At 63.3% G+C, this 115343-nt stretch carries 101 protein-coding genes and 1 pseudogene (2 of these 102 only partly in view); 75 read left to right on the forward strand and 27 right to left on the reverse strand.

Features of this window, described 5'->3' with window-relative positions; genetic code table 11:
* The 4 genes in view from XH92_RS16125 to XH92_RS16140 are tightly spaced (at most 7 nt apart) and all read left to right on the forward strand, a layout consistent with a single transcriptional unit that may run on beyond the window.
* Positions 1-783, forward strand: the 3' portion of a protein-coding gene (locus XH92_RS16125) for a branched-chain amino acid ABC transporter permease (protein ID WP_194460062.1). Its footprint begins 102 nt before the window's first position; 783 of the gene's 885 nt are visible here — the last part of the coding sequence; its start codon lies off the left edge, out of view; its stop codon occupies positions 781-783.
* 7 nt (positions 784-790) lie between these two features.
* Positions 791-1777, forward strand: coding sequence for a branched-chain amino acid ABC transporter permease (locus XH92_RS16130; RefSeq protein WP_194460063.1), 987 nt, complete (start codon positions 791-793; stop codon positions 1775-1777).
* Positions 1774-2544: an ABC transporter ATP-binding protein gene (locus tag XH92_RS16135; protein WP_194460064.1), complete on the forward strand. Its 771-nt coding sequence runs from the start codon at positions 1774-1776 to the stop codon at positions 2542-2544. Before XH92_RS16130 ends, XH92_RS16135 begins: the two co-directional genes overlap by 4 nt.
* Positions 2545-2548: 4 nt before the next feature.
* The gene (locus XH92_RS16140) at positions 2549-3253 is read left to right on the forward strand and encodes an ABC transporter ATP-binding protein (RefSeq protein WP_194460065.1); all 705 of its coding nucleotides are present in this window, start codon (positions 2549-2551) and stop codon (positions 3251-3253) included.
* A gap of 40 nt (positions 3254-3293) precedes the next feature.
* Here XH92_RS16140 and XH92_RS16145 read toward each other — a convergent pair whose 3' ends face one another.
* Complete coding sequence (locus XH92_RS16145) at positions 3294-4445, reverse strand: zinc-binding dehydrogenase (RefSeq protein WP_194460066.1); 1152 nt, start codon at positions 4443-4445, stop codon at positions 3294-3296.
* 194 nt (positions 4446-4639) lie between these two features.
* Here XH92_RS16145 and XH92_RS16150 point away from each other — a divergent pair, with 194 nt between their 5' ends.
* From XH92_RS16150 to XH92_RS16180, 7 genes are all read left to right on the forward strand, one after another.
* Positions 4640-5647 (forward strand): ABC transporter substrate-binding protein, encoded by a 1008-nt coding sequence (locus tag XH92_RS16150; RefSeq protein WP_194460067.1) that lies wholly within the window; start codon positions 4640-4642, stop codon positions 5645-5647.
* Positions 5648-5685: 38 nt separating this feature from the next.
* Entirely contained in the window at positions 5686-6501 is an 816-nt protein-coding gene (locus XH92_RS16155) for an ABC transporter permease (RefSeq protein ID WP_194460068.1), read from the forward strand.
* A gap of 4 nt (positions 6502-6505) precedes the next feature.
* Positions 6506-7291, forward strand: a complete 786-nt coding sequence (locus tag XH92_RS16160; protein WP_194460069.1) for an ABC transporter permease — start codon at positions 6506-6508, stop codon at positions 7289-7291.
* Positions 7288-8346, forward strand: a complete 1059-nt coding sequence (locus XH92_RS16165) for an ABC transporter ATP-binding protein (protein ID WP_194460070.1) — start codon at positions 7288-7290, stop codon at positions 8344-8346. The genes XH92_RS16160 and XH92_RS16165 overlap by 4 nt, the downstream gene beginning before the upstream one ends.
* Before the next feature lie 9 nt (positions 8347-8355).
* Entirely contained in the window at positions 8356-9195 is an 840-nt protein-coding gene (locus XH92_RS16170) for a phosphodiesterase (protein ID WP_194460071.1), read from the forward strand.
* Between the two features lie 291 nt (positions 9196-9486).
* Positions 9487-10224 carry a Crp/Fnr family transcriptional regulator gene (locus tag XH92_RS16175; RefSeq protein WP_194460072.1) on the forward strand — a complete coding sequence of 246 codons (738 nt, stop codon included), beginning with the start codon at positions 9487-9489 and terminating at the stop codon, positions 10222-10224.
* Between the two features lie 137 nt (positions 10225-10361).
* Positions 10362-10625 carry a hypothetical protein gene (locus XH92_RS16180; RefSeq protein WP_194460073.1) on the forward strand — a complete coding sequence of 88 codons (264 nt, stop codon included), beginning with the start codon at positions 10362-10364 and terminating at the stop codon, positions 10623-10625.
* Between the two features lie 15 nt (positions 10626-10640).
* On the opposite strand, the gene XH92_RS16185 is transcribed toward XH92_RS16180, so the two are convergent.
* The 6 genes from XH92_RS16185 to XH92_RS16210 all read right to left on the reverse strand — a co-directional run bounded on the left by XH92_RS16185 (position 10641) and on the right by XH92_RS16210 (position 15725).
* Positions 10641-11375: an amidohydrolase family protein gene (locus tag XH92_RS16185; RefSeq protein WP_246788560.1), complete on the reverse strand. Its 735-nt coding sequence runs from the start codon at positions 11373-11375 to the stop codon at positions 10641-10643.
* The gene (locus XH92_RS43050; RefSeq protein ID WP_246788453.1) at positions 11297-11800 is read right to left on the reverse strand and encodes a twin-arginine translocation signal domain-containing protein; all 504 of its coding nucleotides are present in this window, start codon (positions 11798-11800) and stop codon (positions 11297-11299) included. The genes XH92_RS16185 and XH92_RS43050 overlap by 79 nt, the downstream gene beginning before the upstream one ends.
* A 255-nt stretch (positions 11801-12055) precedes the next feature.
* A complete protein-coding gene (locus XH92_RS16195; protein WP_194460075.1) occupies positions 12056-13351 on the reverse strand; it encodes a TRAP transporter large permease in 1296 nt (431 codons plus the stop codon).
* Between the two features lie 15 nt (positions 13352-13366).
* Complete coding sequence (locus XH92_RS16200; RefSeq protein WP_194460076.1) at positions 13367-13879, reverse strand: TRAP transporter small permease; 513 nt, start codon at positions 13877-13879, stop codon at positions 13367-13369.
* A 42-nt stretch (positions 13880-13921) separates the two neighbouring features.
* Complete coding sequence (locus tag XH92_RS16205; RefSeq protein ID WP_194460077.1) at positions 13922-14947, reverse strand: TRAP transporter substrate-binding protein; 1026 nt, start codon at positions 14945-14947, stop codon at positions 13922-13924.
* Positions 14948-14990: 43 nt separating this feature from the next.
* A complete protein-coding gene (locus XH92_RS16210; protein WP_194460078.1) occupies positions 14991-15725 on the reverse strand; it encodes a GntR family transcriptional regulator in 735 nt (244 codons plus the stop codon).
* A gap of 51 nt (positions 15726-15776) precedes the next feature.
* Between XH92_RS16210 and XH92_RS16215 the strand changes: the two are divergent.
* Positions 15777-16143: pseudogene (locus XH92_RS16215) on the forward strand (SDR family NAD(P)-dependent oxidoreductase); the annotation flags it as partial.
* On the opposite strand, the gene XH92_RS16220 reads toward XH92_RS16215, so the two are convergent.
* Together XH92_RS16220 and XH92_RS16225 are read right to left on the reverse strand one after the other, a co-directional pair.
* Positions 16140-16838, reverse strand: coding sequence for a substrate-binding domain-containing protein (locus tag XH92_RS16220; protein ID WP_194460079.1), 699 nt, complete (start codon positions 16836-16838; stop codon positions 16140-16142). The pseudogene XH92_RS16215 and the gene XH92_RS16220 overlap by 4 nt on opposite strands.
* 40 nt (positions 16839-16878) lie before the next feature.
* A complete protein-coding gene (locus XH92_RS16225) occupies positions 16879-17829 on the reverse strand; it encodes a tripartite tricarboxylate transporter substrate binding protein (RefSeq protein WP_371818080.1) in 951 nt (316 codons plus the stop codon).
* A 175-nt stretch (positions 17830-18004) separates the two neighbouring features.
* On the opposite strand from XH92_RS16225, the gene XH92_RS16230 reads away from it, so the two are divergent.
* From XH92_RS16230 to XH92_RS16240, 3 genes are all read left to right on the forward strand, one after another.
* Positions 18005-19075, forward strand: a complete 1071-nt coding sequence (locus XH92_RS16230) for an ABC transporter substrate-binding protein (protein ID WP_194460081.1) — start codon at positions 18005-18007, stop codon at positions 19073-19075.
* A gap of 123 nt (positions 19076-19198) precedes the next feature.
* Positions 19199-21295 carry a molybdopterin oxidoreductase family protein gene (locus tag XH92_RS16235; RefSeq protein WP_194460082.1) on the forward strand — a complete coding sequence of 699 codons (2097 nt, stop codon included), beginning with the start codon at positions 19199-19201 and terminating at the stop codon, positions 21293-21295.
* Between the two features lie 78 nt (positions 21296-21373).
* Positions 21374-22153 carry an enoyl-CoA hydratase/isomerase family protein gene (locus XH92_RS16240; RefSeq protein ID WP_194460083.1) on the forward strand — a complete coding sequence of 260 codons (780 nt, stop codon included), beginning with the start codon at positions 21374-21376 and terminating at the stop codon, positions 22151-22153.
* Positions 22154-22557: 404 nt separating this feature from the next.
* Here XH92_RS16240 and XH92_RS16245 read toward each other — a convergent pair whose 3' ends face one another.
* The 3 genes from XH92_RS16245 to XH92_RS16255 form a co-directional block, all read right to left on the reverse strand.
* Positions 22558-22986 (reverse strand): heme-binding protein, encoded by a 429-nt coding sequence (locus tag XH92_RS16245; RefSeq protein WP_194460084.1) that lies wholly within the window; start codon positions 22984-22986, stop codon positions 22558-22560.
* Positions 22979-25957 (reverse strand): FAD-binding and (Fe-S)-binding domain-containing protein, encoded by a 2979-nt coding sequence (locus tag XH92_RS16250; protein WP_194460085.1) that lies wholly within the window; start codon positions 25955-25957, stop codon positions 22979-22981. The genes XH92_RS16245 and XH92_RS16250 overlap by 8 nt, the downstream gene beginning before the upstream one ends.
* A 95-nt stretch (positions 25958-26052) precedes the next feature.
* Entirely contained in the window at positions 26053-26805 is a 753-nt protein-coding gene (locus XH92_RS16255) for a GntR family transcriptional regulator (RefSeq protein ID WP_194460086.1), read from the reverse strand.
* A 132-nt stretch (positions 26806-26937) separates the two neighbouring features.
* Here XH92_RS16255 and XH92_RS16260 point away from each other — a divergent pair, with 132 nt between their 5' ends.
* The 9 genes from XH92_RS16260 (at position 26938) to XH92_RS16300 (ending at position 37296) form a co-directional block, all read left to right on the forward strand.
* A complete protein-coding gene (locus XH92_RS16260) occupies positions 26938-28137 on the forward strand; it encodes an alanine--glyoxylate aminotransferase family protein (RefSeq protein ID WP_194460087.1) in 1200 nt (399 codons plus the stop codon).
* Between the two features lie 45 nt (positions 28138-28182).
* The gene (locus XH92_RS16265) at positions 28183-29466 is read left to right on the forward strand and encodes an MFS transporter (RefSeq protein ID WP_194460088.1); all 1284 of its coding nucleotides are present in this window, start codon (positions 28183-28185) and stop codon (positions 29464-29466) included.
* Positions 29467-29595: 129 nt separating this feature from the next.
* The gene (locus XH92_RS16270; RefSeq protein ID WP_194460089.1) at positions 29596-30792 is read left to right on the forward strand and encodes an alanine--glyoxylate aminotransferase family protein; all 1197 of its coding nucleotides are present in this window, start codon (positions 29596-29598) and stop codon (positions 30790-30792) included.
* 46 nt (positions 30793-30838) lie between these two features.
* Entirely contained in the window at positions 30839-31636 is a 798-nt protein-coding gene (locus tag XH92_RS16275) for an enoyl-CoA hydratase/isomerase family protein (RefSeq protein ID WP_194460090.1), read from the forward strand.
* A 397-nt stretch (positions 31637-32033) separates the two neighbouring features.
* A complete protein-coding gene (locus tag XH92_RS16280; protein ID WP_194460091.1) occupies positions 32034-33020 on the forward strand; it encodes a tripartite tricarboxylate transporter substrate binding protein in 987 nt (328 codons plus the stop codon).
* Positions 33021-33170: 150 nt separating this feature from the next.
* Positions 33171-34046, forward strand: coding sequence for an S-methyl-5'-thioadenosine phosphorylase (locus tag XH92_RS16285; RefSeq protein WP_194460092.1), 876 nt, complete (start codon positions 33171-33173; stop codon positions 34044-34046).
* Positions 34043-35143, forward strand: a complete 1101-nt coding sequence (gene mtnA, locus XH92_RS16290; protein ID WP_194460093.1) for an S-methyl-5-thioribose-1-phosphate isomerase — start codon at positions 34043-34045, stop codon at positions 35141-35143. Before XH92_RS16285 ends, mtnA begins: the two co-directional genes overlap by 4 nt.
* A gap of 76 nt (positions 35144-35219) precedes the next feature.
* Positions 35220-35762 (forward strand): tripartite tricarboxylate transporter TctB family protein, encoded by a 543-nt coding sequence (locus XH92_RS16295; RefSeq protein ID WP_194460094.1) that lies wholly within the window; start codon positions 35220-35222, stop codon positions 35760-35762.
* A gap of 22 nt (positions 35763-35784) precedes the next feature.
* Positions 35785-37296 carry a tripartite tricarboxylate transporter permease gene (locus XH92_RS16300; RefSeq protein ID WP_194460095.1) on the forward strand — a complete coding sequence of 504 codons (1512 nt, stop codon included), beginning with the start codon at positions 35785-35787 and terminating at the stop codon, positions 37294-37296.
* A 69-nt stretch (positions 37297-37365) separates the two neighbouring features.
* On the opposite strand, the gene XH92_RS16305 is transcribed toward XH92_RS16300, so the two are convergent.
* Positions 37366-38559, reverse strand: a complete 1194-nt coding sequence (locus XH92_RS16305) for a CaiB/BaiF CoA-transferase family protein (protein ID WP_194460096.1) — start codon at positions 38557-38559, stop codon at positions 37366-37368.
* A 306-nt stretch (positions 38560-38865) separates the two neighbouring features.
* Between XH92_RS16305 and XH92_RS16310 the strand changes: the two genes are divergently transcribed.
* The 8 genes from XH92_RS16310 (at position 38866) to XH92_RS16345 (ending at position 47854) form a co-directional block, all read left to right on the forward strand.
* The gene (locus XH92_RS16310; RefSeq protein ID WP_194460097.1) at positions 38866-40419 is read left to right on the forward strand and encodes a lipopolysaccharide biosynthesis protein; all 1554 of its coding nucleotides are present in this window, start codon (positions 38866-38868) and stop codon (positions 40417-40419) included.
* Between the two features lie 2 nt (positions 40420-40421).
* On the forward strand, positions 40422-42260 hold the full coding sequence (gene asnB / locus XH92_RS16315) for an asparagine synthase (glutamine-hydrolyzing) (protein ID WP_194460098.1): 1839 nt from the start codon (positions 40422-40424) through the stop codon (positions 42258-42260).
* A gap of 3 nt (positions 42261-42263) precedes the next feature.
* The gene (locus XH92_RS16320; protein ID WP_194460099.1) at positions 42264-43358 is read left to right on the forward strand and encodes a glycosyltransferase; all 1095 of its coding nucleotides are present in this window, start codon (positions 42264-42266) and stop codon (positions 43356-43358) included.
* A 150-nt stretch (positions 43359-43508) separates the two neighbouring features.
* Complete coding sequence (locus XH92_RS16325; protein WP_210345557.1) at positions 43509-44348, forward strand: methyltransferase domain-containing protein; 840 nt, start codon at positions 43509-43511, stop codon at positions 44346-44348.
* Positions 44345-44914, forward strand: coding sequence for a DapH/DapD/GlmU-related protein (locus tag XH92_RS16330; protein ID WP_194460101.1), 570 nt, complete (start codon positions 44345-44347; stop codon positions 44912-44914). The genes XH92_RS16325 and XH92_RS16330 overlap by 4 nt, the downstream gene beginning before the upstream one ends.
* Positions 44904-45755, forward strand: coding sequence for a class I SAM-dependent methyltransferase (locus XH92_RS16335; RefSeq protein ID WP_194460102.1), 852 nt, complete (start codon positions 44904-44906; stop codon positions 45753-45755). Before XH92_RS16330 ends, XH92_RS16335 begins: the two co-directional genes overlap by 11 nt.
* Positions 45756-45758: 3 nt before the next feature.
* Positions 45759-46691 carry an NAD(P)-dependent oxidoreductase gene (locus XH92_RS16340; protein ID WP_194460103.1) on the forward strand — a complete coding sequence of 311 codons (933 nt, stop codon included), beginning with the start codon at positions 45759-45761 and terminating at the stop codon, positions 46689-46691.
* Positions 46688-47854 (forward strand): glycosyltransferase family 1 protein, encoded by a 1167-nt coding sequence (locus XH92_RS16345; protein ID WP_194460104.1) that lies wholly within the window; start codon positions 46688-46690, stop codon positions 47852-47854. Before XH92_RS16340 ends, XH92_RS16345 begins: the two co-directional genes overlap by 4 nt.
* Before the next feature lie 101 nt (positions 47855-47955).
* Here the strand turns inward: XH92_RS16345 and XH92_RS16350 are convergent, their stop codons facing one another.
* Both XH92_RS16350 and XH92_RS16355 read right to left on the reverse strand, forming a co-directional pair.
* Positions 47956-49056, reverse strand: a complete 1101-nt coding sequence (locus XH92_RS16350; RefSeq protein ID WP_194460105.1) for a hypothetical protein — start codon at positions 49054-49056, stop codon at positions 47956-47958.
* 71 nt (positions 49057-49127) lie between these two features.
* Positions 49128-50432, reverse strand: a complete 1305-nt coding sequence (locus tag XH92_RS16355) for a glycosyltransferase (RefSeq protein WP_194460106.1) — start codon at positions 50430-50432, stop codon at positions 49128-49130.
* A 348-nt stretch (positions 50433-50780) separates the two neighbouring features.
* Between XH92_RS16355 and asnB (XH92_RS16360) the strand changes: the two genes are divergently transcribed.
* The 27 genes from asnB (XH92_RS16360) to XH92_RS16490 all read left to right on the forward strand — a co-directional run bounded on the left by asnB (XH92_RS16360) (position 50781) and on the right by XH92_RS16490 (position 85063).
* Positions 50781-52532: an asparagine synthase (glutamine-hydrolyzing) gene (gene asnB / locus XH92_RS16360; RefSeq protein WP_246788455.1), complete on the forward strand. Its 1752-nt coding sequence runs from the start codon at positions 50781-50783 to the stop codon at positions 52530-52532.
* A 28-nt stretch (positions 52533-52560) separates the two neighbouring features.
* Positions 52561-53826, forward strand: a complete 1266-nt coding sequence (locus XH92_RS16365; RefSeq protein ID WP_194460108.1) for a glycosyltransferase family 4 protein — start codon at positions 52561-52563, stop codon at positions 53824-53826.
* A gap of 137 nt (positions 53827-53963) precedes the next feature.
* Positions 53964-54602, forward strand: coding sequence for a winged helix-turn-helix transcriptional regulator (locus XH92_RS16370; protein ID WP_194460109.1), 639 nt, complete (start codon positions 53964-53966; stop codon positions 54600-54602).
* Positions 54602-55117, forward strand: a complete 516-nt coding sequence (locus tag XH92_RS16375; protein ID WP_246788456.1) for a transcription termination/antitermination protein NusG — start codon at positions 54602-54604, stop codon at positions 55115-55117. The genes XH92_RS16370 and XH92_RS16375 overlap by 1 nt, the downstream gene beginning before the upstream one ends.
* A 116-nt stretch (positions 55118-55233) precedes the next feature.
* Positions 55234-56172: a Gfo/Idh/MocA family protein gene (locus XH92_RS16380; RefSeq protein WP_194460110.1), complete on the forward strand. Its 939-nt coding sequence runs from the start codon at positions 55234-55236 to the stop codon at positions 56170-56172.
* Positions 56169-56762: an acyltransferase gene (locus tag XH92_RS16385; protein WP_194460111.1), complete on the forward strand. Its 594-nt coding sequence runs from the start codon at positions 56169-56171 to the stop codon at positions 56760-56762. The genes XH92_RS16380 and XH92_RS16385 overlap by 4 nt, the downstream gene beginning before the upstream one ends.
* Positions 56763-56767: 5 nt before the next feature.
* Positions 56768-57763, forward strand: a complete 996-nt coding sequence (locus tag XH92_RS16390; RefSeq protein WP_050403612.1) for an NAD-dependent epimerase/dehydratase family protein — start codon at positions 56768-56770, stop codon at positions 57761-57763.
* Between the two features lie 73 nt (positions 57764-57836).
* Positions 57837-59708 carry an asparagine synthase (glutamine-hydrolyzing) gene (asnB, locus tag XH92_RS16395; RefSeq protein ID WP_194460112.1) on the forward strand — a complete coding sequence of 624 codons (1872 nt, stop codon included), beginning with the start codon at positions 57837-57839 and terminating at the stop codon, positions 59706-59708.
* A gap of 147 nt (positions 59709-59855) precedes the next feature.
* The gene (locus tag XH92_RS16400; RefSeq protein WP_246788561.1) at positions 59856-60599 is read left to right on the forward strand and encodes an ABC transporter permease; all 744 of its coding nucleotides are present in this window, start codon (positions 59856-59858) and stop codon (positions 60597-60599) included.
* On the forward strand, positions 60583-61902 hold the full coding sequence (locus tag XH92_RS16405) for an ABC transporter ATP-binding protein (protein ID WP_194460114.1): 1320 nt from the start codon (positions 60583-60585) through the stop codon (positions 61900-61902). The genes XH92_RS16400 and XH92_RS16405 overlap by 17 nt, the downstream gene beginning before the upstream one ends.
* A 179-nt stretch (positions 61903-62081) precedes the next feature.
* Positions 62082-62732, forward strand: coding sequence for a class I SAM-dependent methyltransferase (locus XH92_RS16410; RefSeq protein ID WP_194460115.1), 651 nt, complete (start codon positions 62082-62084; stop codon positions 62730-62732).
* Positions 62729-65266 (forward strand): GNAT family N-acetyltransferase, encoded by a 2538-nt coding sequence (locus XH92_RS16415; protein ID WP_194460116.1) that lies wholly within the window; start codon positions 62729-62731, stop codon positions 65264-65266. The genes XH92_RS16410 and XH92_RS16415 overlap by 4 nt, the downstream gene beginning before the upstream one ends.
* A gap of 2 nt (positions 65267-65268) precedes the next feature.
* Positions 65269-65964, forward strand: coding sequence for a metallophosphoesterase (locus tag XH92_RS16420; RefSeq protein WP_194460117.1), 696 nt, complete (start codon positions 65269-65271; stop codon positions 65962-65964).
* Entirely contained in the window at positions 65961-67016 is a 1056-nt protein-coding gene (locus tag XH92_RS16425) for an ATP-grasp domain-containing protein (RefSeq protein WP_194460118.1), read from the forward strand. The genes XH92_RS16420 and XH92_RS16425 overlap by 4 nt, the downstream gene beginning before the upstream one ends.
* Positions 67017-68222 carry a bifunctional 2-polyprenyl-6-hydroxyphenol methylase/3-demethylubiquinol 3-O-methyltransferase UbiG gene (locus tag XH92_RS16430; protein ID WP_194460119.1) on the forward strand — a complete coding sequence of 402 codons (1206 nt, stop codon included), beginning with the start codon at positions 67017-67019 and terminating at the stop codon, positions 68220-68222.
* A 63-nt stretch (positions 68223-68285) separates the two neighbouring features.
* Positions 68286-69419 carry a DegT/DnrJ/EryC1/StrS aminotransferase family protein gene (locus XH92_RS16435; RefSeq protein ID WP_194460120.1) on the forward strand — a complete coding sequence of 378 codons (1134 nt, stop codon included), beginning with the start codon at positions 68286-68288 and terminating at the stop codon, positions 69417-69419.
* Positions 69420-69440: 21 nt separating this feature from the next.
* The gene (locus tag XH92_RS16440; RefSeq protein WP_194460121.1) at positions 69441-70901 is read left to right on the forward strand and encodes a glycosyltransferase; all 1461 of its coding nucleotides are present in this window, start codon (positions 69441-69443) and stop codon (positions 70899-70901) included.
* Between the two features lie 78 nt (positions 70902-70979).
* Complete coding sequence (locus XH92_RS16445; protein ID WP_194460122.1) at positions 70980-72926, forward strand: glycosyltransferase; 1947 nt, start codon at positions 70980-70982, stop codon at positions 72924-72926.
* Between the two features lie 49 nt (positions 72927-72975).
* Complete coding sequence (locus XH92_RS16450) at positions 72976-74391, forward strand: glycosyltransferase family 4 protein (RefSeq protein ID WP_194460123.1); 1416 nt, start codon at positions 72976-72978, stop codon at positions 74389-74391.
* 56 nt (positions 74392-74447) lie between these two features.
* Positions 74448-75842, forward strand: a complete 1395-nt coding sequence (locus XH92_RS16455) for a glycosyltransferase (RefSeq protein ID WP_194460124.1) — start codon at positions 74448-74450, stop codon at positions 75840-75842.
* Positions 75843-75867: 25 nt separating this feature from the next.
* Positions 75868-77415, forward strand: coding sequence for a glycosyltransferase family 4 protein (locus tag XH92_RS16460; RefSeq protein WP_194460125.1), 1548 nt, complete (start codon positions 75868-75870; stop codon positions 77413-77415).
* 45 nt (positions 77416-77460) lie between these two features.
* On the forward strand, positions 77461-78606 hold the full coding sequence (locus XH92_RS16465; protein WP_194460126.1) for a glycosyltransferase: 1146 nt from the start codon (positions 77461-77463) through the stop codon (positions 78604-78606).
* 6 nt (positions 78607-78612) lie between these two features.
* Positions 78613-80475: an asparagine synthase (glutamine-hydrolyzing) gene (gene asnB / locus XH92_RS16470; RefSeq protein ID WP_194460127.1), complete on the forward strand. Its 1863-nt coding sequence runs from the start codon at positions 78613-78615 to the stop codon at positions 80473-80475.
* Positions 80436-81623 (forward strand): bifunctional 2-polyprenyl-6-hydroxyphenol methylase/3-demethylubiquinol 3-O-methyltransferase UbiG, encoded by a 1188-nt coding sequence (locus XH92_RS16475; protein ID WP_210345558.1) that lies wholly within the window; start codon positions 80436-80438, stop codon positions 81621-81623. Before asnB (XH92_RS16470) ends, XH92_RS16475 begins: the two co-directional genes overlap by 40 nt.
* Positions 81624-81630: 7 nt before the next feature.
* A complete protein-coding gene (locus tag XH92_RS16480) occupies positions 81631-82542 on the forward strand; it encodes an NAD(P)-dependent oxidoreductase (protein WP_194460129.1) in 912 nt (303 codons plus the stop codon).
* A gap of 8 nt (positions 82543-82550) precedes the next feature.
* Positions 82551-83600, forward strand: a complete 1050-nt coding sequence (gene wecB / locus XH92_RS16485; RefSeq protein WP_194460130.1) for a non-hydrolyzing UDP-N-acetylglucosamine 2-epimerase — start codon at positions 82551-82553, stop codon at positions 83598-83600.
* A 158-nt stretch (positions 83601-83758) separates the two neighbouring features.
* Positions 83759-85063, forward strand: a complete 1305-nt coding sequence (locus tag XH92_RS16490; protein ID WP_194460131.1) for a nucleotide sugar dehydrogenase — start codon at positions 83759-83761, stop codon at positions 85061-85063.
* On the opposite strand, the gene XH92_RS16495 is transcribed toward XH92_RS16490, so the two are convergent.
* On the reverse strand, positions 85060-86421 hold the full coding sequence (locus tag XH92_RS16495; RefSeq protein WP_194460132.1) for a hypothetical protein: 1362 nt from the start codon (positions 86419-86421) through the stop codon (positions 85060-85062). The genes XH92_RS16490 and XH92_RS16495 overlap by 4 nt on opposite strands.
* Before the next feature lie 384 nt (positions 86422-86805).
* Here XH92_RS16495 and XH92_RS16500 point away from each other — a divergent pair, with 384 nt between their 5' ends.
* From XH92_RS16500 to XH92_RS16510, 3 genes are read left to right on the forward strand one after another with little or no spacing between them, the layout of a single operon-like run.
* Entirely contained in the window at positions 86806-87867 is a 1062-nt protein-coding gene (locus XH92_RS16500; protein WP_194460133.1) for a Gfo/Idh/MocA family protein, read from the forward strand.
* Positions 87864-88331: an acyltransferase gene (locus tag XH92_RS16505; RefSeq protein ID WP_194460134.1), complete on the forward strand. Its 468-nt coding sequence runs from the start codon at positions 87864-87866 to the stop codon at positions 88329-88331. The genes XH92_RS16500 and XH92_RS16505 overlap by 4 nt, the downstream gene beginning before the upstream one ends.
* A gap of 18 nt (positions 88332-88349) precedes the next feature.
* Positions 88350-89447, forward strand: a complete 1098-nt coding sequence (locus XH92_RS16510) for a DegT/DnrJ/EryC1/StrS aminotransferase family protein (RefSeq protein WP_194460135.1) — start codon at positions 88350-88352, stop codon at positions 89445-89447.
* Between the two features lie 32 nt (positions 89448-89479).
* On the opposite strand, the gene XH92_RS16515 is transcribed toward XH92_RS16510, so the two are convergent.
* Positions 89480-90010 (reverse strand): HAD family hydrolase, encoded by a 531-nt coding sequence (locus XH92_RS16515; RefSeq protein WP_194460136.1) that lies wholly within the window; start codon positions 90008-90010, stop codon positions 89480-89482.
* A 95-nt stretch (positions 90011-90105) separates the two neighbouring features.
* On the reverse strand, positions 90106-91329 hold the full coding sequence (locus XH92_RS16520) for a phenylacetate--CoA ligase family protein (RefSeq protein ID WP_194460137.1): 1224 nt from the start codon (positions 91327-91329) through the stop codon (positions 90106-90108).
* 95 nt (positions 91330-91424) lie between these two features.
* On the opposite strand from XH92_RS16520, the gene XH92_RS16525 reads away from it, so the two are divergent.
* Positions 91425-92573 carry an AGE family epimerase/isomerase gene (locus XH92_RS16525; RefSeq protein WP_194460138.1) on the forward strand — a complete coding sequence of 383 codons (1149 nt, stop codon included), beginning with the start codon at positions 91425-91427 and terminating at the stop codon, positions 92571-92573.
* A 64-nt stretch (positions 92574-92637) separates the two neighbouring features.
* Here the strand turns inward: XH92_RS16525 and XH92_RS16530 are convergent, their stop codons facing one another.
* The 4 genes from XH92_RS16530 to XH92_RS16545 all read right to left on the reverse strand — a co-directional run bounded on the left by XH92_RS16530 (position 92638) and on the right by XH92_RS16545 (position 97028).
* On the reverse strand, positions 92638-93477 hold the full coding sequence (locus XH92_RS16530) for an ABC transporter ATP-binding protein (RefSeq protein WP_194460139.1): 840 nt from the start codon (positions 93475-93477) through the stop codon (positions 92638-92640).
* A gap of 145 nt (positions 93478-93622) precedes the next feature.
* Positions 93623-94906, reverse strand: a complete 1284-nt coding sequence (locus tag XH92_RS16535) for an ABC transporter substrate-binding protein (RefSeq protein ID WP_194460140.1) — start codon at positions 94904-94906, stop codon at positions 93623-93625.
* Between the two features lie 50 nt (positions 94907-94956).
* Positions 94957-96030 (reverse strand): branched-chain amino acid ABC transporter permease, encoded by a 1074-nt coding sequence (locus tag XH92_RS16540; protein ID WP_194460141.1) that lies wholly within the window; start codon positions 96028-96030, stop codon positions 94957-94959.
* A 104-nt stretch (positions 96031-96134) separates the two neighbouring features.
* Positions 96135-97028, reverse strand: coding sequence for a branched-chain amino acid ABC transporter permease (locus tag XH92_RS16545; RefSeq protein ID WP_194460142.1), 894 nt, complete (start codon positions 97026-97028; stop codon positions 96135-96137).
* 83 nt (positions 97029-97111) lie between these two features.
* On the opposite strand from XH92_RS16545, the gene XH92_RS16550 reads away from it, so the two are divergent.
* On the forward strand, positions 97112-97477 hold the full coding sequence (locus XH92_RS16550; protein WP_194460143.1) for an endonuclease domain-containing protein: 366 nt from the start codon (positions 97112-97114) through the stop codon (positions 97475-97477).
* Between the two features lie 62 nt (positions 97478-97539).
* Here the strand turns inward: XH92_RS16550 and XH92_RS16555 are convergent, their stop codons facing one another.
* Both XH92_RS16555 and XH92_RS16560 read right to left on the reverse strand, forming a co-directional pair.
* Positions 97540-99468, reverse strand: coding sequence for a long-chain fatty acid--CoA ligase (locus XH92_RS16555; RefSeq protein ID WP_194460144.1), 1929 nt, complete (start codon positions 99466-99468; stop codon positions 97540-97542).
* The gene (locus XH92_RS16560; RefSeq protein ID WP_194460145.1) at positions 99465-100286 is read right to left on the reverse strand and encodes an ABC transporter ATP-binding protein; all 822 of its coding nucleotides are present in this window, start codon (positions 100284-100286) and stop codon (positions 99465-99467) included. Before XH92_RS16560 ends, XH92_RS16555 begins: the two co-directional genes overlap by 4 nt.
* Before the next feature lie 399 nt (positions 100287-100685).
* On the opposite strand from XH92_RS16560, the gene XH92_RS16565 reads away from it, so the two are divergent.
* The 3 genes from XH92_RS16565 (at position 100686) to XH92_RS16575 (ending at position 103524) form a co-directional block, all read left to right on the forward strand.
* A complete protein-coding gene (locus tag XH92_RS16565; RefSeq protein WP_092115508.1) occupies positions 100686-101360 on the forward strand; it encodes a Crp/Fnr family transcriptional regulator in 675 nt (224 codons plus the stop codon).
* Positions 101361-101501: 141 nt separating this feature from the next.
* Positions 101502-102587 (forward strand): GDP-mannose 4,6-dehydratase, encoded by a 1086-nt coding sequence (gmd, locus tag XH92_RS16570; protein ID WP_194460146.1) that lies wholly within the window; start codon positions 101502-101504, stop codon positions 102585-102587.
* Entirely contained in the window at positions 102568-103524 is a 957-nt protein-coding gene (locus tag XH92_RS16575; protein WP_305825872.1) for a GDP-L-fucose synthase, read from the forward strand. Before gmd ends, XH92_RS16575 begins: the two co-directional genes overlap by 20 nt.
* A 94-nt stretch (positions 103525-103618) precedes the next feature.
* On the opposite strand, the gene XH92_RS16580 is transcribed toward XH92_RS16575, so the two are convergent.
* Positions 103619-104461, reverse strand: coding sequence for a uroporphyrinogen-III synthase (locus XH92_RS16580; protein WP_194460147.1), 843 nt, complete (start codon positions 104459-104461; stop codon positions 103619-103621).
* 135 nt (positions 104462-104596) lie between these two features.
* On the opposite strand from XH92_RS16580, the gene purU reads away from it, so the two are divergent.
* Positions 104597-105460 (forward strand): formyltetrahydrofolate deformylase, encoded by an 864-nt coding sequence (gene purU / locus XH92_RS16585; protein WP_194460148.1) that lies wholly within the window; start codon positions 104597-104599, stop codon positions 105458-105460.
* Between the two features lie 95 nt (positions 105461-105555).
* On the opposite strand, the gene XH92_RS16590 is transcribed toward purU, so the two are convergent.
* Positions 105556-105846 carry a hypothetical protein gene (locus tag XH92_RS16590; RefSeq protein ID WP_194461294.1) on the reverse strand — a complete coding sequence of 97 codons (291 nt, stop codon included), beginning with the start codon at positions 105844-105846 and terminating at the stop codon, positions 105556-105558.
* 378 nt (positions 105847-106224) lie between these two features.
* On the opposite strand from XH92_RS16590, the gene XH92_RS16595 reads away from it, so the two are divergent.
* The 6 genes from XH92_RS16595 (at position 106225) to XH92_RS16620 (ending at position 112047) form a co-directional block, all read left to right on the forward strand.
* Positions 106225-107406, forward strand: coding sequence for an ABC transporter substrate-binding protein (locus XH92_RS16595; protein WP_194460149.1), 1182 nt, complete (start codon positions 106225-106227; stop codon positions 107404-107406).
* A gap of 136 nt (positions 107407-107542) precedes the next feature.
* A complete protein-coding gene (locus tag XH92_RS16600) occupies positions 107543-108412 on the forward strand; it encodes a branched-chain amino acid ABC transporter permease (protein WP_194460150.1) in 870 nt (289 codons plus the stop codon).
* Positions 108413-108419: 7 nt separating this feature from the next.
* On the forward strand, positions 108420-109451 hold the full coding sequence (locus tag XH92_RS16605) for a branched-chain amino acid ABC transporter permease (RefSeq protein ID WP_194460151.1): 1032 nt from the start codon (positions 108420-108422) through the stop codon (positions 109449-109451).
* Positions 109448-110200 carry an ABC transporter ATP-binding protein gene (locus tag XH92_RS16610; protein ID WP_194460152.1) on the forward strand — a complete coding sequence of 251 codons (753 nt, stop codon included), beginning with the start codon at positions 109448-109450 and terminating at the stop codon, positions 110198-110200. The genes XH92_RS16605 and XH92_RS16610 overlap by 4 nt, the downstream gene beginning before the upstream one ends.
* Positions 110193-110909, forward strand: coding sequence for an ABC transporter ATP-binding protein (locus XH92_RS16615; protein WP_194460153.1), 717 nt, complete (start codon positions 110193-110195; stop codon positions 110907-110909). Before XH92_RS16610 ends, XH92_RS16615 begins: the two co-directional genes overlap by 8 nt.
* A gap of 19 nt (positions 110910-110928) precedes the next feature.
* Positions 110929-112047: a cobalamin-independent methionine synthase II family protein gene (locus tag XH92_RS16620; protein WP_194460154.1), complete on the forward strand. Its 1119-nt coding sequence runs from the start codon at positions 110929-110931 to the stop codon at positions 112045-112047.
* Positions 112048-112150: 103 nt separating this feature from the next.
* Here XH92_RS16620 and XH92_RS16625 read toward each other — a convergent pair whose 3' ends face one another.
* Entirely contained in the window at positions 112151-113878 is a 1728-nt protein-coding gene (locus XH92_RS16625; RefSeq protein WP_194460155.1) for a caspase family protein, read from the reverse strand.
* Between the two features lie 198 nt (positions 113879-114076).
* On the opposite strand from XH92_RS16625, the gene XH92_RS16630 reads away from it, so the two are divergent.
* Positions 114077-115343 carry the 5' portion of a hypothetical protein gene (locus tag XH92_RS16630; RefSeq protein ID WP_194460156.1) on the forward strand. It continues 89 nt past the right edge of the window, so only the first 1267 of its 1356 coding nucleotides appear in the window; it begins with the start codon at positions 114077-114079; its stop codon lies beyond the right edge, outside the window.

Raw genomic sequence — 115343 nt, forward strand, 5'->3', positions numbered from 1 at the left:
GGCATGTTGACGGTCGTCAACTTCGCCCACGGCGCGTTCTACATGGTCGGCGCCTATGTCGGACTCTATCTGATCTCGATCGGGGGCAATTTCTGGATCTGCCTCGTGGCGGTGCCGATTGCAATCGGACTGTTTGGCCTCGCCGTCGAACGCGTGCTGATCCGGCCGCTTTACGGCCGCGGCATCGACTATCCGCTGCTGCTGACCTTCGGGCTGAGCTATGTGATGGTCGAATGCGTGCGCATTGCCTTCGGCAAGACCGGTTACCCCTTCGACACGCCAGAGGTTCTGCAGGGCGCCGTCGATATTGGTGTCGGCTATTTCCCGCTCTACCGCCTGTTCGTGATCGGCGCTACGGCTGTCGTTCTGCTGGCGCTCTGGCTGTTTCTGGAGAAGACCAGCTTCGGGTTGATTATCCGCGCCGGCGCGCGCGATCCGCAGATTGTCCGCGTTCTTGGGGTCGATGTCTCCAAGGTCTGGCTGATCGTGTTCGGGATCGGCACCGCCATTGCGGGTTTCGCCGGCCTGTTGGCTGCCCCGCTCCAGGGTGTCATCCCTGAGATGGGCGGCACGATTCTGGCCGAAGCCTTCGTGGTGACCGTTGTTGGAGGGATGGGGTCGATCGGCGGCGCGGTCCTGGCAGGCCTGCTGGTTGGTGTGGTGGTCAGCATGACCTCGCTGTTCGCGCCGGAGATGGCCAAGGTTTCGATCTTCGCGTTGATGGCGCTCGTTCTGATCGTTCGTCCACAAGGCTTCTTCGGCCGCGCCGGATTGATGAGCTGAGCGCGGCATGACCGAAACCACTCAATCGATCAAGCAGCCCAATGCCAGGACGGGTAGTTGGTACGAGTTCGCAACGCGGCACCGTGCCAGTATCGTCGCGGCGGTCATCCTGGTCTTCCCGCTGGTGATGCCGTTCACGGCCCTCGCAGTGAACATCCTGATCTATGGGCTATACGCCCTCGGCTTCAACCTCGTGTTTGGTTATCTGGGTCTCCTCTCGTTCGGTCATGCGGCGTTGCTCGGAACCGGTGCCTACCTTTGTGGTATCGCCATCGTGCACTTCGGCTGGCCGTGGTATGCGGCCATCGCCGCCGGGGTCGCCGGCGGATTGTTGATGGCGCTCTTGATCGGCGTGCTCGCGATCAGGACCCGAGGCATCTACTTCGCCATGGTCACGATGGCGCTGTCACAGTGTGTCTACTACCTTTTCTACCAGGCGGTTGACTTGACCGGCGGCGAGAACGGCCTTCGCGGCATCAACGTCCGCACCATCGATCTGTTCGGCCTGCGGATCGACTTCATCAATCCGATGATCCGGTACTACGTCATCGCGGCTTTTGTCATCGCCGCATTCTTTATGATGTCGCGCATTCTCGCGTCGCCCTTTGGTGCCGTCATCGAGGCTGTGCGGGAGAACGAGATGCGTGCCCGCGCGTCCGGTTATGACGTCACCAAGACCCGACTGCTGACCTTCGTTTTATCGGGCGGCTTCTGCGGCCTCGCGGGCGCCTTGCAGGCCTTGCATCTGTCGATCGTTCCGATCGAGATCCTGCATTATGAGACCTCGGGCCTGGTCGTGATGATCGCTCTTCTGGGCGGGATGGGGACGTTCTTCGGGCCGATGGTCGGCGCCGCGGTTTTCCTAGTCCTGGAGAATGTGGTTTCGGTGTGGACCGTTCACTGGCAGCTGATCGTTGGAGCCATCTTCATTGCATGCGTGTTGTTCTTCCCAGCCGGCATCTGGGGCACGCTGATCGCGCGGGGTAGACGATGAGCGCTGCGGCACGTCAGGCAGGAGACGTCATTCTGCGCACCAGGGGCGTCGGCAAGACGTTCGGAAAGTTTGTCGCCCTCAACAACATCTCGGCTGAGTTTGCCAGGGGAGCGATCACCTCCATTATTGGTCCGAATGGGGCAGGAAAGAGCACCTACTTCAACTTGCTGTGCGGCGCCTTTCCGCCGACGAAGGGCAGTGTTGAGTTTGAAGGCAAGGAGGTCGCCGGTCTGCCGCAACACCGCTTTGCGCATATGGGGATCGCAAAATCCTTTCAGATCACCAGCGTGTTTCCGCAGCTTACGACACGAGAGAACATCCGCGTTGGTGTGCAGGCGCTGGTGTCGCGATACGACATCTGGCGTCCCCGTGCGCGCCTGACCGAACTGACCGAGCGGGCGGACGAATTGCTGGCTCTCGTCGGGTTGTGGGAATCGCGGGAACGCGCGGCCAAGACGCTGGCCCATGGCGAGCAGCGGGCACTGGAGATCGGCATGGCGCTGGCCAGCCAGCCCCGCTTGCTGCTGCTGGACGAACCGACGGCCGGCATGAGCCCGGAAGAAACTCGGACCATGATGGATCTGATCGTGAAACTCGCCAAGGAGCGTACGGTCATTCTGGTCGAGCACAAGATGAAGCTGGTGCTGGGGATCAGCGATCGCATCCTGGTACTGCACCACGGAGAGCTGCTGGCCGAGGGAACGCCGCAAGAGGTTCGGCAGAACGAGGCGGTGAAGCGCGTCTATCTCGGCCAGCGGGAGCACTGACGCGATGCTGCAGATCAGCAAGCTCAATGCCTGGTATGGTGCAAGTCACGCATTGCAGGATATTAGTCTCGAGGTGACTCGGGGCGAGATCGTCTGTCTCATTGGCCGCAACGGGGCCGGCAAGACGACGACGCTCAAATCGATCATGGGCTTGATGGGGCGGACGCGCGGCTCGATCACCTTCAAGGGTGAAGAGTTGCTGCGCCAGCCGGCGCATGTGCGGTTTGCTTTGGGACTGGCCTACGTTCCAGAGGAGCGGCGGATTGTGCAGGGGCTCACCGTGCGAGAGAATCTGCGGCTCGGGCTGGTCGCATCGAAGGAGAAGAACCGTGAAGGCGAGCTAATCGACGAGATCGCTGCGATCTTCCCCCGACTGGCCGAGCGCATGGATCAAGAGGCGGTCACGATGTCCGGCGGCGAGCAGCAGATGCTGGCGATCGCGCGGGCAATGATCGCGAAGCCCGACCTGATCATGCTGGATGAGCCGTCGGAGGGCATCATGCCCGTCCTGGTCGACGAGATGTTCGAGTTGTTCCGCAACATGAAGGCGCAGGGAACGACGGTTCTGCTGGTCGAGCAGAACGTCGAACTCGCGCTCGGCATTGCCGATCGTGCCTACGTGCTGGACCAGGGGGCTGTCGTGCATCAGGCGTCCGCGCAGGCGCTGCTTGCCGACGACGAGATCAAGGAGCGCTACTGCTCAGTGTGAGCTGGCTCTCGGGTTCGTGCTTCTGTGACCCGAACCGGCTTCATTCCGCGGCGCTCGCGATCGCGTCGGCTTTCCGATTGCTGACGACGACCTTGATCGCGTCGTCCACGCGGTCCCGCGCGTATCTCAGCGCCATCGGCAGGTCGGCCAGCGGAAACGTATGCGTATGGATCCTGGTCGCGTCGAAACGCTTCGCGGCCATCAATTCCATCGCGCGGTGCGTTGCGCCGCGGCCTTCGCCCCGGATGCCGTAGGCGTAGATGTTGTTCCGGACGAGATGCGCGATATCCAGCGTCGCGGCCTCGTGCGGGAAGGCCGCTAGACAGATCTTGCCGCCGCGATTGGTCATGTGAATGGCCTGGTTGAGTGTCGCTTCGGTGCCGGCACATTCGACGACATAGTCCGCGCCGATCCCCCCTGTTAGTTGCTTCACGACATTGACGGCGTCTTCGTCGTTGATGTTGATGACGCGGTCGGCCCCCAATTCCCCGCCGATCGCCAGCCGCTTGTTGCGCGTACCGGTCAGGATAACCGGGCTTGCGCCGAGCGCCTTGGCCACCGCAACTGCGAGAAGACCGATCGGCCCCGGGCCGATCACCACGACGCTCTCGCCGGCCACCAATCCCCCCAATTCCGTCAAGCCATACATCGATGTCCCGGCAGTCACCACGAGCGTTGCTTCCGCGTCGCTCATGGTGTCGGGTACGCGCGCCAGCGTGTTGATGTGGTTGACCGCGTATTCGGCGAACCCGCCGTCGGTCGTAAAGCCGTTGGCGCGGTGACCCTTCTCGGGCTTTCCATAGTTGAGACAGGACGTGTACATGCCTTGGCGACAGCGTTTGCATTGGCCGCAGCCGGCGTGGATCTCGACGCTGACCCGCTCACCGATCCTGAACTCGTCGACATCAGGGCCAAGCGCGGCAACCGTGCCCATGTATTCGTGACCCGGCGTAAAGTTCTTGTTGAAGGGCGCGCCGCCCTGAATGCTTGCGGGCGGTCCGGCATGGATGATCTCGAGATCGGTGGCGCAGATCGCAACCGCGTCGATGCGCACCAGCACCTCGGCGCGCGACGGGGTCGGCGTCGGCTTCTCGCGCAGCAGGAGCTGGTCGGGGTCGCCAAGGACCCAGGCTTTCATCAGGTCGGGGACGGGAAGATCGGACGATGTCTTGACGCCGGGCGGTTGGTACATGGGCACTTCCTCTTTTGGCTGGCAGCCTAGCGCGAAACGGAGGTCTGCCGCGAGCATCCGATCGTTGGCATCCGGCCGCTGCATTTTGCTGCACGGCAGCAAGCGCGTCGCAAAACCTTCATGCGTGGTCTATACTTGGTCGCTCCGTTGATGTTGAAATCCGCATTGCATGCTCTCCCAGACCGGAGCCTCTCATGAAGACCGTCCGCCTTGTCCTCGCGTTGCTGGCGCTGACACTGATCGCGCCGTGGCAATCTGCCAGGGCGGCCGACGTGATCTGCTACAATTGCCCGCCGGAATGGGCAGATTGGGCCTCGATGCTGAAGGCGATCAAGGCGGACCTCAACTACGATATTCCGCATGACAACAAGAATTCCGGTCAGGCGCTGGCCCAGATCCTGGCCGAGAAGAGCAACCCGGTCGGCGACATCGGCTATTTCGGCGTCACTTTCGGCATGAAGGCCAAAGCCCAGGACGCGCTCGAGCCCTACAAGCCGGCGCACTGGGATCAGGTCCCCGCCGGTCTCAAGGATCCGGACGGCTATTGGACCACGATCCACTCCGGCACGCTCGGCCTGTTCGTGAACAAGGATGCGCTCGGCGGCAAGCCGGTGCCGGCCTGCTGGAAGGACCTCCTGAAGCCCGACTACAAGGGGATGGTCGGCTATCTCGACCCGTCGTCTGCGGCGGTCGGTTATGTCGGCGCGGTCGCCGTCAATCTGGCGCTGGGAGGCTCACCCATCAATTTCGATCCGGCGATCGCCTTCTTCAAGGAACTGCGCAAGAACGATCCGATCGTACCCAAACAGACGTCGTATGCCCGCGTGGTCTCCGGTGAGATGCCGATCCTGTTCGACTACGACTTCAACGCCTATCGCGCGAAATATTCGGAGAAGGGCAACTTCGAGTTTGTCATTCCCTGTGAGGGGTCGGTGGCGTTTCCCTATGTCGTCGGTCTGGTGAAGAACGCGCCCGACAAGGAGAAAGCCAAGAAGGTGATGGACTATCTCCTCTCCGACAAGGGGCAGGCGATCTGGACCAATGCCTATCTGCGCCCCTCGCGCCCGATCGAGCTGTCGGCTTCCGTGAAGGGCAAATTCCTCCCCGACAGCGACTATGCCCGCGCCAAGAGCGTGGATTGGGGCGAGATGGAAAACGTGCAAAAAGCCTTCGTCGACCGCTATCTCGCCGAAGTTCGCTGAGGCAATATGGTGCCCTTCGACGGGGCACCCTTCTTCCGATGCCGCAAAAATCCTTCGTTTGGCTCTGTCTGCTGCCGCTTTTGCTGGTGACGGCGGCGTTCTTTCTGTTGCCGATGGCCCGACTGGTGGTGGCGGGCGCCGAAGGGCCGCACGGGCTCGCCGGATATCTCGCCATCCTCACGGAAGGCCGCTATCGCGCGACGTTGATCAATACCGTGCTGCTGGCGGCGGCAACCACGGTCGTCACGCTGATCGTGGCGACGATCGCCGGAATGTTCCTGCAGCGGCACCGCTTTCCCGGGCGGGCCGTGCTGATCGCCATGCTGACGTTTCCGCTGGCCTTTCCCGGCGTGGTGGTCGGCTTCATGATCATTCTGCTGGCAGGCCGGCAAGGGCTGATCGGCGATCTCTCGAACCGGATATTCGGCGAGAAGTTCGTGTTCGCCTACTCGATCTACGGGCTCTTCCTCGGCTATCTCTATTTCTCGATCCCGCGCGTGATCCTGACCATCATGGCGGCCGTGCAGAAGCTCGACGTCGGGCTGGAAGAAGCTGCGCGTTCGCTTGGCGCCAGCCCGTGGGCGGTGCAGCGCGATGTCGTGCTGCCGGCACTGGCGCCGGCGTTCGTCGCGTCCGGCGCGATCGCCTTTGCGACCGCGATGGGTGCCTTCGGAACCGCGTTCACGCTGGCGACGAACATCGACGTGCTGCCGATGCTGATCTACACCGAGTTCACGCTGGCCGCCAATTTCGCGACCTCGGCAGCGCTGTCGGTGGGGCTTGGCCTGATCACCTGGCTCATCCTCGCGCTGGCCCGCACGTTCAGCGGCAGTGCGGTCGCGGCGGCTGGGTAAGGGCATGCGCGATCGCCTGATCTTCACCGGCCAATTCATTTTCACGCTGCTCGTTGCGGCATTCCTGGTGGTGCCCGCAGGGCTTTCGATCTCCGCCGGCGTCACCGTGAATTATTTCCGGGGCATCCAATCCGGCGTAACCTTGCAATGGGTCGCGCAGGTCTGGGAGCTCTATGCCGGCACTATCCTGCTCTCCTTCGTGATCGCCTTCGCGACACTTGCCGTCACGCTGCTCGCCGGCGTCCCCGCGGCCTATGCGCTGCATGCGCGGGGAGGCCGGCTGGCCCGCATCGTCGAGGAGATCATCACGCTGCCGCTGGCGATCCCGGGGCTTGCGATCGCGCTGGCATTGCTACTCACCTATGGCAGCTTTGGCGACTTCCGTCGTTCCTGGCTGTTCATCCTGGTCGGCCACGTCATCTTCACCATGCCGTTCATGGTGCGCTCGGTGATGGCGGTGTTTGCGACCGTGGACATCAAGACGCTCGACGAGGGCGCCGCGTCGCTGGGGGCGTCGCCATGGCGGCGCTTCTGCGATGTCATCGTGCCGAACGCGCTGCCGGGAATTCTGGCCGGCGCGCTGATGGTGGTCACGCTGTCGCTCGGTGAATTCAATCTGACCTGGATGCTGCATACGCCGCTGACGAAGACGCTGCCGATCGGACTTGCCGACAGCTACGCCTCGATGCGGCTCGAAGTGGCCTCGGCCTACACGCTGATCTTCTTCGTGATGATCATTCCGCTCCTGGTCGCGATGCAGCTGCTGGCCGACAGGGACAACAAGCGATGAACACGGCGGGGCACGGAGCGGCGGTGCGGATCGAGGCATGCGGCAAGACCTTTGCCGACGGCACGCGTGCGCTCGATCCCGCAACCCTCGACATCGCGCGCGGCGAGACGCTGGTGCTGCTCGGGCCGTCCGGGTGCGGCAAGACGACCATGCTGCGCATCATCGCGGGCCTCGAACTGCCGGACGCGGGCGGCAAGGTGCTGTTCGACGGCAAGGACATGACCTCGGTTCCGATCGAGCGGCGCAATGTCGGGATGGTGTTTCAGTCCTACGCGCTGTTCCCCAACATGACGGTAGCCGACAACATCGCCTACGGGCTGAAGATCCGGGGTGTTGCCAAAGGCGAGCGTGCCGCACGCATCGCCGAACTGGTTGCTCTCACCAACATCACGGGATTGGAGAATAGGCGGATCGACCAGCTTTCGGGCGGCCAGCGCCAGCGCGTAGCGCTGGCGCGCGCTGTCGCGATCCGGCCCGGCATCTTGCTGCTCGACGAGCCCTTGACCGCGCTCGATGCCGCCTTGCGCGATCGGCTGCGCAGCGAACTCAACCGGCTGCTGCGCGCGCTCGGAATCACGACGATCTATGTCACTCACGATCAGGCCGAAGCCATGGAATTGGGCGACCGCATCGTCGTGATGCGGAAAGGTGCGATCGCCCAGATCGGTACGCCGCGCGAAGTCTACTTCGCGCCGAACGACCGCTTCGTGGCGGAATTCATCGGAGCGGCGAATATCGTCGAAGCTCCGATCGAGAACGGCGTATTGATCCTGCCCGGCGGGCGATTGCCGATCGCGGGTGGCGCGACGGCTGCGACCGCGACCGTGATGATCCGCCCCGAAACCATTCGCGTGATGGACGCCGGGGCAGGGCTGCTCGTGGGCACCGTCGATTCCGTCAGCTTCACTGGCGACCGGCAGCGGATTGTCGTAAGCGGTGCATCAGGCAAGCCGCTCAATGTCGACGCGCCCAACACGATCCAGTCCAAGGTCGGCGATCGAATAGGGCTTTCGATCGCGCCCGACGCTGTACGTCTCCTGCCGTCCGAACCCTAGGATTGATCGATGCCTTCGAAACCGATCCTCATCGCGCAGATATCCGACCTCCACATCAAGCCGCCAGGAACGTTGGCCTATGGCCGGGTCGACACCGCGAAGGCGCTCGAACGTTGCGTGGCGGCGCTCGGCGCATTCGAGCCCGCACCCGATTTCGTCGTCATCTCGGGCGACCTCGTCGATACACCGTCGGTCGAGGAATACGACTATCTCAAGCAATTGCTCGCGCCGTTGCGCGTTCCGTTTGCCGGCATTCCCGGCAATCACGACTCGCGCCAGTGGATGCGCGAAGCGCTTCCTGCCGCGCCCTATGTTCACCCGACCGGCCCACTCGATCAGAAGATCGAGGTGAACGGCCTCGATCTCCTGCTGCTTGACTCAAGCGTCGCCGGCAAGCCGCACGGCATGCTCGAAGCATCCACGCTGCATTGGCTGGACGCGGCGCTGGCGACGGCGGCCACCCGGCCGGCGCTGCTTTTCCTGCATCATCCGCCATTCAAGGGCGGCATCTGGCATATGGACCGGCAAGACCTCTTCAATGCCGACGCATTGGCGGAAATCGTCAGGCGTCACCCGCGTGTTCGTCTGATCGCGTGCGGCCACGTCCATCGTGCGATGCTGACCACCTTCGCCGGGATTCCCGTGACAATATGCCCCGCGCCGAACCATGCGGTCGACCTCGACCTCGGACAGCTCCGCGAACCCTCGTTCAAGGTGGAACCGCCCGCATTTCATTTGCACACATGGTTTTCCGGCCAGGATTTTGGACAGCTGGTCACGCACCAGATCCCGATCGGTCAGTTCGATGGGCCGCATCCGTTCTTTGGGCCGGACGGCAAGCTGCTGTGAGCGGGCGGCGTTGACCGGTCACACGGACGGGTCTTGTCAGGCGAGATTGCGGTTGCTGGGCGGATTTTCCAGACCACGGGCAGCCATTGCCTACAATTGAGCGTTGCATAGGCACATATTTATTCCAAATTGTACCTTGGATGCCTTCCAGCCCGATCTTACCGGGGCGGACCTTTTGTTGCTGTAGGCCCCCGGCGGGGCTATAGTCCATTCCGCTTTCATTGATCGATGGCTCGTCGGTGTCGCGCTGTGGCGCGCCGATCGAACGCAACACAATCAGTCTGGATCACGATGACCGGTGCGCCGCCCATTGAACGAACTGCCGGCGCGCCGTTGTTCTCGAACAACAAGCTGTCGGTGCTGCGCAAGCATCCTTACTTTGCCGATCTCGAGCCCGAGGCATTCGATCAGCTCTGCCGCTACGCCAAGCACATCACGCTGAAGCGTGGGACGACGATCTTCTCCAAGGGGGATCCGGGCACCAGCCTGATCGCGGTGATCTCGGGCACGGTGAAGATCAGCATCTCCTCGCCGGATGGTCGCAACGCGATCCTGAACCTGATCGAGGCGGGCGAGATCTTCGGGGAGATCGCGCTGCTCGACGGCCTGTCGCGGACCGCCGATGCCACCGCCAACACCAACTGCGAGCTGTTCGTCATCGACCGGCGCGAGTTCATTCCGTTCGTGCGCAGCCAGCCGACGCTGGCGATGAAGTTTATCGAATTGCTTTGCGCGAGGCTGCGCTGGACCAGCGACCAGGTCGAGCAGGTGATCCTGCAGGACTTGCCCGGCCGTCTGGCGAGCGCGTTGCTGCGCCTCAGCGACAAGCACAAGCCGCAAGGGCGTACCATCTCGATCACCCAGCAGGAGATCAGCGAGATGGTCGGGATGACCCGCGAGAGCATCAACAAGCAGCTCCGCGCGTGGGCGACACGCGGCTGGGTCAGGCTCGAGCACGGTGCGATCGTCGTGCTGAAGCCCGAGTCGCTTCAGGAGCTGGTCGACGCCGGGGCTGATGACGGCGAGTAGCCATTCTGGCCGCGCGATCAATCCCGCATTTCACGAAATGGTGAGCCGGACAAGGCCTGTGAAACCATTCACATCGGCCTTGCGTGCCCTGCGGTAAGTGACGCTTCGGTGGAGCACATCCAATCGTGGAGGAATCCATGCAGGGCTCTTTCGACCATCGGCACCAGGACCCGGAGCGCAACTACCGGAGCTTCAGCATCAAGCTGATCGCTCTGCCGGTACTCGCGCTCGTCGCGTTGATTGGGATGCTGGTCAGCCACCCCGCCGCGGTGAAATGGATTTCGGACGCGGCGCAAGCGGAGTTCGCCGGAACCGACGCCGTCGACACCCCACTGCCCAGGATGGCGCAGCCCGCGCAGACGGCTCTGCCGCGCAGCGAGATGCGGACAAAGACCAACTGATCGTTGGCACCGTCGTCACGCTGCAACCCCGAGCAGCTTGGCCGCAGTCCGGCCGAGAATGTTGGCCTTGTCGTCGTCGCTCAGCGATGGGCTGGCGAAGATGTGGTCGACCGGTGCCAGTTGCCATGGATAGGGATAGTCGCTCCCCAGCACGATCTGGCCGGCGCCAACCTGGGCGGCGAGGTGCCGGATCGCCTCGGGCGTGAAGATCAGCGAGTCGAAATAGATCTGCTTGAGGTATTCGGTCGGCGCCTTCTGCAACTTGATCTCCGGATTGCATCCCTTGGGCCCGACCAGGCAGGGATGGTCCGAGCGATCGGCATAGGAGGGGAGATAGCCGCCGCCATGCGCGGCGATGATCTTCAATCCCGGGAAGCGGTCGAGCGTGCCCTCGAAGATCAAATGAGAGAGCGCGATCGTGGTCTCGAGCGGATTGCCGATCGTGTTGCCGAGCCAGCCATTGCCGGAGAGCCGCTTGCCGAGCTCGGGCACGCCCTGCGGATGAATGAACAGGGGAACGCCGAGTTCCTCGGCCTTGGCCCACACGGGATGAAACTTCGGGTCGGAGAATTCGACGCCATCGACCACACCGCCGATCGCCGCGCCCTTCAACCCCTGCTTCTTCACCGCCGTCTCCAGCTCCTGCACCGCAAGGTCCGGCGCCTGCAGCGTCAGCGAGGCGAAGGCCGCGAAGCGCTCGGGCTTCGAGGCGCAGAGTTCGGCGAGCTTTTCATTCTGGATATTGACGATCTTCCCGGCGAGATCGCGGTCGCGGTCGTACCAGAACGGGTTGATCGAAAGCACTTCCATATCGACGCCTGCGAATCCATCGCGGCCAGGCGCTTGTCGATCTCGATGAAGGCTTCGGCGGCGCCGTTGACCGGCGGCAGTTGATATTTCCCGGCGTCGGCGCCGAGCAGGGCACCTGCTTCGCGGAAGTGGCAATGCGAGTGAATATCGATGGTCTTGACGCGCTTGCCGTCGACGCTGACCGGCAACTTCCGGCGCGGTTGTTGCGCATTCGCATTGTGGACCATTCCGCAGCCGCAGAACACGATGCCTGCCGTCGCCGTTGCTCCCGCTTTCAGGAAATCCCGCCTTGTGGTCATGACGATCGCCTCCCTGGTCTTTTTGTTATGGACGGGGAGCGTAGGGATGCCGGCGAGCGGTCGCAAGACCACACGCCGTGCGTGTCGCGCAATGTTGATCTGCTCAGACCGACTTGATCTCGGGCCCTGGCGATGATGTCGCGCCATTTCGGAACTTCGGCGTCACCGCTCTAGAGATCGAACACCGCCACCGCGCTGATCGGCGATGCCGTGCCGTCGCGCCATTTCATCGGCAGGCCGATGGGGGTGAACGGCCGCTGGCCAAGCAGGGCTTCGAGATTGCACGGGCTTCGATGGCACCTCTGCAAGATGCCGCTTGCCTCAGTGTAGCACCTGAAGCTGCCGCGGCAGCCAGAGCGAGATTTCCGGCAGATAGGTCACGCACATCAGGACAAAGAACATGACGGCGTAGAACGGCCAGATCTTGCGCATGACCTGCTCGATAGTGACCTTGCCGACCGCGCAGCCGACAAAGAGGATCGCGCCGACCGGTGGATGGCACAGGCCGATGCCGAGATTGAGCAGCATGATCATGCCGAAATGGACCGGATCGACGCCGAAGTTCTTCATGACCGGCAACAGGATCGGCGTGGCGATCAGGATCGATGGCGCCATGTCGACGAGCGTGCCGAGCACCAGCAGCAGCACATTGATCAGGAGCAGGATGACGTACTTGTTGTCGGAAATCGACAGGAAGAAGGCGGTCATCTTGGCCGGCATCTGCGTCAGCGCCATGATGTAGCCGACGCTGGAAGCGCAGGCGATCAGCGTCATCACCATCGCGACGGTGCGCAGCGTGCGATGCAGCAGGACCGGCAGGTCGCGCCAGCGATAGTCGCGATAGATGAACATCGTGACGAAGAAGGCCCAGATGCAGGCGATCGCGCCGGCTTCGATTGCGGTGAAGATGCCGCCGAGAATGCCGCCCAAGATGATGACGAGCGTGATGAGGCCCCAGGAGGCATCGACGGCGATCCGGATCGCGTCCTTGGCCGGCACGGTCTGGCCATGCGGGTGCTTCTCGCGATAGGCGACGGCAAGGCACAGGATGATCAGCGAGAAGCCGAGCAGCAGCCCCGGAAACACGCCGGCCATGAAGAGGGCGCTGATCGAGATCGTTCCGCCCGTCGCAAGCGAGTAGAGCACCGCATTATGGCTCGGCGGGACCAGAAGGGCCTGAACCGACGAGCTGATCGTCAGGTTGGTTGCGAACACGCGCGGATAGCCGTTCTTTTCCATCTGCGGGATCATCACCGAGCCGATGGCGGACGTATCGGCGACGGCCGAGCCGGAAATGCCACTCAGGAACGTCGTCGCCAGCACGTTGACGATCGAAAGGCCGCCGCGCAGTCGCGTCAGTCCGACCAGCACGTCGGCGAACGCGACCAGGCGCCGGGCCATGCCGCCCTCCGCCATGATCGCGCCGGCCAGCACGAAGAACGGGATGGTCAGCATCGCGACCTTGCTGACGCCGTCGGAAATCTTCAGCATCACCGCTTCCAGGGGAATGCCGATCCACAAGGCGCCGACAATCGCCGCCATCGCCAGCGAGTAGGCGATCGGCATGCCGATCACGAAACAGAACAGCATGGTCGCGAGCAGAATGAGGATATCCATCGTGGCCTCTCGCGATCAATCGGCGGAAACGTCGCGGTGCGATGCGATCGGATCGGGTGGCGCACCCAGGAAGATCCGTTCGATGATGAACAGCAGCAGACAGGCGCCGCCGATCGGAATCGGAAGATAGGTGGCGCCGACCGAAAGCGACGGGAAGTCGGCGATCGTGTTGTACCAGGTCACCTCGACGAGCCGGGCGCCCCAGATGATCATGAACAGCGCAATCAGCCCCATCAGCAACTGGACGACAAGGTCGGTCAGGTTGCGCAGCGAGGCGGGCAGCTTGTTGGCGAAATATGCGACGTTCATATGCAGATTGAGCCGATATCCGGCGGCCGCACCGATGAACGTCACGACGATGGTGAGCAGCACCGCGAGAGGTTCGGGCCAGGATGCGGCGCTGTTCAGGACATAACGCGTGAACACGGCCCAGGGGATGACCGCCGAGATCAGGATCAGCGCTGCTGAGCCCGCGATGACGCAGGCAAGATACAAATAGTCCATCGCGCGGCGATATGATCCGGCCATGTCCATTCCCCGTGCGATGTCGATTTCCCGTGTGGCGCGGTATCAGGCGGACTGGATACGTCCAATCATCTCCTGATATTTCGGGCCGTATTTGTCCCACACCGGCTTGACCGCATTCTGGAATGGCGTCTTGTCGGCAATCTCGATGATCTCGCACCCGGCGGCCTTCACCTTGTCCATCGCCTGCTGCTCGTAGGTGTTCCAGAGCCCGCGCTCTTCCATCTGCGCCTCGCGCGCAAGCTTCCTGATCAGCGCCTGGTCGTCGGCTGACAGCGCGGACCAGGCGCGTTTCGAGAACACCAGCAGCTCGGGAACGATCAGGTGCTCGGTGAGCGAGAAGTGCTTCGCCGCGGTGTAGTGATTGCTGAAGACGTAGCTCGGCGGATTGTTCTCGGCGCCGTCGATGACGCCGGTCTGCAGTGCGCTGAACACCTGATCATAGCCCATCGCGACGCCGTTGCCGCCGAGCGCGTTCATCATGTCGATGAAGATCGGATTGCCGATGACGCGGAACTTGAGGCCCTTGATATCGGCGATCGTCTTGATCGCGTGCTTGGTGTTGTAGAGGCTGCGTGCTCCGGAATTCATCCAGCACAGCGCGACCAGTCCGGCATTCGGGCTTGCGGTGATCTTGTCCAGCAGCTCCTGGCCGATCGGGCCGTCCATCATCCGCTCGGCATGCGCCATGTTCTTGAACAGGAAGGGCATGTTGACGACATTGATGTCGTCGACGATCGGGCCGATCGAGCCCGCGCTGACGCGCAGCATCTGGATCGCGCCGATCTGGGTTTGCTCGATGGTTTCCTTCTCGCCGCCGAGTTGCATCGAGGGGAACATCTGCACCGACAGGCGGCCATTGGTCGCCGCGGCCAGCTTCTTGCCTAGGTTTTCCGTCGCGACCACGGTCGGGTAGCCCGGCGGCTGGACGTCCGACGCCTTGAAGACGGCCTTTGCCTGGGCGAGCGCCGGCGACGTCACGATGGCTGCACCAAGGCCGGCGCCGATCCGGATGAGATCGCGACGGCTCAGCCCCGCCACGCGGCGCTGTGATCGGCGTGCATGATCCATGTCGTTTCCTTCCTGAAACATCTTGCCCGGATTTTTCGCTCGACTAGTTCAGTTGGTCGAAGAACTCCGGATTGTTGTGTTTGGTGGTCGCAATGTCGGCCAGCAGCCGTTCCAGATGCCTGGCCATGGCGGTTCCGGCGGATGATGGATCATGCGCCTCGATCGCGGTCATCACGGCCTCGTGCTCGGCGATCACCTCGGCCATTCGCCCGCGCTGCGGCAGGGTGAGACGCCGGAAGCGATCGACGTGAACCTTGACCTGCAGGATCAACCTCCAGATGCCCGGGTACCCTGCGATGTCGGCGATTGCGGCATGAAAGGCTTCGTCGGCCTGATGGAAAGCTTCGCGATCTCCGGCCGCATCAGCCTCGCGCTGGCGTGCGAGGATGGAATGCAAGCCAAGGATCTGGCTCTTGCTCGCGCGTTCAGCGGCCATGCGGCTCGTGGTCTCCTCCAGCGACCTGCGGACGATGATCGCCTCAGGGAGGGCTGCGAGCGGGATGCGCGAGACGAAGATGCCGGATTGCGGGAAGATTTCGACCAGGCCCTCATCCGAGAGACGGAGGATGGCTTCGCGCACGGGCGTCCGGCTTACGCCGAAGGACATCGCGATCTCCGCTTCGAGGATCGGATCACCGGGCTTGCGATGCAGCGACACCAATTCGGCGCGCAGGTCGGCGTGGATCCGCGCGGCAGCGGTCTCGGTACGAGGGCGGCCGCCCCGCTTGTGGCCGGCGAGGTTGCGAAGCTCAGACTTTTTCGGTGAGCGGCCGGGCATTATTGCTCTCAAAATTGATATATTAGTATATGAAATCGTCGCGCAAGGCAAATAGCTTGTTCCTCGGTGCGTGCGGTGACGATCGAGCCAGGGCTTGCAGTCTATGGATCGACCAGGGCTGCGATTGGCTTGCTGGTGAAAGGCTTCGCGTCCGAGGTCGGGAGATCCGGCGTCCGCGTCAACGCCATCGCACCAAGCATTGCGGAGACCGCGTTGACCGGCCCGTTCAAGCAGCGGCCCGACATCTACAATCTTTATGCCGGCCACACCGTGTTCAATCGCTGGAGCAGCGCCGACGAGGTCGCGACCGCCGTCGCTTACCTTGCATGTGATGCGGCGAGCTATGTCAGCGGCAGCACGCTGTTCATCGACGGCGGTCGATGGACCGCCGACGGGTCTCACGCAACTGGCGCGCTAGGAGACAAAGCCCGCTTTGCTGCGGAGTTCGGACGCATCTGACGACGTCAGCCGTGCGATCAAACGCCGCGTCGGCGTTTGATCCGAGGCCTTCGTCGCGACGGCAGCCGTGTACATGGTCGCGAGCCCGTATCCCGGCGGCAATGTGCCCGACAGCACGACACCCTGTGTGCTGATGATCTCGGTCGATTGCGTGCAACCAATCGGCCGCCGGTCACCGGACTCGGCGAGGTGTTGCATCGCCGTCGCACCGTTTGGAAAGATTCTCAGCCGGTCGGCAACGGCATCGGCGATATCGAGTTGCGTCAGCACCCTCGCGACATGAATTCCTGCGGTTGATGCCTTGGTATCGGGCACGAAGATCGCGTCCGCAGCGAGCAGCACGGCGCGCAGGCTGGCCGCGTCCTCAGCCCTTGCCGGTGGATCGCCGGCGCGAACCGCAAGCGCCGTTTCAACGCGGCCGATGTCGGTGATCGAGCTGCGCAAAACCAGTCCTTCGTCGGCAAGCTTCGCGATAAGCGCAGCCGTGAGGATGACGAGGTCGGCTGGAACGCCGGTACGCAATCTGTCGGCTATGACGCCGACCGCGCCGAAATCACCGGCAGTGCCGAGACCGGTTTCGGCTTCAAACGCAGGCGCGAGGCTGCGCACCAGTCCCTGCGCCGCGCCGCCGCTCAGGATGTTCAACGTCTTCATTTGCGCCTGTTCCGTCACCGCGGTCTTGGCCGCTACGTGTCTATTCGTTCTTGTCCAGCCTTTTGACGACGTCTGCCCACTTCACGATATCGGCGCGCAGAAATTTGTCGAAAGCCTCCGGCGTCATTGTCATCGGCGCCGCGCCTTGCTCGGCCCAGAGCTTCTCGACCTCGGGCCGCCTGACCGCTGCATTCACGGCGGTGTTGAGTTTCTCGACGATCGGCTTCGGCGTACCCGCTGGTGCCATCAGGCCGAGCCAGATCGTCGCCTCGTAACCGGAAACGCCTGCCTCGACGACCGTTGGAACATTTGATAGCACCGCGGAACGGGTCTTGCCGGTTGTTGCCAGCGCGCGGACCTGGTTTTCGGCAACGTTTGGTGCCATCGCCGGAACGGCGTCGATCATCATCTGAACCTGGCCGCCGATGACGCCGGCGCGGGCCTCGCCGCTGTTGCGGTAGGGCACATGCACGATGTTGATCCCGGCCATGGCTTTGAACAACTCGCCCGCCATGTGATACGGCGTGCCCTGACCCGACGAGGCGTAGTTCAGCTTTCCGGGTTCCGCCTTTGCAAGGGTGATGAATTCCTGCAGCGTCTTGGCCGGAACGGCGGGGTGGACCACGATCACCAGATCCGAAGTGTTCAGCGATGCGATCGGCGTCAGGTCGCGCATCAGCTCATATTTGCGCTGAGGCACCAGCGTTTCATTTGCGGTCTGGGTGTTCGACATCATCAGCAGGGTGTAGCCATCGGCCGGCGCCTTCGCGACCTCGAGCGTGCCGATCACGCCGCCGGCGCCGGTGCGGTTCTCCACCACGAAGGGCTGGCCGAGGTTTTCCTGCAGGATGCTGCCGATCTGGCGCGCAACGACGTCTGCCGGACCGCCCGGACCAAAGGGAACGATGATCCTGACCGGTCGCGCAGGGTAGTCCTCGGCGTCGGCATGCGAGCCCGATATCGACACGGTCAGCAATGCCGCGACACACATCAAGGCGTACCGAAAGCCCGCCATTGATCGTCTCCCCCAACTTTAGTCTTCTTTCTTGACGAGAAGTCTAGCTGCAACCTGAAGCATCTGTCGACGACAGACATCGTCTTCGCGCATCGGAATAAGGGCGGGAGGGTGGTGTACTCAAACTTCGCCATCGCGTGCGGGGAATCAAATGAGGAAACATCCTGGGCTATCGCGCCGCGATTGGCTGAAGGGCACCGGTGCCGTGCTGGCAGGGACCGCCCTTTCAACACGCGTGATGGCCGCCGCGCCACCCGCGGAACCGGTGACGCCGACCTTGATCGCGGCCGCTAAGAAGGAAGGGCAGGTCGTCTATTACACCTCGACCGATCTGCCGGTCGCCGAGAAGCTGGCAAGAGCGTTCGAAGCGAAATATCCCGATATCACCGTGCGTGTCGAACGCACCGGCGCAGAGCGTGTGTTCCAGCGGGTCGGCCAGGAATATTCCAGCAACATTCACGTGGTCGACGTCGTCAACTCCTCGGACGCCGCGCATTTCATCGTGTGGAAGCGCGACGGCATTCTGGCGCCCTATGTGCCGGAGGAGGTCGCGAAATACTATCCGGAGGAGCATCGCGATGCGGACGGTCAGTTCGCAAGCTTCCGGGTCTGGCTGTCGATCATCGCCTACAACACCACTCTCGTGAAGGCCGAGGAGGCGCCGAAGAGCTTTGCCGATCTGCTCGATCCGAAATGGAAGGGCAAGATCGTGAAGGGGCATCCCGGCTATAGCGGCACCATCATGACCGCGACCTATCAGATGCAGCGCGATCTCGGCTGGAGCTTCTTCGAGAAGCTCGCCAAGCAGAACATCATGCAGGTGCAGTCCTCGACTGATCCACCGAAGAAGCTCGACCTCGGCGAGCGCGCGGTCATGGCCGACGGCAACGAGTACAACATCTTTCAGTTGAAGGAGATGGGCCGCCCGGTCGAGCCGGTCTACGCCAGCGAAGGATCGCCGATCATTGTCGGTCCCAACGGGATCTTCAAGGACTGCCCGCATCCCAATGCGGCAAGGCTGTTTCAGTCGTTCGCGCTCGGGCGCGAGGGGCAGCAGCTCAACGTCGAGATCGGCGGCCTCAGGTCTGTCCACGCGCAGGCCCAGGAGAAGGCCGGCCGCAGGCCGCTAAAGGACATCAAGACGATGAAGGACGATCCCGCAGCAGTGGAGCGGGAAGGGGAATCGATCAAATCGCATTACACCCGCATCTTCCGCGTTTGACTGATGACTCAGGCCGACGGCCGAGCATTTGGGCGTTTAACGCATGGCATATGCTCGGTTTTCGCCCGGACTGGGTCAATAATGCCCCTCGGCGGAGAGGGCGTTTGATGTTACCAATTTGGCATGAACCAGCATGCCAAGGTCGCCATCCGCCATTCCACCTGCCCGCACGACTGCCCCTCGGCATGTGCACTCGACGTCGAGGTGATCGAAGGACGTTCGATCGGCAGGGTCCGGGGCTCGAAACAGCAGACCTATACCGCCGGCGTCGTCTGCGCCAAGGTCGCGCGTTACGCCGAGCGCATTCATCACGCCGAGCGGCTGATGTATCCGATGCGCCGGACCGGCCCGAAGGGCTCCGGCCAGTTCGCGCGGATTTCCTGGGACGAGGCGCTGGACGAGATCGCGGCGCGGTTCGAGGCAGCCGAACGGGAATTCGGCGCCGAGTCGGTCTGGCCTTACTATTACGCCGGCACCATGGGGCTCGTGATGCGCGACGGCCTCAACCGGCTGTCGCATGTGAAGAAGTATTCGCGCTTCTATGGCACGATTTGCTCGACCATCGCGCGCATCGGCTTCGCCGCCGGAACGGGCAAGATCGCCGGCGTCGATCCGCGCGAGATGGGCGTCTCCGACCTCGTCGTAATCTGGGGCACCAATCCGGTGAACACCCAGGTCAACGTGATGACGCATGCGTCGCGCGCACGGAAGGAGCGCGGCGCCAAGATCGCGGCGGTCGACGTCTACAACAACGAGACCATGAAGCAGGCCGATATCAAGATCCTGCTGCGGCCGGGTACCGACGGCGCCTTCGCCTGCGCCGTGATGCACGTGCTGTTCCGCGACGCCTTTGCCGATCGCGATTATCTCGCGCGCTACACCGATTGCCCCGACGAGCTGGAAGCGCATCTGAAGACGCGCACGCCGGAATGGGCATCGGCGATCTCGGGCGTACCGGTCGAGGAGATCGAGGCGTTCGCGCGGCTGGTCGGGACGACCAAGCGCTCCTTCTTCCGTCTCGGTTACGGGTTCACCCGCAGCCGCAATGGCGCCGCGCAGATGCACGCCGCGCTGTGCATCCCGGCGGTGACCGGCGCCTGGCAATATGAGGGCGGCGGCGCGTTCTTCAACAATGCCGGCATCTGGCGCTTCGACGAATCGATCATCGAAGGCCACGACGCGATCGATCCCTCGACGCGGGTGCTCGACCAGTCGCAGATCGGCCGCATCCTGACCGGCGATGCCGAGGCACTGAAGGGCGGCGGGCCGGTCAAGGCGATGCTGATCCAGAACACCAATCCGATGACGGTCGCGCCCGAGCAGGCGCTGGTGCAGCAGGGATTTGCCCGCGAGGATCTGTTCGTCGCGGTGCATGAGCAGTTCATGACCGAGACGGCGCAGATGGCCGACATCGTGCTGCCGGCAACGATGTTCATGGAGCACGACGACCTCTATTACGGCGGCGGTCATCAGCACATCTCGGTCGGCCCGAAGCTGATCGATCCGCCCGGCGAATGCCGCTCGAACCACGAGGTGCTGCAGGGACTCGGCCGCAGGCTCAATGCGGTGCATCCCGGTTTCGACATGACGCCGCGCCAACTGATCGATGCGACGCTGAAGAAGAGCGGGCACGGCGATATCGAAAAGCTCGAGGCGGATATCTGGCGCGATCTGCAGCCGGATTTCCGGACTTCGCATTATCTCGACGGCTTTGCTCACGCCGACAAGAAATTCCACTTCAAGGTCGATTGGGGCAGGGTTCCGGTCGGCGCGGGCGGGCTGATGGGCGCGTGGGACAAGATGCCCTCGCTGCCCGATCACTGGACCATCATCGAGGAGGCGGACGCGCAGCATCCGTTCCGGCTCGCGACGTCGCCGTCGCGCAGCTTCCTCAACACCAGCTTCAACGAAACGCCGTCGTCGCAGGCCCGCGAGGGCGCGCCGACCGTGATGATCCACCCTGACGATGCGGCCGGCCTGTCGATCGCCGATGGCGATGCGGTGACGCTCGGCAACATGCGCGGCGAGACCACGCTGACGGCAAAACTGTTCGATGGCGTTCGCCGCGGCGTGCTGATCGCCGAGTCGATCCATCCGAACAAGTCCCATATCGGCGGGCGCGGCATCAACATGCTGACCGGTGCGGAGGCCGTCGCGCCGCTCGGCGGCGCCGCATTCCACGACAACAAGGTCTGGATCAGGAAGGCGTCCGCCGCATAATCCTGCTTGCAGTCGGCGCCGATCCTGCCGCAAATGTCGGCGGGCAACGGCACACAGGCAAGAAAACAGGCAGGAAACATGACCGACAACAGCGTTCTTCTCGAAAAGCGCGGGCAGGCGTTCTGGATCACCATCAACCGCCCGGACAAGCGCAACGCGCTCAATGCCGGCGTCATCGCCGGCATCGCGAAGGGCTATCGCGAGGCGCATGACGACAAGGACGTGCGCGTCATCGTGCTGACCGGTGCGGGCGACAAGGCGTTCTGCGCCGGCGCCGATCTGCAGAACAGCGGCGCGGCGTTCTCGATGGATTTCTCGCGACCCAATGTCGACTATGCCGATTTGCTGCGGCTGTCGCAGAACGCGACCAAGCCCGCGATCGCGCGGGTCGGGGGCGTCTGCATGGCCGGCGGCATGGGGCTGTTGTGCATGACCGACATGGCGGTCGCCGCCGATGGTGTGATCTTCGGCCTGCCGGAGGTGAAGGTCGGCGTGTTTCCGATGCAGGTTCTGAGCCTGCTGCAGTCGATCGCCCCGCCGCGCCTGGTCAACGAATGGGCGCTGACCGGCGAGCCGTTCGATGCCAAGGCCGCACAGGCCGCGGGTCTTCTCAACTACGTGGTGCCGGCGGCCGAGCTCGATGCCAAGGTCGATTGGCTGATCGGCCGCATCGTCGACAAGTCGCCGACCGCGATCCGCCGCGGCAAATACGCGATGCGGGCGATCGCGTCGATGTCGTTCGACGAAAGCATCGCCTACACCGAAAGCCAGATCGCGCTGCTGGCGATGACCGAGGACGCCAAGGAAGGCCTCAAGGCCTTCGGCGAGAAGCGCAAGCCGACCTGGACCGGACGCTGAGGCATCGCTGTGCCGCTTCACCTCGCTGCATATGGCCGCTCAGGGTGATGGAATTGGCTTGCACAGTGTCATCACCCGCGCATGCGGGTGATCCAGTATTCCAGAGACGGTTGTGCTTGAGCCGATAGGCCGCGGCGTACTGGGTCGCCCGGTCCATGTGCGCAATTGCGCACAGGCCGGGCGACGACAACAGTGGATCAGGACAAAGCTTAACGTCCTCTCAGGCGCGCAGTATCAAAATATCGAAAACAACCCCATGCACAGTAGCCGGGCGGCTGCCGCCGTTCGATACGGCGACTTGACACGTCGGGCAACTCGGCGGCACAATTCCATTATTCCGAAATCGCGCAAGCGCACCTCGCCCCGGGGAGAACGGGGTGAGGGAGCGCGATGCCCATCGCCCGCTAGCCCGCGTTTGCCTTCAGGCCGGCAGCTTCGATGCCGGCCACGGCGCAGATCTCGTCATTGTCCGAGGTGTCGCCGCTGACGCCGACGGCGCCGAGCAGGGTCGCACCGTCCATGATCAGCACGCCGCCGGGGACCGGCACCAGCCGGCCCTGCGCCAGCGTGTTCACGCTGTCGATGAAATAGGCCTGCTCCTGCGCGCGCTGGAACAGCGCCCGCGATCCCATTCCGAGCGCCAGCGCGCCATAGGCCTTGCCGTGGGCGATCTCGGCCCGCATCAGGCTGGTGCCGTCCTGCGCCGCCGTCACCTTCACCGCGCCGCGCGCGTCGAGGATGGTGACCACCAGCGGCTTCAGCTTCTTCTCGACGCCCTTGGCGAGCGCGGCATCCAGAATCTTGCGGGCAATCTCGAGAGTGAGCTCAGCCATGGGTCTTTTCCTTTGTCGGTAACACTTGGTCAGAATTCGATGTCGCACGTTTCAGGCTTATCGCCAATACGCTGGCGACATGCAGTGGCGTGCGTCCGCTGCCGTCCTTGATCTGGTGCCGGCACGAGGTGCCGTCGGCCACGATCAGCGTGTCCTGATCCGCGCTGCGAACCGCGGGCAGCAGCGACAGCTCGGCCATCTCGATCGAGGCCTGATAGGTGTCCGCGCCATAGCCGAACGCGCCGGCCATGCCGCAGCAGCTCGACTCAATGGTCTTGACGTCGAGGCCCGGCACCAGCCGCAGCACCTTCTCCACCGGTTTGAACGCGCCGAAGGATTTTTGATGACAATGACCGTGCACCACGGCCTTGCCGGCGACGGCGCCGAGCGGCAAGGTCAGTCGTCCGGCTTCCGCTTCTCGCACCAAAAATTCCTCGAACAGCAAAGCGTGCGCGCTGACGGTCCTGGCGGCCTCATCCGAACGCAGCGACAGCAGCTCGTCGCGCAACGTTAGCAGGCAGCTCGGCTCGAGGCCAATGATCGGCACGCCACGGGCGGCGAACGGCGTGTAGGTCGCAACCAGCCGGTCGAGCTCGGCACGCGCCTGCTCGACCAGTCCCGCCGACAGGAACGTTCGCCCACAGCACGGTGCGCGGCCGCCGTCCGACGCTCTGGGCAGATGCACTCGATAGCCGCCGGCGACCAGCACCTCGATCGCCGCGTCGAGATTCTCCCGCTCGTAGCCACGATTGAAGGTGTCGGCGAACAGCACCACTTCGCGGCCACCCACGGGACCCAGCACATCGGCCTCGGGGCGGAACGTATCGCGGCGAAACGCCGGCAGCGCGCGCTTGGCGCTGATGCCGGCGAGCTTCTCGAACAATGCACGCAGCAGCGGGCTCTTGTTGCGCCAGTTCGCGAGCGGCGCGAAGCGCGAGGCCAGATCGACATAGCGCGGCAGATAGCCGACCAGCCGGTCGCGCAGCGACAGGCCGTGCGACGCGGCACGGGCCGCCAGCACCTCGATCTTCATCTTGGCCATGTCGACGCCGGTCGGGCATTCGTGGCGGCAGGCCTTGCAGGACACGCAGAGTTTCAGCGTCTCCATCATCTCGTCGGAGGCGAGTGCGTCCGGCCCGAGCTGGCCCGAGATCGCCAGCCGCAGCGTGTTGGCGCGGCCGCGGGTGACGTCCTTCTCGTTGCGCGTCGCCCGATAGGACGGGCACATCACGCCGCCTTCGAGCTTGCGGCAGGCGCCGTTGTTGTTGCACATCTCGACCGCGCCCTGGAAACCGCCGCCGGCGCCGGGATAGGCCGACCAGTCCAGCACGGTCTTCAATTCGCCGACGCGATAGTCCGGCGAGAAACGGAACAGCGAGCGGTCGTCCATCCTGGGGGGATCGACGATCTTGCCCGGGTTGAGCGTATTGGCCGGATCGAAGCGCTGCTTGACCTCGCGGAAATCGGCCACGATCCGCGCGCCGAACATGGTCTCGTGGAATTCCGAGCGCACCAGGCCGTCGCCGTGCTCGCCGGAATGCGAGCCCTTGTACTCGCGCACCATTGCGAAGGCTTCCTCGGCAATGGCGCGCATTGCCTTGACGTCCTTCTCGAGCTTGAGATTGAGCACCGGGCGCACATGCAGGCAGCCTTCCGAGGCATGGGCATACATCGTGCCGCGGGTGCCGTGCCTGGCAAAGACGGCATTGAGCCGCTCGGTGTAGTCGGCAAGGTGTGGCAGCGGCACCGCGCAATCCTCGACGAACGAGACCGGCTTACCCTCCTGCTTCATCGACATCATGACGTTGAGCCCGGCGGCGCGGAAATCGGCAATGCCGGTCTGCAACGCGGGCTCTGTTATCTCGACCACACCGCCCCATTTGCGCTGCGGTCTGTCCCAGCCGAAGCCGAGGTCGCCCATCAGCTCGCCGAGCTGCTTCAGGCGCGCGAGGTTGTCGGACTGATCTTCCTCGGCGAACTCGACCACCAGGATCGCGTCCGGATCGCCGCGCACCGCAGCCGAAATGATCGGCTGGAACATCGCGATCTCGCGGCCGAGCGCGATCATGGTGCGGTCGACCAGTTCCACCGCAATCGGCCGCAGCTTGACCAGATGCTGGGCGGCGTCCATCGCCTCGTAGAAGCTGCCGAAATGGCAGACGCCGAGCGCCCTGTTGCGGATCACCGGCCACAGCTTCAGCTCGACCTGGGTCGTGAAGGCGAGCGTGCCTTCCGAACCGACCAGAAGATGCGCCATGTTGTTCGGCGCGTTGCGTGGCACCAGCGCGTCGAGGTTATAGCCGCCGACCCGGCGCTGCACCTTGGGGAATTTGTCCGCGATCTCGGCCGCCTCGCGCTCACCGAGATCGAGCATGTCGCGGAACAGCCTCTCACCGCTGTCGGGAGCGTTGATCCGCGTCAGGTCGCGCGGCACCTCGCCGAAATGCAGCAGCGTGCCGTCGGCGAGCGCCGCATCCATCGACAGTGTGTTGTCGCGCATCGTGCCGTAGCGCAGCGAGCGGCCGCCGCAGGAATTGTTGCCCGCCATGCCGCCGATCGTGGCGCGCGACGCGGTCGAGACGTCGACCGGAAACCACAGCCCGTGCTTCCTGAGCTGACGGTTGAGGTCGTCGAGCACGATGCCGGGCTCGACCACGCAAGTGCGGTTCTCGACGTCGAGCGAGAGGATGCGGTTCAGGTGCTTGGAGAGATCGACCACGATGCCGTCATTGACGGTCTGGCCGCATTGCGACGTGCCGCCGCCGCGCGGGGTCACGATCCGCCCGGCGTCGCGGACGATCGCCAGTGTCCGCAGCGCCTCGTCGATGGAGCGCGGCACCACCACGCCGGCGGGCATGATCTGGTAGAACGAGGCGTCGGTCGCGTAGCGGCCGCGGTTGAAGGCATCGAAGAAGACGTCGCCGGTCAGTTCGGACCGCAGGCGCTGTTCGAGCGAGGAGGCGTTCTTCATCCCAGATCCGATGTGGTCCGCGGCGCAACTCATATTGCCCGAGGATTATTCATTCGATTGAGGAGAGAATTACATTATGAATTCAAAATGAGCAACTAGCTGCCCTGAGGCGCCGCCTCCTGGGCGGTGCCCTCGCGCTCGGCGAGGTTCTCGATGGCGGCGCTCCGCTTGTTGCGCAGATGGGCGAACAGGATGTCGCTGAGCTCGCTGCCGGCACGGCGGCGCAGCGCATCGAGGATCGCCTCGTGCTCGCGCATCGCCTCGGCCCAGCGCTGCCGCTTGCGGGCGAAATTGGCGGAGTAGCGCACGCGGCGGATCCGGCCGGCGAAATTGGCGTAGGTCGTCTTCAGCGTCTCGTTGCGCGCGGCCGCGACGATGCTCTCATGGATCTGCTGGTTGGTTTGGAAATAGCCGTGCATGTCGCGGTGCAGATAGTGGCCGTACATTTCGTAGTGGAGCCGCTCGATCGCGGCGATTTCCTCGTTCGTGATGCTCTCGCAGGCCAGCCGTCCAGCCAGGCTCTCCAGCCCGGCCATGACGTCGAACAATTCCTCGAGGTCGCGCTGGCTGAGCTGGCGCACCCGCGCGCCGCGGTTGGGCAACAGCTCGATCAGGCCTTCGGCGGCCAGCACCTTGAGCGCCTCGCGCAGCGGCGTCCTGGAGATTCCAAGCATCTCGCACAGCTGGCGTTCCGGAACGCGGGAGCCCTCGGGAATGTTGCCTTCCACCACATAGTCGCGGAGCCGCAGCAGGATCTCGCCGTGGAGCGAGACTTCCTGGCGGTCGCTGCCGTTGCCGGCGGCGGGATGGGTGATCGGAACCCCGGTCTCGGGAATCGCAGATTTCATCTTCTGAACAATAATTTGCCGATGCGGCCACGTCGATCTTCACAATCGAATACCAAAATTGGATTGAAAATACAAAAAATGAATGCAAAATGGCTGACGAAGAGGCCGAAATCCGGCGATTGGGAGGTTCTCATGTATCAAGGACGCCATTTCCTGCAGATTCCGGGACCGAGCCCGGTCCCGGATCGCATTCTTCGCGCGATGGACATGCCGGTCATCGACCACCGCAGCGCGGAGTTTGCCGAGCTTGGCCGCACCGTGCTGGAGGGAAGCGCCAAGATCTTCCAGACCGCGGGGCCGGTGGTGATCTTCCCGTCGTCGGGCACCGGCGCCTGGGAAGCCGCGATCGTCAACACGCTGTCGCCCGGCGACAAGGTCCTGATGGTCGAGACCGGCCACTTCGCCACGCTGTGGCGGCAACTCGCCGGCCGGTTCGGCATCGAGGTCGACTTCATTGCCGGCGATTGGCGCCGGGGTGCCGATCCTGCGTTGATCGAAGCAAGGCTTACCGCGGACACCGCGCACAGCATCAAGGCGGTGATGGTCGTCCACAACGAGACCTCGACCGGCGCGACCAGCCGGATCGCCGACATCCGTGCCGCTATCGACCGCACCAACCATCCGGCGCTCCTGATGGTCGACACCATTTCCTCGCTGGGCTCGGTCGATTACCGGCACGACGAGTGGAAGGTCGATGTCAGTGTCAGCTGCTCGCAGAAGGGTTTCATGCTGCCGCCCGGCCTCGGCTTCAATGCGATCTCGGAAAAAGCCCGCGCCGCGTCCCGCAGCAACAAGATGCCGCGCTCCTATTTCGATTGGGAGGAGATGCTGAAGCCGAACGCCAAGGGCTTCTTCCCCTATACGCCGGCGACGAACCTGCTCTACGGGCTGCGCGAGGCGATCGCGATGCTGCTGGAAGAGGGCCTCGACAACGTGTTCGCCCGCCATCGGCGGCTGGCTGCCGCGACGCGCGCCGCCGTCAACCAATGGGGCCTCGAGAATCTCTGCCAGGAGCCGTCGGAGTTCTCGCCGGTGCTGACCGCGGTGTTGATGCCGCCCGGCCATGATGCCGATCAGTTCCGCAAGGCCGTGCTCGACAATTTCAACATGTCGCTCGGGGCCGGCCTGTCGAAGGTCGCCGGCAAGGTGTTCCGCATCGGGCATCTCGGCGAGTGCAACGAGCTGACCTTGCTCGGCGCGCTCACCGGCGTCGAGATGGGGCTGTCGGTCGCCGGCGTGCCGCACCGCGCGGGCGGCGTCGAGGCGGCGATGCGGCTGCTCGAACAGCGCGATCAACGCAACGCGTCGCATCTGAAGGTGGTCGGCACCTAGCAGCCAGCGTCAACAAGTTCAAAAAAAGTCGCAGAGGGAGGGGATATGAGGCTTCGGTTCAAGGCCACCCATGTCGTGTTGGCCATGCTCTGCGTGATGTATTTCATCACCTATGTCGACCGCGTCAACATCGGCACCGCCGCCGGCGAGATCCAGAAGGAGCTTGGTCTCTCCAACACCGAGCTCGGCCTGGTGTTCTCGGCCTTCGCCTATCCGTATCTGCTGTTCCAGGTGATCGGCGGCTGGGTCGGCGATCGCTTCGGGCCGCGCCAGACCTTGTTCTGGTGCGGCATGATCTGGGCCGCGGCCACCATCATGACCGGCTTTGTCCATGGTCTTGCCGCGCTGTTCGTCGCGCGCTTCGCGCTCGGGTTCGGCGAAGGCGCGACATTCCCGACCGCGACGCGCGCCATGCAGTACTGGACGCCTGCCAACCGCCGCGGCTTCGCGCAAGGCCTGACCCACGCCTTTGCACGGCTCGGCAACGCGGTGACCCCGCCGGTGGTCGCACTCCTGATCCTCTGGCTGACATGGCGCGGCGCCTTCGTCGCGCTCGGTATCGTCAGTCTCATCTGGGGCGTCGTGTGGGTCTGGTACTTCCGCAACGAGCCGGGCGACCATGGCTCCATCACCGCAGCCGAGCTCGCGACGTTGCCGCCGCGACCGAAAGGCGAGCGGCCGAAGGTGCCGTGGGGACCGCTGTTGCAGCGGATGTGGCCGGTGACGCTGACCTATTTCTGCTACGGCTGGTGCCTGTGGCTCTACCTCAATTGGCTGCCGCTGTTCTTCAAGAACAACTACAGCCTCGATCTGAAGAACTCGGCGCTGTTCGCATCCGGCGTGTTCTTTGCCGGCGTCGTCGGCGACAGCATCGGCGGCGTCATCTCCGACCGCATCCTCGAACGTACGGGCAATGTGCGGCTGGCGCGGCTCAGCGTCACGATCGTGGGCTTTGCCGGCGCGCTGCTCTCGCTGATGCCAATCCTGTTCGTTCACGACATCACCGTGGTCGCGCTCTGCCTGTCGGCCGGCTTCTTCTGCGCCGAGCTCGTGATCGGCCCGATGTGGTCGATCCCGATGGACATCGCGCCGAAATATTCCGGCACCGCGGCTGGGCTCATGAACACCGGCTCGGCTTTTGCGGCGATCGTCTCGCCGCTGGTTGCCGGCTTCGTCATCGACGCCACCGGCAACTGGTACCTGCCGTTCCTGATGTCGATGGGGCTGCTGTTGCTCGGTGGTTTCTCGGCGTTCCTGATGCACCCCGAGCGGCCGTTCGAGGAGGGTAGCGAGTCGGTGCTGCCCGGGAAGGTGGTGGCCGCCGAATGAGCGGCTGCCGGCCTCGGCGGAGCGCTGTCAGATATGCATGACGGACCCCCGCCGGGCCTAGGACAAACCCGGCGAATAGTGATATGCGAGCGGCTTACCAAGACCAAGGCAAGACCGGGAAAGACGCTCATGACCGTGCATACTGGAAGGCATTTTCTGCAGATTCCGGGACCGACCAACGTGCCGGACCGGGTGCTGCGGGCGATGGACATGCCGACCATGGACCACCGCGGCGCCGAATTCGCCGAGATCGGCTTTGCCGTGATGTCTGCGATGCAGCGGGTGTTCCGCACCAAGCAGCCCGTGATCATCTACCCCTCGTCGGGGACCGGCGCCTGGGAGGCTGCGATCGTCAACACGCTGCAGCCGGGCGACAAGGTGCTGATGTGCGAGACCGGCCAGTTCGCCGTGCTGTGGCACGGCATCGCCGACAAGTTCAAGCTCGACGTCGACTTCATCCCGGGCGACTGGCGCCATGGCGCCGACCTCGAGCAGATCGAGGCGCGGCTCGCCGCCGACAAGGCGCACAAGATCAAGGCCGTCTGCGTGGTCCATAACGAGACCTCGACCGCCTGCGTCACCTATCCGCTCAACGTCCGCAAGATCCTCGACACGCTGAAGCATCCGGCGCTCTTGATGGTCGACACCATCTCCGGCCTCGGCTCGCTGGAATATGAGCACGACGCCTGGGGCATCGACGTCTCGATCGCCGGCTCCCAGAAGGGCCTGATGCTGCCGCCCGGCCTCGGCTTCAACGCCGTGTCGGAGAAGGCGCTGGCGGTGGCCAAGGCCAATCCGGGGATGCGCTCGTACTGGGATTGGCAGGAGGTTATCAACATCAACAAGGCCGGCACCTGGCCGTATACGCCCGCCACCAACCTGCTGTTCGGCCTGCGCGAGGCCGTGAAGATGCTGGAGGAGGAGGGGCTCGAGAATGTCTTCGCCCGCCACAAGCGCCACAGCGAAGCGACGCGGGCCGCCATCAAGGTCTGGGGGCTGGAGACGCAGTGCCAGGAGCAGGGCGCGCATTCGCCGGCGTTGACCGCGGTGCGGGTGCCCGACGGCCACGATGCCGACCACTTCCGCAAGATCGTGCTGGAGAATTTCGACATGTCGCTCGGCACCGGCCTCAACAAGGTCAAGGGCAAGGTGTTCCGGATCGGGCATATCGGCCACTTCAACGACCTGATGCTGATGGGCACGCTGTCCGGCGTCGAGATGGGTCTTGATCTCGCCAAGGTGCCGCATCGCAGCGGAGGTGTGCTAGCGGCGATGGAAGTCCTGAAGGGACGCGACGCCGCGCAGGCGTCGAAAGCCGTTGCTTGAGCAGGCTGGCCTGAAAACTTATCGCAAAGAACAGAAAGAGCGAGACATGAACGCGCCTGTCGCACCGACCGAAGACCTGATCTACTCCGTCGCGGACGGGATCGCGCGTATCACGTTCAACCGGCCGCAGGCCCGCAACGCGCTGACCTTCGCGATGTACGAGCAGATGGCCTCGATCTGCGAGAACATCAATCAGGATCGCACCATCAAGGCGCTGATCCTGACCGGCGCCGGCGACAAGGCGTTCGCCTCCGGCACCGACATCTCGCAGTTCCGGGCGTTCAAGACCGCGCAGGATGCGCTGGACTATGAAGCGCGGATCGACCGCGTGCTGGGAACGCTCGAACAGTGCCGCGTGCCCGTGATCGCGGCGATCGCCGGCGCCTGCACCGGCGGCGGCGCCGGCATTGCCGCATGCTGCGATATCCGGATCGGCACCGAGGCGACCCGGATCGGCTTCCCGATCGCGCGCACGCTCGGCAACTGCCTCTCGATGTCCAACATCTCGCGGCTGGTCTCGCTGATCGGTCCGGCACGGACCAAGGATCTGATCTTCAAGGCGCGCCTGGTCGAAGCGCCCGAAGCGCTGGCGCTCGGGCTGTTGAACGAAGTCGTCCCCGATGTGGAAACGCTGCAACGCCGCGCCACCGAGACCGCGCAGCTCGTCGCCGGCCATGCGCCGATCACGTTGGAGGTGACCAAGGAAGCGGTCCGCCGCATCCGCCGCACGCTGTCGCGCGACGAAGGCGAAGACCTGATCCTGCGCGCCTATATGAGCGAGGACTTCCGCGAGGGCATGGACGCCTTCCTCAACAAGCGCGCGCCGAACTTCAAGGGCAAGTAGCGGCTGCGAGGTCGCTTAGGAGGCGCGGAGCCCTCCGGCGATGACACCGAGCAAAGCCGTTTGAAAGTTGAATCGACTTTGAATCCCGTCATCCCCGCGCAAAGGCTTTGCCTTTGTCGCTGGAGGTGCGAGCCTTGCGGCGCAATTGCGCCGCTGGGCGAGCCTCGAAGGATGCACGGCCCGGCTGGTGGCCGTCGATCCTTCGAGACGCGCTACGCGCTCCTCAGGATGACGGGACTGATAGCGATGCAGCAGAGCGACGCACCCACCTCATTCCAAAGTCATACGCCATGCGGCAGTTCGGCGGCTTGAACTCACTCGCTTTCTCGGCACAATGACGCGAACCCGCCACCGCAACGGTTTTGCCAAGCCGAACAAATAGATAGGGAAGAAGAACGTGGGACAGATTGTGAGAACCACGGCTGCCATCGCGGCCTTGCTGCTGAGCGCGCCGGCGTTCGCCGGCTGGGAGCCGAGCAAGCCGGTCGAGATCGTGGTCGCGGCGGGCGCCGGCGGCGCGTCCGACCAGATGGCGCGGATGATGCAGGCGGCGATCCAGAAGAACAATCTGATGAAGCAGCCGATGGTGGTGTCGCTGAAGGGCGGCGCCTCGGGTGCGGAAGCGCTGATGTACATGAAGTCCAGCGAGGGTGATCCCAACAAGGTGCTGATCGCCTATTCGCTGATCTACATGCTGCCGCTGTCGGCCAAGATTCCATTCAACTGGCGCGACCTGACGCCGGTGTCGGTGATCGCGCTCGACCAGTTCGTGTTGTGGGACAATGCGTCGGGTCCCAAGACCGTGAAGGAGTTCATCGATGCCGCGAAGGCGGCGGGCGCGCCGTTCAAGATGGGCGGCACCGGCTCCAAGCGCGAGGATCACGTGCTGACCGTGTTCATGGAGCAGAAGACCGGCGCGAAGTTCTCCTATCTGCCCTACAAGTCCGGCGGCGAGGCCGCGACCCAACTGGTCGGCGGCCACACCGAATCCAACGTCAACAATCCCAGCGAGAACCTCGAAGTCTGGCGCGCCGGCCAGGTGCGCGCGCTCTGCGTGTTCGACAAGGAGCGCATCTCCTACAAGACCAAGGTCACCGACACGCAGTCCTGGAACGATATCCCGACCTGCAAGGAAGAGGGGCTGGACGTGCAGTACCTGATGCTGCGCGCCATGTTCCTGCCGGGCAAGGTCACGCAGGAGCAGCAGGCGTTCTATGTCGACCTGTTCCAGAAGGTGACGCAGACGCCCGAGTACAAGGACTACATGGAGAAGCAGGCGTTGAAGCCGATCTTCCTCACCGGCAAGGACATGGTCGAGTTCCTCGAGGATGACGACAAGCAGAATGCCACGCTGATGAACGCGGCGGGCTTCGTCGCGAAATAGCGGTCGCGGTTTGCTTGCCTTCGGGCCGGAATTGGCTTGCAAGCGGCCGCGGCGCAGTGATTATTGCGCCGCAGTATGGCCGAACGTCCGGCGAGCCCGATCGGGCTGGGTTACCCCTCCGTCGCCGTTGCGGGACCGCAAGGAGCGATCATGAGCAAAGCCGTTCTCGGTATCATCGGCGGATCCGGCATCTACGATCTGCCGGGCCTGGAAAACGTCCGCGAGGAGGCGATCGCGAGTCCCTGGGGCGAGCCCTCGGCGCCGCTGCGTCGAGGCGAGATGGCGGGATTGCCGATCGTGTTCTTGCCGCGACACGGCCCCGGACATGCGCTGTCGCCGTCCGACATCAATTATCGCGCCAATATCGACGTCCTGAAGCGGGCAGGGGTCACCGACCTGGTGGCGCTGTCCGCCTGCGGCTCGTTCAAGGAAGAGCTGCCGCCGGGCACCTTCGTGCTGGTCGACCAGTTCGTCGATCGTACTTACAAGCGCGAGAGCTCGTTCTTCGGCAAGGGCTGCGTCGCGCATGTGTCGATGGCGCATCCGGTGTCGCCGCTGCTGGCGAAGCACCTTGCTGCCGCGGCCGAGGCCGAGCGCATCGCGTTCGCGCGCGGCGGCACTTATCTGTGCATGGAAGGGCCGCAATTCTCCTCGCTCGCCGAAAGCCTGACCTACAAGGCGCAGGGCTATTCGGTGATCGGCATGACCAACATGCCGGAAGCCAAGCTCGCCCGCGAGGCCGAGATCTGCTACGCCAGCGTCGCGATGGTCACCGATTTCGATTGCTGGCATCCGGCGCATGATGCCGTGACGGTACAGGATATCATCCGCGTGCTGAATTCGAACGCCGAGAAGGCCAAGGCGCTGGTGGCGCGCCTGGCGCGGGATTTCCCGCGCGAGCACGAGCCCTGTCCGATCGGCTCGGATCGCGCGCTGGACACCGCCCTGATCACGGCGCCCACGGCGCGCGATCCGCAGTTGCTTGCCAAGCTCAATGCCGTCGCCGGAAGGGTACTACGCGCATGAAAGTCGATGGCCGCCATTTCCGCAGCATCTGGCTCGAGCCCGACGGCTGGTCGGTCGGTGCGATCGATCAGCGCCGGCTGCCGCATGAATTCATCATTGCGAAGATCACGACGGCGGATGAGGCCGGCGAGGCGATCAGCTCGATGCTGGTCCGCGGCGCGCCGCTGATCGGCGCCACCGCAGCCTACGGCATGGCGCTTGCGATGCGCGCCGATGCCTCCGATGCGGCGCTGGATCGCGCCGGCAGGATGTTGGCGGCGACCCGGCCGACCGCGATCAATCTGAAGTGGGCGATCGATCAGATGCAGCGCACGCTCGCACCGCTCGCAGTTTCAGCCCGTGCTGATGCGGCCTATGCCCGCGCCCGCGAGATCGCCGACGAGGATGTCGAGATCAACCGCGAGATCGGCAGCCACGGTCTCGGCCTGATCGAAAAAATCGCCGCGACCAAGAAGCCGGGCGAGCCGGTGAATGTGCTGACGCATTGCAATGCCGGCTGGCTTGCAACCGTCGATTGGGGAACGGCGACCTCACCAATCTACCAGGCGCATGATCGCGGCATTGCGGTCCATGTGTGGGTCGACGAAACCCGGCCGCGCAATCAGGGCGCTTCGCTCACCGCCTGGGAACTCGGCCATCACGGCGTGCCGCACACCGTGATCCCCGATAACACCGGCGGCCATCTGATGCAGCATCGCATGGTCGATCTCGCGATCGTTGGCACCGACCGCGTCGCCGCCAATGGCGACGTCTGCAACAAGATCGGGACCTATCTGAAAGCGCTCGCCGCCCACGACAACGGCGTGCCGTTCTACGTTGCGCTGCCGTCGCCGACCATCGACTTTAGTATCGATGACGGCGTCAGGCAGATTCCGATCGAGCAGCGCGCCGCTAGCGAAGTGACGCACCTCACCGGGCGCACCGCGGACGGGCGGATCGAGACCGTGCGCGTGGTTCCGGACGGCTCGACCGTCGCCAATTTCGGCTTCGATGTCACGCCGGCGCGGCTGGTGACGGGATTGATCACCGAGCGCGGCGTGCTCGGCGCTGATCGTGCTGCACTTGCGAGCGCATTTCCCGAACGTTCCGGGCGTTAGCTGAAGGCCGCATTGACGGTGATTGGTTCAGCACGCTATCCCAATCGTTGCCCTCGCAACCCAGACCGTCCAGTCCATGTCCAATACCGAACTTGAGATCGTCGTCGACGATCCGACCGCGCCTGAAGAGAACTCCCCCGCCGTCGTCTCTACCGGTACCGTCGACATCATCGTCTCGCTGCTCTTGCTCGCGCTCGCATTGGTGCTCGGCTGGGACAATTGGCGGACCGGCGCGTCGTGGGATTCGACCGGGCCGCAGCCGGGCTATTTCCCGTTCTATCTCTCGGTGATCCTCGGCGCCGCCAGCCTCTATGGCCTCGGCGCCGCATTCGTCTCGCGCAGGGAAGCTGGCGAGACCTTCGTCACCCGCGCCCAGTTTCGCCGGGTGCTGGCGGTGTTCGTGCCGACATTCCTGTTCTGCCTCGCCACCCAATATCTCGGCCTCTATGTCGCGAGCTTCCTCCTGATCGCGGGCTTCATGCGCCTCGTCGGCAAGATCGCGCTGTGGAAGTCGCTGCTCACCGCCTTCATCTTCACCGCCGCGATGTTCGTGACCTTCGACATCGCATTCGACGTCATCATGCCGAAGGGGCCGCTCGAAGCGGCCTTCGGCTACTGAGCGATCGACAGGATTTCGAGACATGGAAGCTTTCGGTCTCCTGCTGCACGGCTTTGCCGTCCTTTTGACGTGGAAGACGCTGCTGTTGATGATGGTCGGGCTCGTGCTCGGCATCTTCGTCGGCGTGCTGCCCGGGCTTGGCGGCCCCAACGGGGTCGCGATCCTGCTGCCGCTGACCTTCACGATGGATCCGACATCCGCGATCGTGATGCTGTCGTGTATCTATTGGGGTGCGCTGTTCGGCGGCGCCATCACGTCGATCCTGTTCAACATCCCCGGCGAGGCTTGGTCGGTCGCGACCACATTCGACGGCTATCCGATGGCGCAGCAGGGCAGGGCGGCCGAAGCGCTCACCGCGGCATTCACGTCGTCGTTCATCGGTTCGCTGGTCGCGGTGCTTCTGATCACCTTCCTGGCGCCGATGATCTCGTCGTTCGCGCTGAAATTCGGCCCGCCGGAATTCTTCGCCGTCTACCTGCTGACGTTTTGTTCCTTCGTCGGCCTCGGCCGCGAAGCCAAGCACAAGACGGTGATCTCGATGTCGCTTGGGCTGCTGCTCGCCGGCGTCGGCATGGACACGGTGTCCGGGCAGCTGCGCATGACGTTCGGCTCCGCCGAGCTGCTGCGCGGCATCAACTTCCTGGTCGCCGTGATCGGCCTGTTCGGCATCAGCGAAATCCTGCTCACGATGGAGGAGCGCCTGGCGCTGCGGGGACACGCCGCCGGCATCAGCCTGCGCGTCGTGCTGTCGGTGTGGAAGGATCTGCCGAAATACTGGGTGACGCTGCTGCGCTCGTCGGTGATCGGCTGCTGGCTCGGGATCACGCCGGGCGGCGCGATCGCGGCGTCCTTCATGGGCTACAACCTCGCCAAGCGCTTTTCCAAGGATCAGGAGAGTTTTGGCAAGGGCCGGATCGAGGGCGTGTTCGCGCCGGAGACCGCCGCTCACGCCTCGGGCACCTCGGCCTTGTTGCCGATGCTCGCGCTCGGCATTCCCGGCTCGGGGACCGCGGCGATTCTGCTCGGTGGCCTGATGGTCTGGGGTCTCAACCCGGGTCCGCTGCTGTTCGTCGAGCACAAGGATTTCGTCTGGGGCCTGATCGCCTCGATGTATCTCGGCAACGTCGTCGGCCTCGTGCTGGTGCTGACCACGGTGCCGATCTTCGCCTCGATCCTGCGCGTACCGTTCGCGGCCGTCGCCCCGATGATCGTGGTGTCCTGCGCGATCGGCGCTTATGCGATCCAGAACGCGATGTTCGACATCTGGCTGATGCTGGGCTTCGGCGTGGTCGGCTACGTCTTCAAGAAGATCGGCATCCCGCTTGCGCCGTTCACGCTCGCGCTGGTGCTCGGCAGCCGCGCCGAGGACGCGTTCCGGCTCTCGATGATCGGCTCCGGCGGCGACATGAAGGTGTTCTGGTCGAACGGCCTCGTCGGCACGATCACGACGCTCGCGATCGTATTGCTGTTCTGGCCGGTGATCGATCGGGCCTTTGCCGGCGTCGCGCGTCTGGTGCGGCCGGCAAAGGCGTAAGCCCTTATAGCGTATTCAAGCGAAGTGGATACCGGTTCGCGTGACGAAAACGCGTCAAGACTACAATCTCTAGACCACCTTGCGCTGGCGCAGTTCGGCGATCTCGTCCTGGCCGAAGCCGAATTCGGCCAGCACTTCCTCGGTCTGCTCGCCGAATTCCGGCGGGCGCGCCGCCATCTTGCTCGGCGTCCGCGACAGCGTAACGGGCTGGCTGACCAGCTGGATGTGGCGGTTCTCGTCATTCGGCACGTGCTGCGCCATGCCGAGATGCTTGACCTGGGCATCCTCGAACATCTGATCGATCGAATAGATCGGCCCGCACGGCACGCCGGCGGCGTTCAGCTCGGCCACCCAGGTCTCGGTCGACTTTTTCTCCGTCAGCGCGCCGATTCGTGCATTCAGCGCGTCGCGGTTCTTCGAGCGCGCCGGTGCGGTCGCGTAGTCGGGTTCGGTGACCAGGTCGGGCGCGCCGATCGCCTGGGCGCAGCGCTCCCAGATCCGCCCGCCCGTGGTGGCGATATTGATGTAGCCGTCGGAGGTCTTGAACACGCCGGTCGGGATCGAGGTCGGATGGTTGTTGCCGGCCTGCTTGGCGACTTCCTTTTCCATCAGCCAGCGCGCCGCCTGGAAGTCCAGCATGAAGATCTGCGCCTGCAGCAGCGAAGTCTGCACCCATTGGCCTTCGCCGGACACGTCGCGTTCCAGCAGCGCGGTGAGGATGCCGATCGCGCAGAACAGCCCCGCGGTGAGGTCGGCCACGGGAATGCCGACCCGCATCGGGCCGCCGCCGGGCGCGCCGGTCACCGACATCAGGCCGCCCATGCCCTGCGCGATCTGATCGAAGCCCGGGCGCTTGTGATAGGGGCCGTCCTGGCCGAAGCCGGAGATGCTGCCATAGACGATCTTCGGATTGATCTTGCGGATGCTCTCATAGTCGATGCCGAGCTTGGCCTTCACGTCCGGCCGAAAGTTCTCGACGATGACGTCGGCCTGCTCGGCGAGGCGCTTGAACACCTCGAGGCCCTTGGGATCCTTCAGGTTCAGCGTCATGGCGCGCTTGTTGCGGTGCAGGTTCTGGAAGTCGGATCCGCCGCGCGGGCCGCCCGGCTGCTCGCCGCCGCCGTCCTCCAGCAGCGCGTCGATCTTGATGACGTTGGCACCCCAGTCGGCGAGCTGGCGCACGCAGGTCGGTCCAGACCGGACCCGGGTCAAATCCAGCACGGTGAACCGGGACAGGGCTTGGGATGCGCGGGGAAAGGGCATTGAGACACCTCTTGTTTGGCGGGCCGCTCTGGGGCTACTGCCTATCTGCCTTAGACAATTTGGCTGACCTTTCCAACTGTTACCCGGACGACAAACCGGCCCTGGAAACAAACAGGCATGGTTCCGTGCACATTGACCGCCGCCCTGGCCGTCGTTCGGGCTTCCCCATACCTGCTTACAGGCTCCGCCATCCGCCAACCCTCGACAATCACTTCGCCGGCTGCTAGCCCGTCGCCATCCGAATGAGTTTTTGCCCTTATGGAATAGGCACTTGAGGCGCATCAAGGCGATCGACCGAAAGCGGGCATGGCGGTGAGAAAGGGTCCGTCCCATCTGCTCGGCAATTCGGCGTGGAACGCGACGGCGTTCGCGGTCGCGGTGCTGCTCAACCTCGCGATTCTCCCGTTCGTGATCTTCCGGCTCGGCCTCGCTGCCTTCGGGGTTGCGGGTCTGGTGACGGCTTGCGTCGCGCCTGCGCTGATGTTCAGCAACGCGCTTGGGCTTTCGACGGCGCGCGAACTCGCGCAACGATTGGAACCGGCCGATCGCGACGCGGCTCGGCGCTTCTTCGCGACCGCGCTTGCGCTCGCTCTCGCCGTCGGCGGCCTGATCGCGGCATTGCTCATCCTTGCGGGACCGCCGCTCGCACGATTGGGATTTCACCTGGGCGGCCCGGCGGCCGACGACCTCAGGCTTGCCTTTGCGTTGGCCGGCGTCGGCTGGCTGTTCCAATGCCTGTTCGCGGTCTTCCTCTCGCTGTTCACGGCGCGCCAGGATTATCGGCGGACCGCCTCGATCAGCATCACCGGCACGGTGGTGACGACGATGTCGATGCTGCTGTTCATTCCGTACGCGCCGCGGGCCTCGACCTTCCTCGGCTGTCAGGCCTTGGGCTTCACGACGAACCTCGTGATGGCCTTTGCCTGGTCGCGGCATGCCATCAGCGACTGGTTGGCTCGGCCCGCGCTTGATCGAAACGCGCTACATGCACTGGTCAGGCTCGGCGGCTGGCAGGTCGCGGCACAAAGCGGTGCGCTGTTTGCCGGGCAGGCGGATCGCTATCTGCTCGGCGCGTTGCTGCAGCCGCAATTCGTCGGCTTCTACAGCGTCGCGCAGCGGTTGGAGGAAGCGGTCTATATCGGCGTGTTGAAGATCGGCGAGATCTTGTTCCCGTTCTTCAGCACGCTGCAGAAGGAGGATGACGATCGCAAGGTCGACCTGCTGCTGCGCTCGTCCTGGATTCTCAACGTGCTGGCCGCGAGCGCGCTCGGTGGCCTGATCCCGGTTGCCGGCGCGCTGCTGTATCGATGGACGGGTGCCGAGGTTGCCGCCGAGGCGCAGCTCGTGCTGGTGGTGCTGGCGATCAGCGGAATATTGGGGTCGAGCGCCAACGTGTTCGCGTTCTATCTGTTGTCGCAGGGACGCTCCAGTTTCAACGCGTTGATCTCGCTCGTCACCGGCATCTTCACGCTGGCTACCAGCGCCGTTGCGTTGCCGTATTTCGGCTGGCAGGCGGCGGGCTGGAGCTCCTGCGTCGGGATGGCTGCCCAGATGATCGTCACGGTGCTGCTGCTGCGGCGAACCTTCAGGCTCTCGGCCATGTGGTCACGGATGCTGCATTTCGTCTTGATCCCGCTCGGCACCGGCATCGCCGTTGCGCTGGTGCTGCGCGCGCAGCTTGGCCATGTGTCGTTCGACCACGCGCCGTCATGGTGGTATGTGGTGTCGCTCTACGGCGTGTCGGCGGCCGCGATCTTTGTCGCCGCCGTCGCCGTGTCGCAGCTTGGTCCCTACCGCGCCGTCTGCTGGCGGGATCTGCGCATCATCGTCGCCCGCTTCTTGCCCCTCAAGGCCGCCTAGACATGTGTGGTATCGCAGGCATCGTCGATCTGCGCGGCGCCTCCGTGGAGCCGGCCGACATCTCGCGCCTTACCAGCCTGATTGCGCATCGCGGTCCGTTCGGCGAGGGCACCTGGTTCAACGCAAAGCGAAACGTCGCCTTCGGCCATCGCCGGCTCGCCATCATCGATCCCGGCGAGGGCGGCTATCAGCCGATGATGTCGGGCGATGGGCGCCATGTGATCGTCTACAACGGCGAGATCTACAACTTCCTCGAATTGCGGCGCGAGCTCGAGGCGAAGGGCGCGGTCTTCCGCAGCCAATCCGACACCGAGGTGATCCTCGCCGCCTGGCAGGCGTGGGGCGAAGACATGCTGCTGCGCTTCAATGGCATGTGGGCGCTGGCGATCTATGACACCGTCACAGACGAGCTGTTCCTGGCGCGCGACCGGTTCGGCATCAAGCCGATGCTGTATGCGTTGTCGTCCGAGCGGTTCGTGTTTGCGTCCGAGCAACGGGCGCTGGCGCGGTGCGGGCTGGTCGAGACGTCGCTCGATATCGACGTGGCGCGGCGGCTGTTGCTTGACCCGTTCGGTATCGAGGGCAGCGAGCGGACACTGTATTCGCAACTGCGTCGCCTGCAAGGCGGCCACTGCATGTGGTTGCGCCAGGGACGTGTGCAGGTGCGCCGCTGGTGGCGGACCGTTGATCATCTGCCCGCGATCCCTGACAGCGAAGCCGAACGCGTCGCGCGCTTTCGCGACCTGTTCCAGGACTCGGTTGCCCTGCGCATGCGCAGCGACGTTCCGATCGGCACCTGCCTGTCCGGCGGCTTCGACTCGTCGGCGGTGATCTGCGCGATGGCGAGCCATGAGAAGGCCGGCATGGGACCGCGCGACAGTACCGCCTGGCGGCATGCCTTTGTTGCGACCTTCCCCGGCGCCAGCAATGATGAGCGGCCAATGGCGGAGCAAGCGGCCGCATGGGCCGATGTAGCGCCGAGCTTTCTCGAGATCGGGCGCTGCGATGCGCTTACCGACCTCGATCGGATCCTCGACGACAACGACGACGTCTATATCGGGCTGCCGAGCGCGCCGTGGCTGATCTATCGCGAGCTCCGGCGCCAGAACGTCACCGTGTCGCTCGACGGCCACGGGGCGGATGAATTGATGGGCGCCTACCTGCAGGAGGGGCAGTCGACTGCGTTCCGGATCCGGAACGCCGCCGCCGCGCTCACGTCACGATCACAGCTGGCGCTGCGCGTCATCGACTTCCTGCGGGCGCAGATGATCAGGCGCCGGGGACACTATTTCCTGCGGGGAGGCCTGATGGCGATGCCAGCACCGCTGCCGCTGGTCGCCGAGGATGACGCGTTGCCGAGCGCCTGGGGCGCGCTGAACCGGCGCCTCTATCGCATGTTCCACTCGACCACGCTGCCGACCATTCTGCGCAATTTCGACCGGCTCTCGATGGCGCATGGGATCGAGGTGCGGATGCCGTTCATGGACTGGCGGCTGGTGACCTACACCATGGCGCTGCCGGAAACCAGCAAATCGGCCGATGGCATGACCAAGGTGGTGGCGCGGCAGGCGATGGCGAATTTGATGCCCGAAAGCATCCGCACCGGGCGCCGCAAGGTTGGCTTCAATTCGCCAATGCCGGAATGGCTGAACGGGCCGCTGGCGGGCTGGACCAGTGAGCTGCTCGATCGCAATGTCCCGGCATTTGCCGAGTTCGTCGACGAGGCGCCGCTTCGAAAGGTTGTCGGCCACTTGACGGCATCGCATAGCTGGGATTGGGAATCCGTCGGCCGGATCTGGCCATACCTGAACATGAAATGGATGTTGGCAAGGACCGCGTAACCGATGCGTCTGTTCCAGAATAGCGGTCTCTATCCGTCCTATCTGCCGCGGCTGAACCAGCTTGCGGCAAAGGCGTCGACCTTCGCGGCGCGTCGCGACGCGTTCCTGCACGATCGCTTCGGCGCCGCGCATTTCCTCGAGCCCGTGCTCGACGGTGCGCCCGAAGCCTTCTTCACCAATGGCGACGACGAAGTGCTGCAGCGCCAGTGGGCGCGCGAGCAAGGCATGCAGGGCACACCAACGCTCGAGGCCATTCTGCTCGCGCAGATCGAGCATCACCGGACCGAGGTGTTCTACAATCTCGATCCGGTGCGTTATCCGAGCGCGTTCGTCGCCAAGCTTCCGGGCTGTGCGAAGATGTCGCTGTGCTGGCGCGCTGCGCCGTCCGGCAATGCCGACCTGTCCGCCTACGGCGCGGTACTTGGAAACTTCCCCTCGATCCTCGAGGCATGGCGCAGCAAGGGCTGCCGGGCGGAGCTGTTCTTCCCCGCGATCGATCCTGTGATGGAGCAGTACGGCCACGGCGAACGGCCGATCGATGTGGCGTTCGTCGGTGGATATTCGCGGCATCACAGCGCGCGCGGCAAGACGCTCGAACAGGTCGCGGCTCTTGCCGCCGATCGCAACATCGTGTTCTGCCTCGATGCATCGCGGCTGACACGCCTTGCCGAGAGCGCGGTCGGTCGGTTGCTGCCGCTGGGGAAGCACCGTAGGCCCGACGTCATCGCGCGCATAGCGCGGCTGCCGCTGTTCGGCCGGGACCTCTACGAGCTGTTCGGGTCCGCCAAGATCGTGCTCAACGGCGCCATCGACATGGCCGGCAACGATCGCGGCAACATGCGCTGCTTCGAGGCGATGGGCTGCGGGTCGCTGCTCGTGTCGGATTCGGGCAACTATCCGGAGGCGATGCAGGACGGCGTCACGATGCGCACCTACGACGCGCCTGAGAGGGCTGCCGAGGCGATTTCAAGCAGCCTGCAGGATTGGCCGCAATGGGCTGGGATCGCCGCGTCCGGCCGAAGCCGCGTGCAGCAGAGCTACAGCAAGGGATCGCAGTGGGCCCAGTTTATCGATCTCGTCGCGCGGATCGGGCCGTGATAGAGCGGTTTCGAGCGAAGTGGACGCCGGTTCGGGCAAGGAAAACGCGTCAAAACAACAATCTGGAGCCCCGTTCCGATTCCATCGGAACGGAAAAGGCTCTAGACGGTGCACAGTGCCGGCCAGCGGGCGGGCGATCGGGCCGAGATGATGTCTGCAAGTGATTTGATCCATCAATTGAAATGGGTGGCCGACGGGCTCGCCGTGCCGCTGTTCAGGTTGCGGCCGCGGCCGTTCGGCCCGGGTTATCAGACGGTCAAGCGCGATACGATCACCGCGGCCATCGATGCGGGTCTGCTTCGGGCCGGGAAGGAGCTTCCGCCCGGCTACGGCGTCGCCATGGACGAGCGCGTGGTGGAATATCCCTGGGTCTATGGCCGGTTGAGCAACGTCGGCAAGATGCTGGACGCGGGATCGACCTTCAACCACGACTTCCTGCTGCAGCGTCCGCCATTGCGCGGCGCGGATCTCACCATCATGACGCTGGCGCCAGAGCGGCGCTGCTACTGGCGTGACGGCTATTCCTATGTGTTCGGTGATCTCCGCAAGACGATGTTCGGCGATCAGGTGTTCGACACCGTCGCCAGCATTTCGACGATCGAGCACATCGGCCTCGACAATCAGATGCTTTACACGGGCGATCCGCGCGACGCCGAGACCGATCGGGACGGCTTTGTTCCGGCGGTGAAGGAGTTCAAACGCATTCTCAAGCCCGGCGGGACCTGCCTGATCTCCGTGCCGTTCGGCAAACGCGAGAATCTCGGTTGGTATCAGGTGTTCGACCTTGCGATGATCGAACGGATCATCGAGGCATTCGGCGCGGCGTCTCACCATGTCGACTATTTCGGCTATTCGCGACAAGGCTGGTCGCGCCAGAGCGCCGCGGCGCTCGCTGACGCTACCGTTTTCGACACCCACACCGGCAAGGGGCAGGGCAACGACCTTGCGGCGTCGTCGCGCGCCGTCGCTTGCCTGCAGTTGACGGCATGAACCTCGATTATCTGATCCAGCGCCTGATCGGTCGCGCAACGTGCCGGTTGCAGCCGGACGCAGCGCTTGGCCGCCATGCCAGGATCAGAAACATCCGCGGCGATTCCGACAAGATCGTCGTCGGCCGCAACAGCCGCATCCTGGGTGAGCTCCTGACCTTCGCGCATGGCGGCGAGATCAAGATCGGCGAGTGGTGTTATGTCGGCGAAGGAACCCGGATCTGGTCGGCCGCCTCGATTGAGCTCGGCAACCGTGTGCTGATTTCGCATTCGGCAAATATCTTCGACAATCTCACGCATCCGCTGCGTTCGGCGGAGCGTCACCGGCAGGTCCAGCAGATTTTCACGCGCGGACATCCGGACGATATCTCGCTTGACGAGAGCCCGGTCAAGATCTGCGATGATGCCTGGATCGGCGCGGCTGCGATGGTGCTGCGCGGTGTGACGGTTGGGCAGGGCGCGATCGTCGCAGCCGGCGCGGTCGTGACCAGGGATGTCGCGCCGTTTTCGATCGTGGCCGGCAATCCGGCGGTGCTGGTGAGGGAGCTTGGCCCCGATGAACGGTGAGCGCAAGTTTACCACCTGGGAAGAGGCGGTGGTCTGGCTGCGCAATCAGCCGGAGCAGCGTCAGCTCGTGCTCGACGCATTCTACGACGATCCGCTGGTTGGTGCGGCTGAACGCTATTTCCAGAGCTCGGAGTGGCAAGCGGTCGCCGCGCTGCTCGCCGGCCGGTCAGGTACCGCGCTCGACGTTGGTGCCGGCCGCGGCATTGCGAGCTACGCGCTCGCCCGGACCGGCTTTGCGGTCACGGCGCTCGAGCCGGACCCCAGCGCGATCGTGGGAGGGGCGGCGATCCGCGGCCTGGCGCAACAGGCGCAGTTGCCGATCCAGGTGGTTGAGGAGTTTTCCGAGCGGCTGCCGTTCGCCGATGCGACGTTCGATCTCGTGTTCGCGCGCGCCGTGCTGCACCACACGCGCGATCTCGACGGTGCATGCCGGGAGATGTTTCGGGTGCTGCGGCCCGGTGGCATGCTGATCGCGGCGCGCGAGCATGTCATCAGCAAGGAGGCGGACCTTCCGCAGTTCCTGGCCCAGCATCCGCTGCATCACCTTTACGGCGGCGAACATGCCTACCTGCTCGATCGCTACACCGGCGCGCTGACCAAGGCCGGGTTTTCCGCGGTCGACACGCTGGCGCCGCTGCAAAGTCCGATCAACCTGTTTCCCTATACGCCGGAGACCCTGAAGGCCGCGATCGTGACCAAGCTGTCGCAAAGGATTCCGGTGGCGCCGCTGTGGCGAACCGCGCTGGGGTCGCGCCGTGTCTTCGGATCGCTGCTTTCGATGGCCGAACGTTTCGACAATCGGCCGGGCCGGCTCTACTCCTTTGTCTGTCACAAGGCCTGAGCGATGATCGTCTGGGTTACAGGCGCAAACGGGTTCATCGGCCGCCATCTCGTGCATGAGTTGGCGGGAATGGGCCATGCGGTGCACGGCATCGGACACGGGGCGCTTGACGCAACGGAAGCCCGGCGGCTTGGCTTGCAGAGCTGGATCAACGGTGAAATCGATGCGGCCAATCTGAATGCGCTCGCAACGGCGCACGGGCTGCCGGCGCGTATCTTTCATCTGGCCGGTGGATCGTCCGTCGGCGTCTCCATCGAGCGGCCGTTCGAGGATTTTTCACGGACGGTCGCGAGCACCGCGCGCCTGCTGGAATGGCTGCGCGGATCGGCGCCGGACTGTGCCGTGATCGCGGCGTCGAGTGCGGCAGTCTATGGCGCCGACCATTTCGGCCCGATCGCCGAAAGTGCCGTCGTCACTCCGATGTCGCCGTACGGACAGCACAAGCTGATGATGGAGCAGATGTGCGCGAGTTACGCGCGGTCGTTCGGCTTGCGATGCACGGTGGTGCGGCTGTTCTCCGTCTATGGGCCCAACCTGCGCAAGCAATTGCTCTGGGACATCTGCTCGCGGCTCAATGCCAAGGAGCAGGTGCTCACGCTCGGCGGCACCGGCAACGAGATCCGCGACTGGACCGACGTTCGCGATATCGCAAGGCTGCTCGCAAGCGTCGCGGAAGCGTCGTCGTCACAGGAGACCTTCCGGGTCGTCAATGGCGGTTCGGGCCGCGGGACGAGCGTTGCCGACATTGCCGCCGGTCTCATCGGGCAATGGGGCAGCAAGACTGTTGTGCGGCACTCGGGCGTCAGCCGCCCCGGCGATCCCATGAGCCTGTTGGCCGATGATGCGATGCTGCGCCAGATCGGCTTCGATTGGCGCATTCCGCTCGATCAGGGGCTCGCCGATTACGTGGCCTGGTTCAAGGGGCAGGCTTCGTGACGCCGCGCCCCCTGCGGTTCGCATTCAGTCACATTTCGCGGCGGCTTTGGGCCGGCGGATTCAATTATCAGCGCAATCTGTTCACAGCGCTCGACCGGTTCTTGCCCGGCGAGTTCGCCCCCGTCGTGTTTGCCGGGACCAGGGCCGAAGACAATGAACTCGTGGAGCTTGCCGCGGTACCAGGCGTCGAGATCGTTCGATCGGAAGCGTTCGACGGACAGCCGGGTCTCGCCGCGGCACTCACGCTGGGTCTCGACCGGGGAGCCGCGGCGGCGTTTCGCTCCGCGCGCGTTGATGTCGTGGTCGAAGCCGCGCGCTTCTTCGGCTGGCGGCTTCCTGTCCCCGCAGTGGCGTGGATTCCGGACCTGCAGCACCGTTCGCTGCCTCAGCTGTTTCCGAGGACGGCCCGCTGGCGCCGCGAGATCGGCTTTCGCGTTCAGATCGCATCAGGGCGAACCATCATGCTGAGCAGCGAGAGCGCCTTGCGCGATTTCAGGGCTTGCTACCCGCATGCCAGCAACCGGATCAGCGTCGTTCGCTTCGCGACCCAGCCGCCCGCCGCGTTCCTGAACACGGATCCTTCGGAAGTGATCGCGACGTACGGTCTGCCGGCGAACTACTTCTATCTGCCCAATCAGTTCTATCGCCACAAGAACCATCAGCTGGTCGTCGACGCCTTGACGATCCTGAAGCGTCGTGGGGTCGATGTCGTTGTCTGCGCATCCGGCAGCACGGAAGATCGGCGTGAGCCGGGCTACTATGACCTGGTCAACGCCGAGATCCGGAAGCGCGGCCTCGATACGCATTTTCGTCACCTCGGGGTGATCCCGTTGCCGCACGTCTATGCGTTGCTGCGGGCTTCCACGGCTCTGCTCAACCCGTCGCGCTTCGAGGGTTGGAGTACGACGGTCGAGGAAGCGAAGTCGTTCGGCGTTCCGATGATCCTGTCCGACATCGATGTGCACCGGGAGCAGACCGGCGGCGCTGCGCGCTACTTCGGCGTCGATGATCCGGCCGCGCTGGCGGATCATCTTGTTCAGGCAGCCCACGAAGCGCACGGGCCCGTCGTTCGAAACGTCGTTCCAAGCCAGGACGACAATGTCCGCGCGTTTGCGGCGAGCTTTTCCGCCACCATGCGGCAGGCCGTTCATCAGAATGAATGAGTCGTCGGTAAGGTAGAGGCCGAGCCCGGGTCACGATTGGCCGAGGACAACTGGCGAAGCGGGCGATACACGACCCGCAATCTGATTCCTTGTCGTTGCCCTTAGTCGGCGCTCGGGGTCAGTTCAAACTTGCTGTCGGGGCTTTCGTAGGCGCCGAGCATCGCCTTCGCGATCAGCTTCGGATTGTGCCATCGTTCGACATAGCGTCGCGACGCCTGGCCACGCGTGGACCATTCCGACCTTCGATCAAGAATGGCGGCAATGCTTTCGACGAGGTTTCCCGGGCTCAGTCTGTAGACGGGCAACTCGCGCCTTATGGCATCCGGAACGAACTTCATATCTTCTTCCCGGATGTAGCATGCGGCCGGCTTTCCCATCGCCATCATCTCAACGGCAAAGCCTCCGTACCAGCCGGCCAGCACCTGGTCGATGGCGAGGTCAGCCGATCGGTAGATATCCAGCGCCTGCTCGTGGCTGGTCTTCTCGACTAGGATGAGGTCGAAGTCGTAGCGCGAGCGCAATTGCTCCAGCGCGTTCAGGATCATCGGTGTCCCCTTGATCCGGCCGGCGGTCGGGGCATGGACGATCCTTGGCCGCCTCTGTTCGGAAGGCGGCACAATTTCGAACTTCTCGATCTCGACGTTTGAGTATGGGAGAAACTGGCCGTTCGGCACGATGTGGCCGAGCTCCGGATTCAGATAGAAGACCCGATCGAACAGCGGCAGGACCTTTTCGATCAGGAAGTGCCGCCGATGGTCGAGAGCGTCCGTGCATCGCTGATACAGCTCGCAGTGTTGCGGGGCGCACATCGTCCATTCGTTTCGCCTGTTTCCCTCGGCCGCCAGCCGGACATCACAGCCTTGCAGGGTCATGAACAGCTTCTTGTCGAACAAGCGGGCGGCGTGCAGGTCTGCGGTCGCCAATCTGTTGATCGCGTCCGTTATCAGCGATACCCGCGAGAGCAGTGAGCCCGGCGCGGAGAGGGGGAAGCCCGGCGACAGAAAGGTCTGTCCGAAATAGTAATGCAGAACATCGTAGCGCCACTGGTTCGCCAGTCCGAACGCTGCGCTGCGAATAGCCGTTTCGAGAAATCCGGCGTCCTTTTCCGACAGCATCCGGTCGGCCTGATATCCGAGCCATGTGTCGTTTCGAACGACCACGTCGCTGGATGCACCGAGCTGCCGCTCGGCGCGGGACAGCACCCAGGGCTGATTTCCGACATTGACTGGTCCGTGCAGGATTCTCATGCGTGTATGTTCAGGGCCGCACCGGGCTACGAGGCATGATCGTCGCCCGCGAGCTCGCTGACCCGCTTCGTCAGGTTTGCCCGCAGGTCCTCGGGAAGAGCCGCAGTTTCGCAGTAAAGCTTTCCGAGCCTCGCTGCGACCGCTTGCAAGCTGTAATGCGCTTCGACATAGCGGCGCCCCGCCTTGCCGATCTCGTTCAGGTCGAGCTCACCCCTCAAGCATCGCTTCAGCACATCGTAGATTTCGTCGGGACGCGTGTTGATGATCGGGCAGGTTGCCGGATCGATCATCATCCGGTCGTTGCGCAGGAAGCACAGCACGGGCTTGGCCATGGCCATCGCCTCCAGGGCCGTGTAGCCGTGAAAGCCTGCGACGAACTGATCTGCGACAACATGCGAGGCGCCAAAGAGCTCGATGACCTTCTTGTTGGGAACGCCCTGCACCGAAACCAGCTCGATCTTCTCTCCCTCCTTGACCAGCCGATCAATCGCCTCGATCAGAAGCCTGGTTCCCTTGAAGTGCCCGTGGTTCGGCGCATGCGCCACTTTCAGCACGTCGCCATCCTTGTAGACCGGCGGCCTCGCGGCGAGCTTGCTGGCGTCAATCGGCCAGTAGTGCATGTCCCGGCTGCCGGGCACATACGTCACCATATCCCCCATCGCGATCTGCGCGGTGGCGCGGCCCTTGAGGCGGTTGATCGACGAGGCGTGCATCTCTGTCGTGCAGACACAGAACTTGCCCGGGGCCGGACATTCCTCGCACAGGTTCGGGTGACCGAGTGCGAGTGTCGAGTCCCGTGCCCGGACATCGGCGCCGTAGGCGTAGGTATACAAACGTTTTCCCGACTGGAACAGAAGGTCGAGTTCCTCCGGGTTGATGCCGTACCGTCCATCGCTCAGCATCAGGCCGCGGTCATAGAAGTAATTGAAGATATCGTAGCGCAGCAGGGCCCACGCCAGAACCAGGCGGCGAAACAGGCCGAGGCCTCTTCGGCTGCGCAGCAGTCGAAGGAATCCCTCGAACAGGATGAGATTGATGTCGAATGATCTCGTCACATAGTAGGTGTTGAACACCAGCGACGAGGAGCGAAATCCCAGCATTCGATCGCAGCGAGCGAGAAGCGGCAAGGTGAGGATCGGGGTGGCGGCCCACAGGGTACGCACCTTTCCCTTCGCCAGGCGCTTCTCGGTGGCGCGCCGCGCCGCGCCAACAAGCACGCGCGTGACGAAACCTGCGATGGCGGAGCGGGCCGGCCGAGGAGATTCGACGTCGGCGGCGGGAAGCGGCGCTTCCGTCAGGGACGTCGGTCCGATGGGTTCGATCTTGTTCACTCAGGATCCGATGGATGCCAACTCAACATCAGCCAGGAACTTCTAGCACAGGTTTGGTCCGAAGCGGCCATGTGATGGAGTCCCCGAGAGGCGACGCAGAGTTGGCCCCGGTCCTCGCTATCTCAGGTTTCAGCAGCCTATGAAAACAGCTTCGATCGGCCCGGGAACGTTGACGCTCAATACATGAACAGGCTAAGACACCAGCGGTTTGTTCCAAATGCGCACATATTCTGACGCGGCGGTTATAACGAGCTCCGCCATCGAATCAATCTGGATAGGCATTTCGTGTGCGGCATATTTGGCCTCGTAGATAAGACCGGGCCCGTCGATGCCCGCCAAGTGGACCAGATGACCGATCTCGTTGCACACCGCGGTCCGGATGGGCGTGGGGTGAGGGTCAACGGGAACGTCGGGATGGGACACCGGCGACTGGCCATCATCGATCTGAGCGACGACGGCGCACAGCCGATGCGCGACAGACGGCTTCCGATCTGGATCACCTACAACGGCGAGATCTACAATTACGTTGAGCTCCGCACCGAGCTCGAGGCTCTCGGATATACCTTCCATACGGCCTCGGATACCGAGGTCCTGCTCACAGCCTATGTTTGCTGGGGTGCAGGGTGCCTCGAACGCTTCAACGGCATGTGGTCGTTTGCGATCCACGACGAGCGCGACAACACGTTGTTCTGCGCCCGCGACAGGTTCGGCGTGAAGCCGTTCTACTACGTCAATACGGCGACGCAGTTCGCGTTCGGCTCCGAGATCCGCCAGCTTCTTCCGCTGATCGGGCGCCCGATCGCGGATGACGATCTGATCAACGATTTCCTCGTTTGCGGCATGACCGACCATACCAGCCGGACCTTCTTCAAGGGCGTCGAGAAGCTGCCTCCAGGGCATCGCATGCGCGTCGACGTGTCGACGGGGCAGATCGAGATCGAGCGCTATTATTCGCTTGCGCCCGGGGCGGCCGTGGCCGACGAAGGCAGCGCCGCGAAATCGTTGCGCGAGTTGCTTGATGACGCGACGCGCCTGCGGCTGCGTTCGGATGTCCGTGTCGGAACCTGCCTGTCGGGAGGGCTGGACAGTTCGAGCGTCGCGACGCTGGCGGCGCGGCGCTATGCGCCAGGCTCGAGCGAACGCTTCTTTGCCATCACGGCCGTGAGCGAGCAGGCGTCCAACAATGAAGAGGCGTACGCGGCGGAAGTTGCAGAAAAGGCGGAGCTGAACTGGCTGCGCACCAAGCCGTCCTATCAGGACTTCGCATCCACGGCGGAGACCTTGCTCGACGTCCAGGAGGAACCGTTCGCAGGGCCTTCGATCATGATGCAGTACGCGGTGATGAAGGCCGCGCGATCGAATGGCGTCATCGTGCTGCTCGACGGTCAGGGCGGTGATGAAACGTTGTTGGGGTACCATCGCTACTATGCAGCCTGGTTGCGCGACCATCTTCGCAGCGGTGGCGTCGGTGGATTTCTGTCCGCCTTCGGCGCCGCCACGCAAGCGGGTATTTCGCGCGGGCGGTTGCTGATGTATTTGTTCGGTGCCAGCTCGGCAGGGCTGCGCGCTGCCTATTACCGGCTGCGTTACGCTTTCCTCAGGAATCCCGGCTTGCCGGAGCCGCTTCGCCGCTTTGCGTCGAAGACGAGCGATGCGCAGGCCATGCAGGTGCTGGAAATTACCGAGACCAATCTGCCGATGCTGCTGCGTTTCGAAGACAAGAACTCGATGCGGTTCGGCATCGAAACGCGGCTTCCGTTCCTCGACTATCGCTTCGTCGAGTTTGCCTTGGCGCTGCCAACGCGCATCAAGCTGAACAAGGGATGGCCCAAATGGCCGCTCCGTGCCGCCATGAGCGATCTCTTGCCGGCCAGCATCAGTTGGCGGAGGGACAAGATCGGTTTTGCCGCTCCTGACCAAATCTGGCTCACGCGGCACTCGGCCGCGATGTATGACAAGGTGATCGCAAGCGCGCTCCTCGCCCACTACGTCGACATGCCGAAGCTCAAGAGGAAATTTCACCGGCTCGATCTTGGCATGCGCTGGAGGCTTTATTGCGTTGCGCTCTGGGGTGAGCGCTTTCGGGTCGAAGCGCCATGAGGCCCGATGATTTCTGGATATCATCGTCGTGGTCGGCGAATGCCGGCTTGTCGGCTGCTGCTTTCCGGGCGGCGCGATGAACATCTGGCTATTGCACCCGTTCGCAGGCGGGCCGGGCCTCGGCCGTCACTGGCGTCCGTTTTGGCTGGCAGATGCCTGGAGCAAGATGGGGCATCGGGTCGTCGTGGTCAGTGCCGGCTTTCATCATCTGCACAGGGAGCCGCGCGCGCCGGGACCGCAGCGGATCAACGGCGTCGACTTCTGGTTCCTCGACACCCCGCGCTATGATAGCGGCAATCTGGGGCGGCTTCGCAACAATTTGAGCTTTGCGCCGGCGTTTCGTTCGGCGACGTCAGCGATCGCCGCACAATTCGGCGAGCCGGACCTGATGATCGCGTCCAGCCCGCATCTGTTCTTCATTTCGGCGGCGCGTCAGATCGCGCGGCGCTTCGGTGCCAGGTTCTGGCTGGAGGTTCGCGACCTCTGGCCGGAGAGCATCGTGGCGCTTGGGATGACCCCGACCTGGCACCCCCTCGTGAGGCTGCTCGGCTGGAAGGAGCGGTCCGCCTATCGCGCAGCGGATCGCGTGATCTGTCTTTTGGCCGGTGCGGAAGCCCATATGCGGGCGCGTGGCTTGAGCGCCGGCAAGTTCATCTGGATCCCCAACGGGGTGTCCGACGGTGAAATCCAGAGCGCGCTGACAATCGAAGCGCTTCGTCATCCGTTGATAGATCGCATCGATCAGCTGAAGCAACAGGGCAGGCGGGTTGTTCTCTATGCCGGCGGCATGGGGCCGCCAAACGCGGTGGAGGTCGTTCTCGACGCCGCGGCTGCTCTCGGCAGCGCAGCCCCCGGGATCAGCTTCGTTCTGATCGGTTCAGGCACCTCGCTCGCCGCACTGAAGCAGCGGGCGGCGGGGCTTGCCAACGTGGAGTTTCACGACGAAGTCGATCGGTCGATCGTGCATGGCATGCTGCACGCGTCCGATTGCGCGGTCGTCGCCTTCCACAAGAACGCGCTCTATCATCACGGCATCAGCCCCAACAAGCTGTTCGACTATTGTCTCTTCGCACCGCGCAGCGTCATTGCCTGCGAAGAGCGGGCGCTCGCCGGGCTCGAGGACTTGGTGACCGATCGATGCGCGCCCGACGACCCCGGCGCACTCGCCGCGTCCCTGCGCGCGGCGCTGGACGGTCCGGCGCGTTCGCGGGCCGAACGCGTAGCCATCGCGCAGCGCTACAGCTATTCGACGCTCGCCGGGCGGTACCTGGCCGATCCGGGGGATCCTGCCTAGGTGTGGCTGTCGCGACACATTGTTGTTTGTGAAATACGTTTATTATCAATATCTTACGATGTTCATCGCGTGAACGAATTTGCTTGACGTTCATCCGGTGAACGCGCTATCAGCCTGCTCCAGTGGGGATAGGCGCGATGGCGGGCATTCTACCGACAGATGAGAATGACAGCGACCGGCTGGTGCTCGGTCTGCTCACCTCGCTTGAAGCCGATGGTGCGCAGTCGCAGCGGCGGATCGCAGCCGATCTCGGCGTCGCGCTCGGCTTGGTCAACGCCTACCTGAAGCGGGCGATCAAGAAGGGCTTCGTCAAGGTCGGGCAGGCGCCGGCGCGGCGTTATGCCTATTACCTCACGCCGCAAGGCTTCTCCGAGAAATCGCGACTGACCGTCCAATTCCTGTCGGATTCCTTTTCGCTCTTCCGCAAGGCGAAGGAGGAGTATGGCAGGCTGTTTGAGCGGGCTCAGGCGCTCGGCTTCAGGCGGGTGGTGCTCGCCGGACAATCCGACCTCTGCGAAATCGCGATCCTGTGCGCGGTCGACGGGCCGATCTCGATCCTTGCGATCGTTGATCCCGATGCAACCGCGAGCCGGTTCATCGGCGTCAAGGTCGTCTCCTCCTATGCATTGGTGGACGAGCCGTTCGATGCGGTCGTTGTCACGCATCTGACGGCGGCGCGCAGCGTATTCGACCAGGCGGTCAGCAATTTCGGCGCGGAGAAAGTCCTTGCGCCGGATCTGCTGGGCCTGCGTCCAAAACAGCCGCTGGGAGCGTGATGGCCATGGAGCACGGTTCACGCTGGTACGTCGTCCAGACACAGGTCAACGCCGAAGCAAAGGCGGCCGCCAACCTCGAGCGGCAGGGTTTCTCGATCTACTTCCCCCGTTACCTGAAGCGCCGCAGCCACGCCAGGAAGGTGGAGATTGTGCCGCGTCCGCTGTTCCCGCGTTACCTCTTTGTCGGGATCGATCTCGCGTCGCAGCGATGGCGGGCCATTCAATCGACGCTTGGCGTGTCGCACCTCGTGTGCGTCGGAGACCGGCCGGCGGTGGTGGAAGACCGCGTCATCGATGCCCTGAAGGGGCGCGAGGACGACGCCGGCTACATCACGCTTGTGCGCAGGCCGGCGTTCTCGCCGGGGGATAAAGTGCGAATTGTCGAAGGTGCATTCGTCGACAGTCTTGCGCTCGTTGAAGACGCCAGCGATCAGCATCGCGTTGCGGTTCTGTTGAACCTGTTGGGCCGCAAGGTTCGTGTTCTTGTCGGAACGGACCTGATCGCGGCGGCGTAAGTGCGTCTGCCTTCGGGCAGTCGTGGTGGACATGTTTGGCTTGGGTGTGATGCTCGATTCACCCCGAGTGCGGTAGCTTGCCTGAAGTAAGCGGAAAACGTTTGAGAGAGGGGCCCATGACGACTTACGCACTGATCGGCGCTGCCGGCTACATCGCGCCGCGGCACATGCGGGCGATGGCCGAGACCGGCGGCAACCTGGCCGTGGCGTACGATCCCAACGATTCCGTGGGCATCATGGACAGCCATTTTCCGGATGCCGAGTTCTTCACCCAGTTCGAGCTGTTCGATCGTCACGTCGACCAGCTGCGCAGAGGTGGCAAGAAGATCGACTACATGTCGATCTGCTCGCCGAACTATCTGCACGATGCGCATTGCCGGTTTGCGCTGCGCGCGGGCGTGGATGCCATCTGCGAAAAGCCGCTGGTCCTCAATCCCGGCGACATCGACGAACTGGCCGCCATCGAGCGGGACACCGGCCGCCGCATCTCGACCATTCTGCAATTGCGGCTGCATCCCGCGATCATTGCCCTGCGCGATCGCTTCGCGAACTCGAACAAGCGCCACAAGGTCGAGCTGACCTACATCACGTCGCGCGGGCGCTGGTATCACACCTCGTGGAAGGGGGCAGACGCCAAGTCCGGTGGTGTCGCGACCAATATCGGGGTGCACTTCTTCGATATGCTGAGCTTCGTGTTCGGCCCCGCCAGCCGCAACGAGGCGCATCTGCGCGAGGAGGAGAGGGCGGCCGGCTCTCTGGAATGCGAGCGCGCGGATGTGAGCTGGTTCCTGTCGCTGGACCGCAACGATCTGCCCGACGGCGTGAAGGGCAAGAAGACGACCTATCGCTCGATCACCGTCGACGGCGAGGAGGTCGAATTCTCGGAAGGGTTCACCGATCTCCATACGCGGAGCTATGAGGAGATCGTCGCCGGCCGCGGCTTCAGGCTGGACGAGGTCCGCCCCTCGATCGATATCGTCTCGACGTTCCGCCACGCGCCGATCGTCAGAAGCAACGGCGTTCACGCCTTTGCCCAGAAGGCGATGCACAGATGAGCGAGATGCGCGAGGATCCGCGCTTTCCGGGCGTCCTGATCCATCAATCGAGCTACGTCGATGACGGGGCGGTGCTCGGGCGCGGCACCAAGATCTGGCACTTCTGCCATATTCTGCCGCGCACCGTGATCGGCGAGGATTGCTCGATCGGCCAGAACGTGATGATCGGTCCGAACGTGACGATCGGAAACGGCTGCAAGATCCAGAACAACGTCTCGATCTATGACGGTGTCGAACTCGGCGATGACGTGTTCTGCGGTCCGAGCTGCGTCTTCACGAACGTGAACAATCCGCGCGCCGGCGTGTCGCGGAAGGACGAGTTCCGCAAGACGCCGATCGGGCGCGGCGCCAGCATTGGCGCCAATGCGACCATCGTTTGCGGACATTCGCTGGGCGAGTACTGCTTCATCGGAGCAGGTTCCGTCGTCACCAAGAATGTCGCAGCATTTTCGTTGATGGCGGGCAATCCGGCCCGCCGAATTGGTTGGGTGAGCAGAGCGGGCGAGCGGCTGGGCAGCGATCTGGTCTGCCCGCGCACTCATCGTCGTTATGAGCTTCACAATGAAGCGCTGGTGGAAATCGAGGGTTGAAGAAAATGGACATTCGCGGAAAGAAGGTTGTCGTTATCGGGGGCGCCGGGCTGATCGGGTCGCATGCGGTCGATCAGCTGACGCAGACTGACGTCGGCGAGATCGTCATTTACGACAATTTCGTGCGCGGCACGCATGAGAACCTTGCCGGCGCGCTGCGCGACCCTCGCGTCAAGATCTTCGAGGCCGGCGGCGACATCACGCAGACCGATATCCTCGATGCGGCCCTGAAGGGAGCCGACGGGGTGTTCCAGTTCGCCGCGCTCTGGCTGCTGCAGTGTCACGAATTCCCGCGGACGGCCTTTGACGTCAACGTCAACGGAATGTTCAACGTCCTCGATGGATGCGTGCGCAACGGCGTCAAGCGGCTGGTCTGGTCGTCGTCGGCCTCCGTCTATGGCGATGCCGTCGAGGAGCCGATGACGGAAGACCATCCGTTCAACAACAAGAACTTCTACGGTGCGACCAAGATCTGCGGCGAGGCTATGGCCCGCGCCTACCACTTCCGCTACGGCCTCGACTATGTCGGCCTGCGGTACATGAACGTGTACGGACCGCGTCAGGACTACCGGGGCGCCTATATCGCCGTGATCATGAAGATGCTCGACGCGATCGACAAGGGAGAGGGGCCGACGATCCTGGGAGATGGCTCGGAGGCGTTCGATTTCGTCGCGGTGGAGGATTGCGCGCGCGCGAATCTGTGCGCCATGGGCGCGAGCGCGACGGATCGCTTCTACAATGTCGGCACCGGACATCGGACCTCGCTGAAGCAGATCGCCGAAAAGCTCCTGAACCTCACCGGCTCCAATCAGCCGATCAACTATGCGCCGCGGAGCCAGGCCACGCTGGTGCGCAACCGGATCGGATCGCCGAAGCGGGCGCAGGAGGAGATCGGCTTCACCGCCGCGATTGATTTGGACGAAGGGCTGCGGCGGCTGATCGACTGGCGCAGAAGCCATATCGATCAGGTCGATCAGCGTCGTGCCAAGGCTCAGATCTAAAAAGAGGCTCAGATCTGAAAGGCTCAGATCTGAACTCGCATCCGACATCATGGAATAGATCGGCCAGAATCACATGTGTGGCATAGCCGGAATCCTGCACCGCGACGGGCGGCCCGCTTCAATCACCACGTTGACGGCAATGACCGATATCATTGCCCATCGCGGGCCGGACGGCGAAGGCCATTACTGCAACGGTCCCGTTGGGCTCGGTCATCGCCGGCTGTCGATCATCGACCTGACCGACGCATCGCGGCAGCCGATGGAGACGCGCGACGGCCGATTTGTGCTGACCTACAATGGTGAGATCTACAACTTCAAGGAGTTGAAGGTCGAGCTTTCGGCCAGGGGCCACGTCTTCAACTCCTCGGGCGACAGCGAGGTGTTGCTGCATGCCTTCGCCGAGTGGGGCATTGATGCGCTTCTCAAGTTCAACGGCATGTTCGCTTTTGCGATCTGGGACAATCGGGAGCGGAAGCTCACGCTGGCCCGAGACCGCTTCGGCGTGAAGCCGCTCTACTACGCCGAGCTTGGGCAGACCTTCGTCTTCGCCTCCGAGCACAAGGCTTTTCGGGCGTTTTCGGAGTACAAGTCGCGGGTCGACATCGCCGGGCTGTCGGAATATCTCAGCTTTCAAAACTTCTTCGCCGAGCGGACACTGTTCGCCGGCGTGAAGTTGCTGCCGGCCGGCTGCTACCTGGAAATTTCGCAGGACAGCAGGGCGGTCGAGCCGGTGCAGTACTGGGATTTTCATTTCGAGGAGCCCGAATACGCCGTCGACGAGAATGAGGCGACCGACGAGCTCGATCGCCTGTTCAGGCAGGCGGTCAACCGGCAGCTCGTGAGCGACGTCGAGGTCGGCTGCTATCTTTCCGGCGGCATGGATTCCGGCTCCATTACCGCGCTTGCATCGAGCCAACTGCCGTTCATGCGGACCTTCACGGTCGGCTTCGATCTCAACTCAGCCTCGGGCGTCGAGCTTGGATACGACGAGCGGACCAAGGCCGAGCATATGTCGTATTTGTTCAAGACCGAGCACTACGAGATGGTCTTGAAGGCCGGCGACATGGAGCGTGCACTGCCCCGGCTTGCATGGCATCTGGAAGAGCCGCGGGTTGGGCAATCCTATCCCAACTTCTATGCCGCCAAACTCGCATCCAAATTCGGCAAGGTGGTCCTGACCGGGACCGGGGGAGACGAACTCTTCGCCGGATACCCCTGGCGTTACTACCGCGCCGTCGTGAACGACGACTTCGATCATTACATCGAGAAGTACTTCGGATTCTGGCAGCGCATGGTTCCGAGCGGAACGATGCCGAACCTGCTGGGGCCGGTATGGAATGAGGCCAGGCAGACCTCGCCGATCGATATTTTCAGAGGCGTGTTCAAGGAGCACGCCTCGGAGCTGCGGCGGCCAGAGGACTACGTCAATCACTCGCTCTACTTCGAGGCCAAGACGTTCCTGAACGGCCTGCTTGTCGTCGAGGACAAGCTGGCGATGGCGCATGGGCTCGAGAGCCGCGTGCCGTTCCTCGACAATGATCTTGTCGATTTCGCCATGAAGCTTCCCGCCAAGATGAAGCTCGGCAATCTGACCGAGGTCATCAGCCTCAACGAGAACGAGCCCGGGGGTAAGGCGCAGCGCTATTACGAGCGCACCAAGGACGGCAAGCTGATCTTGCGGAAGATGATGAGCCGGCACATTCCCGACGAAGTCGCGGAGCGCGAGAAGCAGGGCTTCTCCGCGCCGGACGCCAGCTGGTTCAAGGGCGAGAGCATCGAGTACGTCAAGCGGAGGCTCTTCAGCAACACTGCCCGCATCTACGACCTGGTCGATCGAAAGACCGTTCGCTCGCTGGTCGACGAACATCTGGAGGGGCGGGAAAACCGGCGGCTGCTGATCTGGTCCTTGCTCAATCTCGAGCAGATCATGGAAAGCAGCTTTTAGGCACGCACAGATGGGAGCGCGCTGAAGATGAATGGTCTCTTTCCGGCGGCAAGATGGGTGCGGGTTGGCTTGTCGCCATATCGCAACTCTCAGGCCCTGTGGATCACGATCAATCAGATCCGACGCTATCGCGAGCTGTTGCGCGAGATGGTCGATCGTGACCTGAGCGCGGCGCATGCCCGGCACGGATTTGGCGCCTTGTGGGTCTTCATCCACCCGCTGGTTGTCGTTGGAACGTACCTGCTCATCTTCGGCTTCGTGCTGGGCAGCAAGCTGTCGATTACCGCGGATTTTCCCGGCGACTACTCTGCCTACATCCTCGCAAGCCTGGTGCCGTGGCTGATGTTGCAGGCTGCGCTGGTGCGCGGGCCCGGAGCGCTGATCGGAAGTGCAAATCTCGTCAAGCAAGTCGTGTTTCCGATCGAGCTGCTTCCGATCGCGGCAACCATTGCCGCGACGATCCCCCATTTGCCGGCTCTCGGGCTCGTCATTCTCTACAAGGCCTATGTGGGCGGGCTCAGCTGGATGCTGCTGCTGCTGCCGGTCGTATTTGCCATCCACGCAATTCTGGCGATCGGATTGAGCTTCGCGCTGTCCGCAATCACTCCGTTCTTCCGCGATCTGCGCGAGATCGTCACGGTCTTCACCTCGATCGCGATGTATCTGATGCCGACGGTATATCTCCCCGACTGGATGCCGCGTGCCCTCCGTCCGTTGATCTATTCGAATCCGTTCAGCTACGTCGTCTGGGTCTACCAGGACGTTCTCTTCTTCGGTTCGTTCAGACATCCGTACGCCTGGGCGGTGACCATCGTGTTTGCGCTGCTAAGTCTGGGCCTTGGATACCGCATGTTTGAAAAGCTGAAACCGTATTATGGCAATGCTCTCTGACAATCAGGGCGCCGGCGACCTGATCGCACTTGCCGGGTCATTGGAGCCGCAGTGCGCCATTCGGGTCACTGATCTCGGCAAGGCCTATCGGCTCTATCAGCAGCCGTTGGATTTCCTGAAGGAGATCATCACCGGAAAGCCTCGACACCACGAGCACTGGGCGATCCAGAATGTTTCGTTTGAAGTGTTGCGCGGACGCGTGGTCGGCATCATCGGGCCGAACGGCGCGGGAAAGAGCACCCTCCTGAAGATCATTGCCGGACTGCTGGATGCCTCGACCGGACGGGTCGAAGTGGCGGGACGGTTGTCCGCGATCCTGGAATTGGGGACCGGCTTTCATCCGGATGTGTCGGGTCGCGACAACATCGTCCTCGGCGGCATGTGCCTTGGTATGACGCGAGCGGAAATCGAGGGGAAGGTTCCCTGGATCATCGATTTCAGCGAGCTTGCCGATGTGATCGACCAGCCGTTCCGGACCTACTCGAGCGGCATGCAGGCGCGGCTCACGTTTGCGACGGCGATCAGCGTCGATCCCGAGATATTCATCGTCGATGAAGCGCTCGCGGCGGGTGATACCGCCTTTGTCAACAAGTGCATGAAGCGGGTTCGTCAGATCTGCGAAAGCGGCGCCACCGTGCTGTTCGTCTCGCACTCGAGCGGGTTGATCAGCGAGTTGTGCGACGAGGCGATCTGGATCGACAAGGGGCGGGTGCTGATGCACGGCAACGCCCAGCGCGTCAGCAAGGCCTACGAGCAGAGTGTCTGGGACATCGAGGAAGCGCGCAATCTCAACGAAACCAAGAAGCTGAGCCAGGCGATCGAAAGCACGGCCGCGACCGGAAAATACGAGCTTGGCGGCGACACCCTGCAGATCACCTCCGTCGAGGTGATCGACGTCGACGGCAAGCCGATCGGCGTTGTCAAGAATGGGCAGCCGCTTCGCATCCGGGTGTCGTGGTCGGGCTTCTCCGAGCACAAGCAGATCTACGCAAGTCTGCGGATCGATACCGCACGCCTTCAGGCGGTTACCGGGATTGAGGGGTACGACGGTGGCCTGTTCCTCGACGGGGACGGTGACCTGCCGGAACGCGGAAGCGTCATCTACGAGGTGCCCGAGCTCGCTCTTGGCGAAGGGCAATATTACATCTCCGCCGCCCTATGCCGGCACATGCTGCCCAAGGGCGCGGAAGCCATCCTGCACTATGTCGAGAAGGCGGCGCAGTTCTCGGTGTCGCGCAACTCGCTATGGCACTTCAACTATCTCTATGACCCGAAGTTCACCTGCAGTATCGAGCGAAGCTGATGACGACGATGACAGATGGTGATTGGCAGGAGAAGCTCGAGGCGTTCTTCGAGCTTCGTGCGCGGCAGATATCGGAGAAGCCGACGCTGGATGACCTCTGTTACGTCGCCGGCAGGAATCCGTTTCTCTGGACCGACGAGGACCTGCTTGCCGATCTCAAATCGCACATCCTGAGTCTGATGCAGCTCGACCAGAACAGCAAGGTTCTGGAGGTGGGATGCGCAGCCGGCCTTCTCGCGCTGCTCGTTGCGCCGAACGTTGGCAAGTATGTGGGCGTCGATCTCGCGGAGACCCCGCTCGGCGTCGCGCGACGGCTTGATCTTCCCAATGCCGAGTTCCGCCAGGCCGCCGGCGAGAATCTGCAGTTCGGGGACCGCGAGTTTGACGCCGCCTTTTGCTATGACGTGTTCTCGAACTTCCCGAAGTTCCAGACCGGCGAACTGATCATTCGAGAGATGCTTCGGGTCGTGCGCCCCGGCGGGCGCGTTCTCATCGGCTCTGTGCCCGACCGGAGCAAGCTTGAACAGTCCCAGCAGATCGCGGCGCAACTGGCGGCTGGTTTCGGTGCGCAGCTGGCCGCTCGCCCGCCGCTGGAAACCATGGCCAAGCAACGGAAGCCCAATTCCCTGGCCAAGGTTGCAAGCTATCTTGGATTTGCCAAGGACGCGCCGGCCGCGCAGATCAGGCCGGAAATCGTCTCGTATGACTTCCTCAAGGGGGACTTCATCGATCTCGGAAAGCGCCTTCGGGTCGAGACACAGATTGTCGATATCCATCCGCGCAATCCCTATCTCGGTACGCGCTTCAACGTCATTTTTGTCGCTAAATGAAAATCGTCGGATTTCACGACGTCGATCGTGGCCGCTGGAACGCGCTGGCGGCCTCTTCGCCCGAGGCCTGGTTGAACCACGATTCCGCGTGGGTCTCGATCGAAGAGCGTTTCTTTGTCGACGCGAACCTGTCGTTTGCGCTGATCGAAAACGGCGAGATCGCCGGTATTCAGCCGTTGTATCTGAACGACGGCACGGGCACGGCGTTCGGTGAGCGCCTTCTGCATTCGGGAATCCATCGTCATACCGGCCTGGCAACGAGCGGGCGGATCGATCGCGGTACCAGGAAAGCGCTCCGCACCGCGGCCATGGACGAGATATTTCGACTGGCCGAGCTGTACGATGTCGACCGGATCCAGCTCAACTCGCACAATCTTGCGCCGAGCAATCGCGCGGACTCGCGCGAGGAGATTCCTTTCTGGGTGACGGATTTTGGATTCCAGCTGGGAATTGCCTTCGGCCCAAATGGAATGAGCCCTTTCCCGGGCCTGTCGACGGTCAATGCCGATCAATTGGTCGATCTCGACCAGTCCGAAGACGATCTGTTTTCGAATTTGGACGAAGGGTGCCGGAGGGCAGTTCGGAAGGCGCTCAAGGCGGGCCTCACGTTCGAAGTCGCCACGGATCGATCGTCCCTGAAGGACTACCTGGAAATTGCCGAAAAATCGGCCGTGCGGACGGGAGAGGCGCTGCCGCCGGTTTCCTATTATGAGGCGGTCCTCGACGGCTTTTTCGCGCAGGGGCGGGCGCATCTGCTCTTCGTGCGCGAACGAGACGTCCGGCTGGCCGGATTGATCGTGCTCAGCGACAAGATGGCCGTGCACTTCATGGCAGGAGCCGCCCGATCCGAAGCTCTGAAGCTCCGTCCCAACGATCTGCTGCATTGGAACGCGATGTTGTGGGCCAAGCGTGCCGGATTTCGAACCTATCGTCTGGGGCCGTGGTTTCCGGAAGTGCCGCGCGACTGGCCGATCTCGAAAGTATCGTACTTCAAGACGAAGTTCGGATCGTCGTCGCTGCCGATCATTCAGGGAAGCATGTTTCGTCGCCCGGAAAGATACCGTCGGGAAATGCCCGCGTTGGAAGAGAGCCTCAGAGGCGTGGGCTGCCGCGCTGCGGAGTCTTCTGTGTCCTCGCGAGCCGGTAGCGAATTTGTTGCGCACCTGCTGCGCGTCTTCGGGTTTCCTGGTGCCTCGGCGTCGCCGGACGGCAGGCCCTTGGTTCTGTATCGTCCTCAGAGCGCGGACGTGGGCCGAGCGTCCGACGTTCTTGGTCGCGGCGGTTCGGTCGTTGCCGTATTGCCGGCCGTCGGGTTTGCGAAGGCATTCGCCGTCAGGTCGGAAGCAAGGGCCGTCGATTCTCCGCGGGTCCTGCAGGCTGAAATGGCGGGGCAGAAGCCGTGGAAAAGGCTGCGGACACTTCGCTCGTATATGCGGTTTGCGGCGGCGGAAGGCGTGCCTGTCGTCACCGATGACGAGGGGCGGGCTGCCTGGCTCCGCCTGCGCACTGCCGCGGGCGGGTCGATGATATTCGCCGGCACCGATATCGTTTCGGATCTCGTCCGGTATCGCCAGGGCGATCCTGCGGCCGCCAACAAGCGGCCTACCGAACCGTTGTGGGGCATTGCCGGTGAGCGGCCAAACTATCTCTTTGAAGGCCAGCTTGCCGGTGAGAACCCGCGTGAGCGGCATGCCGACTGGTGGTGCGAAGCCCTGTCGGACGCGCTGACGCGCCTGTGCGGCGAGACCAGGCTTCCGATGCTGCCGAATGGCGCGCCGGGTGCGATAGTCATTACGGGCGATGACGACCAGGCCGGGCTCGGTCGGTATGCCCAGCAGCTGGAAGCGCTCGGTCCGCTGCCGGTCACATATTTTCTTCATCCCCTTACCAAGCATACGCCGGAGACGTTGGTGCAACTCAGGTCGCGCGGATGCGTTGAACTTGGTTTGCATCCCGATGCGCTCGAAGAGCCGGAGAAATATGCCGAGCTCTTCTCGGAACAGGCGGCCTGGTTCAAGCAGCTGACGGGAGAAGGCACGCGGACCGTACGAAACCATGGATTTCTGAACGACGGGTATTGGGAGCATGCCAAGCCATGGAATGCGCACGGCGTGAAGGGGAGCTCAAACCTGCCCGGGCTTGATGGCCGTATGCTCAACGGCTCGCTGTTGCCTGCAAGGCTCCTGCTCGACGACACGCTTACGGATCACTGGAGTATCCTGACCGCCATCGGCGACGGGATCGTGTTCGTGTACGGCTGGAATGATGATCAATCGGCGGATTGCATTTTCGGACTAGCGGACGACATTCGGAAGAGCGGCGTCCCTGGCGTGATCGTCGTCAATCTGCATCCGGAGAATATCGACAAGACCCGCGGGATGCATCACGCCGTTCGCAAGGTCGTCGACGACGGATTCGTTCCATGGACGATGAGCGAGTGCCTGGAGTGGTTCGAGAGGCGTCCGGAGCAGCGCCAGCCTGACGCGCGGCCGGCTTTCTCCTGGGCGCGGCTCTTGCGCCGGCGGAGCAGCTGAACATGCGCTTCGGCATTCTGTCCGACGCTCACGGCAACATCGAAGCATTCGAGCTGGCGTTGACCATCCTGGCGGACGCGAAAGCCGATGTGATCTACTTCCTGGGGGACGCAGTTGGGTACATCCCGGAAAAGGCAGTTGTCGGCGCACTTCAGGCCGCCGGCATCCCGGTCGTGAGAGGAAATCACGACGACATGCTCGTACGGCAAACGACGGCTGCGGACCGCGAGGCGATCTATCGTCATCGCGAGACGTATGCGCTGCTGAGCAACGATGAGCGCGACTTTGTCGGGAGCTGGCCGTCGAAATTGACCGTCCGCGACGAGCGTGGAACGATCCTGTTTGTTCATGGTAGCCCAAAGAACCCGTTGGAAGGCTACGTATATCCGGACAGCAGCCTGTCGGACTTTGCGGAGGTCGACGCTGATGTCGTCTTCATGGGACACACACATCATCCTTTTGTGCGACGACATGCGGACAAGCTCTTCGTCAATGTCGGCAGTTGCGGCCTGCCGCGAGGAAGTGACCTTCGGGGATCGGTTTGTATCTTCGATCCGCTCGAGCGGGCCGCAGAGATCATCCGGTTCGATATCTCGGGACCCTGCCGTCGAGCCTTGTCGCGCTACCCGCTTGCGCCCCCGGTCGCTTCCCTGCTTGAGAGGTGCGCCGCTTTCAACGCGAATGAGGTGCAATCGTGAAGAGTAGACGTGCGAAAGTTCTGCTGACGGGGATCGGCGGGGGCGGTCACGGCGAACAGATACTCAAGGCTCTCCGGCTGGGCGAGCTCGAGTACGACATCGTCGGCACGGACATGAGCGATCTGTGTGCCAACCGGAACCTGGTCAATAAGTTCGTGCAATTGCCGCGGGCGAGCCACCCCGCGTATCTGGATGAGCTCCGATCGCTGGCCCAATCGGAAAAATGTGTTGCCGTCTTTCATGGGTCCGAACCCGAGATGGCCGTTCTGAGCCGCGCGCGTGCCGCGCTCGAGGCTGACGGCCTGTACGTGCCGGTGAATCCGCCGACGGTCCTTGAGATTTGTCAGGATAAGACGAAAACGATGGCTCACCTGGCCTCGTGTGGATTGCCGGCGCCGAGCTTCATGGAAGTGCGCGCCCTGCCGGATCTCGACCAATGGGAGACCCTGCCGGCAATCCTCAAGCCGTCGGTCGGCGGCGGCGGGTCGGCGAATGTCTTCATCGTTCAATCGCGCGAAGAGCTGCTCGCCTTCTCGCGCTATCTGCTTTCAACCTGTGAGGCCTTCATCATCCAGGAATATATCGGGACCTCGGACGATGAATATACGGTCGGCGTGCTGTTCGGCTCGGATGGCGCCTTCCTCAATTCGATTGCCATCAGGCGGGTCATCAATAACGCCCTGACGATCCGTACCCAGGTCCCGAACCGGTCGGGCCGTTCCGATCTCGGCTCGCGGCTCGTGATATCGACCGGCATTTCTCAGGGACATGTTGCCGACTGGCCCGACGTGCGAAGCGCGTGCGAGAAAATCGCCGGCTCCCTTTCGCCGAGAGCTCCGATCAACGTGCAGTGCCGTGTCGTGAACGGTGCCGTCGTTCCGTTTGAGATCAATCCCCGATTTTCGGGAACAACCTCGCTGAGGGCAATGGCTGGATACAACGAGCCGGACATTCTCGTTCGAAGAGATGTCTACGGCGAGAACATCCCGGTGCGGTTTCCATACAAGGAAATGACGATCCTGCGGGGCTTGCAAGAGCATTCGATTGGCTAAGTGAGCGTTCTGAACTCGACAGGCGGCAGCGGATCAACAAGGAGCAGGTTTATGAAAGCGCAATGTCCGGTATGCGAATCGACGCAGCTAGGTGATATCTATCCGTCCTTCTCCGGGACCTGCATCACATCCGACATGATGGTGCTTCGCGAGGCATCGCTTGAGAACCGGCTGTGCAAGGAATGCGGCCTCATCTTCAACGCCGGCGGAACGAGGGGCCGGGCCGAAGCCTTCTACAAGGACAGCTACAATCTGATGATGAAGAGCCCGGACGCGGCAATCCAGAGCTTCTCGGGTCCGGCTCCCATCTCCCAGGCGGAGCGCACGCACCAGATTTTGAGAGAGATGACCAGTCTGCCGGCGGACGGATCGGTGCTGGAGATCGGTGCCGGAAAGGGCGACTTCCTGGGATATTTTCTTGAAGAATCCCGCGACTGGCGCGCGGCGGCATTCGAGCCGAGCTCGGCATTCGACGTGCTGCAGCAGAGATTTCCAACCGCTTCGCTTCGACGCTGCGACTACAAGGAGTTCGACGCCGAGGCGGCGAGCTTCGATCTGATCGTCGCCCTGGGCGTCCTGGAGCATGTCGAGAACCCGCTCGACATGCTGAAGTGGGCGCACAGGCACCTCAAGGAGGCCGGCCTCTTCTACATTCGTGTTCCCAACTTTGCGAAGAACCCGAACGATCTGTTCTGCGCAGATCACCTTTCGAAGCTCACCCTGCATACATTGGAATCGCTCGCGCATGCCGCTGGATTCGATGTGATGTCCTCGAAAGAGGCCGGTGTGCCGATCTTCGTTCTGCTGAGGAAGATTGCTGCTCCGAAGCCGCATGCGGTGAACGTGGCAGAGCTCAATCTGCACACAGTCGATCAGAACGCGACGGTGGCCAAGAGCGCGATGGATGCGATCGATCGGTGCCGCAAGGCGGCCGATGCTTCCGGCGAGCCATTCGCCATTTTCGGCCTGGGGTCGTCGGGCTTGTTTGCGCCGTTCTACCTCGGCTTCGACGCCGGTAAGATCGCGGCCTATCTCGATGAAAATCGTTCCACGTGGGGAAGCGGCTTGAACGGACGTCCGGTGGGCGGTCTCGACAAGATCAAGGAATTGGGGATCCGGCACGTGGCGCTGGCGATCAGCCCGGTCTATTTCGATCAGGTGAAGGCGAAGCTGGTACCTTACGGAGTGGAAGTATATTCGGCCTGAGCTCAGGTCAAAGACCTGTCCCTCAGCCCCTTGCCGGATTCAGGCACCGAGAGTAACGATCCAATGAACATCACAGAACCGAGTTTCGACGAAACTGAAATTGCATTGCTGCGGGAGTGCCTCGACTCGAAATGGGTTACGCAGGGGCCGCTCACGGAACGATTCGAGCGGCTCATTGCAGAGAAGCATGACGTCAAGCACGCGCTGGCGTGCACGTCATGCACCGCGGCGCTCCATTTGGCGACCCTGGCCTTGAAACTTGGGCCGGGGGACGAAGTGATCGTTCCCGCTTTCACGTGGGTAACGAGCGCGCACTCGGCCGAATACGTCGGTGCGAAGCCGGTCTTCGTCGATGTCGATCTGTCGACCTTCAATATCGATCCGGAACGGCTGGAAGCCGCGATCACGCCACGCACGAAGGCCATCGTCGCGGTCCACCTGTTTGGCCTCGCGGCACCGATGGACGAGATCAGGGCCATCGCGGAACCGCGCGGCATCGCCATCATCGAAGACGCCGCCTGTGCGATCGGCACGACGTACAAAGGCAAGCCCGTCGGCGCGATCGGCGATATTGGCTGCTTCTCCTTTCACCCGCGCAAGGCCGTTACGACGGGAGAGGGAGGGGCAGTTACGACTAACCGCGATGACCTTGCGGAGCGCGTGCGATCGCAGCGCAACCACGGCTCCACCGGCGCTCCGGATGCGTCGATCGAGCCTCACGGTCCGTGGACGATGGCGACGTTTGACAATCTCGGCTTCAACTTGCGCCTGTCCGACATCCAGGCCGCGGTCGGCGTCGCGCAGATGGGCAAGCTCGACCGGCTGCTGGCAGAACGCAGGCGTCTTGGGCATCGCTATTCCGAGCTGCTGGCAGGAAACAACTCGATTGCGCGGCCGCTCGGCGGAGACGCTGATGGGCATGCATTTCAATCCTACGTTATTCGCGTCCTTGATGGACATCGCGAGCGCCGTAACGCGGTGATGGCGGCGCTGGCCACCGCGGGAATTCAGACCCGGCCGGGCACGCATGCGGTGCACCGGCTCGGCTACTACAAGAACAAGTATGGCCTGCGCCCGGAGCAGTTTCCGAACGCGGCGCTTGCGGAGGACACGACGATCACATTGCCGATCTTCCCGAACATGACGGAGGAGGATCAGCGCCGGGTGGTTGATTGCATCAATCGGGCCAGCGCTTGAGACAAGCGCGGAACGCAGTCGGTGTTTTCGAAGCTGTTTCGGTCGGTTCGCTCCACGCTGGGGGGCTCGCGCTTTCCCAGGCTCTCCGAGTTTGCGCGAAAGAACCATAATTTTGGCGCAGCTGTCTCCGCGCTTTCTCCGGTACAGCAGCGAAGGCGCATAGATCAGGCGATTATCGAGAATCTGAACCGGGTTGCTACCGAGCGCGATTATGAGCTCCTCACCTCACTGCTGGATGCGCTGCGACCATTTCTGAATCCCGATCGATCCCCAGACGCTCGCGACTTCTGGGAGGCTCTGGTGGCCGATTGTCGTGCGATCGGTGGCGATCGATTGCTGCGGGGCGAGATGAACTCGCTTTGGGGCGTCACGCCGATCGTCAATTTGAGCGCGGGCGTTGCGGCAGATCGCGCCTTGGGCGTGAACGCCAGCTCGCTGGTGTTCACGACCTACCATACGTCATCGAACTTTGATTTCGTATGCTCGGAACTTCAAGCGCGCCTCGTCGCCGAGCGCGGCGAGGATTGGTTCCTGTTTCGATGGCTCATGCTGATCTGGGCCATTGCCAACTTCGATTTCATTCACCTCTACAATGATCGCGGCATCATCGAACCAGCCGGTGGCTATGGCAGTCCCCGCTTCGGAATCGCGGTGCGCGAGATGGAAATCTATCGCCAGGCCGGGAAGCGGCTCTATACCTACGCCTACGGTGCCGACCACAGAACGCGCGAGAAAAACATGGCGCTTGGAAAGTGGAACTTCTGCTCCGAATGTCCTGATCCAGGTGTCTATTGTGTCTGCGACGATGCCGGCGGCGCCGCCATGTTGCGTGTCATCAGGGAGTACTCGACGGCCGTGGTTGCGCACGGGCTGGCCATGAAGTTGATCCCAGGCGCACGCAACGTGCCGTATCTGACGGTCGATGTTAAAAAATTCTCCCCCCGGCGATCCTGGTCCCAAACGGATGGAAAGCTGGTTGTGGGTCACTTTCCGAACCACGGCTATTTCAAGGGGACGAAATATCTGGAAGGCGCAATCCACGCCTTGCAGGCTGAAGGTCATGCAGTCGAGCTCCTGCAACTGAGCGGGAAGCCGCACCATGAAATATTGGAGGCGATGCAGACGGTCGACGTTCTTGTCGACCAGCTCATCAGCGGATCCTTCGGCTTGACTGCCGTTGAAGCGATGGCATCGGGCTGTCCCGTCATCTGCTATTTGCACGACGGCGTAGCGGTCGCCGATCGCGAAGCCTGTCCGGTCATTGAGGCAAATCCGGATACCATCAAGGAAGTCCTGCATCAGTTCATTGTGGACCGCACACGGCTTTCGAGGGCGGGAGCCGCGGGCCCTGAATATGTCCGGAAGAACTACTCGGTAGAGGCGCTCGGTGCGCATTTGGCTGATCTATATGTGGCGACCGCAGATTTGTCGAAGCCGCTGAAAGCAACACTTGCCGAACGCGCGAAGGCGCTGAATTCGTGATGTCGTCAAACCGATCCTTGCTCGAAAATTCGAACTGGCCTTGCAGGCCCGTAACCACTGCGCGGGGCGCCTGAACCAGTGTCAATTCCCTACGTCGAAGCCGGCCTCGCGAGCCATTTGAATCAAAGCGACTCGACGCAGGCGATTGAGGCGGAAAACGCACGCGCGTTGCGCTTGATCGACGACTTTCAGCAAAGAATGGGCCGGCCGCTTCGGGTTCTTCACATCGGGAACATAGCAAACAATGCCTACAACAACGCCCGCATTCAGCGGAAGCTGGGCATCGAGGCAGACGTGCTATGCTACAATTACTACCACATCATGGGATGCCCTGAGTGGGAGGATGGCGCGCTGCAAGGGGGATCCTCGGCGCTTGGACAGGATCACTTCAGGCCGGATTGGTGGGCGACAAGTCTGAAGGGATGGAAGCGGCCACGTTGGTTTGTTCAGGGGCCATCCGCGCTCTGCATTGAATATCTTCGCGCCAAGAACGCGGGTTGGAGAAGCACGGCATATTTGAAGTGGTTGGAACTGGAGTTGACCGCTCTTCAGGACGCTCGTTCCGGCGACAGCAAGGGCTTCCTCGCCAAATATGTTCCTCCGCATCTGAGATTCCTGCTCTGGCTGAGCGGGCCGGGTCGGTCATGGTATGGCAACAGGCAACCGCTTAGCCTGTACAGAATATGGCTTGGAACGTTCGTCGCAAACGGCGTGCTCGGGCGTGAATCCAGCACAGGTCAATTCGAGACGAATTGGCTGGACAGAGTCTCGGCTGCTGCATGGTTGAAGATTGCGCGCCGGGGTCCGCAAGCCGATGCGGAGGCTCGCTCCGCACTCGGTGCGTTACGGGAGGATGTTCGCTGGCTACGCACCGGCGGAATTCGGGAAAGATCGTCTTCGCTTGCCCGCTCGCTGACCCACAGCTTCCTTGCGCTCGTGGAGCGCGTCATGCTCAGGTTCATTCCGGTCTCGGAAACCGGCTGCGTTGCGCGATCGATGTCGGATCCCGTCACGCGAGCAAAGGAAATCGAGACGCTGCTGGACGAGATCAGGAGCGACCCTGCCGAGCTCGATGGTCAGTCACTCAGCTATCGTGAGGAATATGTAACGAAACATCCAAGACCCTTCGAAGACGTCCTTCTGTACTATGACGTCATCCAGGGATATGCGATCGACGGCCTGATCCCGATGATGAACGGTGTCAAGAATTTCTGCTGCTACGAGCACGGAACGCTGCGCGAAATCCCGTTCGAGAACAATCTGACCGGGTTGATCTGTCGGATCTCGTTTCAGCGCGCGCCCGCAGTGTTCGTCACAAATTCGGACGTCTTGCCTTCGGTCGAGCGATTGGGACTGAAGCAGGATAGGGTATTCTATCTCCCGCACGCGTTTGATAATCACAAGCTGCGCGCATTCCGCGACGCGCACCCGGAATTAAGTCCCCCGGCAGGCGGGCCTGTCATTTTCTTCAGTCCCTCTCGTCACCACTGGAAGCGCGGAAATTCATCCTGGCTGAAGGGCAACGACGTGATCATCCGCGCCGCGGCCGAAGTCGCGCGCGAAACGAGAAGCTTCAAGCTCGTATTCGTCGAATGGGGCCAGGAGGTCGCGGACAGCAAGGACTTGATCGAGGAATTAGGCCTGTCCGATCTGGTTGAATGGGTCCCGACTATGTCCAAACGCGAGCTGTGGCAGCGCTACTGCGTCTCGCATGCGGTGGTTGACCAGTTCATTGTCCCAGCTCTCGGCGGTGTCGGGTTCGAGACAATGGCGTTGGGCGTCCGGTTGATTTCAGCCATCGACCAGCAACAGACGGCCACGTTTTTCGGTCGGGAGCCGCCGTTGCTCGCGGCCGGTAACGTCGCTGAATGCGCTACGCGAATGCGGGAAGTCATCCAGGATCCTCTTGATACCCGAGGCCGAGGCCAGGCTGCTTCTCAATGGATGTCGACCTTCCATTCCGCGGAAAGAATTGTCGCTCTCCAGTGCAAAGCGTATAACAATTTGCTGGTAGGGCAGTGGTGATGGCGTTTCCCGCGACGCCGATGCTGATTTCTTAGAGTTGTCACAAACGATGCTTAAGCAGATCTCATCCTTCATCAAGCAGTATCCGCCTGTTTTTCGCGCGTTGCGGCCGGTATTCTATTTCGCTTTCGGCCGGTGGAATGCGTTCACCTCGGAGCTTGTGATTCGTCGCGCGCGGTTCGTGCAGGCTCGAATCCCGAAGATGTCCGCTGCGGCTGATGCTACGTCGCGAAACAGACAGATCGGCAGATCTGCGTCTGGTCGCGACGTGGTAATGCTTGTCGTCTCCGATCTGCGCGTGGACCCGAGAGTCGAGAGAGAAGCGCGTGCACTTGGCGCCGCCGGCTACGATGTGACGGTGATCTGTCCCGAGCCCACCAAGGGTGCAGGGGCAACCTTCAATCTAGATTGGGGACCGCGCGTTCATGTTCAGCACGCCGACTGGACGGCGGCGACGTTCATGAGCGAGCAGCCGGGTTACCTTGCGGAACAGCTATACCTGGAGGCGGTGAAGCGGAAGCCGTTTGCGTTCCATGCGCATGATCTCTCCACGGCCTATGCTGCGATGGCCGCCGCAAAGTACCGAGGCGCGCACCTTGTGGTCGACTTCCACGAGTGGTTCTCGGAAAATGTTCATTGGAACACGAAGCAGTCCGCCTGGGCGCCGTACCCCGCCGAGTGGAAGCGGGCGCTTCAGGAGCTGGAAGTTCGTTGTCTTAACGAGGCGTCAGCCACGATCACTGTGTGTGACTCAATTGCGGATGCAATGGAGGACGAACTCGGCGGTAGCCGTCCCGTCGTGGTCCGCAACATTCCCGATATCGCGGTCACGCCGTCGCGCGAGTATCCGCCGCTGAAGCAGCAACTGGGGTTGCCGGAATCGACGTTCGTTCTGCTGTGGCAGGGCGGGACCGGCCCGACGCGCCTGATCGAGCCGATCATTGAAGCGCTTGCATATGCCCCTGATAGTACTTTCGTCATTCGGGGTCCTTCTCTCGATCTGTTCGGGCCCAACTATCTGGCATTGGCGCAGCGCATCGGCGTGGAGGGCAGGGTCGTGCTTATTCCGCCGGTCCCGTCGAAGGACGTTGTCGCGGCCGCCCGAGGGGCGGATGCCGGAATCTGGACGTTGCCGGCCTTGTGCCGCAACTTCACCTTCGCGCTCCCCAACAAGATCTTTGAATATCTGGCGGCCGATCTTCCCGTCCTCGTTGCGCACTACCCTGAGGCGAAGCGTCTTGTCGTCGAGAATGAGGTTGGATTGACATTCGATCCCTACGATCCGCGTTCCATTGCGGAATCGATCAACCGCATGGTCCAGGACAAGCAGCTCCGGGCGGCCTTCGCCGCCAGCACGCGGAAGACCCTCGCCAAGCTGGATGCAAAGTCGGAGTGGCGGAAGGTCGTTTCGCTCTACGATAGCCTGTCTCCAAGAAAGCCGCCGCAACGCGGATCCGCGCAATGAGAGATCGACTGAGATCGCTCGCGCGGCTTGTGTTGCCGCGGAGCGTTCGAGAGTGGATGCTCACGAGCTGGTCGATCGCGAGGTCGCCGGGATGGGGGACAATCGTCCGCCGCAAGCTGCGGGCGCTGCCGCGAAAGCTTCTGGGTTTGGCCGCTGCTGCGCTTTCGATTGCTATTCTGAAACTTGCGGTTTGCGTCGCTCCGGCGGTTGGAGCCGTGCGATTGCGGCGCGGACCGCTGAGGACGTTGTGGGGCGTAACGCCGATCCTGACGCTGCAGCTCAAGGCCAGGGCAGATCGGGCGCTTGGCTTTCAATCGACCTCTCTTGTCTACGTCACCTACGTCGTGACGTCCCGCTTCGATCTGAATCTCCAACGGCCTTACTTTCTGGCGCTCAAGTCTGGTCTTGGGCTCGCGTTCCAGCGTTTGGTGCTCGCATGGGCTCTGGTTCGGTACGATGTATTTCATTTCTTCGCCGACCGCGGCTTGCTCGATTCGGCGGAGCGTTTGCAGATCAATTTCGAGGAGCTTGCCGCTCTGCGCCGGGCCGGCAAGCGGGTCTACATTTACGCGTATGGTGCCGACGTTCGTACCAGGCTAGCGACCCTGGCCCTCGGCAAGTGGAATTTCTGCGTCGACTGCACGGAGCCGCCCAAATATTGCACGTGTCACGATGCAGAGGCGCAACGCTATGTTTCCGAATTGACCAAGTCCGCAACGGCTCTCGTGTCGCTCGGCGACATGCTGACCTACATGCCCACGGCAAAGCATATCAACTACTGGCCGTTGGATCTGGATCGGTTCAATGCGGTTTTCCCGGATACGCCGCCGTCCGGTCCCCTTCGCATCGCTCACGCGCCAAATCACACGCACTTCAAGGGCTCGAAGTACCTGGAGCGAACGATCGACAGGCTGAAGGGGCAGGGATACGACATCGAATATTGCAAGATACAAGGCGTTCCCAACAGCGAGGTTCTCGCGCTGTTCGCACAATCCGACATCGTGGCCGATCAGTTCATCGGCGGGGCTTACGGCTACACCGCGCTCGAGGCGATGGCGCTCGGCAAGCCGGTCTTGAGCTTCGTGAGAAGTCCGGATCTGGTCGAAGCGCCGGAGGAATGCCCGATCATCAACGCAACACCGGATGAGCTTGAGCAGGCATTGCTGTGGGTCATCCGCAATCGGGATAGCCTTCGCACTATCGGCGAGCAGGGCCGGCGCTATGTCGAGCGTTGGCACGGCATATCGGCAATCGCGGCCCGGCTCGGACAGCTATATCGAGACACTGCAGACTTTCCGCCTCATATCGTCGATCGCATTCGGAGCCAGCAGGAGCAGGAGGACGCCCGCCGCAACGCCATTCTCCCCGTGAGGAATTGGCAGCATCCTTTCCAGATCGCGATGCAGCCTGCTTCGGAAAGTCTCAGCGCGCTCGCCGGGACGACTCCCTGATGACCGGACTGCAAGGGCATCTTCCGTGACATCGGTCGACATCTCAGGCGTGATCGCGCGCTCGCCGCAGCCACAGGGGCTGGATTGGCATCGGCGTTTCCGGGAACAGCATGGGCGGGCGCTGCGCGTGCTGCACCTCGGCAACATCGCGAACAACGCGTTCAACAATGCCAGGATCCAGCGCCAGCACGGCATCGACGCTTACGTCATCGCCTACGAGAACTACCACATCATGGCCTCCCCGGAATGGGAGGAGGCGACGTTTGAGGGAGACCTCGGAGATCCGTTCTTTCCGGATTGGACCGGGGTCGATCTCGGAGGTTACCAGCGGCCGGGATGGTTTGCCTCCGGACCGCTGAATCTGTGCTGCGCCATGATCGGTGCTGAGGTTGGCGGGCGGCTGGATCTGGCCGATGAATTTCGACGCTCACTGGATCGAGCCCGGCAGTCGGTATGTTCGCAGCGGGCGTCCGCCCGCGTGATCCGCCTCGGCCAGAAGATAAAACGGAGGATTCGCCGATCCCCCGCAATGGCGCACGACATCTTCATGCGCCGCGTTCTGTCGAAGGATGATCCGGAGCAGAAGCGGCTTGTTGATGTCTGGCGGCAAGGGAGTGCGCCAGGTTCTCCGCCAAGCGCCGCAGACTTCGGCAGCTACCGGGCACGGCTCGCGCCGCTTTTGAGCCTGCTGGATCGGTTTGACGTCATCCAGGCCTACGCAACCGACGGTGCCTGGCCGCTGCTCGCCCGGCGCTCCTATTTCGCATATGAGCATGGAACGTTGCGAGCAATTCCGTTTCAGGACGATGGCCTCGGGCGGCTCACCGCCACCGTGTTCCTCGGAGCCGACCATGTCTTTGTCACCAACATCGATTGCGTGCCTGCCGCACGGCGGCTTGGGGTGCTGCCGGATCGGATCACTCCGCTTCCGCATGCGTTCGACGATGCCAAGCTCGTCGAATTCGGGGCCAGGAATAGCGCGATAAGGCCGCCCGACGACCAGGTCGTTGTCTTTCATCCGACCCGCCACGACTGGCGGGACTCGGACCCCAGCCTGGTGAAGGGCAATGACCGGCTGATCCGGGCCTTTGCAAGCGTTGCGCAGCAAGCGCCTGCGCTGCGGCTTGCGATGATCGCCTGGGGACGCGACCTTGACGCCTCGCGGGAGCTCATACGAAGCCTGGGTCTCGACGACAAGGTGCAGTGGCTCGCGCCGATGCGCAAACCGGAATTGTGGAGGACGTATCTCCGCAGCCACGCTGTGCTGGATCAGTTCGTTCTTCCATCATTCGGTGGAATTACCTTTGAGGCGCTGGCGCTTGGCAGGCGCGTCATCACGAACGTGGATTCGGGTATGGCCAAGGAATTCTTTTCCGAAGCGCCTCCCATCCTGTCGGCGTCGACCGAGAGTGAGATCGCCGAGGCGCTTCGCAGGATCGTCGCGGATCAGGACGACCGACATGGGATCGGTGCTGCCGGAGCAGCCTGGATCCGGCAGTATCACTCCGCGGAGAGAATCGTCGAGTTGCAGTTGGCGGCGTATCGACGGCAGATCGAAGCTGTTCGCGCCTGATCCATCACAGTGATACATGACAGCGACGCGCACAGATCGTCACATTTGCTCAGCAAGATGAAAATCCTTCACGGCCCCTTCAATATCGGCAATCAGCCCTGGTCGCTCTCGCGTGCCGAGCGCAGGCGCGGAAACACGAGCGACCTGGTCGTTCGAAGCGGGACCTGGTTTCGGTACCCGGCCGACAAGGTTCTGTACGACGACACGGCGACCGACTTTCAGAAAGTGGCCCGAAGCGCGTGGTTCGGATTATCGGCGCTGCTGCGCTATGACGTGCTGCACTACTATTTTGGAACGACGTTCCTGTATCCAGGCTATGCGTTCGAGGGCGTAGGCCGGATGGGGCCGCTGCTCAATCGGCTCGTGACCATCGATCTCCAACTTGCCAAGGGATTGGGCAAGAAGAGGTTCATGACCCTGCAGGGATGCGACGCGCGGCTGGCGGGCGAGGGCAACCGGCGAAACCAGTGGACCATGTGCGCCAGCGGGCGCTGCTCCGCCTATGAAGCCTGCGTCAATTCGCTGGATGCGCGCCGGTCCCGCCTGATCGATCGCGTGCTTCCGCTGTTTGACCGCGTGTTCTACCTCAATCCGGAATTGGGGCACGTCGTTCCGGGAGGGCAGTTCCTGCCTTACGCCAATGTAGAGATCGGTCATTTCACGCCCGAGTATCCCCGTGCTGAAGGCAAGCCGAGAATTGTCCACGCGCCGAGCGATCCGAGTATCAAGGGCACGCAGATGATCCTCGATGCGCTGGAGCGCCTGAAGTCCCGGTTCGACTTCGAACTGATCCTGGTTGAAAAGAAAACGCATGAGGAGGCGATGGCCATCTACAGGTCCGCCGATCTTGCCATTGACCAGGTGCTTGCAGGTTGGTACGGCGGCTTTGCCGTCGAGATGATGGCGATGGGAAAGCCGGTGGTGTGCTATGTCAGGGAAAACGACCTGCAGTTCATCCCGCCGGCCATGCGGGATGATCTTGCGATCCTGAACGTCGATCCCGGACGGCTCACGGAAGATCTTGCGGCCATTCTCGAGCGTCGCGCCGAATGGACGGAGCTTGGGAAGCGGGCTCGCCGCTATGTCGAGCGATGGCATGATCCTGATCATATTGCCGGGGCGATGATTGCGGCCTATCGCAGCCCCGACAGCAAGTTCGTGCTGGCGCCCGCCGGCACCGAGGTCGAGTAGATTCAGATGTGTGGCATTGCTGGCATTCTGCATTTTGGCGCCTGTCCGGACGCGAACGCCCGGATCCGGAATATGGCCGCCAGTATCGAGCACCGCGGCCCTGATGACGGCGGATTCCATGTGACGGCGGACGTCGCATTGGGCTTCCGCAGGCTTGCGATCGTCGACCTCGCCACGGGCAACCAGCCCATGAGCAACGAGGACGCAACCGTATGGGTGGTCTTCAATGGCGAGATCTACAATCACCGCGAACTGAGGAAAGAGCTCGAGGCCGCCGGGCATGTTTTTGCGACCGACCATTCGGACACCGAGGTTCTGGTCCATGGCTGGGAGCAGTGGAAGGACAGGCTGTTCAACAAGCTGAACGGCATGTTCGCCTGCGCCATCTGGGACGAAAAACAGCGTGAGCTGGTGATCGCCCGCGACCGCTACGGGATCAAACCGGTCTACGTCGCGGAGTTGCCCGGCAAGGGTCTCGTGTTCGGCTCGGAGGTGCGCGCGCTGTACGCCAGCGGATTGGTGGACAAGCAGTTCGATGCGTCAGCGACGCTGGAGTACTTCACGCTGATGAACAATTGGGGAGGGCGCACGCCGTTCCGGGGCGTCCGCCTCCTCAAGCCTGGTACGTTCGAGCGCATCACGGCGAGCGGAAGCTCGAGCGGCACCTATTGGGCTGCCTCCTACAATCGCAAATACGCGCCTGGCCTGGCGCGGGCTTCGGGCGAATTCGGCGAGATCTTGCAGGCGGCGCTGCGCAGGCAATTGGCCGCGGATGTGCCCGTCATGGCCTACCTGTCGGGCGGCATCGACAGTTCGGCGATCACGGCGGGTGCGCACCAGATCGATCCGGTCGTCCGCGCCTATTCGTGCATCTTCGATCTCGAGAATGTCGGTGTCGACAAATTCGTCGACGAGCGCGAGTTTTCTCGGGCGGTTGCAAAGCAGCTCAACATCGAACGCGTCGAACTCATGGTGCCGCAGGATGCCCTGGCCCGTCATCTCGATGCGACGGTCGGGGCGATTGAATATCCCCGCATGGGAATGGCCTATGTGAACTATCTGATCGCGCAACGCGTCGCCCAGGACGCCAAGGTCGTGCTATCGGGTACGGGCGGGGACGAAGTCACCGGAGGCTATGTCGGCAGATACGCCATCGTGCCGCGGGCGGCTCCGGCTTCCCTGATGCAGCGCGTGATGCAGCGCTTTCGTGCCGCGGCGGGAGATCCGGCGGCCTCAAAGGATGCCTTTGCGCTCTATCGGGCAAGCCTCAACGTCCCGGTGTCGGCCGAGAAGATCGGTGATGCCTTCACGCCGGAATTTCTGCGCGCCGCAGGTGGGTTCGATCCGATCGCCGCGATCGGGGGTGCGATCGAGGCGGTGCCGTCGCGTGACCCCTGGGACGCCGTCATGCACGTCGACCTGACCACCTATCTTCCAGGTCTTCTGTCGCTGGAAGACAAGCTGTCGATGGCGCATTCCCTCGAGACCAGGGTGCCGCTTCTGGATAACGAGCTGGTCGACTATCTGCTCGGCGTGGATTGGGGCCTGCTGTCCGACGGCAGCACGGGCAAGATCCTGTTTCGCGAAGCCGTCCGGCCGCTGGTGCCCGACACGATTTACCGGAAACCGAAGATGGGGTTTGGTCCTCCGGACGCCTCTTGGTACAGAGGGATTCTGCGCTCATGGATTGAGGAGCAACTCCCGGAATCCCGCATCAGGCAGCGAGGCGTATTCCGGCACGACTTCGTGCGCCGGATTCTGGACGAGCATTTCGAGCAAAAGGCAAACCATGTCGCGCTGATCTGGTGCTTGCTCAGCTTCGAGTCCTGGTGCAAGCAGCATGGTGCCTATGGCGGCGCCCTCCATTAGTTGCAGTTGTAGGAGCTAGTTTTATGCGAACCGTTGCGTCTTCACGTCTCCGTCCGAACGGAATGGAGCTTCAGCTTGAGGCTTTCACGCAACAGGATGGCCAGGTCATCGAAGGCGTCCTTCGGACGCCCGATGCATCGCTGTGGTATCCGATCCTGCACGGGGTTCCCTGTTTCCTGACCGGCCCGATGCAGCCCGACCTGACCGATTTCTGCTCGCGATACGGCTTGCCGAAGCCGGCGGCCGCGCAGAGCCGGCCGGAAGCCCACGAGCAAGCCAAGACAAATCAGACCTTCTCGGACAAGTGGCGCCGCTTCAAGCAGTATGGGCTGGAACCCGAGCACAAGGAATTCCTGTTCGGCTGGTACTGCAAGAAGCTCGGGCTGCCCGATCTGGACGCCCTCAAGGCCTTCTACCGGTCCAAGCAGCGCGTGCTCGAGGTCGGTCCGGGGTCGGGCTTCAACACGAGGTTCATCGCCGAGAACTGTCCGGGCGAGGTGTTTGCACTCGACGTGTCCGATGCGGCGTTGACGACGTTCGAGAACACCCGTCATCTCGAGAACTGCTCGGTCGTCCAGGCCGATTTGATGGAAGCTCCGTTCCCCGACGACACGTTCGACTTCATCATCGCGGACGGAGTGCTGCATCACACGCCCAACACCAGGGCGGCGGTGGAGGCCCTGTACCGCAAGGTCAGGCCCGGCGGCCAGTTCTTCTTCTATGTCTACCGGAAGATGGGCGCCGTGCGCGTCTTCGCCGACGACCATGTTCGCCAGAATTTCATGCCGCTCTCCGCGGAGGAATGCTATGCGGCATGCGAAGGGATTACGGAGCTGGGTCGAGAGCTATCGCGGCTGAACGCCACGATCACGCTTGAGAAGCCGATTCCGGTGCTGGGGATTCCCGCAGGAACGCACAACGTTCAGCGATTGCTGTACTATAACTTCCTGAAGTGCTTCTGGAACGAGGCGTTCGACTATGAAACGAACAACATGGTCAACTTCGACTGGTATCATCCGCACAACGCCTGGCAGCACAGCGATGACGAGGTTGCGGGCTGGATGAAGGAGCTCGGGGTCAAGAACTATACCTTCAATGACTCCAATCCGAACGGGATTTCAGTCTTGCTGACGAAGCCAACGGTCTGACACGGGCATGCGGATATTATTGACGGGCTGTAGCGGTTTCGTCGGCTCTGCTCTCGGCCCCCGGCTGGTGGCCGAGGGGCATGAGCTGTTCTGCGTCTGCCGGCCGGGAACGTCGGTCGCCTTCGGAACGAAGGTGGTCTGGGATGGAGCGGCGTCGGTCGAGGAGGCCGGCTTCCCCAAGACGATCGATGTCGTCGTTCATGCCGCTCAATCGCGCCGCTACCGCGATTTCCCTGCGGACTCGCGCGAGATGTTTGACGTCAACGTCGGCATGACAATGCGGCTGCTGGATTGGGCGGCTCGGGCGGCGGCCAGGCACTTTTGCCTGCTTTCGTCGGGAGCGGTCTACGAGCCGTTCGCCGGAGCGCTGAGAGAGGATGCCGGCCTGACACCCCCCGGCTTCCTCGGCGCAAGCAAGTTTGCTTCTGAAGTCGTTGCGAAGCCGTTTTCCAACATCTTCTCCTTGAGCATTCTGAGGCTGTTCTTTCCGTACGGCCCTAGCCAGCGCGATCGGCTCATTCCGCAGCTGATACGCAGAATCCAGGACGGCGCGGCGATCCAGCTCTCCGGCGGCACGGAGGGGATCCGCCTCGCGCCGACCTTCATCGACGACATCGTCGAGGTCATCCTTGCGAGTATTGCGTCGTCATGGACCGATACGCTCAACGTGGCGGCCGCCGAGACGCTCTCGATCCGGCAGATCTCGAACGCGATAGGTCAGCAGCTCGGCGTCGAACCGAAGTTCGAAATCGTGAACCCGAACACCCCTTCCGTCGACATTGTCCCTGATCTGAGCCGCCTTGCATCTCGTCTGGACTTGCGGCGATTTGTGCAGTTCAAGGACGGGATTGAAAAGACGATCTCCGCGAGCCTTGCCAATGCGGCGGATCATCGTCTGGCTCAGTCCCAACACCGCTAGTAGAATCCATGACGCTGAAGATACTGACCATCGTTGGTGCCCGGCCGCAGTTCATCAAAGCCGCGGCCGTCAGCCGCGCGATCCGGGAGACCGACGGGCTCGCGGAAGTGATGGTGCATACCGGCCAGCATTTTGACCCGAACATGTCCGATGTCTTCTTCGAGGAGCTCGACATTCCGAGGCCGCGACATCATCTCGATATCAATGGCGGCGGCCATGGCGATATGACGGGACGTATGCTGATGGCGATCGAGCCGATCCTGCTTACGGAAAAGCCCGACTGGGTCGTCGTCTATGGCGATACCAATTCGACGCTGGCCGGTGGTCTCGCGGCGTCGAAGCTGCATATTCCGGTCGCGCATGTCGAGGCGGGCCTTCGATCGTTCAATCGCCGCATGCCGGAGGAGATCAACCGGGTCGTGACGGACCATCTCTCCGCGCTGCAGCTCTGTCCGACGACGACCGCCGTTGCCAATCTGGCCGCTGAAGGCGTGACGGCCGGCGTCCATCACGTCGGGGACGTGATGTATGATGCGACACTGTTCGTGACCGACAAGGCCGAGAAGAGCTCGGCGATTTTGAGCAATCTCGGGCTGGCCCCGAAGGCATATGCGCTCGCGACGATCCATCGCGCCGAGAACACCGCCGATCGGCAGCAGCTTCTCGCGGTCGTGCAGTTCCTGCAGGATCAGTCGCGCAAATTTCCCGTTGTCCTCCCGCTGCACCCACGTACCCGGCAGGCGGCGCTGGCGATGGGGGTCGATCTGGACGGCCTGAAGGTCATCGATCCAGTAGGTTACCTCGATATGGCGAAGCTTCTGCACAATGCCCTTGAAGTCTATACGGACTCGGGAGGGGTGCAGAAGGAGGCCTACTTCCATCGCGTGCCGTGCATCACATTGCGTGATGAGACCGAGTGGACCGAGACCATCACGCACGGCTGGAACCGGCTCTGGAAGCAGTCGTCGCAGGCCGCGCGGCGCGATATCGACGAGTATGGGACAGGCCGTGCCGCCTACCATGTCGCGCGCCTGCTGAACTCGGGCGGTCCGCGCTAGCCTCGCCGTGGGGAATATGGCCGGGCGTGCCGCGGCGCCGAAGGAGGCCGCCAGCACGGCTGCCAAGGGTTGTGGCTTTGCCGCTATGGCGCTATCAGAGGCCCCAGTTAGATGGTTTTCAGGCCGATTATCCGTAACAACCCCGTACGAGTGATGAAATGAATTCCGAATTGATCGCGAAGCTCAACGAGAGAACGGCCAAGATCGGCATCGTCGGCTTGGGCTATGTCGGCCTGCCCTTGATGCTTCGCTATTGCGAGGTCGGCTATAAGGTGATCGGCTTTGATATCGACCAGACCAAGGTCGACGCGCTTCGCGCCGGGCGTTCCTATATCGAGCATATCTCGGGCGCCAGCATCAAGAATGCGACGGAGCTTGGGTTCGAGCCGACCACCGATTTCTCTCGCGCGCGCGAAGTCGATGCGCTGATCCTGTGCGTTCCGACGCCGCTCAACAAGTACCGCGAGCCCGATCTCAGCTTCGTGCTGAACACCACGGAGTCGCTGCTGCCGTATCTCCACCAGGGAATGGTGATGTCGCTGGAGAGCACCACCTATCCCGGCACGACCGAGGAGGAGCTGAAGCCGCGCATCGAGAAGTGCGGCTTCACCGTCGGCAAGGACGTCTTCCTCGTCTTCTCGCCGGAACGCGAAGACCCCGGCAACCAGAATTTCACGACGCGTTCGATCCCGAAGGTCTGCGGCGGCTGCACGCCTGCATGTCTCGAGGCCGGCCTCGCGCTCTATCGTCAGGTGATCGACAAGGTCGTTCCGGTGAGCTCGACCCAGGCAGCCGAGCTGACGAAGCTGCTGGAGAACATCCACCGCTCGGTGAACATCGGCCTCGTCAACGAGATGAAGATGGTTGCCGACAAGATGGGGATCGACATTCACGAGGTGATCCGTGCGGCGGCAACCAAGCCGTTCGGGTTCGTTCCGTACTACCCCGGTCCCGGCATCGGCGGTCACTGCATTCCGATCGACCCGTTCTACCTGACGTGGAAGGCGCGGGAATACGGCATGCACACGCGCTTCATCGAGCTCGCCGGAGAGATCAACTCCTCGATGCCTGATTACGTGGTGTCGAAGATCTCGCTGGCGCTCAATCAGAGGCACAAGTCGATCAGCGGCAGCTCGATCCTGGTTCTCGGCATCGCCTACAAGAAGAATGTCGACGACGTCCGCGAATCGCCGTCGGTGGCGTTGATGGAACGGCTTCGCGATCTCGGCGCCAAGGTGTCCTACAGCGATCCGCACGTCCCGGCGTTCCCGAAGATGCGGGCGCATTCGTTCGATCTGTCGAGCGTCGCGCTCACCGAGGACAGTCTGCGGCGCTTCGATTGCGTCCTGCTCGCGACCGACCACGACAAGTTCGACTATCAACTGCTCGGCGCGCACGCGCCGCTGCTGGTCGATTGTCGCGGAAAGTTTCCTCAGCCGGCGGACAACATCATTCGCGCCTAGGCAGCTTCGGCATTTGGCCGGTGGTCGCCTGCTGCGACTGCCGGCGCTGCCGTCCGGTCGAAGGCCGACCGCGGTGCGATGTACCAGAGCAGGAAGAGCAGCCCGGTGCCGTTCGTGAGCAGGGCTGTCGAAAGCGGTACGTTGAGGAGGACCTGCGGGAGGAGGCCGGCCGATAGCAGGATGAACTGTGGCGGCAAGCCGGACGAGAGGCGATTGCCGAGGGCAATGATCACGCCGCAGCCCAGTGCGGACACAGGGGCGAGCACGAGGCCGACCGATGCGATGCCTTCGGTGGCAAACAGCGAAGCGTTGAAGGCACCGAGATCGTAGGACCTCGCCATCACGGCCCATATCGGCTCGTCGTAGGCGCACGCGACCACCAGCTTCACCGCGTTGATCTGGCAGAAGTGGGTCAACGGATGTGCCGAGAAGTAGTTGTTGTAGATTTCGAGGGCGAGCGACGGGATCGCAACCATCCTGGTGTTGACGGTGCCGAAATAGACCAGTCCGGGGGTGAGTGGGAACATATCGGTCTTGACCAGGACGAACAGGATCAAGCCAATCAGGACGGGCAGGAAAAACGACAGGATCGTCGCAGCCCTGGCCTCGGCCAGCTTGCAGACGAGCGCGACAAACAGCAGCCACACCGGCGCAAACAGCGCCATCTTGGTCAGCATGATCGGGTAGAACAGCAGCATCAGGACGAGCGTGATCCCGGCCTGCCAGAACCGCTTGCTGGTGACGAAGCAGGCAAAGGCAAGCGGCAGCAGGGCGTTTGAGGCGATCCAGACCGCGTATCGCAGGACGGCCGGCAATGCGACCTCCGCGCGATATTTGTACATCTCGCTGAGCGCGACCAGTTTGTGGTTGTAGAGCGCGCCGATGCCGATGATCGCGGCCGAGGCGATCAGGATCACGGAAGGCATCAGGTGAAAGGCGCGTGCCGGCATGACCACAGCCTGCCGCACTGGCGAGGTGATAAACAGCGCGGGAACCAGGAAGGCGAGTGCCGACAGCACGATCGAGATGAGCGCCAGGCGGTGATCGTAGTCGAGCAGCGAGAACTCGATCAGCCAGAGATATCCCAGCACCATGACGTAGAAGTAGAAGCCGACGAGATAGCCGAAGCTGAAGCGGCTGACAGCGAACAGGATGACGACGGGACTGAACGCCAGAACGTTCAGGATTGCAGATGTCAGGTGCGATTTGTCGAAGCCGACGACGCCCGGAAAGGAATCCGTGATCGTGATGCAGTACAGCGAGATGCAGCAAACCGCGACATGGGCATAGGCGAGCAGGGCAAGCCTGGCCTGGCGCCAGCGCAAATCCGGCTCCGGCTGCATCACGCGATGGTTCATTCTCATCTGCTGCCGTACCGGGCCCTGCATTTGGACTGTCTCGTTGGTGATCGTCGTATTCGGGCGGGCCCGGATGATCGCCACACGATGACGCTTCCTGGACCCATGGCACGGTCCCGGTAGGACGACAAGGATAGGCTAGAGGTTGTTGCTGCTTTTCCTGCTCGGTGATGCAATTGCTGCCTGCAGCTCCGACGCGTTGCCGTGGCGGGGGTGGCTTCAGCGACAAATCCACCCGTCGTGCTGTCCGATCCGGGCAAGGCCTTGCCTTATCCCGCGTTTTCTGGGTAATGGACGCTATGCTGCGGCTCGCAAGGCCGCTTGTTCCCTCGGCTCTTCGGCCGGCTGCAATGGCCGGTCACGAGACAAGACAGGGCCTGTTGCATGATCAGATTTGGCCTGCTCGGGTGCGGGCGTATCGCCAAGCGCCATTCCGATCTCCTGGGTGGCAATCACATCGCGGGAGCGAGCTTGGTTGCAGTCTGCGATCCGCTTCGCGCGCGTGCCGATGCGATTGCCGGGAAGTTCGGCGTTCCCGCCCATTACGACATGGACGAATTCCTAGGCCGCAAGGATATCGACGCCGTTGCCGTGCTGACGCCGAGCGGGCTGCATCCCGCGCATGTGATCGCCTGCGCCAGGGCCGGCAAGCACGTCGTGGTCGAGAAGCCGATGGCGCTGCGGTTGCAGGACGCCGACGACATGATCCGGGCCTGCGACCAGGCCGGCGTCAAGATGTTCATCGTCAAGCAGAACCGCTTCAACGTGCCGGTGGTCAAGGCGCGCGAGGCGCTCGATGCCGGCCGCTTCGGCAAGCTCATCCTGGGGACGGTGCGGGTGCGCTGGTGCCGCGACCAGGCCTATTACGACCAGGACGATTGGCGCGGCACCTGGGCCTATGACGGCGGCGTGCTGACCAATCAGGCGAGCCACCATGTCGACATGCTGGAGTGGTTCTTCGGCGACGTGGTGAGCGTGCATGCGCGCGCGACGACGGCGCTGGCCAACATCGAAACCGAGGATACCGCCGTCGCGACGCTGAAGTTCCGCAACGGCGCGCTCGGGATCATCGAGGCGACCACCGCGGCGCGCCCGACCGATCTCGAGGGCTCGCTGTCGATCCTGGGCGAAAAGGGCACGGTCGAGATTTCCGGCTTCGCGGTCAACCAGATCCGGCACTGGCGCTTTGTCGACGAACTGCCGTCGGACAAGGACGTCGTGGAGAAGTTCTCGGTCAACCCGCCCAACGTCTACGGTTTCGGCCATCAAGCCTATTATCATCACGTGGTCGATTGCCTGGAGAACCAGAGCGCGGCGCTGGTCGACGGGCTCGAGGGTCGCAAGAGCCTGGAGCTGATCTCGGCCCTCTATGAGTCGATCGAAACCGGCGATGAAGTCGCGCTGCGCTTCACGCCGCGCTTGAGCCGGTTGGGTATCGTTTCGTGAACCGGCCGGAAGTGCATCAGGCCGCCGTGCGCGACGTCGCGTTCGGCGAGCGCGTCAAGATCGTCGAGCCCTGCAATCTCTATGGCTGCACGCTCGGCGACGACTGCTTCATCGGGCCGTTCACCGAAATCCAGAAGGGCGTGGTCGTCGGGGCGCGCACCCGCGTGCAATCGCATGCCTTCGTCTGCGAACTCGTCACCATCGGCGAGGACTGCTTCGTCGGACACGGCGTGATGTTCGTCAACGACACGTTCGCAACCGGTGGCCCGGCGCGTGGACGCAAGGAGCTGTGGCGCGAGACGGTGATCGGCAACCGGGTGTCGATCGGCTCCAATGCCACGATCATGCCGGTCAGGATCGCCGACGACGTCGTCATCGGCGCGGGATCGGTGGTGACCAAGGATATCACGACGCCCGGCACCTATGCCGGCAATCCGGCGCGCCGGCTGCTGGCGAGCCAATAGGGCAATAGGGGAATATCGATGGCTGTGCCGTATGCCGACCTGCAACTGCAGTACCAGTCCATCAAGAGCGAGATCGATGCGGCGATCGCCGGCGTGATCCGCGACAATGCCTTCATCCGCGGCAGCTATGTCGACGCCTTCGAGCGCGAATTCGCTGCGGCTGCGGAGGTGGCGCACTGCGTATCCTGCGCCAACGGCACCGACGCGCTTTACCTTGCGATGCGCGCGCTGAAGGTGAAGCCGGGCGACGAGGTGATCACGACGGCGCATTCCTGGATCTCGACTGCGGCGATGATCACGCATTCCGGCGCCACCGTCGTGTTCTGCGACACCGATGACGCGACGTTCACGATCGATCCGGCGGCGATCGAGGCGGCGATCACGCCGCGCACGGTCGGCATCATCCCGGTGCATCTGTACGGCCAGCCAGCGGACATGGACGCGATCATGGCGATCGCGCGGAAGCACAAGCTGTGGGTGATCGAGGATTGCGCCCAGGCCCATCTCGCGCGTTACAAGGGCCGCATGGTCGGCACGTTCGGCGAGGCCGCGACCTATTCATTCTATCCCGGCAAGAATCTCGGCGCGATGGGCGATGCCGGTGCGGTCGTCACCAACGATGCGGCGCTCGCCGAGCAGATGGCGATGCTGGCGCGCCATGGCGGGCTCGTGAAGCACCAGCACCATATCGAGGGCGTCAACAGCCGGCTCGACGGCATGCAGGCCGCGATCCTGTCGGCCAAGCTGCCGCATCTCACCGCATGGACCGAAGCCCGGCAGGCCGCAGCCGAGGTCTACGACGCCGGCCTCAACCAGATCGAGGACGTCGTGGTGCCCGAGGTGGCGCCGGCGCGCAGCCACGTCTACCACCTCTACACGATCAGGCATCCGCGCCGCGACGCGCTCGCCGCGCATCTCAACGCCAATGGCGTGCAGACCGCGATCAACTACCCCACCGCGCTGCCGTTCCTGCCGGCCTATGCACGGTTCAGTCACCGGCCGGAGCAATTTCCCAACGCCCATCGCCATCAGGGCCAGATACTCTCAATCCCGATGTTCGCCGAGATCACGCGCCGGCAGCAGGACGAGGTGATCGATCTGGTCCGCAAGTTCTGACCGCGAGGATGCCCTCGCATCGGACTGGGGGCTTAGCTTCGCTGCAGCAGCGGCTTCAGGAACAGATCCAGATTGGGGCCTGAGAACAGGTGGCCCCTCACGCCCGCGGCGCGGGCGGCCTCGAGATCGGTCGGCTGATCGCCGATCAGAAAGCTTCGTTCGACGTCGACCGGAAAGCGCTCCAGGAGGTCATTGATCATGCCCGGCGACGGTTTGCGTCGATGGCTGACCTGCCGATACCGCTCGATGGTCCCTTCAGGATGGAACGGGCAATATTCGAAGGCGTCGATATGCGCGCCGATCTTGCCGAGCTCGGCTGCCATCCAGTCGTGGAGCTGCTGGACGTGGGCCTCCTCATAGAGGCCTCTCGCAACGCCTGACTGGTTGGTCACGACGAATGCGAAATAGCCCATGTCGTTGACGGCTTTCACCGCCTCGCGCGCGCCGTCGATCCAGACCAGTCTATGGCTCTCGAACAGATAGCCGATATCCCGGTTCAGGACGCCGTCGCGATCGAAGAAAACCGCCGGTCGTCGCGGCCGATCTCCGGAAGCACTGCTCATGAGGTGATGATCCCGTCTCCACGCGGCATGAGCCAGCTCAATAGTTCACAATGCCGCGCGCGACAATGTGGTCTGGGCCACCCGGAATAGTCGGCTCATCGCTCGTCGGCGATCACCTTGCCGTCGTTCGGCAGCGTGCCTGCGCCAACCAGCTCGACGGTGCCGCCGAGCTTGGTCACGGCACGCAACGTGGCCGCTACCTCGTCCTGCAAGGAAGCGGCCGGCGAGGCACATTCTGCTTTCAGCGTCATCGCGTCGGCTTCGCCGGCGCGCGTGACCACGAGGCGTAGCCGTCCGAGTGCGGGATGGCGCTTGCCGATTTCGGCGATCTGCTCGGGGCGCACGAACATGCCCTTCACCTTGGTGGTCTGGTCGGCGCGGCCCATCCAGCCCTTGATGCGCATGTTGGTGCGCCCGCATGGGCTGGCGCCGGGCAGGGCGGCGGTCAGGTCGCCGAGCGCGAGGCGGATCCAGGGATGATGCGGATCGAGCGAGGTCACCACGATCTCGCCGACGTCGCCGGGCGCAACGGGATCGCCGGTGCCGGGCTTCACGATCTCCAAAATCAAATCCTCATTGACCGTCATCCCCTCGCGCGCCGGCGTCTCGAATGCGATCAAGCCGAGATCGGCCGTGCCGAAGGCCTGGTAGGCCTCGACGCCGCGCGCCTTCATCTCCTCCTGCAGCGATTTCGGAAATGCGGCACCCGAGACCAGCGCGCGCTTGATCGAGGACACGTCGCGGCCGCCAGCTGCCGCGGCGTCGAGCAGGATCTTCAGGAAATCGGGTGTGCCGCTATAGCCGACCGGGCGATAGGCCTCGATCAGCTCGAATTGCTGCTCGGTGTTGCCGGGGCCGGCCGGGATCACCGCGCAGCCGAGCGCCCGCGCCGAGGCATCGAAGATGAAGCCGCCGGGCGTGAGGTGATAGCTGAAGGTGTTCAGCACCACGTCCCCCTCGCGAAAGCCGGCAGCAAACAGCGCCCGCGCGCCGCGCCAGGGGTCGGCCTGGCGGCCCTCCGGCTCGAAGATCGGCCCGGGCGAGGTGAACAGACGGGCGAACGAGCCGGGCTTGTCGGCCACGAAGCCGCCGAACGGCGGGGCGGCCTTGTGCAAGGCCGGCAGCTCCGATTTGCGCAGCACCGGCAGCCCCGCCAGCGCCTCACGGCTGCTGATGGAGGCGGGATCGATGCCCCGCAGCAAATTGGCATAGGCGGGCGCCGCCATCGCCTTGCGCAGCACGTCCGGCAGCCGGGCGAACAGGGCGGCCTCGCGCTGGGCCGGATCGCGCGTTTCAAGGGCGTCGTAGTGGTCGGTCATGGCAGGTCCTTGAGAGGATTTGCGCAGGTGGCGTGCCGGTCCGCCCGTGCTATCAGACGGTAACCGCTGACATTGGGACGGTTCCAGGGAGCACGATGGCTGAGGCAGAAAGCGTTGCGGCGGACGGGGCCGCCGATGTCGTCGCGAGGTTGAAGCACCGCATCATCGACCACGCCTTGCCGCTGTGGTCGACGGTCGGCTGGGACGGCACGGCCGGCGGCTTTGTCGACCGGCTGGATCAGGATGGGACAGCCGATCACGCCGCGCCGCGCCGGACCATGGTGCAGGCGCGCCAGATCTACTGCTACGCCAAGGCGGCCCAGATGGGCTGGTATCCCGAGGGCCGCGCGATCGCTCTGAAAGGGCTGGACTACCTGCTGGCCAAGGCCAAGGCGCCGGATGGCCGGCCGGGCTTCGTGTTCAGCCTGACGCCGGACGGCGGCGTGCACGACCCGCTGCGCGACACTTACGGCCATGCCTTCGTGCTGCTCGCGTTGGCGACCGCCTACGGTCTCGACCAGGACGCTCAGATTCGCGCCGAGATCGACGCGCTGCTGTCGTTCGTCGATACGCAGCTGCGCTCGCCCCATGGCGGTTTCCACGAAGGCCTGCCGCCGTCGATGCCGCGCCGGCAGAACCCGCAAATGCATCTGTTCGAGGCGATGATCGCCTGCTTCGACGCGACCCACGATTTGTCGTTCCAGAACCGCGCCGGCGATTTCTTCGCGCTGTTCCTGGCCAGCCTCTACGACAAGCAGACGCACACGCTCGGCGAATATTTCGAGGAGGACTGGTCGAAGATTCCGCCGGTCAGCGTCGAGCCCGGGCACCTCGCGGAGTGGGTCTGGCTGCTGAAGGGATTCGAGCGGATCACCGGGTGCCCGACCGGACGCCCGCGCGGCGAGCTCCTGGCCTCTGCGCTGCGCTATCGCGACGCCACCGGCTGCCTGATCGACGAGGGTGATGCCGAGGGCAACATCCGCCGCCACACGAGGCGGCTGTGGCCGCAGAGCGAATTGGCGAAGGCCTGGATCGCGCAAGCGGAGTCGGGCGAAGCCGGCGCCGCGGACGAGGCCCGCGCGGCACTGCTGCTGCTGGAGCGGCACTATCTCAGCCATCCCGTGGCCGGTGGCTGGTACGACCAGTTCGACCATAACGGCACGTCGCTGGTTGCCACCATCCCGGCGTCGTCGTTCTATCATGTGCTCTGCGCGGTCACCGAAGCCGAGCAGGTGCTCGGATAGAACCGCCTTCCTGGTCTGACGCGTTTTCTGCACACGCAACTCCGCCCGAAAACGCCCGCTATCCTCACAGCCAGCGCTTGCGCCGCTTGAAGCTCTTCAGGTTCTTGAAGCTCTTGCGCTGGTCGCCGGCGCCGCCGAGGTAGAATTCCTTGACGTCCTCGTTGTCGCGCAGCTCGTCGGCGGAGCCGTCGAGCACCACCTTGCCCTGCTCCATGATGTAGCCATGGCTAGCGACCGACAGCGCGGCGCGGGCGTTCTGCTCGACCAAGAGGATCGTGACGCCGAGATCGCGGTTGATCTCCTTGATGATCGCGAACACTTCCTTGACCAGCAGCGGCGACAGCCCCATCGAGGGCTCGTCCATCAGGATCATCTTCGGGCGCGCCATCAGCGCGCGGCCGATCGCGAGCATCTGCTGCTCGCCGCCTGAGAGATAGCCGGCGAGGCCGGTGCGCTCCTTCAGGCGCGGGAAATATTTGAACACCATGTCGATGTCGGCTGAAACCTCGCCGTCGCGCCGGGTGAAGGCGCCGAGCCGCAGATTCTCCAGCGACGTCATGTCGGCGACGATGCGGCGGCCTTCCATCACCTGGAAGATGCCGCGGCGGACGATCTTGTCCGGATCGATGCCGTTGATGCGCTGGCCCTCGAACAGGATCTCGCCGCGGGTGACCTCGCCGTCCTCGGTCTTGAGCAGTCCGGAGATCGCCTTCAGCGTGGTCGACTTGCCGGCGCCGTTGGCACCGAGCAGCGCCACGATCGCGCCCTTCGGCACTTCGAGGCTGAGGCCGCGCAGGACCAGGATGACGTCGTCATAGACGACCTCGATGTTGTTGACGCTGAGCAGTGGCGGCGGCGGGACGGCCGTCGGTGTTGGCCGTGTTGCTTCGACGCTTTGGGTCATGATCCGCATCACTCTCCGTTGTCGTCACCCGCGAAGGCGGGTGACCCAGTATTCCAGAGACGTTCGAAGCCAACGGAGAGGCCGCGGCGTACTGGATCCCCCGCTTTCGCGGGGGATGACGGATTTGTTTGTGGCGATTGTCTCGTCACCAGCCAAACCATTCCGGCTTGCGCGGCAGTTCGACGGTCTTCACCTTCTCGAGCTTGATCGTGCCCTTGGCCATCAGGTCGTTGATGTCGCCATCGGTCGCGCCGGAAACCTTGGCGCGATAGAGGTCGACCTTGGTCGTCGGGCGATGATCCTTCTCGGTCCAGTTCGATGGATTGCAGACGCCGTCCATGCCCGCCGGTACCCAGTCCTTCTTCTGGTAGAAGCCCTTGGCGACGTTCTCGCCGGTGGCGCCGCCGTTCTTGGCGGCCCAATCCAGCGCTTCCTTCATGTAGAGCGCGCTGCAGACCGCGGCGATGTAGTGCACCGGCCGATAGACCTTGCCCGACGGGTCGGACATCTTCGAGATCTCCATCACCGTCTTCATGCCGGGCGCATTGCCGCCCCAGCCGACCGCCGTGCGCAGCGGGAAGATCACGCCATCGGCGGCATCGCCCGCGGTCTTGGCCGCGTTCTCGTCCATGCCCCAGACGTTGCTGAGGAACTGGACGTCGACGCCAGCGGTCTTGCAGGCCTTCATGACCGAGATGTTGGAGGCCGCGGTGTTGCCGAGATAGGCGTAGTTGGCGCCGGAGCTCTTCAGGCTCAGGCACTGCGCCGAGTAGTCGCCGGGCGACAGCGCGAACACCAGCGGCGGCAGCACCTCGAAGCCGAGCTCGGTCGCGAGCGCTTCGCCTGCGGCCTTCGGCGCGTTCGGATAGGGATGGTTGGCGCCCATGTGGACGAATTTCGGCTTGCCGGGCTTGCCCTTCGCCTTCCAATCCTCGGCCGCCCAGGTCAGCTCGGCGCGCAGTGCGTCCGAGTAGCTCGGGCCGTAGAAGAAGTTGTACGGCGCGGGCTTGGCCTTGCCGCTGGTGCCTTCGGGATCCGTCAGCGCGGCGGCGTACGAGCCCGACATGTCGGGGATCTTGTCCTGCGCGAGGAAGCCGGTCAGCGCCTCGGTATCCGCCGTGCCCCAGCCCATGATAGCCGCGACCTTGCCGTCGGGCGCCGACCATTTCTTGTACAGCGCGATCGCGCGCGGCACCTGATAGCCATAGTCGTTGCTGTCGGCATTGATCTGCTTGCCGCCGACGCCGCCGTTCTTGTTGATCCAGGCGAAGGTATCGACGACGCCCTGGCCATACGGCGTGCCGACGTCCGAGGTGCCGCCCGAGAGGTCCTGCAGATGGCCGATGGCGATCTGCGCCTGCGCAGTGGCGGCCGCGCCGCTGATCAGCAGCGCCAGGGAGACCGAGCTCAAAAGGGATCTAATCGTCATTGTTGTTTCCTCCTTTTATCCGTTGAACCGAATTTGAGTTGTTCCAAGCCTCAGTGCGAGAACGGGTAAAGCTTCCAGTAGGCCTTGATCTGCCGCCAGCGATGCGCGAGGCCATCAGGCTCGAACATCAAGAAGCCGATGATGATCAGGCCGATCGCGATCTCGCGCAGGAAGGTAATGTTGTTGTTGAGCTGCAGCGCCTTGTCGATGGCGCCGCCCTTCAGCCATGCGCTCAGCCATTCCATCGATTCCGGCAGCAGCACCACGAAGGCCGTGCCCATCAGCGTGCCCATCACCGAGCCGGTGCCGCCGATGATGACCATGGCGAGGAACAGCACCGAGCGCTCGATGCCGAAGCCTTCCTGGGAGACGACCAGCTGATAATGCGCGTAGAGCGCGCCCGCGATGCCGGCAAAGAAGGCGGCAAGCCCGAACGACAGCGTCCGGTACTTGGTCAGGTTGATGCCCATGATCTCGGCGGAGAGATAGTGGTCGCGGATCGCGACCAGCGCACGGCCGTCGCGGGTGCGCATCAGATTGGTGACGAGCAGGTAGCTGATCACCATGTAGGCGAGCACGACGTAGAAATACTGCCGGTCGCCGCGCAGCGTATAGCCGAAGATCGAGAACGGATTGGCGCTGGCCGGCACCGAACCGCCCGAGAACCATTCGGCGCGCGAGAAGAAGTCGAGCAGGATGTACTGCGCGGCGAGCGTCGCGATGACGAGATAGAGCCCCTTCAGCCGCGCCGCCGGCACGCCGAACACCAGGCCGACCAGCGCCGTGATCACGCCGGCGAGGGGGATCGCGAAGAACACCGGGATCGGCGCATTGTTGGAGATGTAGGCCGAGGTGAAGGCGCCGAACAGGAAGAACGCGGCGTGGCCGATCGAGATCTGGCCGGTGAAGCCGACCAGAATGTTGAGGCCGAGCGCTGCGATCGCGAAGATCCCGATCTGGATCGCGATCGAGAGCAGGTAATTCGACAGCAGCATCGGCGCGAAGCAGGCGAGGGCGACACCTGCGATCGCGAAGTTGCGGCTGGTCGCGGTCGGGAAGATCGTGGTGTCGGCCGCGTAGCTGGTGCGGAAATCGCCCGACGGAATCAGGGTGCTCGTTGCCATGGGGCTCTATGGTGCTCCCTGCCGGGGTAAAGTCATCGTCACGCCCCTATTTGTCTGGGCATGATCGTTTCCGAAAACCGGTTTCCACTTTTCGGCGATCATGCCTAAACCCGCTCGATGTCCTTGGTGCCGAACAGCCCGTACGGCTTGATCATCAGGATGATGATCAGGACGTAGAACGGCGCGATCTCGTAGAGATTGCCCCAGTGCAGATATTCGCTGTCGACATACTGGGCGACGTTTTCCAGCAGCCCGATGATGATGCCGCCAAGCACGGCGCCGCCGACCGAGTCGAGCCCGCCGAGGATCGCGGCTGGAAACACCTTGATGCCGTAGGCGGAGAGGCCGGACGACACGCCGTTGACTACGGCGACCACGACGCCGGCGACCGCCGAGACCGTGGCCGAGATCGCCCACGCCATCGCAAACACGCTCTTCACGGAGATGCCGAGCGACTGCGCGACCTGCTGGTTGAAAGCGGTGGCACGCATCGCCAGGCCGTATTTGGAGGCGCGGAAGAACCAGGCCATGCCGACCATCATGGCGAGCGAGACCACGAGGCTCATGACATAGACGGTCTGGATCTGCAGCCCGAACAGGCTGACCGATTGGCTCTGGAATATGCGCGGGAACGGCTGCGGGTTGACGCCGAAGATCCATTTCAGCGCGGCCTGGAACACGGTCGACAGGCCGATCGTCACCATGATCACCGAAATGATCGGTTCGCCGATCATCGGCCGCAGGATCACCACCTGGATCGCGATGCCGAAGATGAACATGAACGCCAGCGTGATCGGCATGCCGACCCAGAACGGGACCTGGTATTTCGTCAGCAGCGCCCAGCACACCCAGGCGCCGACCAGCAGCAATTCGCCCTGCGCGAAATTCACGACCTGCGTCGCCTTGTAGATCAGCACGAACGACATCGCGACCACGCCATAGAGCGTGCCGACCACGAGGCCGTTGACGATCAGCTGGATCAGGAACTGGGTGTTCATGTGTTATGCTGAGCTGTTCGCCTCGCCCCGCTTGCGGGGAGAGGCCGGCGCGCGTAGCGCGACGGGTGAGGGGGAGTCTCCGCATGCGCGGTGCTAAAGAGTCCAAAACCAAACGAGCGAGAAATTTGCGAAGCGCCTCGACGGATGCTGAGGGAACGCTCTGGTATCGCCTCCGCGCCCGTCGGCTGAACGGCTATAAGTTTGTGAGACAAGAGCCGATTGGGCCCTATACCGTCGATTTCATCTGCCGCGAGCAGCGTCTCGTGATCGAAGTGGACGGCGGGCAACACGCCGACAGTCAGCCCGACGCTATTCGCGACAAATGGCTTGTCGACCACAATTACCGCGTCCTGCGTTTCTGGAACAACGACGTCACCAGCAATCTGGTTGGTGTTCTCGAAACGATCCTCACCACGCTTGCGGAGGCTCCCCCTCACCCGGATCGCTGACGCGATCCGACCTCTCCCCGCAAGCGGGGCGAGGTGAAGGTCAGTGTGTGTCGCGAAGGACGTCATTCCGCGGCCTCCGCGATGGCGGCGCGGCCGAGATCGACGACCTCGAGCGTGGTGCGGACACGCTGCGTGGTGCCGTCCTGGAAGCGGATCACGGTGTCGACGGGGATGCTGGCCTTGCCGCGGTAGATCGCCTCGATGATGTCGGCGTATTTCTCGTTGATGACGCCGCGGCGGACCTTTCGGGTCCGCGTCAGCTCGCCGTCGTCGGCATCGAGCTCCTTGTAAAGCAGCAGGAAGCGCGAGATGCGCTGCGCGGGCGGCAGGGTGGCGTTGACCGTCTCGACCTCTTTCTTCAGCAGCGCGTAGACCTCCGGCCGCGAGGAGAGATCGGTATAGGTCGTGAACGAGATCCGGTTCTTCTCCGCCCATTTCGAGATGATCGAGTAGCGGATGCAGATCATCGCCGCGAGCGCGTCGCGGCCGGCGCCAAGCACCACCGCCTCGGCGACATAGGGCGAGAACTTCAGCTTGTTCTCGATATATTGCGGCGAGAAGCGCTCGCCGCGCGAGGTCTCGGCGAGATCCTTGATGCGGTCGATCACCACGAGCTGCCGGTTGTCATTGTAGTAGCCCGCATCGCCCGAATGCATCCAGCCGTCCTTGATCTCGGCGACCGATGCTTCGGGGTTCTTGTAGTAGCCGTGGAACATGTTGGGGTGCCGCACCACGATCTCGCCGACGCCGTTGACGTCGGCATTGTCGATGCGGATCTCGATGTTGTCGGCCATCGGCACGCCCGTGGTATCGGGATCGACCTTGCCCTCGGGATGCAGCGTGTAGGCGCCGAGCAATTCAGTCTGGCCGTAGAGTGTGCGCAGCGGCACGCCCATCGCCTGGAAGAACTTGAAAGTATCCGGCCCGAGCGCCGCACCGCCGGTTGCCGCCGAACGCAGCCGCGTGAAGCCGAGCCGGTCGCGCAGCGCACGGAACAGGAGCTGGTCGGCGAGCATCGAGTGCTTGCCCTCGGCGAGCGCCGCAAGCCCGGTCTTCATGCCGAGATCGTAGAGCCGCTGCTTGAACGGCGAGGCATCCATCACCCCGGCGCGGACGTCGGCCGCGATCGATTCCCAGACCCGCGGCGCGAACAGCACGAAGGTCGGCGCGATCTCGCGGAAGTCGTGCATCATGGTGTCGGGCTCTTCGACGAAGTTGACCTTCATTCGGGAGAGCAGCGCTTTGCCCAGGGCGTAGATCTGTTCCATGATCCATGGCAGTGGCAGCACCGAAACATACTCGTCGTCCGGCCCCTTCGGATCGAAGGCGAGATAGGTCGCGCAGTGCCGCAGCACCCGCCCTGCCGAGAGCATCGCAAGCTTCGGGTTGGCGGTCGTGCCCGAGGTCGTGCAGAGGATCGCGACGTCGTCGCCCTTGGTGGCGTCGACCAGCCGTTCGTAGAGCCCAGGCTCGCGCGCAGCGCGGTCGCGGCCGAGTGCGACCAGCTTGCTCGCCTCCATCAGGCGCGGATCGTCGTATTTCCGCATGCCGCGCGGATCGGAATAGACGATGTGTTTCAGGTGAGGCACCCGGTCGGCGAGGCCGAGCAGCTTGTCGACCTGTTCCTCGTCCTCGGCGAAGACCAGCTTGGCCTCGCCATAGGTCAGGAGATAGGAAGCTTCCTCGTCCAGCACGTCGCGGTAGAGACCGAGGCTCATCGCGCCGATCGCGTGGGCCGCGATCTCGGCGGCGACCCAGTCCGGCCGGTTGTCGCCGATGATGCCGATCACGTCGCCGCGGCCGAGCCCGAGCTCGACCATGCCGAGCGCGAAATCATGGGAGCGGGTCTGGTAGTCGTTCCAGGTGAATTCGCGCCACAGCCCGAGATCCTTCTCGCGCAGCGCGATCTCGCTGCCGTGCTCCCTGGCGTTGAGGCGCAGCATCTTGGGAAAGGTGTCGGCCTGCGCGGCGCGACCGGCGTAATTCATCATGCCGCGCTCTCCCGCACGGCCGGCTTGTCGTCGGGATCGACCAGCGCCTCGTCCTCTTCGCCGAGATAGGCGCGCTTGACGTGGGGATCGGCGAGCACGGCCGCCGGATCGCCCTCGGCGATCTTGCGGCCGAAATCCAGCACCATGACGCGGTGGGAGATGTCCATCACGACGCCCATGTCGTGCTCGATCATCATCACCGTCATGCCGAACTCTTCGTTGAGATCGACGATGTAGCGCGCCATGTCCTCCTTCTCTTCGAAGTTCATGCCGGCCATAGGCTCGTCGAGCAGGATCAGTTGCGGCTCCAGCGCCATCGCGCGGGCGAGCTCGACGCGCTTGCGCAAGCCATAGGGCAGTGTGCCCGCGGTCGCCTTGCGCACCGACTGCAGATCGAGGAAGTCGATGATCTCCTCGACCTTGCGGCGATGCTCCAGCTCCTCGCGGCGCGCGCCGGTCAGCCAGTACAGCGAGCCCGTGATGAAGTTGTTCTTCAAGAGGTGGTGGCGGCCGACCATGATGTTGTCGAGCACGCTCATGTGGTGGAACAGCGCCAGATTCTGGAAGGTCCGGCCGATGCCGAGCCGGGGCCGCGCGTTCGGGGTGAGGCCGGTGATGTCCTGGCCGCGATAGAACAGCTGGCCCTCGGTCGGCCGGTAGCGGCCCGAGATGCAATTGACGATCGAGGTCTTGCCGGCACCGTTCGGGCCGATGATGGAGAACAGCTCGCCTTCGTTGACGCCGAAGCTCACTTCGGTCAGCGCGCGGACGCCGCCAAAGCGCAATGAGACCCCGCGCACCTCGAGACTACTAGCCACCCTGTTCCCTCCAGATACGGGCGCTTTGGCGCGCTCTTTATCTTCGCTTCGATCCGACTTCGATCTTACGATTCGACCTTACATGGGCCGCCGGAGGGAGACCATCCGACTAATGAAGCCGGCCGGGAGCATCGCTCGCCCCGATCGCCTGCGTCATGCGCGGTAACGCCGCACCCCGCCTGTAAGCCCGTCTCTCGTATCGTCCGCCAGCAGCGATCCATCGAGGCGCTGCGCGCGGCGTTACGCGAGGTGGCTCTGAATACGAGAAAGCGATAGGTTGAATTGTCATGTGCCCGACAATTGGTCAGGAATTTTCGCTGGCATTCCAGGCCTCGGGTCCCTGGCTTCGCGCACGGCGTTGCTGCGGTGCAATATCTAGGCTGGGGTGCCGTCGCTAGAATGATCGCTGCTGATTACCTGAAGCGCATCGCGGCCTGGTCGCGCGAATTGAGCGAGCAAGAAATCGAGATCGCGCGCGCCGGCATTTCCGAGAAGTCCTACCGCGCCAACGAATTCATCTTCATGCGCGGCGACAATTTCCAGTACTGGACCGGCATCGTCACCGGGCTGGCGCGGATGGGCATCGTCTCGCGCGGCGGCAAGGCCGCGAGCTTCGCAGGCCTCACTGCCGGCGCCTGGTTCGGCGAGGGCACCGTGCTCAAGAACGAGCTGCGGCGCTACGACGTGGTCGCGCTGCGCGACACCAGGCTTGCGATGATGGATCGCCGGACCTTCGTCTGGCTGTTCGAGAACAGCGTCGGCTTCAACCGCTTCCTGGTGGGGCAGCTCAACGAGCGGCTCGGCCAGTTCATCGCGCTGCTCGAATATGGCCGCACGCTGGACGCCACCGCGCGGCTGGCGCGCTCGATCGCCTCGCTGTTCAATCCGATTCTCTACCCCGAGCTGACCCTGCACCTCGAAATCACCCAGGAGGAGATCGGGGCGCTGTCGGGAATCTCCCGGCAGAACGCCAACCAGTGCCTGAAGCGGCTCGAGCGCGAAGGGCTGCTGCGGCTCGAATATGGCGGGGTGACGATCATCGAGCTCGACCGGCTGCGCCACTACGGGGAGTGACCGGCTCCGGGCCGCATTCGGCCATTTTCGGAGGCTCTAAAGTCCTGATTTCAAACGATTATGCCATTAGACTTGGAGGTGGCCGGGTGCTACAGACCGGCCTCGTCGGGATCGCGCGGTCTCGCGCTCTCTGGAGATGATATGACGGCTCAGGACTCAAAGCGGCGCGTTGCGCTGATCACCGGCGTCACCGGGCAGGACGGCGCGTATCTCGCCGAATATCTGCTCGGCCTCGGCTATACCGTGCACGGGATCAAGCGCCGCTCATCCTCGTTCAACACCGCGCGCGTCGACCATCTCTACCAGGACCCGCACGCCGGCAACGTGCCGTTCCTGATGCACTACGGCGACATGACCGATTCCACCAACCTGATCCGCCTGATGCAGCAGATCCGGCCGACCGAGATCTACAACCTCGCCGCCCAGAGCCACGTCCAGGTCAGCTTCGAGAGCCCGGAATACACCGCCAACGCCGACGCCATCGGCGTGCTGCGCCTCTTGGAGGCGATCCGCATCCTCGGCATGGAGAAGGAGACCAGATTCTACCAGGCCTCGACTTCGGAGCTCTATGGGCTCGTGCAGGAGGTGCCGCAGAAGGAGACCACGCCGTTCTATCCGCGCTCGCCCTATGGCGTCGCCAAGCTCTACGGCTACTGGATCACGGTGAACTACCGCGAGGCTTACGGCATGTTCGCGAGCAACGGCATTCTGTTCAACCACGAGAGCCCGATCCGCGGCGAGACCTTCGTGACGCGCAAGATCACCCGCGCCGTCGCCCGCATCGAGGTCGGGCTGGAGAACAAGCTCTATCTCGGCAATCTCGATGCCAAGCGCGACTGGGGCCACGCCCGCGACTATGTCGAGGGCATGCACATGATCCTGCAGGCCGACGAGCCCGGCGACTTCGTGCTCGCGACCGGAGAGACGCGCTCGGTCCGCGAATTCGTCGAGCTGGCGTTCGCGGAGGTCGGCCGCAGCATCGAATGGCGCGGCAAGGGCGTCGAGGAGGTCGGCGTCGACAAGGCGACCGGCAATACGCTGGTGCAGATCGACCCGGCCTATTTCCGCCCGACCGAGGTCGATCTTCTGATTGGCGACGCCAGCAAGGCGCGCGCCAAGCTCGGCTGGGCGCCGAAGACGCCGTTCGCGCAACTGGTGAAGGAAATGGTCGCCAGCGATCTCGTCGAAGCCAGGCAGGATGCGGCCAATGGCAAGCACGGCGTTTGAACTGAAGGGCAAGTCGGTCTTCGTAGCCGGCCATCGCGGCATGGTCGGCTCGGCGCTAATGCGCCGGCTGGCGCGCGAACAAGCCGATCTCCTGACGGTGTCACGCGGCGAGGTCGACCTGCGCGACCAGGCTGCAGTCAACGCCTGGTTTGCCGCGAAGCGGCCGCAGGCGGTGTTCCTCGCCGCCGCCAAGGTCGGTGGCATCGTCGCCAACAACACGCTGCGGGCCGAATTCCTCTACGACAACCTGGCGATCGCGACCAACGTGATCCAGGCGGCCCATGCCAATGGCTGCGTGAAGCTGATGTTCTTCGGCTCCTCCTGCATCTATCCGCGCCTCGCGCCTCAGCCGCTGCGCGAGGACTCGATGCTGACCGGCCCGCTGGAGCCGACCAACGAGCCCTATGCCATCGCCAAGATCGCCGGCATCAAGATGGCCGAGGCCTATCGCAGCCAGTACGGCGCCGATTTCATCAGCGTGATGCCGACCAATCTCTACGGTCCCGGCGACAACTATCATCCCGAATACAGCCACGTCGTCGCCGCGCTGATCCGCCGCTTCCACGAGGCCAAGGTTTCCGGCGCCGGCAATGTCGTGGTGTGGGGCACCGGCACGCCGCGCCGCGAATTCCTCTATGTCGACGATCTCGCCGACGCCTGTATTCATTTGATGAAGACCTACTCCTCGCCGGAGCTGGTCAATATCGGCACCGGCGAGGACATCACCATCGCCGAATTCGCCCGCGTGGTCGCCGCCGCCGTCGGCTATCGCGGCGAGATCAGTTTCGACACCTCGCGTCCCGACGGCACGCCGCGCAAGCTGCTCGACGTCGGCCGGCTCGCCAAGCTCGGCTGGCGCGCCACCACCTCGCTCGAGGATGGCATCAAGCTCGCCTACCAGGCCTATCTGAACGAGACCAAGCAGGCGGCGGAGTAGCGTTCCACTGCTTCCACGCCATCATTGCGAGCCAACGGTCGGCGCGAAGCGCCGCCCGATGACAGGAGGTCCTCGCAATGACGGTTTCTTGCGACTACCGCGCCGCCGCGCGCGGCGGATTTTTCGTAAGTGCCGCCGCCATCGCCGATATCAACGGCCGCATGAAGAAGGCGTCTTCCGCCGGATAGATATCGGTGCGCAGGCCATGGGACTTGAGCTCGTCCGATACCGCCGGACCGACGGACGCGATCGGCGTACGCTCGAACCCCTGACGTAACCTGTCCTCGCTGCCGCGCGCCCGTGCCACCTCGATGAGGCGGCGGACCTGGCCGAGATTGGTCAACGCGATCGCATCAATACGGCCTTGCGCCATCTCCTCGATCGCTGTCACGATGTTGGCGTCGGCGGCCTGCGCGTCGTAGACATAGGGCAACACCGTATCGACATCCGCGCCCTGCGCCTTGATCGCACCGATCAGCGCAGCGTGATCCTTGTCCGGATAGAGCTGCAGGCCGAGCCGATGGCCCTTCAGGTCGAGCTTCGACAGCATCTCGGCGACGCCTTCCGAGGTCGGCTTCTCGGTCGTCATCTGCGGCTCGAGGCCGATCTCGCGCAGCGCCCGGCCGGGCTTGGGACCTCGGGCGAATTTGCGCGCCTTGCCGAGGCCGCCGACGAACTCCGCCTCGACCCCGATCCGGCGCACCACCTTCATCAGCCGGCGCAGGCCTTCGCCGGTCATCAGCACGAGGTCGTCGAGCGGCCGCTCGATGGCGCGGCGAATCCAGGCCTCGATCGGCGCCGGATCCGGCGCGTCGTGGATGGTGAACATCGGACATTGCAGCACGTCCGCCCCCTGCTCGGCGAGCAGGCGGGAAAACTGTGCCTCCTCCCGGGTCTCGAGGATCAGGATGCGGTAGCCGTTCAGCCGGTCAGCCATGATGGTCCCTAACAAACATTGCCGTCATTTGTTCGATTTGACCCCTGTGCCGGGATTGGCGCAAGGCCGCCTGCGGTGTAGACGAGGGCCGAAAATGAACGTTCCACGCAACTGCTCAAGCTTTGGTCAATTGGCATGCCCGACCATCAATTCGTTCTGACCCTGTCCTGTCCTGATCGACCCGGGATCGTCTCCGCGGTCTCGACGTTCCTGGCGCATAACGGCCAGAACATCCTGGACGCCCAGCAGTTCGACGATATCGAGACCGGCAAGTTCTTCATGCGCGTGGTGTTCACCGCCGCCGACCTCGCGGTCGGGCTGCCCGCGCTGCAGACCGGCTTCGCCGCGATCGCCGAACGTTTCGCCATGGAATGGCAGATGCGCGATCGCGCCAGCCGCCGCCGGGTGATGCTGCTGGTGTCGAAGTCCGATCACTGCCTGGTCGACATCCTCTATCGCTGGCGCACCGGCGAGCTCGAGATGATCCCGACCGCGATCGTTTCCAACCATCCGCGCGAGACCTACGGTTCGCTCGATTTCGGCGATATCCCGTTCCATCATCTGCCGGTGACCAGGGAGACCAAGCGGCAGCAGGAAGACGCGGTGTGGAAGCTGGCGCAGGACACCAATACCGACCTCGTGGTGCTGGCCCGCTACATGCAAATCCTGTCCGACGAGATGTCGGCGCGGCTGTCGGGCCGCTGCATTAACATCCATCATTCCTTCCTGCCGGGCTTCAAGGGCGCCAAGCCCTACCACCAGGCCCATGAGCGCGGCGTCAAGCTGATCGGCGCCACCGCGCACTACGTCACCAGTGATCTCGACGAGGGCCCGATCATCGACCAGGACGTCGAGCGCATCAGCCATCGCGACACGCCCGAGGATCTCGTGCGCAAGGGCCGCGACATCGAGCGCCGCGTGCTGGCGCGGGCGATCCGCTACCATCTTGCCGATCGCGTCATCCTCAACGGGCGCAAGACCGTGGTGTTCGTGGATTAGAGTGTGGTCCGGAAAAGCGCGAAGCGGCTTTCCGAAAAGGTCATGCTCTAACAAGACGCTAAAGCGCGATGACGCTTCAGCCTGATCTCATCGCGCTAGTGAGCCGCGTTCTGCGGTGCGGAGGCTGGCGTTGACGGCTTACTGGTGTCATCGCCGCGCTCCGCCGCCGGCATCAGGCGCTTGCGTTCCCGTTCCTGCATGAACTTGTCGTATTCCGGGGTGCCCGCCCGCGGCGGCGCGTCTGCGGGCAGTCCGCCGGCCCAGGCCGGAATGTAGTCGGCCATGCCGGCCGAGACCTTTTGGTTCACGGTGCTGCATCCCCCGAGCGCGCAGGCCGCGAGCGCGAGGGCAGTCAGGACAGGGATGTGGCGGGTGAAGATCGGCATTGGCGGCAGCATACAGCCCTGGTCTTTATGGAAGATGATGTCGGGCGCGACCGTTCGGCTGCAATTGTGCTTGTTTGTTGACATTGGCGTTTGATTTGTACGATCGTACAAATGAATCGAGCCTGCGGCGGCCCTGCATGCGCGGATCGGCTCGTGTGAGGGCGTTGAGTTCCGTGACGTGATCTTGGTATCCTGATACTTGTCGCGTGTCCGCGCACGATCGCGTTGCGCGCGACACACGTCCATCGTCCGATTGACAATAGGGCGCCTGGAGACGCCATGTCGCGTTGCGGCTTGGCCGCCACATGCTTGGGTTAGGTTGAGGCAAGGGCCGGGGACTCGGCTCGATGCAGAAGAATGGAAGGGGGAGGGATGTCGATGTTCAATCGTCGCAGGATGTTGCTGTGGGGCGCCGCTTCGGCCGTGCTTCCGGGTTTGTGCGCCAGCTTGCCGGCGCGGGCGGACGACGCCGTCAAGATCGGCCTGATCCTGCCGATGACCGGCGGCCAGGCCTCGACCGGCAAGCAGATCGATAACGCCATCAAGCTCTATGTGCAGCAGAAGGGCGACACCGTCGCCGGCAAGAAGATCGAGATCATCCTGAAGGATGACGCCGCGGTGCCCGACAACACCAAGCGGCTCGCCCAGGAGTTGATCGTCAACGACAAGGTCAATTTCATCGCCGGCTTCGGCGTGACGCCGGCGGCGCTTGCCGCGGCGCCGCTGGCGACGCAAGCCAAGATCCCGGAAGTCGTGATGGCGGCCGGCACCTCGATCATCACCGAGCGCTCACCCTATATCGTTCGCACCAGCTTCACGCTGGCTCAATCTTCCACCATCATCGGCGACTGGGCGGTCAAGAACGGCATCAAGAAGGTCGCGACGCTGACCTCCGACTACGCGCCGGGCAACGACGCGCTGACCTTCTTCAAGCAGCACTTCACTGCCGGCGGCGGCGAGATCGTGGAAGAGGTCAAGGTCCCGCTCGCCAATCCCGACTTCGCGCCGTTCCTGCAGCGCATGAAGGATGCCAAGCCCGACGCGATGTTCGTGTTCGTGCCGGCCGGGCAGGGCGGCAACTTCATGAAGCAATATGCCGAGCGCGGGCTCGACAAGAGCGGCATCAAGGTCATCGGGCCCGGCGACGTGATGGACGACGACCTGCTCAACAACATGGGCGATGCCGCGCTCGGCGCGGTGACGGCGCATCTCTATTCGGCGGCGCATCCGTCCGCGATGAACAAAGATTTCGTCGCCGCCTACAAGAAGGCGTTCGGCAACCGCCCGGGCTTCATGGCGGTCAGCGGCTATGACGGCATCCACCTGATCTACGAGGCGCTGAAGAAGACGGGTGGTGTGACCGACGGCGACAAGCTGATCGAGGCGATGAAGGGCATGAAGTGGGAGAGCCCGCGTGGCCCGATCTCGATCGATCCGGAAACCCGCGATATCGTGCAGAACATCTATATCCGCAAGGTCGAGAAGGTCGACGGCGAGCTCTACAATGTCGAGTTCGCGACCTTCGAGGCCGTCAAGGATTCCGGCAAGACCAAGAAGTGACGCGCGAAAGCGCGTCATCCCGGGGCGCGCATTAGCGCGAACCCGGGATCTCGAATTTGGTGAAAACGATTTTCGGGTTCAGCGCATGCGGGCTGTGCCGGAATGACGCACTAATATTGGGATTCGTCATCTCTTCATGGCCTCAATCCTCACCAATTTGTTCGACGGCGTCGCCTACGGCATGCTGCTGTTCGTGCTCGCCTGCGGGCTGGCGGTGACGCTCGGGCTGATGAACTTCGTCAACCTCGCGCATGGCGCCTTCGCGATGGCCGGCGGCTATATCTGCGCCGTGCTGGTCAACAATTCCGGCTGGCCGTTCTTTGCGGCGCTACCGCTCGCCTTTGTCGGGAGTGCCGTGATCGGCATTGCGCTGGAGCGGACGCTCTACCGCCATCTCTACGCCCGCAGTCATCTCGATCAGGTGCTGTTCTCGATCGGTCTGGTGTTCATGTCGGTCGCGGCAGTCGACTACATCATGGGGTCGTCGCGGGTCTTCATCAGGCTGCCGGCAGCGCTGGAGGGCCAGATCGACCTGTTCGGCGTCGGCATCGGCCGTTACCGGCTGATGATCGTCGTGATCTGCGGCCTACTCACGCTGGCGCTGCAACTGATCCTCGCCAAGACACGCTTCGGCAGCCGTCTGCGCGCCGCGGTCGACGATCCGCGCGCCGCGATCGGGCTCGGCATCAACGTGCCGCAGGTATTCGCCTTCACCTTCGCCTTCGGCTGCGGCCTCGCCGGGCTCGGCGGCGCGCTGAGCGCGGAGATCCTCGGGCTCGATCCGTATTTCCCGCTGAAGTTCATGATCTACTTCCTGATCGTGGTGACGGTCGGCGGCTCGTCCTCGATCACCGGGCCGTTCCTTGCATCGCTGCTGCTTGGCATCGCCGACGTCGCCGGCAAATATTACGTGCCCAAGCTCGGCCCCTTCGTGATCTACACTGTCATGATCGTGATCCTGCTCTGGCGCCCGAACGGCCTGTTCGGCCGCACCGCGGCGCGGTGAGGCTGATATGACCGCGCTGTCCGAGGTCTCCACTCATGCGATGGCCAGCGCGCGCTGGCGGATCAGCGAAGTCGCCTTCTGGGTGCTGGCGCTCGCCTGCGCCTTCCTGTTCCCGTCGCGCTATTTGATCATGACCGACATCGTGCGGCTCGGCCTGTTCGCGCTGTCGCTCGACCTGATCCTCGGCTACGCCGGCATCGTCTCGCTCGGCCATGCGGCGTTCTTCGGCGTCGGCGCCTATTCGGCCGGTCTGCTGGCGCTGCACGGCATCATCAACGAGCCGGTCATCGCGCTGGCCGCGGCCGGTCTGGTTGCGGCGGTGCTCGGCTTCCTGACCAGCTTCCTGGTCATCCGCGGCGTCGACCTGACGCGGCTGATGGTCACGCTCGGCATCGCGCTGCTGCTGGAAGCGCTCGCCGAACGCTTCTCCGATATCACCGGCGGTACCGACGGCCTGCAGGGCATCGAGATGCAGCCGATCCTCGGGCTGTTCGCCTTCGACATGTTCGGCAAGACCGGCCTCTTCTACTCGCTGATCGTGCTGTTTGTCCTGTTCCTGTTCGCCCGTCGCGTCGTGCATTCGCCGTTCGGCCTGTCGCTGCGCGCGATCAGGAACAATCCGCTGCGCGCGGCTGCAATCGGCATACCGGTCAACCGCCGCCTGATCGCGGTCTATACGCTCGCCGCCTTCTATGCCGGGATTGCCGGTGCGCTGTTCACCCAGACCACGGCGCTCGCCTCGCTCGACGTGTTCGCCTTCGAGCGCTCCGCCGACCTGATGCTGGTGCTGGTGATCGGCGGCACTGGCTATCTCTATGGCGGTTTGATCGGCGCCGTCGTGTTCAAGATGCTGCAGGAGCTGTTCCAGAGCATCACGCCGCAATACTGGCTGTTCTGGATCGGCCTCGTGCTGGTCGTGATCGTGCTGGTCGGCCGGGCGCGAATCCACCGCTGGGTGCTGTTCGTGCCGAACCTGATCATCCGGCAGTTCGCCGGCCGCAAGGCGGCGGTCACCGTGCCCGAGGGCGATGCGTCATGACCGTCGCGCTGGAAACCCGCAATCTCGAAAAATCGTTCGGCGGTCTTCGCGTCACCCGCGACCTCTCGCTGAAGGTGATGCAGGGCGCCCGCCACGCGTTGATCGGGCCGAACGGCGCCGGCAAGACCACCGTCATCAACCAGCTCACAGGCGTGCTGACGCCGAACAGCGGACAAATCCTGCTCGAGGGCAGCGACATCACCGGCCTCTCCGTGCACAAGCGGGTGCTGCGCGGGCTGTCGCGCACCTTCCAGATCAACCAGCTCTATGCCGACCTGACCCCGCTCGAAACCATCGGCCTCGCGGTATCCGAACGGATGGGCCGCGGTGGCGACTGGTGGCGGCGGATGGGAACGCGCAGCGATGTCAACACCGAGATCGCCGACGTCCTGTCGCGCTTTCATCTGCTCGACGTGATGACCGAGCTCACCTCGACATTGCCCTACGGCAAGCAGCGCCTGCTCGAGATCGCAGTCGCGATCGCGGCGAAGCCGCGCGTGCTGCTGCTCGACGAGCCCGCGGCCGGTGTGCCCGAGAGCGAGCGCCACGATATCCTGGCGGCGGTCGCGGCATTGCCGCGCGACGTCACCGTGCTGCTGATCGAGCACGACATGGACCTGGTGTTCTCCTTCGCCGATCGCATCTCGGTGCTGGTCAATGGCGGCTTGCTCACCGAGGGCGCGCCCGACGAGGTCGCGCGCGATCCGCAGGTGCGGGCGGTCTATCTCGGCGAGGCGGCCGATGCCTGACCTGCTCTCGATCAAGGGCCTACGCGCCGGATACGGCGAGGCGGTGGTGCTGCCCGATATGTCGCTGGCGCTTGCCGAGGGCCAGGTGCTGGCGCTGCTCGGCCGTAACGGCACCGGCAAGACCACGCTGATCAACTCGATCGTCGGCATCGTCAGGCGGTTCGGTGGTGGCGTCGCGCTTGCGGGCCAGGACATCACGGCGATGCGGCCCGACCAGCGCGCTCGCGCCGGGATCGGCTGGGTGCCGCAGGAGCGCAACATCTTCCGCTCGCTCACGGTGGAAGAGAACATGACCGCGGTGGCGCAGCCCGGGCCGTGGACGGTCGAGCGGGTGTACGAGATGTTTCCCCGGCTGAGGGAGCGGCGCGGCAATTTCGGCAACCAGCTGTCGGGCGGCGAGCAGCAGATGCTGGCGATCGGCCGCGCGCTGACCTTGAACCCGAAAGTGCTGCTGCTCGACGAGCCGACCGAAGGCCTCGCGCCGATCATCGTTGAGGAATTGTTAAAGGCGATCGGGACCATCACGCGCTCGGGCGGCATCTGCTCGATCATCGTCGAGCAGAATGCCCAAAAGATTCTCGGGCTCGCCGACCGCGTTGTGATATTGGAACGCGGCACGATCGTGCACGATGCGGCCAGCAGCGCGCTGAAGGCCGATCCCTCCGTCCTCGAGCGCCATCTCGGCGTCGCCGGGACCAAAAAACACTGACGATCTCAGGGAGTTCACCATGCAGCGAACCAAGCCTCCGTTCCGCGCCGACGAGGTCGGCAGCCTGTTGCGTCCGCCGAAGATCAAGGAAGCGCGCGCCAAATTGGAGAAGGGCGAGATCTCGGCCGATGAGCTGCGCAAGATCGAGGACATGGAGATCGAGAAGGTCGTGCACAAGCAGGCCTCGGTCGGCCTGAAGCTTGCGACCGACGGCGAGTTCCGCCGCTCCTGGTGGCATTTCGATTTCCTCAGCCATCTGACCGGCTGCGAGCTGTTCCACCCCGACATGGGCATCCAGTTCGCTGGCGTGCAGACCCGGCACGACGCCATCCGCGTGGTCGGCAAGCTGGACTTCTCCGATCATCACCCGATGCTCGATCACTTCCGGTTCCTAAAGAAGTACGCCGATCAGGCGCACGTCACGCCGAAGATGACGATCCCGTCGCCGGCGGTGCTGCACTTCCGCGGCGGCCGCAAGCTGATCTCGAAGGAGGTCTATCCGGATCTCGAGGAGTTCTACCAGGATCTCGGCAAGACCTATCGCAAGGCGGTGAAGGCATTCTACGACGCCGGCTGCCGCTACCTGCAATTCGACGACACGGTGTGGGCCTATCTGTGCTCACAGGAGGAGTTGCAGAAGTCGCGTGACCGCGGCGACAATCCGGACGGCCTGCAGGAGATCTATGCGCGCGTCATCAACTACGCGATCGCCGATCGTCCGTCCGACATGGTGATCACGACGCATGTCTGCCGCGGCAATTTCCGCTCGACCTGGATTTCCTCAGGTGGCTATGAACCGGTCGCCGAGACGATGCTGGCCGGCACTAATTACGACGGCTATTTCCTCGAATATGATTCCGACCGCGCTGGCGGCTTCGAGCCGCTGCGTTTCCTGCCCAAGGGCAACAAGGTCGTGGTGGTCGGCGTCATCACCTCGAAGTTCGGGGAGCTCGAGAAGAAGGACGACATCAAGCGGCGGCTGGAGGAGGCATCGAAGTTCGCCCCGATCGAGCAGCTCGCACTATCCCCGCAATGCGGCTTCGCCTCGACCGAGGAGGGCAACATCCTCTCCGAGGAAGAGCAGTGGGCCAAGCTCAGGCTCGCGGTCGAGGTCGCCAACGAGGTGTGGGGGAAGTGACGCGTAGCGTCATCCCGCGGCGCGCGAAGCGCGAACCCGGGATCTCGAGATTCCGGGTTCGATGCTTCGCATCACCCCGGAATGACACGACCCAAGCACGTCATCACTGCTCCGCCAGATAGACCTCGCCGAGCAGCGAGGAGTTCGACCACGGCACCTGCTTGCCCTTCGTCGCGGCGACGACCTCGGCGCGGACTCGCGTCAGCATCTGCTGCACTTCGAGGCCGGGCGTGCCGACATGGCGCGACAGCGCCGCCGAGAACGGGCTGTTGGCGCCTTCGCCATCGAGCGCGACCTGGCCCGGCGCGGTGGCGAACGCGATCAGCGTGCCGGCGCCGAGCGTCGAGCCTGATCCGAGCGAAGCGGGTGCGGCAAGGCCGGAGCCGGCCTCGATGCCGCGGCTCGGGCCGGTGGATGCCACCTGCGGCGCCATCGGATTGTTGCGGCAGGCATCGAGGATAAGGATGTTGGTGCGGATCTGGTCGTCGAGGCCGGCCATGATGGTGTCCATGTCGACCATCGCGTCGGTCATGCGCGCGCCCGCCTTGAACGCGATGTCGACCGGCACGAGGTAGTTGCGGCCGTCGACCTGCACGCCATGACCGGCGTAGTAGACCACGGCGATCTGCGATCGCGCCGCCTCGCGCAGGAAGTCGTGGATGGTTGTCTGCATCCTGTCGCGATCGAGATCGAGCCCCTCGGAGACGGTGAAGCCGATGTCACGCAGGCTCTTGGCGATGGCGCGCGCGTCGTTCGGTGGATTAGGCAGCGCCTTCACATGCGCATAGGCGCCGTTGCCGATCACCAGCGCGACGCGCCGGCCGGTTGCTGCGGCCTGCACGCGTGCTGTGGGCGCAGCCGGCGCAGCGGCGGGCGCCGGCGGTGCGGGCGCAGGGCTGCTTTCGGCGGCGGGTGCCGCTGCGGTCTTGCGCGGCGCCGCGTCGGCTTCCTTGAGCAGCGCGAGCCGCACCTTGGCTGTGGCCTGATTGGCCTTGCTGCCGGCATCGGAGGCCACGCCTTCGAGCACTGAGGCGTAATCTTCCTTGGCGTGCGCGGCATCGCCGTTGGCCTCAAAGGCGAGGCCGCGCTGGGTGTAGGCCGAGATCAGCACGCTGCCGGGCGGCGTCATGATGTTGACGGGGGCTTTGGCCTTCGCAAGCCGGATCGCTTCCGTCGTGTCCGCAATCGCGCGCGCGATGTCGCCCTTGGCGCGCCAGATCACGGCGCGGCTGATCAGCGGTTGCGGCAACGACGGGTCGATCCTGACCGCCTCGTTGATGTCGGCGAGCGCACCGTCGAGATCGCCGAGTGCCTGCTTCGAGGAGCCGCGGTTCTGATAGGAGAACGCCGATTTCGGACCGGCCTTGATCGCGGCGTCGTAGTCGGCGATCGCCTTGGCGTACTCGCCCTTGCTGCGATAAGCGTTGCCGCGGTTGTGAAAGATGATGCCGCTCGGCGGCCCCAAGCGCAGCGCGTCGTTGAAGTCGGCGATCGCGATGTCGTACTCGCCTTTGTCGTAATAGGCCGAGCCGCGCAGGTTGTAGACGGCGGTGCTCGGCTTGAGGCGCAGCGCCTCGGTGGCGTCGGCGATCACCTGCGCGTAGTTGCCCTTCTTGTTCCACCCGACCGCGCGCCAGAAATAGATGGTCGCGAGCTTCTCGCCGGAAAACACCTTCAGCGCGATGATCTTGGTGCAGGCGTCGATCGTCTGGTCGGCCGGCGTGGTCTCGGTCGTGCACAGTGGGCCGAGCTGGGAGCGGGCCTGGGCGAAGCAGGGCGCCGACCACAGGAAGGCTGCGAGCAGGCAGGGGATCAGGAGCAGGCGGCGCATCGGTCATCCAGGGGTAAGGCCGTCACGATGATCGGTGACGGCACGGCGATCCAAAGGGCGGTTCCAGGAGGCTGTCCATGACTGTTTGGTGATCGGCCGTGGAGGGGGGTTCAACTGGTGGGAAAATGATGATAGTACCTTGCGGTACACTGCGTCTGCCCACTCTTGTCCCACTGGGTACTGCCCACTCCAGGCACCATGAAGAACGACGAAATCCTCAGTCAGATCACGGATTTCTGCCGTCACTCCGACATGGCGGAGACGACGTTCGGCCGCCGTGCCGTCAACGACGGCAAGCTGGTGCACCGCCTGCGTGAGGGCAAGCGCATCACCATCGATACGCTCGACCGCATCAATGCGTTCATCGCGACCTCGACGCCGGGCGGCGTGGCGCCGCCGCGCGGCCTCGTAGTGCCGCCGGAAAAGCGCGATCCGAGGGGCAATTTCCGCTTCTTCGAGAACCGACAGCGCTATCTGCTGTTCGTCCACACCTGCAGCGAGAAGCGGGTGATCGCCGACCGGGTCTCGCTGGAACTGGCCGCGATCCATCCGCGGCCGCCGGCGCTCCGGGTGTTCGACGCCGGAATGGGCGACGGCACCGTGCTGGCGCGGGTCCTGCGCGCCATGCATGGCCGCTTCCCACATATGCCGTTCTATGTCGCCGGCAAGGAACTGAGCCTGGAGGACGTCCGCCTCACCCTCGACAAGGTTCCCGACCGCCTGTTCGAGCACCCGGCGAGCGTCTTCGTCTTCACCAACATGTATTACGCCGAGGCGCCCTGGCTGACGCCGAAGAACTCCGCGGCGGCCGCCAGCATGATCTGGCACGAGGTAGCGCTGCGGGGCGCCTCCTCCGGGGAATTCGAAGCCCAGATCGCGGAACTCGGTCCGTTCCTGGAGCAGAACTGGCGAGCGAACCTCAGCCCAGGCAATGCGATGCCGATCTATGAGCGGCCGGTGGCGCTGGTGCTGTACCGCGACGATCACCGCTTCCTGCTCGATTCCATCATTCCGCGGGCCGGCCGAACCGAGGCCAATTTCGACCTCGTGATCGCCTCGCAGCCCTATCGCGCCAAATCCTCGGTGAATTTCCGCGCCAAGCGGATCATCGCGCCGCTCGCCCGCGCGTTGCGCGGCGGCGGACGGCTGATAGGAATCCACTCCCACGGAAGCGATCCCGGGCTTGAAATGATTCAAGCCGTCTGGCCTGGAGAAAATCCTTTCGCCGTCAGCCGTCATGAGATACTGCGCGCGGTGAAATACGAGTTGGGCTCGGCCGGCCGCGAGCTGAACTTCAACGCCTATGCCGATAACCGTTCGATCTTCCGATATGATATGGAGGCGCTGCCCAATGAGGTGACCGGCTCGATCGGAACCTCGACGGCCTTCGCCGCGTGGAACGCAGCAGTGTATGTCGCGCAGATCGAAGATGAGCGGTTGACTGAAACGACCGAAAACGGACGAG

Origin of the sequence: Bradyrhizobium sp. CCBAU 53421 (assembly GCF_015291625.1) — a bacterium.
Lineage (GTDB): Bacteria > Pseudomonadota > Alphaproteobacteria > Rhizobiales > Xanthobacteraceae > Bradyrhizobium.

Excerpts from the sequence above, each read along its gene's own strand:
- XH92_RS16325 (WP_210345557.1), top strand. The coding sequence starts at position 43,509 with ATGTCTGCAAGTGATTTGATCCATCAATTGAAATGGGTGGCCGACGGG.
- XH92_RS16335 (WP_194460102.1), top strand. The coding sequence starts at position 44,904 with ATGAACGGTGAGCGCAAGTTTACCACCTGGGAAGAGGCGGTGGTCTGG.
- XH92_RS16230 (WP_194460081.1), top strand. The coding sequence starts at position 18,005 with ATGAGGAAACATCCTGGGCTATCGCGCCGCGATTGGCTGAAGGGCACC.
- XH92_RS16285 (WP_194460092.1), top strand. The coding sequence starts at position 33,171 with ATGAGCAAAGCCGTTCTCGGTATCATCGGCGGATCCGGCATCTACGAT.
- XH92_RS16320 (WP_194460099.1), top strand. The coding sequence starts at position 42,264 with ATGCGTCTGTTCCAGAATAGCGGTCTCTATCCGTCCTATCTGCCGCGG.
- asnB (WP_246788455.1), top strand. The coding sequence starts at position 50,781 with ATGACCGATCTCGTTGCACACCGCGGTCCGGATGGGCGTGGGGTGAGG.
- XH92_RS16600 (WP_194460150.1), top strand. The coding sequence starts at position 107,543 with ATGGCCTCAATCCTCACCAATTTGTTCGACGGCGTCGCCTACGGCATG.
- XH92_RS16140 (WP_194460065.1), top strand. The coding sequence starts at position 2,549 with ATGCTGCAGATCAGCAAGCTCAATGCCTGGTATGGTGCAAGTCACGCA.
- XH92_RS16595 (WP_194460149.1), top strand. The coding sequence starts at position 106,225 with ATGTTCAATCGTCGCAGGATGTTGCTGTGGGGCGCCGCTTCGGCCGTG.
- XH92_RS16220 (WP_194460079.1), bottom strand. The coding sequence starts at position 16,838 with ATGAAGACGTTGAACATCCTGAGCGGCGGCGCGGCGCAGGGACTGGTG.
- XH92_RS16245 (WP_194460084.1), bottom strand. The coding sequence starts at position 22,986 with ATGGCTGAGCTCACTCTCGAGATTGCCCGCAAGATTCTGGATGCCGCG.
- XH92_RS16275 (WP_194460090.1), top strand. The coding sequence starts at position 30,839 with ATGAACGCGCCTGTCGCACCGACCGAAGACCTGATCTACTCCGTCGCG.
- XH92_RS16200 (WP_194460076.1), bottom strand. The coding sequence starts at position 13,879 with ATGGCCGGATCATATCGCCGCGCGATGGACTATTTGTATCTTGCCTGC.
- XH92_RS16295 (WP_194460094.1), top strand. The coding sequence starts at position 35,220 with ATGTCCAATACCGAACTTGAGATCGTCGTCGACGATCCGACCGCGCCT.
- XH92_RS16340 (WP_194460103.1), top strand. The coding sequence starts at position 45,759 with ATGATCGTCTGGGTTACAGGCGCAAACGGGTTCATCGGCCGCCATCTC.
- XH92_RS16575 (WP_305825872.1), top strand. The coding sequence starts at position 102,568 with ATGGCAAGCACGGCGTTTGAACTGAAGGGCAAGTCGGTCTTCGTAGCC.
- XH92_RS16580 (WP_194460147.1), bottom strand. The coding sequence starts at position 104,461 with ATGGCTGACCGGCTGAACGGCTACCGCATCCTGATCCTCGAGACCCGG.
- XH92_RS16375 (WP_246788456.1), top strand. The coding sequence starts at position 54,602 with ATGGCCATGGAGCACGGTTCACGCTGGTACGTCGTCCAGACACAGGTC.
- XH92_RS16265 (WP_194460088.1), top strand. The coding sequence starts at position 28,183 with ATGAGGCTTCGGTTCAAGGCCACCCATGTCGTGTTGGCCATGCTCTGC.
- XH92_RS16260 (WP_194460087.1), top strand. The coding sequence starts at position 26,938 with ATGTATCAAGGACGCCATTTCCTGCAGATTCCGGGACCGAGCCCGGTC.
- XH92_RS16170 (WP_194460071.1), top strand. The coding sequence starts at position 8,356 with ATGCCTTCGAAACCGATCCTCATCGCGCAGATATCCGACCTCCACATC.
- XH92_RS16380 (WP_194460110.1), top strand. The coding sequence starts at position 55,234 with ATGACGACTTACGCACTGATCGGCGCTGCCGGCTACATCGCGCCGCGG.
- XH92_RS16250 (WP_194460085.1), bottom strand. The coding sequence starts at position 25,957 with ATGAAGAACGCCTCCTCGCTCGAACAGCGCCTGCGGTCCGAACTGACC.
- XH92_RS16545 (WP_194460142.1), bottom strand. The coding sequence starts at position 97,028 with ATGAACACCCAGTTCCTGATCCAGCTGATCGTCAACGGCCTCGTGGTC.
- XH92_RS16625 (WP_194460155.1), bottom strand. The coding sequence starts at position 113,878 with ATGCGCCGCCTGCTCCTGATCCCCTGCCTGCTCGCAGCCTTCCTGTGG.
- XH92_RS16180 (WP_194460073.1), top strand. The coding sequence starts at position 10,362 with ATGCAGGGCTCTTTCGACCATCGGCACCAGGACCCGGAGCGCAACTAC.
- XH92_RS16225 (WP_371818080.1), bottom strand. The coding sequence starts at position 17,829 with ATGTGTGTCGCGGCATTGCTGACCGTGTCGATATCGGGCTCGCATGCC.
- XH92_RS16420 (WP_194460117.1), top strand. The coding sequence starts at position 65,269 with ATGCGCTTCGGCATTCTGTCCGACGCTCACGGCAACATCGAAGCATTC.
- XH92_RS16540 (WP_194460141.1), bottom strand. The coding sequence starts at position 96,030 with ATGGCAACGAGCACCCTGATTCCGTCGGGCGATTTCCGCACCAGCTAC.
- XH92_RS16305 (WP_194460096.1), bottom strand. The coding sequence starts at position 38,559 with ATGCCCTTTCCCCGCGCATCCCAAGCCCTGTCCCGGTTCACCGTGCTG.
- XH92_RS16590 (WP_194461294.1), bottom strand. The coding sequence starts at position 105,846 with ATGCCGATCTTCACCCGCCACATCCCTGTCCTGACTGCCCTCGCGCTC.
- XH92_RS16435 (WP_194460120.1), top strand. The coding sequence starts at position 68,286 with ATGAACATCACAGAACCGAGTTTCGACGAAACTGAAATTGCATTGCTG.
- XH92_RS16145 (WP_194460066.1), bottom strand. The coding sequence starts at position 4,445 with ATGTACCAACCGCCCGGCGTCAAGACATCGTCCGATCTTCCCGTCCCC.
- XH92_RS16415 (WP_194460116.1), top strand. The coding sequence starts at position 62,729 with ATGAAAATCGTCGGATTTCACGACGTCGATCGTGGCCGCTGGAACGCG.
- XH92_RS16535 (WP_194460140.1), bottom strand. The coding sequence starts at position 94,906 with ATGACGATTAGATCCCTTTTGAGCTCGGTCTCCCTGGCGCTGCTGATC.
- XH92_RS16495 (WP_194460132.1), bottom strand. The coding sequence starts at position 86,421 with ATGAACCATCGCGTGATGCAGCCGGAGCCGGATTTGCGCTGGCGCCAG.
- asnB (WP_194460127.1), top strand. The coding sequence starts at position 78,613 with ATGTGTGGCATTGCTGGCATTCTGCATTTTGGCGCCTGTCCGGACGCG.
- XH92_RS16210 (WP_194460078.1), bottom strand. The coding sequence starts at position 15,725 with ATGCCCGGCCGCTCACCGAAAAAGTCTGAGCTTCGCAACCTCGCCGGC.
- XH92_RS16605 (WP_194460151.1), top strand. The coding sequence starts at position 108,420 with ATGACCGCGCTGTCCGAGGTCTCCACTCATGCGATGGCCAGCGCGCGC.
- XH92_RS16455 (WP_194460124.1), top strand. The coding sequence starts at position 74,448 with ATGCTCACGAGCTGGTCGATCGCGAGGTCGCCGGGATGGGGGACAATC.
- XH92_RS16525 (WP_194460138.1), top strand. The coding sequence starts at position 91,425 with ATGGCTGAGGCAGAAAGCGTTGCGGCGGACGGGGCCGCCGATGTCGTC.
- asnB (WP_194460112.1), top strand. The coding sequence starts at position 57,837 with ATGTGTGGCATAGCCGGAATCCTGCACCGCGACGGGCGGCCCGCTTCA.
- XH92_RS16620 (WP_194460154.1), top strand. The coding sequence starts at position 110,929 with ATGCAGCGAACCAAGCCTCCGTTCCGCGCCGACGAGGTCGGCAGCCTG.
- XH92_RS16330 (WP_194460101.1), top strand. The coding sequence starts at position 44,345 with ATGAACCTCGATTATCTGATCCAGCGCCTGATCGGTCGCGCAACGTGC.
- XH92_RS16235 (WP_194460082.1), top strand. The coding sequence starts at position 19,199 with ATGAACCAGCATGCCAAGGTCGCCATCCGCCATTCCACCTGCCCGCAC.
- XH92_RS16450 (WP_194460123.1), top strand. The coding sequence starts at position 72,976 with ATGCTTAAGCAGATCTCATCCTTCATCAAGCAGTATCCGCCTGTTTTT.
- mtnA (WP_194460093.1), top strand. The coding sequence starts at position 34,043 with ATGAAAGTCGATGGCCGCCATTTCCGCAGCATCTGGCTCGAGCCCGAC.
- XH92_RS16565 (WP_092115508.1), top strand. The coding sequence starts at position 100,686 with ATGATCGCTGCTGATTACCTGAAGCGCATCGCGGCCTGGTCGCGCGAA.
- XH92_RS16515 (WP_194460136.1), bottom strand. The coding sequence starts at position 90,010 with ATGAGCAGTGCTTCCGGAGATCGGCCGCGACGACCGGCGGTTTTCTTC.
- XH92_RS16160 (WP_194460069.1), top strand. The coding sequence starts at position 6,506 with ATGCGCGATCGCCTGATCTTCACCGGCCAATTCATTTTCACGCTGCTC.
- XH92_RS16175 (WP_194460072.1), top strand. The coding sequence starts at position 9,487 with ATGACCGGTGCGCCGCCCATTGAACGAACTGCCGGCGCGCCGTTGTTC.
- XH92_RS16530 (WP_194460139.1), bottom strand. The coding sequence starts at position 93,477 with ATGACCCAAAGCGTCGAAGCAACACGGCCAACACCGACGGCCGTCCCG.
- XH92_RS16490 (WP_194460131.1), top strand. The coding sequence starts at position 83,759 with ATGAATTCCGAATTGATCGCGAAGCTCAACGAGAGAACGGCCAAGATC.
- purU (WP_194460148.1), top strand. The coding sequence starts at position 104,597 with ATGCCCGACCATCAATTCGTTCTGACCCTGTCCTGTCCTGATCGACCC.
- XH92_RS16135 (WP_194460064.1), top strand. The coding sequence starts at position 1,774 with ATGAGCGCTGCGGCACGTCAGGCAGGAGACGTCATTCTGCGCACCAGG.
- XH92_RS16150 (WP_194460067.1), top strand. The coding sequence starts at position 4,640 with ATGAAGACCGTCCGCCTTGTCCTCGCGTTGCTGGCGCTGACACTGATC.
- XH92_RS16195 (WP_194460075.1), bottom strand. The coding sequence starts at position 13,351 with ATGGATATCCTCATTCTGCTCGCGACCATGCTGTTCTGTTTCGTGATC.
- XH92_RS16400 (WP_246788561.1), top strand. The coding sequence starts at position 59,856 with ATGGTCGATCGTGACCTGAGCGCGGCGCATGCCCGGCACGGATTTGGC.
- XH92_RS16255 (WP_194460086.1), bottom strand. The coding sequence starts at position 26,805 with ATGAAATCTGCGATTCCCGAGACCGGGGTTCCGATCACCCATCCCGCC.
- XH92_RS16370 (WP_194460109.1), top strand. The coding sequence starts at position 53,964 with ATGGCGGGCATTCTACCGACAGATGAGAATGACAGCGACCGGCTGGTG.
- XH92_RS16500 (WP_194460133.1), top strand. The coding sequence starts at position 86,806 with ATGATCAGATTTGGCCTGCTCGGGTGCGGGCGTATCGCCAAGCGCCAT.
- XH92_RS16130 (WP_194460063.1), top strand. The coding sequence starts at position 791 with ATGACCGAAACCACTCAATCGATCAAGCAGCCCAATGCCAGGACGGGT.
- XH92_RS16390 (WP_050403612.1), top strand. The coding sequence starts at position 56,768 with ATGGACATTCGCGGAAAGAAGGTTGTCGTTATCGGGGGCGCCGGGCTG.
- XH92_RS16410 (WP_194460115.1), top strand. The coding sequence starts at position 62,082 with ATGCAGCTCGACCAGAACAGCAAGGTTCTGGAGGTGGGATGCGCAGCC.
- XH92_RS16555 (WP_194460144.1), bottom strand. The coding sequence starts at position 99,468 with ATGATGAATTACGCCGGTCGCGCCGCGCAGGCCGACACCTTTCCCAAG.
- wecB (WP_194460130.1), top strand. The coding sequence starts at position 82,551 with ATGACGCTGAAGATACTGACCATCGTTGGTGCCCGGCCGCAGTTCATC.
- XH92_RS16510 (WP_194460135.1), top strand. The coding sequence starts at position 88,350 with ATGGCTGTGCCGTATGCCGACCTGCAACTGCAGTACCAGTCCATCAAG.
- asnB (WP_194460098.1), top strand. The coding sequence starts at position 40,422 with ATGTGTGGTATCGCAGGCATCGTCGATCTGCGCGGCGCCTCCGTGGAG.
- XH92_RS16405 (WP_194460114.1), top strand. The coding sequence starts at position 60,583 with ATGGCAATGCTCTCTGACAATCAGGGCGCCGGCGACCTGATCGCACTT.
- XH92_RS16240 (WP_194460083.1), top strand. The coding sequence starts at position 21,374 with ATGACCGACAACAGCGTTCTTCTCGAAAAGCGCGGGCAGGCGTTCTGG.
- XH92_RS16155 (WP_194460068.1), top strand. The coding sequence starts at position 5,686 with ATGCCGCAAAAATCCTTCGTTTGGCTCTGTCTGCTGCCGCTTTTGCTG.
- XH92_RS16385 (WP_194460111.1), top strand. The coding sequence starts at position 56,169 with ATGAGCGAGATGCGCGAGGATCCGCGCTTTCCGGGCGTCCTGATCCAT.
- XH92_RS16300 (WP_194460095.1), top strand. The coding sequence starts at position 35,785 with ATGGAAGCTTTCGGTCTCCTGCTGCACGGCTTTGCCGTCCTTTTGACG.
- XH92_RS16610 (WP_194460152.1), top strand. The coding sequence starts at position 109,448 with ATGACCGTCGCGCTGGAAACCCGCAATCTCGAAAAATCGTTCGGCGGT.
- XH92_RS16615 (WP_194460153.1), top strand. The coding sequence starts at position 110,193 with ATGCCTGACCTGCTCTCGATCAAGGGCCTACGCGCCGGATACGGCGAG.
- XH92_RS16520 (WP_194460137.1), bottom strand. The coding sequence starts at position 91,329 with ATGACCGACCACTACGACGCCCTTGAAACGCGCGATCCGGCCCAGCGC.
- XH92_RS16205 (WP_194460077.1), bottom strand. The coding sequence starts at position 14,947 with ATGGATCATGCACGCCGATCACAGCGCCGCGTGGCGGGGCTGAGCCGT.
- XH92_RS16270 (WP_194460089.1), top strand. The coding sequence starts at position 29,596 with ATGACCGTGCATACTGGAAGGCATTTTCTGCAGATTCCGGGACCGACC.
- XH92_RS16550 (WP_194460143.1), top strand. The coding sequence starts at position 97,112 with ATGCGCGGTGCTAAAGAGTCCAAAACCAAACGAGCGAGAAATTTGCGA.
- gmd (WP_194460146.1), top strand. The coding sequence starts at position 101,502 with ATGACGGCTCAGGACTCAAAGCGGCGCGTTGCGCTGATCACCGGCGTC.
- XH92_RS16480 (WP_194460129.1), top strand. The coding sequence starts at position 81,631 with ATGCGGATATTATTGACGGGCTGTAGCGGTTTCGTCGGCTCTGCTCTC.
- XH92_RS16165 (WP_194460070.1), top strand. The coding sequence starts at position 7,288 with ATGAACACGGCGGGGCACGGAGCGGCGGTGCGGATCGAGGCATGCGGC.
- XH92_RS16310 (WP_194460097.1), top strand. The coding sequence starts at position 38,866 with ATGGCGGTGAGAAAGGGTCCGTCCCATCTGCTCGGCAATTCGGCGTGG.